This is a genomic window from Streptomyces sp. NPDC059994 (assembly GCF_042737755.1).
Classification (GTDB): domain Bacteria; phylum Actinomycetota; class Actinomycetes; order Streptomycetales; family Streptomycetaceae; genus Streptomyces.
Genome location: NZ_JBHWUR010000014.1, coordinates 1 through 114,098 on the forward strand (window position 1 = coordinate 1; position 114,098 = coordinate 114,098).

Here is a 114,098-nt window from a genome sequence, read left to right on the forward strand (position 1 = left end):
GCCCGGACCGCGGCCGGGCCGTCGGAGCCCCGGCCCGCCCAGCCGCCACCGGCCCCGCCCGAGGCGGCCCCCGAACCGCCGCCGCCCCCCTCACCCCGGCCCCATGTCGGCCATGTGGGGGACCGGCCGCCCACCTACGACGCCGAGCCCACCGCGCTGCCGAACGCACGGCCCGACGGCCTGGCCGAACTCGTCGCGGACACGGTCCTCGACGGCGCCCGGTACGGGGCGTACGTGCTGCGCGCCGCCTCCGTACGCGGCGACTCGGCCCGCTACCGGGGCGAGCCCCGGCGTGACGCCCTGCTCACCGCCCGGTTCGGGCACGGTGAGAACGCGCTGGTCCTGGTGGCCGTCGCCAGCGGTATGCGGGCCTTCGAGGGCGCGCACCTCGCCGCCGCCGACGCCTGCCGATGGATCGGCGGCGCCATCGGGCGCAGCCACGCCCGGCTCGCCGAGGACATCAGGGCCGGGCGCCGGGGCGACCTCAAGTCCGGGCTGCACCGGCTCACCGACCGCAGCTACGGCAGACTGCGCGCCCGCGCCGCCGAGCTGGGCGCGGAGCCCGAGGAGTACACGGCGGGCCTGCGCTGTCTGCTGCTCTCCACCGACCCCGGCTGCCGCACCCGGGTCTTCTTCGGGGTCGGGCCCGGCGGCCTGTTCCGGCTGCGCGCGGGCGTCTGGCAGGACATCGAGCCCGCCCCGCCCGAGCCGGGCGAGGTCAGCGGCGAGCCCGTCGTCGGGTTCGGCTCGCCGCCCTCCGAGACCCCGGAGGGCGACCGGCTCACCATGGACCTGCAGACCGTGGAGCCCGCCCGCCCGTACATCGGCCCGCCGCCCCCGCCCGCCGAACCGTTCCGCTTCCGTGCCTCGGTCGCCCGCCCGGGCGACACCCTGCTGCTGTGCAGCGGCGGGCTCGCCGAGCCGCTGCGGGGCGAGCCCGCGCTGGCGAAGGAGCTGGCCGAGCGGTGGGCCGGGGGTGAGCCGCCCGGGCTCGCCGCGTTCCTCGCGGACGCCCAGCTGAGGGTGAAGGGGTACGCCGACGACCGTACGGCGATCGCCGTCTGGGAGGCGTGAGGCGGCGGCCCGTGGATGAATGGGAGCCATGGCCAAACAGAACGTGGCGGAGCAGTTCGTGGACATCCTCGCCCGCGCCGGGGTGCGGCGGATGTACGGCGTCGTCGGCGACAGCCTCAACCCCGTCGTCGACGCCATCCGGCGCACCTCCGCCATCGACTGGATCCAGGTCCGCCACGAGGAGGTCGCCGCCTTCGCGGCCGGCGCCGAGGCCCAGCTCACCGGCACCCTCGCGGCGTGCGCCGGATCCTGCGGCCCGGGCAACCTCCATCTGATCAACGGCCTCTACGACGCCCACCGCTCGATGGCCCCCGTCCTCGCCCTCGCCTCCCACATCCCCTCGTCGGAGATCGGCCTGGGCTACTTCCAGGAGACCCACCCCGACCAGCTCTTCCGCGAGTGCTCGCACTACTGCGAGCTCATCTCCAGCCCGAAACAGATGCCCCGGCTGCTCCAGACGGCCATCCAGCACGCGATCGGCCGGGGCGGCGTCAGCGTGGTCGCGCTCCCCGGCGACGTGGCCTCCGAGGCCGCCCCGGACAAGGCCGTCGAGCACGCGCTGGTCACCGCGCTGCCGTCGGTGCGCCCGGGCGACGCGGAGATCGAGAAGCTCGCCCGTCTGGTGGACGGGGCCAAACGCGTCACCCTCTTCTGCGGCAGCGGCACCGCGGGCGCCCACGCCGAGGTGATGGAGTTCGCCGAGCGGGTCAAGGCCCCGGTGGGGCACGCGCTGCGCGGCAAGGAGTGGATCCAGTACGACAACCCGTACGACGTCGGCATGAGCGGGCTGCTCGGCTACGGCGCCGCCTACGAGGCCACCCACGAGTGCGATCTGCTGATCCTCATCGGCACCGACTTCCCGTACAACGCCTTCTTGCCCGACGACGTCAAGATCGTGCAGATCGACGTCCGCCCCGAGCACCTCGGGCGGCGCTCCCAGCTCGATCTGGCCGTGTGGGGCGACGCCAAGGAGACGCTGCGCTGTCTGACCCCGCGGGTGAAGGCCAAGACCGACCGCCGCTTCCTCGACAAGATGCTGAAGAAGCACGCCGACGCGCTGGAGGGCGTCGTCAAGGCGTACACCCGCAAGGTCGAGAAGCACGTGCCGATCCACCCCGAGTACGTGGCCTCCGTACTCGACGAACTCGCTGACGACGACGCGGTGTTCACCGTCGACACCGGTATGTGCAACGTCTGGGCCGCCCGGTACATCTCGCCCAACGGCAGACGCCGGATCATCGGCTCGTTCAGCCACGGCTCGATGGCGAACGCCCTTCCGCAGGCGATCGGCGCCCAGTTCACCGACCGGCGCCGCCAGGTGATCTCGATGTCCGGCGACGGCGGGTTCTCCATGCTGATGGGCGACTTCCTGACCCTGGTCCAGTACGACCTGCCGGTGAAGATCGTCCTCTTCAACAACTCCTCGCTCGGCATGGTGGAGCTGGAGATGCTGGTGGCCGGGCTGCCGTCGTACGGGACGAGCAACCTCAACCCCGACTTCGCGGCGATCGCCCGCGCGGCCGGTGCGTACGGTGTGCGCGTCGAGAAGCCCAAGCAGCTCGCGGGCGCCCTCAAGGACGCCTTCAGGCACAAGGGGCCCGCTCTGGTCGACGTGGTCACCGACCCCAACGCGCTCTCCATCCCGCCGAAGATCAGCGCCGACATGGTGACCGGCTTCGCGCTCTCCGCGAGCAAGATCGTGCTGGACGGCGGGGTCGGCCGGATGCTCCAGATGGCCCGTTCCAACCTGCGCAACGTGCCTCGCCCATAAGGCCGTTCAGAGGGCCATAAGGCAGATGTCCACCCGGCCGTCTGGCGATGGGGTGATCCTCCATGGTCAGCGCGTCTCCCGACCCGGTGGCCGGAAGGCGGGCGCGACCGCGGGCGCGTCCGGCTGCGCCCGCGAGAATCCAGGGCCGGTGGCCCGCTCCACCCTGTGACTCACCTGTGGGTAAGGGGCGCTGCCATGGAGTGCCCTCCCCGCCCGCGATCCCCCCGCAGCCGGTCCGCGAGCCGTGGAACCGCTCCCGCCGCGAATTCCGTCGGTCGTTGAGGAATCACCATGCGTGACGGGGAGGCTGTGGGGCATGCATCCCGTGAGGGTGTTCGAGACGGAAAGGGACGTGACGACGTGCGGGTGGGGGCTATGACTGAGCGTCAGGGAGGGGGCGGGCCGGGGGCGACCGGGGCGTTCCGCGGAACGGGAGCGCGTGCGGTGCTCCATGGGCAGCTGCGGCGCAGGGTGGGGCGGTCGGACCTCACGGCGGTGCCGGAAGTGCGGCGCGCGCTGCGGGAGTTGCTGGGGCACTGGAAGCACCGGGGGCCGGCCGACGTGGCCGAGCTGCTCACCTGCGAGCTGGTGACCAACGCGCTCATACACACGGACCAGGGGGCGGTGGTGACGGCCACGCTCGCTCCGGCCGGACTCCGCGTCGAGGTGCACGACTTCACCCCGATGCTGCCCGGACCGTACGTACCGTCCGCCGACGACGGTACGCACGGCCGGGGGCTCCTGCTGGTGCAGGCGCTCGCGGACGCCTGGGGCATGCGCGCGCACGAGGCGGGCAAGGTCGTCTGGTTCGAGCTCGGCAGCGGGACGGCGCAGGGCCTCTGACGCCGTCCGCACTCAGCCGAACTGCTGCTCCAGATCCTTGAGTTTGCGCTCCAGGTGGTCCAGGCGCGGCAGCGTCTGGGTGTCGTCCTCGGCCGTGAGGTCGACGGTCCTGGACGCCCTCAGGGACTCAGCGTCCGTGACGGCCTGAAGTGAGGGCCGATTGCGAAGAGGCGGTGGTCCCGGCTCTGCTATGGCGGGCTCCGCGACAGCCTTCGGCTGCCCGGAGCCCGCACTCGTCGCCATGGACTGGACATCGACCTGGCGGCCGCCGGGCCGCACCCGGCCCAGGTTCCGGCCCTGGCGGCTGAGCGCCTTCAGATGCGCCCGCTCCAGCTTCTCCTGCTCGCGCCGGCGCAGCCGGGTCTGCTCCTTGGCGCGCCGGTCCTCGCGTACCTCCTCGACCGCCTCGTCCAGCGTCCGCACCCCCTCCAGGAGCATCAGCGACCAGGCGGCGAACGTCTCCCGGGGGGCCCGCAGCCACCGTACGATCCGGATCTGCGGCAGCGGACGGGGCACCAGGCCCTGTTCGCGCAGCGCCGCCACGCGGGTCTGCTTCAGCGCGCGGTCGAAGAGCACCGCCGCCGAGAGCGACATCCCGGCGAAGAACTGCGGGGCGCCCGCGTGGGCCATGCCGCGCGGCGCGTGCACCCAGTTGAACCAGGCGGCCGCGCCCGCGAACGTCCACACCAGCAGACGCGAGCCGAGCGCCGCGTCACCGTGGCTGGCCTCGCGCACGGCGAGCACCGAGCAGAACATGGCGGCGCCGTCGAGGCCGAACGGGACGAGGTACTCCCAGCCGTCCGTGAGGCCGAGGTTCTGCCGGCCGAAGCCGACCAGACCGTGGAAGGAGAGCGCGGCGGCGACGGCCGCGCAGCAGAACAGCAGCACATAGGAGGCGGTGCCGTAGACGGCTTCCTTCCGGCGGCGGCGTTCCTCGCTGCGTTCCCAGGTGTCGTCGCCGGAAGCGCTGTCACCGGAGCGCTTGCCGCGCGTGAGGACGACCAACGCCACGACGACCCCCACGATCATCACGCAGCTTGGAAGCAGCCAGTCCAGAGATATGTCGGTCAGTCGCATGCGGTGTCCCTTGAATCACGTAAGGCGTTCCGGGCGCCATAGTGCTCCTGCCGCACGGGGTCGCAGGCGTTTTCGGGGCAAGAGGCCGCCATTGGCGGTCAGTGGCATACGGATAGGTGCGATCTGCTCGAACTGGCGTTGCATTGAACCGAGTTGAGTTCGAATTCGGCTCACCCGGACGAGTGGCGTGGATTCAGGACGCGGCACTCAGCTTGGCCACCCGGTCGGCGTCGCGGGTACGCGGACAGGTGACACAGGTGTCCTCGGGGCGCAGGGTGTAGAAGAGGCAGCAGCTGGCCCGGTCGCGGGTCGGCAGCGGCTCGCCCGCCGGACCGCTCAGCTCACGGAAGCCGGCGGCGCCGACGTACGGCTTGGTCGAGCCCGGCAGCAGCAGCTCCAGCTCGCCCATCGCCCGCCGCTCCTCGCCGAGCAGCGCCGCCACGTACCAGAGCCCCTCGACGACCTCGTCGGTCGCCATGCCCCACAGCGCCCGCCGGCCGCGCCGCATCCGGGGTCCGAAGCCGTCCAGCACCGGGCCCAGGTGCTCGGCGACGGCCGCGCGGACCTCGGCGCGCAGCGCCTCCTCGTCCGGGACGACCCGTGCGCCGGGCAGCGCGGCCGCCGGGTCCCCGGGCAGGCACGCGAACTCCCGCACCCGCACGGTCAGCCGTCCCAGCGTGCGCTGGAAGGACACGTCCTCGACGGGCACGCGCGGCACCCGGCGGTGCAGAAACCACGGCACCGTGATGAGCAGACAGGCGGGCCAGGCGTAGCGGTGGAAGCCGAAGGAGGCGATGACGTCGGGCCGGGCCCGCTGCCCGTAGTCGCGCAGGACCTGCTCGTCGTCCCAGCCGAGGAAGGCGTCCAGGGCGTCCCCGCCGCCGGCGAGCTGGTCCGCGCCGACCCAGCCGGGGGAGCCGGGAGCCTGCTCGCCGTCCGCGAGCTCGTGGACCCTGACGCCGGGGTAGACGCCGGCGAGGCGCGCGTAGGACGCGGCCAGAGGGCTCGGGAGCAGCGTGGACACAGTCATCCAGGGACCACCGAATCACGATCGTTTGCAGGTAAGGCTTACCTTAGCGGATGCGCGCGATGTTTGAACTGTCGCTTTGTCCGCCTATGGTGCTGGGGGAATACCGAGCGGTAGGAGGGTCTGGGGTGGAGCAGGGCAGAGCACGCGAGACGGCGGTGCCGCCGTTCGGGTCTCCCCGTGTGCCCGCACAGGCCCGGGTGGAGGGCGATCCCTTCACGGTCGTACGGGACCCGGCGCCGGAGGCCGTACGGGGTGAGCACACCCACAGTGAGCCGCCCGCGCCCCAGGTCCGGCAGGTCCGCCGGCATTCCGTACGCGGCCAGATCCTGGAGGCGCTGCGGGCCGCGCTGGTCGACGGTGAGCTGGTGCCGGGCGAGGTGTACTCCGCGCCGGTGCTCGGCGAGCGGTTCGGTGTCTCGGCCACCCCGGTGCGCGAGGCGATGCAGCGGCTGGCCTCCGAGGGCGCCGTCGAGGTCGTCCCGAACCGGGGCTTCCGGGTCACCGAGCGCGGTCCGCGCGAGCTGGCCGAGCTGGCCGAGGTGCGCGCCCTGATCGAGGTGCCGGTGATGCTGCGGCTCGCCCGGTCCGTGCCCGCCGCCCGCTGGGCCGAGCTGCGGCCGCTCGCCGAGGCGACCACCCAGGCGGCGGCGGTCGGTGACCGGGCGGGCTACGCCGAGTCGGACCGCGCGTTCCACCGCGCGGTCCTCGCGCTCGCCGGGAACCGGCAGCTGCTCCAGGTGGCCGAGGATCTCCACCGGCGCTCGCAGTGGCCGCTGACGGCTGCGCCGGTCGCCCGTCAGGGCGAGCTGGTCGCGGATGCGGCGGAGCACTTGGCGCTGCTGGACGCGCTGATCGCGCGGGACTTGACGGTGGTTCAGTCCTTGGTGCGGGAGCACTTCACGGGATCTGCGCTTTAGCGCTGCGCGGTGGGTGCGGGTCCGTCGTGGCTGGTCGCGCCCACGCGGCGGAGCCGCACATGTCACAGCCCCGCGCCCCATCCCCTGGGCGCCCCGCAGGGGCGCATTCAGGGGCGCGGGGAACTGCGCGACCAGCCCCCACCGGCCCGCAGACAAAGACGCGCCCAGTCGTCACGTGGCCGCCGGCGTCGGCGTCAGATGGCTCGCCAGCCACGTGGGTACCCCGCCGAGCAGCCGGAAAAGCCGCGCGGCCTCCGTGCGCAGGCGGGCCGCCTCCGGCTCCGGCTCCGCCTCGGCCAGGGCCGCGAGTGCCGGGGCCGTGCCGACCAGGTAGCCCAGCTCCTCGCGGATCCTCAGCGACTCCGCGAAGCCGTGCCGCGCCTCCGCCAACTCCCCGTCGCGCAGGGCGAGTCCGGCCAGATGGCGCCAGGTGAAGGAGAGCAGCAGCGTGTCGCCGTGCGCGGTGGCGCCCGCGTGGGCGCGGCGGTAGGCGGCGCGGGCCGCCTGCGGCGCGTCCGCCACGTTCTCGGCGAGCAGGCCCCGGCGGAAGTCGAGCAGCGCGCGGCTCCGCGCGGCGGGGGCGATCAGCGCGGCCGCCCGGCCCAGCGCCGAACGGGCCTCGTCGGCGCGGTCGCGCACCCCGAGCAGTGTGGACGCGTACGCGAGCTGGCCGCGCTCGCACGCGGCCGCGCCGCGCTCCTCGTCGTCCCCGGCCACCGCCTCGGCGCCGCGCAGCGCCTCCTCGGCCTCGGCCCAGCCGTCCCCGGTGTACAGACAGCGCTCGGTGAGCAGCGCGGCCCGCTGGAGCGCCGCGGCGGGCTCGGCGCCGTGCGGTTCGAGCAGGGCGGCCGCGTCCGTCCAGCATCCGCGTGAGCGCAGCCGCCATACCGCAACCTGGAGCGGATGGAGCGGATCCCCGTTCTCTGCAGTCGTTCCGGAATCAGACATGGCGGAGTACGCCACGTTGCCCTCCCCGAGCGCGCCATTGAGCCGTTGAGTCCGAGCTGTTGAGTCGTGGGCGAATCTCAGCACGGATTGGCACGCCGGGCCAAGGGCCACGCGTGAATTCCTTCACAAACGGCGAATTGCGGCGCGTCCAGGTGGTGTTCCGGCCTGGTCGCGCCGTCCGCGCGCCCCCTCAGCTCATCCGCAGGGCCAGGAAGAAGTCCAGTTTGTCCTCCAGGCGCGAAAGATCACGACCTGTCAGTTGCTCGATCCGGCCGACCCGGTAGCGCAAGGTGTTGACGTGCAGATGCAGTCGCGTGGCGCAGCGGGTCCAGGAGCCGTCGCAGTCGAGGAACGCCTCCAGGGTCGGGATGAGCTCGGCCCGGTGCCGCTGGTCGTAGTCGCGCAGCGGATCGAGCAGCCGGGCCGTGAAGGCGCGGCGCACGTCGTCCGGGACGAACGGCAGCAGCAGGACGTGCGAGGCCAGCTCGTGGTGGCCGGCCGCGCAGACCCGGCCCGGGCGGGCGGCGGCGACCCGGCGGGCGTGCCGGGCCTCCTCCAGGGCGCCGCGCAGCCCCTCCGCCGAGTGCACGGCTGCGCTGACACCGAGTGTCAGGCGCCCGTCGTCGGCGAGGCCCGCCGAGAGCGGCGCCTGGACCGCGGCGAGCAGCGCGTCCGCGTGCAGCCCGGCGTCCGTGTCCTCGCCGACCGAGGGCAGCGGCACCAGCGCGATCGCCTCGTCGCCCGCGTGGGCGACCGCGATCCGGTCCGAGGAGTCGGAGCCCGACACGGCCGGGTCGACCAGTATTTCCTCCAGGAGCGCCTGGGCGACCGGGCCGCCCGCGACCTCCGCGGCGGTGGCCGCCGACTGGCTCCAGTCGACCCGGGCCACGATCACCTGCCAGTGCGGCGCCGAGCCGAGGCCCGGCAGCAGCACGGGGGCGGCGACCCGCAGCCGGGCCGCGATCTCGGCGGGGGCGGCGCCGGTCTGCACCAGCTCCAGGACCTCCTGGGCGAGCCGGCGGCGTACCGTACGGGCCGCGTCGCGGCGGTCGCGCTCCACGGCGATGAGCTGGGTGACGCCCTGGAGCAGATCGAGCCGGGCGGCGGGCCAGTCGCCCGCGTCCGCCTCCACGGCCAGCAGCCAGTCCGACAGGACCGTCTCGCGCACATCGCGGGCGGCCGGGGCGGCCCCGCGCCCGCTGTGGCGGATCGGGAACAGCGAGTACGTGGTGCCGTGGACCACGGCCCGGTGCGGGCCCCGGCGGCCGGTGCGGGTCGCGCCGAGGTGTTCACCCGCCAGAGTGGCGCCGACGGCCGCGGGGAGCGGCTCGCCCGCGCCCGCGATCTGCCGGCCGGTGGGGGAGAGCACCCAGGCCCGCAGGTCCAGGTCGGAGCCGAGCAGGTCCAGGACGACCTCGGGGCCGCCGCCCGCCGGGCCGGAGGTCATCAGGCGCCGGTGCCGGTCGACCACGGCCGCCAGGTCCCCGGCCCGCTCGCCGGAGACCTGGCGCACCACGTGCTCGGTGATGGTGGCGAAGGCTACCGACTCGTTCACCGCGAACAGCGGCAGCCGGTGCTGTGTACACGCACGGATCAGGTCATCCGGGATCGCGCCCAGCTCGGCCTCGCCGGCCGCCAGGCCGACCACCCCGGCTCCGGCCAGGATCCGTACGAATGGCTCGGAATCGTCGGCGTCGCGGCGCCAGGCGAGGCCGGTGAGGACCAGCTCGCCGCCGGAGAGATAGCGGCTCGGATCGCGCAGGTCGGTGGTCATCACACCGCGTACGGCGCGGTCCAGCTCGTCCTCGCCGCCGAGCAGCCGCAGCCCCAGCGCGTCGGTCTCCAGAAGTGCGCGAAGCCGCATCGCGTGTCGCCGCCGATCTGTCTTGTTGTTGCCGGTGGAAAGCGGTGGGGTAACCGAGCACCGCCTTTCATACGAATCTACAAGACGTAGATGGAGACCAGCCAACTCCTTCATGGTTTCGGTGACTGCACCCGGCGGAGTGAGGCTTGTGTACTGGGGCCACACAGCGTCAACAGCACATGAACGACTTCCTAGCCGAGGGCCGGCCGTCTCCGGGACCCGCGCGAACGACCCCGATTGAGAAGAAGAGAGCCACTCATGGACTTCCTTCGCCCCGCCAGCTGGGAGGAGGCGCTCGCCGCCAAGGCCGAGCACCCCACGGCTGTGCCCATTGCGGGTGGCACCGATGTGATGGTCGAGATCAACTTCGACCACCGCCGGCCCGAGTACCTTCTGGACCTGAACCGCATCGAGCTGCTGCGCGCGTGGGAGACCGGCGAGGAGACCGTACGGCTCGGCGCGTCCGTGTCGTACACCGAGATCATGGAGAACCTGCGGGCGGAGCTGCCGGGCCTGGCGCTCGCCTCGCACACCGTCGCCTCCCCGCAGATCCGCAACCGCGGCGGCGTCGGCGGCAACCTCGGCACGGCCTCGCCCGCCGGTGACGCCCACCCGGCGCTGCTCGCCGCGGGCGCCGAGGTCGAGGTGGAGTCGGTGCGCGGGTCCCGGCTCATCCCGATCGACGAGTTCTACACCGGTGTAAAGCGCAACGCGATGGCGCCGGACGAGCTCATCAAGACCGTCCACATCAAGAAGGCGGACGGCCCCCAGCAGTACTCCAAGGTCGGCACCCGCAACGCGATGGTCATCGCGGTCTGCGCCTTCGGCCTGGCGCTGCACCCGGAGACCCGCACGGTCCGCACCGGCATCGGCTCGGCCGCCCCGACCCCGGTGCGCGCCACCGCCGCCGAGGAGTTCCTGAACGCCGCGCTCGACGAGGGCGGCTTCTGGGAGAGCGGCAAGATCATCACCCCTGCGATCGCCAAGCAGTTCGCGGAGCTCGCCTCCGCCTCCTGCAACCCGATCGACGACGTACGAGGCACTGCCAAGTACCGCCGGCACGCCGTGGGCATCATGGCCCGCCGCACGCTCGGCTGGACCTGGGAGCAGTACCGCGGCACCGGCCGCTCGCTTGAAGGAGCTGCATAACCATGCGCGTCAATTTCACGGTCAATGGCCGCAAGCAGGAAGCCGACGACGTCTGGGAGGGCGAGAGCCTTCTCTACGTGCTGCGCGAGCGCATGGGTCTGCCGGGTTCGAAGAACGCCTGTGAGCAGGGCGAGTGCGGCTCCTGCACGGTCCGCCTCGACGGCGTGCCGGTCTGTTCGTGTCTGGTCGCGGCCGGTCAGGTCGAGGGCCGCGAGGTCGTCACCGTCGAGGGCCTGGCCGACTACGCCAGGCATCGGGAAGCCGCCCACCCGGGCGGCTCCTGCGCCGCCGGCTCCTGCGGCACCTCCGTCGACACCGCCCGGCGCCGGCAGGCCAAGCCGCTGGACGGCCAGCCTGGAGAGGCGGGCGCCCTTTCCCCGATCCAGCAGGCGTTCATCGACGCCGGCGCCGTCCAGTGCGGTTTCTGCACCCCGGGCCTGCTCGTCGCCGCCGACGAGCTCCTGGAGCGCAACGCCTCCCCGTCCGACCAGGACATCCGCGAGGCCCTCTCCGGCAACCTCTGCCGCTGCACCGGTTACGAGAAGATCCTCGACGCGGTCCGCCTCGCGGCCGCCCGTCAGGAAGAGGCGGTCTGACGATCATGGCCACCACTGGTACTCCCACCAACATCACCCAGGGTTCCAAGACCAAGGGCGGCATCGGCGAGTCGACGCTGCGCCCGGACGGCACCCTCAAGGTCACCGGTGAGTTCGCGTACTCCTCGGACATGTGGCACGAGGACATGCTCTGGGGCCAGACGCTCCGCTCCACGGTCGCCCACGCCGAGATCAGGTCCATCGACATCTCCGAGGCCGTCGCGATGCCCGGCGTCTACGCCGTGCTGACCTACGACGACCTGCCGGCCGCGATGAAGAACTACGGCCTGGAGATCCAGGACACCCCGGTCCTGGCCCACGGCAAGGTCCGCCACCACGGCGAGCCGGTGGCCCTGGTCGCCGCCGACCACCCGGAGACCGCCCGCCGCGCCGCCGCCAAGATCAAGATCGAGTACGTGGAGCTGCCGGTCATCACGGACGAGGCGTCCGCGACGGCCCCCGACGCGATCCTGGTCCACGAGGGCCGCGACGACCACCACATCGGTCACGTCCCGCACCCCAACATCGTGCACCGCCAGCCGATCGTGCGCGGCGACGCCGACGAGGCCGCCAGGCGCGCCGACGTCATCGTCAGGGGCGAGTACACCTTCGGCATGCAGGACCAGGCCTTCCTCGGCCCGGAGTCCGGCCTCGCCGTGCCGTCCGAGGACGGCGGCGTCGAGCTGTACGTGGCCACCCAGTGGCTGCACTCGGACCTCAAGCAGATCGCCCCGGTCCTCGGCCTGCCCGAGGAGAAGGTCCGTATGACGCTCTCCGGCGTCGGCGGTGCCTTCGGCGGCCGCGAGGACATCTCGATGCAGATCCACGCCTGTCTGCTGGCGCTGCGCACCGGCAAGCCGGTCAAGATCGTCTACAACCGGTTCGAGTCCTTCTTCGGCCACGTCCACCGGCACCCGGCGAAGCTCTACTACGAGCACGGCGCCACCAAGGACGGCAAGCTCACGCACATGAAGTGCAAGATCGTCCTGGACGGCGGCGCCTACGCGTCGGCCTCCCCGGCGGTCGTCGGCAACGCCTCCTCGCTCTCGGTCGGCCCGTATGTCATCGACGACGTCGACATCGAGGCCATCGCGCTCTACACCAACAACCCGCCCTGCGGCGCCATGCGCGGCTTCGGCGCGGTCCAGGCGTGCTTCGCGTACGAGGCGCAGATGGACAAGCTGGCGGCGAAGCTGGGCATCGACCCCGTCGAGTTCCGCCAGCTGAACGCCATGGAGCAGGGCACCCTGCTGCCGACCGGGCAGCCGGTCGACTCCCCGGCCCCGGTGGCCGAGCTCCTGCGCCGCGTCAAGGCCCGTCCGCTGCCGCCCGAGCAGCAGTGGGTGACCGCCGGCGAGCAGGCCGACGTGCGCGCCCTGCCCGGCGGCCTGTCCAACACCACGCACGGCGAAGGTGTCGTACGGGGCGTCGGCTACGCGGTCGGCATAAAGAACGTCGGCTTCTCCGAGGGCTTCGACGACTACTCCACCGCCAAGGTGCGCATGGAGGTCGTGGGCGGCCAGCCGGTCGCGACCGTGCACACCGCGATGGCGGAGGTCGGCCAGGGCGGTGTCACCGTCCACGCGCAGATCGCCCGTACCGAGCTCGGCGTCACGCAGGTGACCATCCACCCGGCCGACACCCAGGTCGGCTCCGCCGGCTCCACGTCGGCCTCGCGCCAGACGTACGTCACCGGCGGCGCGGTCAAGAACACCTGCGAGCACGTCCGTGAGGCCGTCCTGGAGATCGGCCGCCGCAAGTTCGGCTCCTACCACCCGGCCTGGGCCACCGCCGAGCTCCTCCTGGAGGGCGGCAAGGTCGTCACCGACGGCGGCGAGGTCCTCGCGGACCTGGCCGACGTGCTGGAGGACGAGGCGGTGGAGCTGGAGCTGGAGTGGCGCCACCGTCCCACCGAGGCGTTCGACCTGCGCACCGGCCAGGGCAACGGCCACGTCCAGTACTCGTTCGCCGCGCACCGCGCGGTCGTCGAGGTGGACACCGAGCTCGGACTGGTGAAGGTCGTCGAGCTCTCGGTCGCCCAGGACGTCGGCAAGGCGCTCAACCCGCTGTCCGTCGTCGGCCAGATCCAGGGTGGCACCACCCAGGGCCTGGGCGTGGCGGTCATGGAGGAGATCATCGTCGACCCGAAGACCGCGAAGGTGCGCAACCCCTCCTTCACGGACTACCTCATCCCCACCATCCTCGACACGCCGACCATCCCGGTCGACGTGCTCGAACTGGCCGACGAGCACGCCCCGTACGGGCTGCGCGGCATCGGCGAGGCACCGACCCTCTCGTCCACCCCGGCCGTCCTCGCGGCGATCCGGAACGCGACGGGTCTGGAGCTGAACAGGACCCCGGTCCGCCCCGAGCACCTGACGGGCACCGAGTCGTCCTGACCCCCTGAACCCTCCGGGCGGTGCGTGCCTTCCCAGGAACGTCACACTTCCGAACCGCCCGAACCGCCCGAACCGCCCGGAGCACAGAAGTACCGCACCGCTCGCGGTCCTTCACCACCGCACCACCGGCACCACCAGGCAGTACCGAACGAGCAGTACCCGAATGACCAGCACCATCCCGTACCGCGGTACCGGAACCGGTACCCCCGCAGTACGCGGAAACGTTCGTCTCGGGCCGTCCCCCGGGTCGTGCAGCCCACGCACCATCCCAAATCCCGCAGCTTGTCTGACTGAGGTCTCAGGTCTTATGCGGGTGCCCCTGTGAACCTTGGGAGTAGGCACCATGACCCAGCAGTCCGTGGAGCCGAAGACCACCGCCGAGGAGGCGGGCTCCGGCTCGCGCGTCCCCGCCGGCAGGTCTTGGCTCGACCGGTACTTTCATATAACGGACAGAGGATCCACGGTCGCGCAAGAGGTGCGCGGCGGCATCACCACCTTCATGGCGATGTGCTACATCCTCCTGCTCAACCCGCTGATCCTCTCGACGCCCGACGTCGACAAGCACACGCTGGGCCATGCGGGCCTGGTGACGGCCACCGCCCTCGCGGCCGCGGTCAGCACGCTGCTGATGGGCTTCATCGGCAAGGTCCCGCTCGCGCTCGCGGCAGGACTGAACGTTTCCGCGGCCCTGACCACCCAGGTGGTCCCCAACATGACCTGGCCGCAGGCCATGGGCATGTGCGTCATGTACGGCGTGGTCATCATGCTGCTGGTCGTCACCGGCCTCCGTGAGATGATCATGAACGCCATCCCGCTGGCGCTCAAGCACGCGATCACCATGGGCGTCGGCATGTTCGTCGCCCTGCTCGGCCTGGTGAAGGCGGGATTCGTCGGCAAGGGCCAGGGCGGCCCCGTCACCCTCGGCGCCACGGGCGAGCTGGTCGGCTGGCCGGTCCTCTTCTTCGCGGTGACCCTGCTCCTGATCTTCGCCCTCCAGGCGCGCAACGTACCCGGCGCGATCCTGATCGGCATTCTCACCGGCACGGTCCTCTCGCTCGTCGTCACCAAGGTGGGCGGTCTGACCGACAAGGACTGGGGCGGAGCCGCCCCTGGCCTCGACGGCAGCGCGGTCGCCAGTCCCGACTTCGGACTCTTCGGCCACGTCGAGTTCGGCGGCTGGGAGCAGATCGGCGCCATCGGCGTGGGCATGATCGTCTTCACCCTCGTCCTGGCCGGGTTCTTCGACGCGATGGCCACCATCATCGGCGTCGGCCAGGAGGCCGGGCTCGCCGACGACAAGGGCCGGATGCCGGGCCTGTCCAAGGCGCTGTTCATCGACGGCGCGGGCGGCGCGATCGGGGGCGTCTCCGGTGCCTCCGGCCAGACCGTCTTCATCGAGTCCGCGACCGGCGCCGGCGAGGGCGCCCGTACCGGCCTCTCCTCGGTCGTCACCGGTCTCTTCTTCGCGGCCTGCCTGTTCTTCACCCCGCTCACCCAGCTGGTCCCGGCCCAGGTGGCAGCGGCGGCCCTGGTCGTGATCGGCTCGATGATGATGAGCGCGGCGCGGCACGTGGACTGGAACGACCGCTCGGTGTCGATCCCGGTGTTCCTCACCGTGGCCCTGATGCCGTTCACGTACAGCATCACCGCCGGTGTCGGCGCGGGCGTCATCGCCTACACCGTCATCAAGGCGTCGCAGGGCAAGTGGCGGGAGATCGGCGGGTTCATGTGGGCCCTGTCCGGCATCTTCCTCGTCTACTTCGCGCTCAGCCCCATCGAGAGCTGGCTGGGCGTCAAGTAGGCCACGATCAGGGCGTACGACCGACGCCCTCCACCCATCCGTTCCGTAAGGAGACCGAACATGCTGGACATCGCCGAAGAGCTCAACCGGTGGGTCGAGCAGGGCCGTGACTTCGCCGTCGCCACCGTGGTGGCGGTCGGCGGCAGCGCGCCCCGGCAGCCGGGTGCCGCGCTCGCCGTCGACGGCGAGGGCACGGCGATCGGGTCGGTCTCGGGCGGATGCGTGGAGGGCGCGGTCTACGACCTGTGCCAACAGGCGCTGGCGGACGGCGAGCCCGTCCTGGAACGCTTCGGCTACAGCGACGAGGACGCGTTCGCGGTCGGCCTGACGTGCGGCGGCGTCATCGACATCCTGGTGACCCCGGTGCCCCTGGACTCACCCTCCCGGGCGGTGTTCGCCGCGGCACTGGCCACGGCGGCGCGCGGCGAGGCGGCGGCGATCGCCCGGATCACCGAGGGCCCGTCCGACCTGGTGGCCCGCCCGCTCCTCGTCCGTCCCGACGGTACGTACGAGGGCGCCCTCGGCGGCCATCCCGAGCTGGACCGGACGGTGGCGGGCGAGGCACGGGCCATGCTGGACGCGGGCCGTACGGGCACGCTGACACTCGGCGCCGACGGCCGCCTGTGCGGGCAGCCGCTCACGGTCCTGGTCGAGTCGAGCGTCCCGCCGCCGCGGATGATCGTCTTCGGCGCGATCGACTTCGCGTCGGCGCTGGTACGGGTGGGCAAGTTCCTCGGCTACCGCGTCACGGTGTGCGACGCGCGCCCCGTGTTCGCCACGGCGACGCGGTTCCCGGAGGCGGACGAGATCGTGGTGGAGTGGCCGCACCGGTACCTGGAGTCGACGGAGGTGGACGCGCGCACGGTGCTGTGCGTCCTGACGCACGACACCAAGTTCGACGTGCCGCTGCTGGAGCTGGCGCTGCGGCTGCCGGTCTCGTACGTGGGCGCGATGGGTTCGCGCCGCACGCACGAGGACCGCAACGCGCGCCTGCGCGAAGCCGGCGTCACCGACCTCGACCTCGCCCGCCTGCGCTCCCCGATCGGCCTCGACCTGGGCGCGCGCACGCCCGAGGAGACGGCGCTGTCGATCGCGGCGGAGATCGTGGCGAACCGGCGGGGAGGGACGGGTGTGGCGCTCACGGGCGCCCATACCCCGATCCACCATGACGGTCCGGAGGAGCCGCTGGGCCGGATCGGGTCGGTGGCCTGACTTCTCGGGGGCCTCACCCCCCGACCCCGCGTCGCGGCTGCGGCCCGAGGACCGTCTTCGGGGCTTCGCCCCGGCCCCGTCTGTCTGCGGGGGCGGGCTTTGTCCGCGGGTCGGCTGTGGCTGCTCGCGCAGTTTCCCGCGCCCCTGAAGGCAGAACGGGCCCCTGCCGCATTCCAGCCCCTCCGGCGCTTGAGGAGCAGGGCAGGGGCCGCAGGCCCCGCCCTGCTCCTCAGGGGCGCGGGGAACTGCGCGGCCGGCCACAGACGGCCGGCAGCCGAACGAAGTCCGGGGCGGAGCCCCGAAAGCGGGGTGCGGGGGTCGCAGGCCCCGCGACGGGGCCCGGGGGGGGCGGCCCCCGGGAACGAGCCTCCACCCCCACCCGCCCCCGGAGGGTTCAGGGAAGGGGCGGGGAGGGGCTCAACTCCTCCGGGGACGCGAGCGCATCCCCCACCCCCGTCCGGGCATACAGCACCACCCGACCCGCCCGGGCCCGGCTCACCAGCCCCGTCCGATGCAGCACGGACAGGTGATGGGAGACCGCGCTCGGCGTGACGGCCAGCCGGCGGGCCAGTTCCGTCGTCGACGCCGGCCCGTCGAGGCAGAGGAGCAACGTCGCCTTGGGCGCCCCGACCAGCGACGCCAGCGCACCCGGCGGACGCGGCGGACGGGCTTCCCACAGCGTCCCGACCCCCCGCGCCGGATACGCGATGGTGGGCGGCTCCTCAGCCCCCACCGGACTGATCGTGTGCTGCGCGAACAGCGTCGGCACCAGCCAGAACCCCCGCCCGTCCACCGACGCGCCCAACTCCAGGTCCCGGTGGACGAACAGCGTCAGCTCCCCGCCCTGCCACACCGCCGTGGGATCCAGTGACGTGAGCAGCGCCGCCGCGCCGTCGCGGGCGAGCAGCCGCGCCCGCCACACCATGTCCGCCTCCAGGACGGCCCGCATCCGAGACCAGTGCGGCGCTATCGCCAGCTCCCAGTAGGCCTCCAGCGCATCCGCCATCGCATCGCGCAACGCGCGGGGATCCGGGGCCAGTTCGGCCAGGCGCGGCGGCAGTGCGCGCCCCGCGTACGCCGTCCGTACGTCCGCCAGCGCCTTCGACGGCGGCGCCGCCCGCACCCGCCGCAGCTCGTCCCGTACCTCCGGCAGCGGCGAGTCGGGGCGAGGTGTGAGGAAGTCCGGGATCCAGCCGCTGCCGCGCACCGTCAGCTCGACGAGCAACTCCTTGTCCAGCCCGTCGGCAGCCTCCAGCGCCGCCCGCGTCCGCCGCACCCACGGCAGGTGCAGCACGTACTTGTCGGCGCGCCGCAGCGCCCACAGGCTGGTCGCGGTCTCCAGGAGCGGCGAGCAGGCGAAGCGCATGTCGGCGAGGTCGTCGACGCCGAGTCGGTAGCTGAGCATTGAGCCCCAGCCTAAATGTCTGCCGCTGTGCGGCGGAAGGCCGTTGGCTGGGGGCATGTCCTCCGCCTCCTCCGGGGTGGCAGCCGTGCTGCCGCCTCGCGGCCCGCTGCGCGCGTACGCCCTCACCACCCTCGTCGACTGGATCGGCAACGGCCTCTTCCACACCGGCGCCGCCCTCTTCTTCACCCGGGTCGTCGGGCTGGGCGCCACCCAGGTCGGCCTCGGCCTGACGATCGCCGCCCTGCTCGGACCCGCTGTGGCCGTTCCGGCCGGGCGGCTGGGCGACCGGTTCGGCCACCGCCGGGTCTATCTGGCCACCGTGCTCGTACGGGCCGTCGCCTTCGCGGGATATCTGCTCGTCGACGGGTTCGCCGGCTTCCTCGCCGTCGTCTGCGCGATCGCCCTGGCCGAGAGCGCGTCGCGACCGGTCCGCAGCGCCTACCTCGCCCGTATCGCGGACGCCTCGGCGCTGGTCGCGGCCAGCGCGTACACCCGCGTGATGCTCAACATCGGCTTCACGCTGGGCAGTCTGGGCGCGGGCGCCGCCCTGGCCGTCGACTCCCGCAGCGGATACGCGGCCCTCGTCCTGGGCAACTGCGTCTCGTACGCCATCGTCGCCGCCATCGTGACCCGGATGCCGGACGACCGCCCGCAGGCGGTACCGGAGGCCGCCGCGCGGCCCGCGAGCCGTCTCGGCGCCCTGCGCGACCGCCGCTTCCTCGCCCTCGCCGCGCTCTCCGGGCTGCTCTACATCAACGCCGACGTCCTCAACCTCGGCCTCCCGCTGTGGATTTCGGCCCGTACGCAGGCGCCCACCTGGGCGGTCGCGGCGCTGATGCTGCTCAACACCGCGCTGGTGATCCTGCTCCAGGTACGGGCGGCGCGCGGCAGCCACACCGTCGCCGGGGCGGCGGTCGCGGGTCGCCGCGCCGGCTGGGCGCTGCTCGCCGCCTGCGCGGTGACGGCCACGACGGCCGCGCTCCCGCCGGTGGCCGCCGTGCTGGTGCTCGCGGTCGCCGTGGCCCTGCTGACGGCGGGCGAACTGCTCTCCTCGGCGAGCGGCTGGGGCATCTCGTACGGTCTCGCCGAGCCTCCCCCAAGCTCTTTGACGAGCAGGGGGGACCCCCATCGCCTGGGCGAGTTCCTGGGTGCCTGGAGCCTCGGCTCAGACCTGGCGAGGGCGGGCGGCCCGCTCCTGGTCGCGGCCCTGGTCACCCACGGGGGAGCCCCGGGCTGGCTCCTCCTGGGCACCCTGTTCCTGGCGGCGGGGACGGTCACCGTGCCGCTGGCGGCGCGGGCGGAACGCGGGGCGGCCGACCGCAGCCGGGTGACGGCCGGTTCGCCCGGCTGAGCCCCGCGCCCCCGAAATACGGATGACTGTCCGATTCGGCGGGGTTAGTGTCGAAGAATGGATCAGCTGCGCTTCCGCGATGTTCCCGAAGCCCATGTCGACCGCGCCCTCGACCTCGGATACCTCGTCTTCCACGAACGCCCCGAGGACGAGGAGATGCGCAAGTACCACCGCGAGGCACTCCTCGACTGCGACCGCGTGGGCGCCTACGACGGCGACGTCCTCGTCGGTTTCCTCGCCGCCTTCCGGTTCACGGTCTCCGTCCCCGGTGGTGAACTCCCTTGCCCCGGGCTGACGTTCGTCTCCGTGGCCCCCACCCACCGCCGCCGTGGCATCCTCACCGGCATGATGGCCGAGCTCTTCCGCCGCAGCGCCCGCGAGGGGCGGCCGGTCGCCGCGCTCTGGGCCTCCGAGGCCGCCATCTACGGCCGCTTCGGGTTCGGTTCGGCCACCCACGGCGCCAGCGTGGAGATCGACTCCAGCCGTCCGCTCGCCCTGCGCGTCGCCCCCGACGAGCGCCCGCTGCGGCTGGTCGACCCGCTGGACGCCCCCGCGCTCCTCGGGCCGTACTACGACGCCACCCGCGCCCGCAGACCCGGCCGGATCGCCCGCGACGCGGTCCGCTGGCGCAAGGAGTGGCTGGCAGACAAGGACGAGGACGACGACGAGCTGAGCCCGCCGAGGATCGTCGCGCTCGGCGCGCCGGACGAGCCGCTCGTCGGGTACGCGGTGTACCGCACCAAGGGCGGTGACGACGACGCGGGTACGTCCGGTCTGGTCCGCGTCGACGAGCTGGAGGCCGACACCCCGGCCGGCGCGGCCGCGCTCTGGCGGTATCTGGCCGCGATCGACCTGACCGGCCGGGTCCTTCACCGGGGCGGCGCCCCGGACGACCCGCTGCACCACTTCGCGGCCGACCGCGACCAGGTCCGCGTCACGCAGACCTTCCCGGCGCTGTGGCTGCGCCTGCTCGATGTCCGCGCCGCGCTCACCGCGCGCTCCTGGGCGGCCCCGGCGGACCTGGTCGTCGAGGTGCGCGACGAGCGCGTACCGGCCAACGCGGGCCGCTTCCGGCTCACGGTCGCGCCGGGACCGGACGCCGAAACGTACACCGCCTCGTACGAACCGACGGACGCCCGGCCCGACCTGGCCCTGGACGTGCGCGACCTCGGCGCCTGCTACCTCGGCGGCACCGACCCGCGCCACCTCGCGGCGGCGGGGCTGATCACCGAGCACACCCCGGGCGCGGCGGCGGCTCTGGGCGCGGCGCTCCGCACCGGCCGGCTCCCGCACACCGCCGACGAGTTCTGACCTTCCGGATCCCCGCCTAGCCGGACTCGGGCGGGGTGTCGGACGTCGGCGAATACGGCTTGATATCGAGCACCGGTGTGCCGTCGACCAGGTCCACGCCGTCGAAGTGGAGCACGTTGCCCTTCACCTCGCGCACGCGCACCAGGCTCAGGCCGATGCGGTTGTGCCGGTTGGGCGTACGGGTGGCGTAGACGCCGGTCGTGCGCCCGCTCCGCTCCCAGCCGCGCGGCACCACCTGGAGCGGTGCGGTCTCCTCCTCGGTCTGGTCGTGCAGCCAGGTCAGCAGCCATACGTACCAGCCGTCGGAGATGCCGTCGAGGCCCCCCGCGAACGGCTCGAAGACCACGACCTGGCCCTGGTCCCCGTAGGCCAGAGTCGCCTGCGGCGGCGCCTCCCGGGGGCGGGTGTACTCCGTCACGACATAGCCGATCGGCGACAGCGGCACGACCGCGTCGGCGCCGAGAGGGGCGGGCGGATGGGACACCACGTTTCTCCTCACACTGGGGAACCACGTCAACCATGCAGAACGACGGTCCATGCTGAACGACACCCCTCTGCAGCCCTGGCGCGGACCGCCTGAAACACGCCGTATGTGCGCCAAATGAGAGACAGATGCCTGACAATCAATAACACTGACAATATAGTGGGCGGCCGGGAGGCGCGGCCCGAGTCGACGGGCCGGTCCGAGGAGGCAGCCCCGTGAGACTGAGTCCGCCGTTACCCGAACCACCGGGCATAGCCGCCGCCGTGCTCTGGCTCCCGTCCCGCCGCCTGGACACCGCGAGGGCGGTGGCGGCCGGGCGGCTCGACCAGCAGACCGCCGACCGGCTCGGCTACCGCGCGCTGAGCGAGAGCCCCGACCGGGCGGCCCCCGAAATGGCCGTGCTCGCGGCCCAGAAGGCGCTCGCCGACGCGGGCTGGTCCGGCGACGACCTCGGTCTGGTCGTCCACTCCTGGATCTACCACCAGGGCCACGACTTCTGGTCCGCGCCGCACTACGTGGCCCACGGCATCGGCGCCCGCCACGCGACCCCGATCGGGGTGCAGCAGACCTCCAACGGGGGCGTGGCCGCCCTGGAGGTCGCCGCCGCCCGCCTCGCCCTGGACCCCACGGTCAACCGGTGCCTGGTGACCACCGCCGACCGGTTCGTGGGGCCCGGCTTCGACCGCTGGGCCGGCGACATCGACGTGGCGTACGGGGACGCGGCCACCGCGCTGCTCCTCGACCGCGACGCGGGCCCCTACCGGCTGCTCGCCATCGCCTCCGTGAGCGTCCCCGAGTACGAGGTGCTCTACCGGGGTGACGACGCCTTCACCCCGGCGCCGCGCAGCGCGTACGACACGATCAGCGCCCGGCGCACCAAGCTGTCCTTCCGGGCGGGCGGCGGCTGGCCCAAGTTCGTCGCCGTACTGCGCCGGTCCGTGCAGCGCGTGGTGCTCGACGCCATCGCGGACGCCGGGCTCACCCCGGCCGACCCCCGGCTGCGCTACCTCGTCCTGCCGCGCCTCAGCACCGGCGCGCTCAGCCAGTTCTACGGGCCGTCCGTCCACGAACTCGCCCTGCCCCACACCGAGCTGCTCGACCTGGGCGGCGACACCGGACACCTCGGTGCCGGGGACCCCGTGGCCAACCTCGCCACCCTCCAGGCCGACGACCGGCTCGCGCCGGGCGAGGTGGCGCTGTTCCTGAGCGCCGGCAACGGCTTCACCTGGTCCTGCGTCGCGATATCCCACGAGTAGACCGGCGGGTGTCACACCCGGCGGCCGAGGAACGTCTTTCCGGTGCGGCATCCCCGTACGGCTGCCTTGAACATCTTCCACGACATCTTCCCCATGAAGAGGTGCAGTCCCATGACAGAGCGAAACGAGGCCCTGGTCATCGGCGCCGGTGTGGCCGGACTGACCACGGCGGTGTGCCTGGCCGAGCGCGGTTTCACGGTCCGGGTCGTCGCCGAGCGCGGGCCACGGCAGACCACGTCGGCCGTGGCCGGGGCGATCATCGGCGGCCCGGCGATCGCCGACGAGACCGAGGCGGAGGCCAAGTTCGCGCCGACGGCGATCACCCGGCCCTGGCACCAGTCGAGCCTGGCCGAGTTCGCCGCGCTGGCCAAGCAGCCGGACAGCGGCGTCCATCTGACCCGTGGCCGCCTGGTCAACCGGCAGGCCGCCGGCGGCCACGAGTGGGCCGCCCATCTGCCCGGCTACACGCCGTGCGGCGAGGACGAGAGCGGCGGGTTCCCGGTGGCGTTCCGGGTGGACCTGCCGACCGTGGACATGCCCGTGTACCTGGAGTACCTGGCCTCCCGGGTCACCGCCGCCGGGGGCAGCGTCGAGGTGGGCGTGGTGGACTCCCTGGAGGCGGCGGCCGCCGAGGCGCCGCTCGTCGTCAACTGCACGGGCGTGGGGGCGCGCGCCCTGGCCGACGACCCGAAGGTCTTCCCGGTGCGCGGCCAGCACGTGATCGTGGAGAACCCGGGCATCGACGAGTTCTTCTTCGAGCAGAACCCCGGCCCGGTCTCGACGAGCTACTTCCCGCACGGGCGCCGTCTGGTGTGCGGCGGCACCGCCGAGCGCGAGGTGTGGAGCATGGAGCCGGACCCGGCGCAGACCGAGGAGATCCTGGCGCGCTGCATCGCCGTGGAGCCCCGGATCGCCGGGGCCGAGGTCATCGGCGTCGAGATCGGCCTGCGGGCCTCGCGACCGCAGACCCGCCTCGAAGTGGAGCCGCTCGGCTCCGCGCGGGTGATCCACAACTACGGCCACGGCGGCATCGCGGTCGGCCTCTCCTGGGGCTGCGCCCAGGACGTACTGCGGCTGGCGCTCGGCGGCGCCACCGCCGAAGCCGTCTCATGACACCGGCCCCGGTGGACGGCCCGGGTCTGCAGGCTCTCTCGCCGGGCGCGACCGTGCTGCTGAAGCGGCTCGACGCGCTCCTGGAGGGCTGGGGGACCGGCAGCGGCGCGACCCCCATGATCATGCCGCCGCTGCTGCCGGTCGCCGCGCTCTCCCGCCTCGACGTGTACGACAACTTCCCGCACCAGGCGCTCGTGGTGAGCACACTGGACCTGACGCAACATCAAGAAGGCGCGTCGCACGAGAAGTTCGCCCAGAACGCCCTCGAACCCGCGCTCTTCGGGCTGCCCTCGGCCGCGTGCTTCGCCGTCTACCTCCACCACGAGGGCCGTGCCCTTCCCGACGGTACGACGGTGACCGTGCTCGGGCGCTGCTTCCGCCGCGAGGAGCACTACGACGGGCTGCGGCGCCTCCTCGGCTTCCATATGCGCGAGATCGTGGCCCTCGGCTCGCACGACTTCACCCAGGAGCACCTGCGGCGGTTCGAGGAGCGGATCACCGCCCTCGCGGACGCGCTCGGCCTCACCCTGCGCAAGGAGGCAGCGACCGACCCCTTCTACGACCGGGGCGGCCAGCGTGCGCTGCTCCAGCGGCTCTCGCCCGTCAAGCACGAGTTCCTCGTCGACGACCTGGCGATAGCCTCGCTCAACGTCCACCGCAACTTCTTCGGCGAGCGGTGCGGGATCACCCTCGACGCCACCGGCCATGCCGTGCACACCAGTTGTGTGGCCTTCGGCCTGGAGCGCTGGCTGTCGGTGCTGTCCGCCAGGTACGGAAGCTGGGAGGCGGCGACGGAGGCCGTGGAGAAGGCGGCCGTGGCGTTCGGCGGCGTGGCCCCGGCCGACGGGGCCGCGCGGTGAGGGCGGCTGGCGCCGGGCTGGCGGAGGTCGTCACCTGGATCGGCAGGCGCCACCCGGAGGCGGCCGGGATCGGCCCGGACGACGACCTGATCGAGAGCCGGCTCATCGACTCGCTGGGCTTTCTGGAGTTCATCGTGCTGATCGAGCGGCTCAGCGGGCGGCCCGTCGACGTCGAGACCCTCGACCTCGACGACTTCCGCTCGCTGAACCGGATCGAGCGGGCGTTCTTCAGTGGGCCGGACCCTCGGCCGTCGGATCGTAGCTCGGCGGGCTGATCAGCGGATACACCTCGAAGTCCAGGTGCAGTCCGGCGGGGCTGCGGTACAGCAGCTGCATCAGCTGCTCGTGCGACTCGACGTCGTAGATGTTGAGCCCCGCCGAGGCGCCGACCAGGATCCAGCGGTCCCTGATGAGCCCCTTCTCCTCCAGCTCCTGGGTGTACCGGAAGCCCTCGGACAGCTTCTGCTGGAACTCCTCGATGCTGATGCCGACCGGGGCCCGCTTGGCTATCACCGCGAACAGCGCCATGGATGTCTCTCCTTCAGTTGAGTGTGTGGGGGGCTTCCTGGTCCACGGGCGGCCCGGCGGGCATCCGCATGGCACGGTCGGAGCGGGCGAAGCGCGCCCGCGCGAGGGTGCCGACGATCGACACCGGTACGGTCGCGGCGGCCGCGATGCCGAACAGCAGCCCGAAGTCGCCGCGCCCCGCGAGCGGGCCGACGGCGGCCGTGCTGATGGCGGCGCCGGTGAAGACCGAGCAGGCGATGAGCGCGGTGGCGCTGCCGCGCACCTCGGGCGCGGCCGCCTCCAGGATCCACGCCTGGAGCGCGGACTGGCCGACGGCGAGGGCGAGTCCGGCCAGCGCGCTGGCGATCAGGATGCCCGCGACCGACTGGGTGAACGCGGCCGTGAGATAGCCGGTGAAGAGCAGCCCGGTGCCCCAGCCGAACATGCCCGCACCGGTCGCCCGGGCGTCGACGGCCCGGACCACCACACTGCCGCCGATGGCCGCCACGCCGTACGCGCTGGTCACCAGGCCCGACATCAGGACGCTGCTGCCGTGCTTCTGGAGGGCCGCGTTGAAGAAGTTGAACAGGCCCATCATCGCCGCGCCCTCGACGAAGGCGAACGGGATGAAGAACCGGAACCAGCCGTCCCCGAGCACCTGGGCGAACCGCTCCCGTACGCTCGGCCCCTCGACGTCCTCGACCCGGGGCGCCTCCGGCAGCCGGGTGTACACCAGGGCGAGCAGCGGCGCCGCCACGGCCGGGATGAGCAGTGCCGAGCGCCAGTCGAGCAGTTCGGTGAGCGCGCCCGCGACGAGGGTCGCGGTGGCGGCGCCGACCGCGCTGGAGGACATGATGGCCGCCATCGTGCGCTGGCGGCGCTCCATCGGGATGTGGTCGCCCACGTACGCGACGGTCACCGGGATCAGCGCGGCGGCGAAGCCGCCGGCGATCGCGCGGCCCGCGATCAGCAGCGCCGCATTGGGCGCCAGGGCCGCCGCCAGGTCCGCGAGGCCCAGCCCGAGGAGCGCGGTCCGCAGCACCCGCACCCGGCCCACCCGGTCCGAGAGCGCGCCGTGCACCGGCTGCATGATGCCGACCATCGCCAGATAGCCGGTGAGGGCGAGTGTGCTGGTGCCCAGACTGACGTCGAAGTCCTTGGACACGGGGACCAGGATCGGGTTGATGACGACGAGGTCGAAGTCGAGCAGGAAGAACCCGGCGCACAGGACGGCCACGACCGTGCGGTCGGTGAGCTTGCCGCCCACCGGCTGCGACGCTCTCATCGGGTCACCGCCCGGACCGCGACGCAGGACCAGCTGAACCCGCCGCCCAGGCTGAGCAGCAGCGCCACCTCGCCCCCGGCGAGCCGCTTCTCGGTGTGCAGGGTCGCCAGGTTGGCGGCGGAGTCCCCGGCGCCCAAGTGCCCCGTTCCGCCACCCAGGTCGAGGATCTCGGTGTGGCGCAGCCCGAGGCGTTCGACGGCCGGGTGGAAGAACGCCTGAAGCGGTCCGGCGCCGAGCCGGGGGAGCGCCAGGAACCGCACCCGTGGATCGTCGGGGGCGAGCCCCGCCTCGGTGAGGGCGGTGCGCACCACCTCGACCACGGCCTCGACGAGCGCCGCGTCGAACCCGGGCTCGGCCCCGGAGGCGACGAACGCGCGCTTGGTGCGGCGCACGTCGACCTGGGGCAGGGTGCGCGGCATCGAGCTGAACTCGTCGTCGCCGCGGTGCATCGTCTCGTACTCCGAACGGACCACGGTGGACACCGAGAGCAGCTCGTACGGGCCCTGGGTGCGGTCAAGGAGGAGGGCGGTCCCGGCGTCGCCGTAGACGAGTTCGTAGTCGCCGAGCCAGCGGTCGAAGGCGGGCGGCAGGAAGCGGTCGCCGGTGGTGACCGCGGCGCGCGCCACCCCCGGGTCCGCGATCATGCGGGCGGCGGCGGCTTCGAGTGCGGCGGCTCCGCCGTTGCACATCTGCTGGACGCCGACGGCGTTGGCGGTCGAGGCGCCGATCCGGTGGGCGACGTAGTTGGCGGGCGCCCAGAAGTCGTGGCCCTGGTGGTAGGTCCAGGCGTGCGCCACCATGCCCAGGTCCGCCCCGTTCCACCCGGCGGCCGCCAGTGCTTCGGTGGCGGCGAGGACCGCCATCTCCGGCGCCGCGTGGTCGGGGCTGACGGCGACTTCGCGGTAGCCGAGCCGGGTCGCCGTCTCCTCGTCGACCCGGCCGGCCGCCAGCGCTGCCTCGGTGGTCTCGCGCCGGTCCGGGAGCCAGAGCGTCGCGGCCGCGATCCGCAGCGGCGTGGATAAGGGCGGGGACAGACGCACTGGGTCCTCCCGGAAAGGGCCCCGGAGGGCATCGTCAGTGATGCGGATTATCAGCGAGAGTCTTGTCCACCTCGGGATGCCGCGTCAAGGGCCGAAAGGCGCAAGTCGCGCGCCCTCCGGGGCCGTCGAGCACCCCGCCGGAGCCCCGTGGAAACACAGCGTGTGCGCAGGGCGGGCACCCCTCGATTCCGGGTGCCGGCAGCGCACCCCTTTTGGCCGCCTATGCAACCATACGCCCGAAGCCCTCGCGCGCGGCCGATTGTGCGCGGTCCCGGCGGGCCGCGCCGCCCGCCCTGCCGCCCGCCCATGCCTGACCCGTACAACGATCCAATGGCCCCCCCGCCCCGCCACCCGCACGATGTCCACCGCTGTGCGATCGCTGTGCAACTCCGGGGAATAGAAGCGTCCGGAGGAGGCCGTGTGTTAAACAGAGCACAACTCGCCCTCTGCTGGCGCGAGTTGACCGGAACAGCACGCATTTACCCGTCCGCTGTCGCAGCGGAGTGTCGCTTACACAGAGGTGATGCATGGACGACCTGGCCGGCACCACGAGCACCGACTTCTCCCTGAGCGCGCGGGAGATCGAGCAGTTCCACCGGGACGGCTACATCGGTCCGTTCGACATGTACGAACCCGCCGAGATGGAGAAGAACCTCCGCGCCCTGCGCCCCAGGCTCCTCAACACCAAGCGGGCGATCTACGGGCAGGAGAAGGCGGTCTCCGGCGTCACCAACCTCGCCAACTACGACCGCCACCTCGACGTCGACTTCCTCGCCGACCACATCACGCGCCCCGAGATCACCCACCGGGTCGCATCCCTCCTCGGGCCCGATGTGCTCTGCTGGCGCACCGAGTTCTTCCCCAAGTACCCCGGCGACGAGGGCACCGACTGGCACCAGGCCGACAACTTCTCCAACGTGGCCGGTTCCAAGCACCCCCAGATCGTCTGGCCCGAGGACTCCGAGTTCGGCGGCACCATCACCGTCTGGTCGGCGTTCACCGACGCCAGCGTGGAGATGGGCTGCCTCCAGTTCATCCCCGGCTCGCACCGGACCATGAACTACGACGAGTCCAAGGTCATGACGTACGACGCGGACTCCATCGGCAAGGTGGAGAAGGACGGCGTGCGGCGTGGCTTCTTCGGCTACGACTACCGCCAGCTCCAGAAGGACCCGAACTGGAGCCCGGACGAGTCCAAGGCCAAGTCGATGGTGCTCAAGCAGGGCCAGTTCATCGTCTTCTGGTCGACCCTGATGCACGCCTCGCACCCGCACGCGGGCCTCACCGACAACATGCGCCTGGGGTACGCGGCCCGCTATCTGCCGACCCAGGTGCAGGTCTACCCGTTCTCGGACGCCCTCCAGGAGTTCGGCGGCGAGGCCAGCCTCGACAAGTTCGGCTGCGTGCTGGTCTCCGGCGAGGACACCTACAAACACAACCGCTTCGTCGAGCAGACCGTCAACGGCACGCCCTTCCGGACGGCCCGCTGACCCTGCTCCGACGACCACCACTTCGACGTCGCCACATCCCGAGGGGTGTCTGCGCTGGAAAGACTGACGGGGACCAAACTCAGCGGCACCCAGGAGGCGTTCGCCCTCCACCGCCGGATCAACCGGACCGCCGCCGACTATCCGCGGGACAGCTCGGTGCCCGCGCTCTTCGCCGCGAGCGTCGCCCGCCACCCGGGCGCGCCCGCGGTCGTGCAGGGCGGGCGCGCGTACACCTACAGGGAGCTCGACCGGCTCTCCAACGGGCTCGCCCGGCGCCTGCTCGCCGAGGGCTGCCCGCCCGGGTCGACCGTCGGGGTCTGCCTGACGCGCTCGCCCGAGCTGATCGTGGCGCTGCTCGCGATACTGAAATGCGGAGCCGCGTATCTGCCGTTCGACGTGGGCTGGCCCGACGAGCGCGTGCACGGCCTGTTCGCGGACGCCGACTGCCGATGGGTGCTGACCGACCGTCACCAACAGCTCTCCCGACGGCTGTCGAAGTGTCAAGTGCTTTCTGTCGAGGAAGAGTTGGAGGAAGTCGCGGCTGCCCCGGCAGTCGAAATGACCGGCGGCTCCCTCGCGTACATCAACTTCACCTCTGGCTCCACGGGCCGCCCCAAGGGCGTGGCCATCCGTCACCGCAGCATCGCCCGGCTCGTCCTCGGCGCCCGCTTCGCCCGGCTGGACGCGGACAGCCGGCTGCTCCAGCTCGCGCCGGTCACGTTCGACGCCGCGACCTTCGAGATCTGGGGTGCGCTGCTCAACGGCGGAACGTGCGTGCTCTACCCGGACGGCCTGGTGCGGCTCTCGCGGCTCGGGCGGGTCATCGACGAACACCGTGTCACCGTCGTCTTCCTCACCACGGCGCTGTTCAACGCCGTGATCGACGAGGCGCCGGAGGCCATCGAGGGGACCGGGACCGTTCTGATGGGCGGCGAGCTCCACTCGATCCCGCATGTGGCCGCGGCGCTGCGGCGGTACGGGCCGGGCCGTCTGGTCCATGTGTACGGACCCACCGAGGCCACCACCTTCGCCACCTACCATCCAGTCGACCGGCTGCTCCCCGACTCGGGGCTGCTGCCGATCGGGAAACCCATCCAGAACACCCGGCTCTACGTGATCGACGGCGACACCCTGTGCGAGCCGGGCCGGACCGGTGAGATCTGCCTGGCGGGCGACGGGCTCTCGCCCGGCTATGTGGGCATGCCGGGGCTCACCGCGGAGCGCTTCGTCGAGCGGCTGGTCGACGGTGTGACCGAGCGGCTCTACCGGACCGGCGACCGCGGAACCCTGCTCCCCGACGGCTCGCTCGTCTTCCAGGGCCGCGAGGACGACCAGGTCAAGATCAACGGCTTCCGCGTCGAGCTGGGCGAGGTCGCCCACCACCTCGACCACCACCCCGCCGTACGGCGCAGCCATGTGACGGTGAGCACCGTACGCGGCGAACGGGCCCTGGTGGCCTTCGTGGTGACGGACGACCAGTCCGTCACGCCCACCTCCCTGCGCCACCATCTGCGGACCCGGCTCCCCGCGTATCTGGTCCCGGCCCGCATCCATCTGTGCGAGGCGCTGCCGCTGACGGCGACCGGCAAGGTCGACGGCCGCGCGCTGCTCGCCGCGCACGACAGCCACACCCCACCACCCGCCGCCCCGGCCGCACAGCCGGTGGCCTCGCGGGACCGACGGACGGAGGAGAGACCATGACTTCCCAGGACTCGCAGGCGGCGCTCGGCACGCCGCCCATGAACGCTACCGAGGAGGCGATCGCCGAGATCTGGCGCGGTCTGTTCGGGATCACCGAAGTGGCCGTCGGCGACGACTTCTTCGAGCTCGGCGGCAACTCGCTCACCGCCATCAAGTTCCTGTCCCGGGTGGAGGAGCGCTTCGCCGTCGATGTGCTGCTGCCCGAGACGCTCTACGAGGACGCCAGGCTGAGCAGTCTGGCCAAGGCCGTCGACGAGGCGATGGCGTAGGCCCGCCGTGCGCCCCCCACCCCGCGCCGCCGCGCCTGCCGGGACCACCGCGACGGGCGGCCTGTTCGCCCGGTTCTCCGGCGACGCCGCGGTCACCACCCGGCTGTTCTGCTTCCCGTATGCGGGCGGCGGCACCCAGGTCTTCCGCGGCTGGCAGGAGCGGGTGCCGCCGGGCGTCGGGGTGACCGGCATCCGGCTGCCCGGGCGCGAACAGCGCTTCCGCGACCGGCCCTTCGACTCGTGGCCGCAGGCGCTCGGCGCGCTGTCCGAGGCCCTGGCGCCGGAGACCGAGCGCGGACCGTACGCCTTCTTCGGCCACAGCCTGGGCGCCCGGCTCGCGTACGAACTCACCCACCGGCTCACCGCCGACGGCCACCGCCCGCCCGAGCTCCTGGTCGTCTCGGCGTGCCGCGCGCCGGGCGTGGCAGCGCGCACCCCGCCCATGCACACCATGGACGGACCCACGCTGCACCGAAGGCTGCGCGAGATGAACGGCGTCCCGCCCGAAGTCCTGGCCAGCCGCGCCCTGATGACCCTCCTTGAGCCGGTGCTCCGGGCCGATCTGCGGCTCGCCGAGACCTGGGAACCGTCACCCGGGCGGATCGCGGCGCCGCTCCTGGCGCTGTGCGGCGATGACGACGACATCGACCCGTACGCGGACATGCTGGCCTGGAAGCACCACACCACGGCGGAGTTCACGATCCGGGTGTTTCCCGCCGGGCACTTCTTCCTGCGCGACGAGGAGGAGGCCGTGCTCGCGGCGATCCGCGGGCGGCTGGGGACGGGGGGTGCGCGGTGACGGACCCGCTGAGCAGCCACTCGCCCCATTTCACCGCCGAACACGCAGAGTTCCGTAGCTCGGTCCGTACGTTCTTCCGCAAGGAGGTCGTGCCGTACGCGGCGGAGTGGGAGCGGCGGCGCACGATACCCCGCTCGGCGTGGCACGCCTTCGCCGCCGAGGGGCTCCTCGGGCTCAACCACCCCACCTCGGTGGGCGGCGCCGGTCTCGACTTCTTCCACTCGGTGGTCTTGCTGGAGGAGCTGGGCCGGACCGGCTTCGGGGGAGTGCGGTTCGCGGTGGCGCTCCACGCCTATATGGGCACCAGCTACCTCGCCACCAACGGCTCGCCCGAGCTGCAACAGCGCTATCTGCGCCCCGCCGTTGCGGGCGATCTGATCGCCGCCCTCGCGATCACCGAACCGCAGGCGGGCTCGGACCTCGCCCGGCTGGAGGCGACGGCCGTCGAGGACGGCGACCACCTGGTGGTCGACGCCGAGAAGCGCTTCATCGTCAACGGCGGCTTCGCGGACTTCTTCGTGACGGCGGTACGCACGGGGGATCGCGCCAGGGAGCGCCAACCGCGCTCAATTCAGGGCGATTTGTCACTCCTGGTCGTGGACCGCGCCACCGACGGCGTGCACGTACTCCCCAACGACTCGATCGCCTGGCGGGCCTCGGGCATGGCCGACATCACCATGCGCGGGGTGCGGGTGCCCAAGGAGAACGTGATCGGCCGCCGCAGCTCCGGCTTCATGCAGATCATGAAGAACATGCAGCTGGAGCGGCTGGCGGCGGGGATCTCGGCGGTCGGGGACGCGGCCAACTGCCTTGACACCACCTGGAGATACCTGAAGAGGCGCGGCATGTTCGAGTCGACGCTCAGCGCCAAGCAGGCCGTCCGCCACAAGATGGCCGATCTGCTCACCGAGGTCGAGGCGGCCCGGCAGCTCGCCCACCACGCGGCCTGGAGTTATGCCCGCGACCCACTGTCGATCACCGCCTGCTCGATGGCTAAGCTCAAGGCCACCGAAGTGGCCCGGACCGTCGCCGAGGAATGCCGCCATCTGCACGGCTCCGAGGGCTTCCGCGAGGGCGCGCCGATCGTCCAGACCGTGCATGACGCCCAAGCCGCCACCGTCGCCGCCGGAGCGAGCGAGGTCATGCGCGACATCGTCGTACAGAGCGGATACGAGGAGTTGCCTTGACCACGTCCGAGACGGAGGCGGCCGGCGCCGGCGGTCCACCAGGCCCGAAGCCGGATCCCCAGCAGGGCCCGAGCCCGGTGTCCGACCTGGTCAGGGCCGGGACGGTTGGGCTGATCGCCGCGTTCGTCGGGTTCTCCAGCTCGTTCGCGATCGTCCTCGAAGGCCTCACGCGGGTCGGCGCGAGCCGCGCCGAGGCGGCGTCCGGCCTGATGGCCCTCTCGGTCTCGATGGGCGCCTGCGCGATCTTCCTCAGCCTCCGGCTGAGGATGCCGATCAGCGTCGCCTGGTCGACGCCGGGGGCGGCGCTGCTGGCGGGCGCGGCCTCGGTCGACGGCGGATTCGGCGCGGCCGTCGGCGCGTTCCTGGTGACCGCCGCGCTGATCGTGGTCACCGGACTGTGGAAGCCGCTCGGCCGCTGGGTCTCGGCCATCCCGAAACCGCTGGCCAACGCCATGCTCGCGGGAATCCTGCTGCCCCTCTGCCTGGCCCCCGCCAAGGCGGTCCAGGACAAACCGGCGCTGGGCCTGGCGATCGTCGTCGCCTGGGCGGTCGTCGGCACCTTCAAGAAGCTGTACGCGGTACCGGCCGCGGTCGTCGTCGCGGTGGTCCTGATCACCGCGACCACCCACATCTCCGCCGCCGACCTCGGACCGCTGTGGCCCAGGCCGGTCCTGGTCACCCCCGACTTCACGGCGGCGGCCGTGATCGGCATCGCCCTGCCGTTGTACGTGGTGACGATGGCGTCGCAGAACATTCCGGGCATCGCGGTCCTGAACGTCAACGGCTACGAGCCCGAGCCGGGCCCGCTGTTCGGCTGGACCGGCGCGTTCGGCCTGGCCTCGGCGCCCTTCGGCGGCCATGCGGTCAACCTCGCCGCGATCACCGCCGCGCTGTGCGCCGACGAGAGCGCGGGCCCCGACCCGCGCAAGCGCTACCGGGCGGCGGCGATCGGCGGCGGCGCCTACATCCTGCTCGGCCTGGGCGCGGGCGCGGCGGTCGCGTTCGTCGGCGCGGCCCCGCCCACCCTGATCGAGGCGGTGGCGGGCCTGGCGCTGCTGGGCGCGCTGGGCAACTCGCTGGTGGGAGCGGTGACCGACCCGGGCGACCGTGAGGCGGCGGTGGTCACGCTGGTGGTGACGGTGTCGGGGGTGCAGTTCTTCGGGGTCGGCGGCGCGTTCTGGGGGCTGCTGGCCGGGGGCGCGCTGTACGCGGCGAAGCGGCGGCTGCCGGCGAAGTGAGGCGGGGGGTGCGCGGTGACGGTGGAGGTCACTCTTCTCCGGCTTCTCCGCCCTCTCCGGCTTCTCCGCCTTATCCGCCCTCTCCGAAAAGGTGCGCCTCGATGGCCTCGTTGTACTTCTGGAGCGCGAACTCCTGCGTACCAAAGCAGTGTTCGTCGTTGGCCCCGCTCGTCAGACCGATCTGGATCTCACGGTAGATTTCGAGGTCCTCGTACTGCACCTGATAGGTCAGCTGCCGGTTTTCCTCCCACTGCTCGACGCTGCCTTCCCGCACCGATCCCTTGGGCACGATGAGGCGCAGCTTCACGAGCGTACGGGTCGGGCCCAGCGGGTGACTGGTAATCCACAGGAAGTGGTCCGACTGGTGGAGCACCGTCTCGTTGGGAAAGATGGTGTGGATCACGTTCGCGACCGACAGAAGACGCCGTTCGCTGCGCTCGGTCCTGGTGATGAAGTTTATCGATCGCTTCGGCAGGATCGAGCGCAGATGGGGCCCGAACGAGTCGAAGAAGAACGTGCTGTTCTCGAAGAGCGGGTTCGCGCTCTTCGCATGCAGGAACGGGAAGTGGTAACCCTCCAGGGTGCCTTCGACGACCAGCTTCCAATTGATCTCCCACTCCTGGCTCTCGGCGCCGTAGATCTCGTACGAGGAGAGATCGAGATCCGCGATGTCGGGAAGGAAGTCACCCAGGAACGCGTCGAGGCCGGCCCGGCCCGGATTCTCCTCGGGCATCAGCCAGACGAACCCGTACGCCTCCACCGCCGGGAGCGCCACCAGGTTGCGTTTTCCCCGCTCGACGCCGGGGAAGCAGTGCGGGCTCGGGATCGCGGCGAGGGTGCCGTCCAGGTCGTAACGCCAGGCGTGATAACCGCAGGTGAACTGTTTGCGCTCACCGGACGGCTCCTTTTCCAGGCGCGCCCCGCGATGCCGGCAGGCGTTGAGGAAGACATGCGCCGCGCCGTCCTGGTCGCGGCTGACGATCAACGGCCTGCCGAAATGCTCCAGGGTCGCGAAGGTGCCCGGCGACGGAATCTCGGAGCTGTGCACCAGCATCGAGGGCAACTTGGTGAAAATTCGGTCGAGTTCCGCCTGGTACCACTCCGGTGACTGATAGCGGTCGACGCTGACCCGGGTGTCCGAGTCGGTCAGCGGGAGTCGCTTGTCGCGAAGGTGCTCCAGGGCGCGGTCAAGGATCCGGAGTTCCTCATCGCGATCCATCCGCCAACTCCCTCCAAGGCCCGCCGGGCACACGGTGATCAGCGGGTTCAAGGTTCAGGTTTCAGGTTTCGGGGTTCGGGTCCGCCGAAATTCTATAGCGATTCCCTTGGGGTGACGAGACCTGTTCAATGTCAAAAAGAGCGCGGTTGAACGGGGTGTTGAACGGGAGTTGTGCCATTTGGTGAATCACCGGTAGAACAGCGGAACACCCTGCGGCCCGACAGGAGTGAGCCGACGTGCAGACGCATCTCCTACTCGCCGGATCCACCGCGCCCCCCACCGGACGGTTTCTCCTCGCCCTCGCCGTCATCCTCGCGGTGGCCTTCGTACTGGCCCGTCTGGCACAGCGGGTGCGGCAGCCCGCCGTGATGGGCGAGATCATCGGCGGCATCCTGCTGGGCCCGAGCCTCCTCTCCCTCTTCCCGGGTGACCTGGAGACCCGGCTGGTCCCACCGCCGGCACTGCCCTACCTCCAGCTCCTCTCCCAACTGGGCCTGGTGCTCTTCATGTTCGGTGTGGGCTACCAGTTCGACATCGGGCATCTGCGCACGCCCACCGCGAAACGGCAGGTGGCGGCGGTCTCGCTGAGCTCGGTGGCGCTGCCGTTCGCGCTGGGGGCGGGCCTCGCGTACGGGCTCTACCCCTGGCTGAGCAAGTCCGAGCTGAAGACGGACGGGCCACTCGGCCCGGCGCTCTTCCTCGGTGCGGCGATGTCCATCACCGCCTTTCCGGTCCTCGCCCGCATCCTGGCCGAACGCGGCCTTCACAAGGACCCCTTGGGCTCGATCTCGCTCGCCTGCGCGGCCGTCCAGGACTTCCTGGCGTGGTGTGTCCTGGCGGCGGTGGTCGTGGTGGTCCGCGCGAGCGGGCCGTGGCCGCTGGCCCGGATGGCCCTGGAGTCGGCACTGCTGCTCGCCGCGCTCGTCCTGCTCGTACGGCCGGGCCTCGCCTGGCTCCTCGCCCCGGCCAGACCGTGGGCGGGCGGCACCGCGCTCACCCACGCCGTCCTCGTCGTCGGTGTCCTGCTGACCGCGGCGGTCACCGACGAGATCGGCCTGCACGCGGTCTTCGGCGCGTTCGCGTTCGGCGCGGTGGTCCCGCGCGCCCGGATCGACGAGACGGCCCCGCAGGTCCCCGAACGCATCGAACAGACCAGCCTGCTGCTCCTGCCGGTCTTCTTCACCGTCACCGGAATGTCCGTGAACATCTCCGGCCTCGGCGCCCGGGGCCTGGCCATGACGGCGGCGGTCCTGGCGGCGGCCTGCGTCGGCAAGTTCACCGGCGCGTTCGGCGCGGCCCGCCTGACCGGCGCGACCCCGCGCGAGGCGACGGCCCTCGGGGTGCTCCTGAACGCCCGCGGCCTGACCGAACTGGTCATTCTCAACGTGGGCCTGGGCCTGGGCGTCATCGACACGCGTCTGTTCACGGCGATGGTACTGATGGCGGTGGTGACGACACTGATGACGGGGCCGTTGCTGGACCGGGCGCGTCCGGCACGCGCATCGGGGGCCGGCGATGCGGCTGTCGAGCGTCCGGTGCACGGGGCGGCGTGACGCGGCGGTGGCCGGGCTTCGGTCCGTTCGGCGGCCGGGATGCGTCTGCCCGATACCGGGGCGGCAAGGCCGTCAACACTTCGGCGCTTCGGGAGTGGGGCGGCTTCAGGAGGCGCGGTGGGGGCTGCCGTGGACCCGGCCTGCGGCCTCGCTCCCCATGGGGCCGCAGGCCGGGCCGCCTCGACCGAGCCGCTGGGCGCGGGAGGATGGCCCGGCGACGGGAGGCACACGGTCGACCGGGGTCCGGGGTCGCTTGGTGAGCGTAACTGCGCCGGGGGAGCAGGCGCAGATTGGTTTCAGGTCGATCAGGCTGCTGCCTGCGGTGGAAGGAGCACGGGCAGCTGGTCCACGATGTCGAAGTCCAGCTGAAGTGCTGGATGGTTGAGCAAGTGCAGGGTCGCGGGGCGGGTGCAGATCAGGCGCAGGCGTCCGTGTCGGCCGCTGGTCCGGGCTCGGGCGCGGTCGAGGAGCCGTACGCCGGCGACGTCGACGAACTCGACCGGGCGCAGGTCGATCAACAGGTCGACATCACCGGTGTGGGTGAGGACGTCGAGGCGCCAGGTGATGCCCGGGGCGGTGTGGATGTCGATTTCGCCGCACAGGACCACCAGGGTGCAGTCTCCGTGGGAGCGGACTTCTTGGACGCAGACCATTGCAGGGGGCGGGGTCATGGTGACCCTCTTCTCCGGAGGCGGATGTCCATCAGGACCAGTCACCAACGGGATCTGGGTCGGCAACCCAAGGTAGCGGGCTGTGCCCGTCCGCTGACGGGTTGCACCGAAGGGCTGCGGGCGTCAGGGTCTTGCTGCTATGCGGTGAGCCTTGCTGCTGCATGGCGGCAGGACCGGACATCCTGGCGGGCGGGTTTCGCGGGCGGGCATTGCCCTCGGGTACGTCAGGGCGAGCCGTCTCCGTCGGCGCCCAGGCGCAGTTGGCGGGCCAGCACCTCACGGGCGACGTCCAGGAGCGGCCGGTCGTGGCTGAAGGCGTGGCCGCGCAGCCGGATCAGGGGGTGGTCGCGACTGGAGCCCGGTCGGGCCGCGAGCAGGCCGTGGCCTGGTGGACCTCGGCGAAGTGGAGACCGGGATCGTCCAGCAGCGGAATGTCGGGCAGCTCGGCGTGGGCGGCGGTGGCGATGACGATCTGGGCAACGGTGTCGACCAGACGTAAGGCGTCGGTGAGCTGATCAGCGGAGATGGGCCGGGCCGGGCGCGGTGGCCGGTGAGGGCGCCGAGCGCGCTGATCCCGATCCGCAGCGGGAAGGCGAACACCGCGCGTATGTCCAGTGCTTCGACGGCGCCGGGCAGGCCGGCCCACCGGGCGGTGGCGAACGCGTAGGTCCCGCCTTCATGGCCTCCGGCGCGAACCGGGGCCACCGCATCCTGGCTGCTTGTGTCGCCAGCGGTACGTCGGGAACCTGCCTCTTGGTCCGGAAACAGTCCCGGCAGGGCGCCTCGTCCCACTCGGTGCTGGCCAGTTCCAGCCGGCGGGTGCGCTCGTCGGAGGCCGCGGCGTCCACCAACTGGCCGCCAGGAGTGACCGTCAGGACCCCGGCTGCCGCCACATCCAGCAGAGCCACGCAGTGCTCGGCGAGGGTGTGCAGGAACCCGATGACGTCGAAGTCCTGCACCAAGGTGTCGGCGAGGTCGAGAATGCGGCCGCCAACTGCTCCTCACGCGGCAGTTCAGTCATGCCCCACCCACCTCCAGGAGTGATCGGGGGAGGCCTTCAGGAGTGATCGGGGGAGACCTTCGCCCGGGCCGCTGTCTCCTGCTGCCGCCCACTTTCGTCCCGATCGGGCGCCTTTGCCAGGTCCCCTGTGAAGTGCAGCGCCGACGGGGAGGGGGATGCTGGTATGCGTGGTGCCGGATGCGCCGTTGGGGGTCCCGTCGGTTTCCAGGGGGTGGTTCTCTCCACGGCCCACTGGGAGCCGGAACTTGGAGTTGACTCCCCAACGGCTCCGGTTTGACGGCCCGTCGCGCTCGCTTCACAGTCGGCACTCCGACCGCATCAGCGTCCAGCCTGCTTACAGCCAATCCCGCCGCTTGAAGATGAAGTACAGACTCACGCACACCCCCGCCATCAGCAGAATCGCAAACGGATACCCGAACGCCCACCCCAACTCCGGCATCCGCTCGAAGTTCATGCCGTAGATCGTTCCCACCAGCGTCGGCGCAAACAAAATCGCCGCCCAAGACGAGATCTTCTTGAAGACGTCTACCAGGTGGCGCTGACCTGGAGCGATGCGCCATTCACTGTCGCTGACCTGCGGCGATGAGGTTTTCAGCGTCTTTCAGGATCGGGCCGCGATACGCAGTCCATTCTCCCCACGCGCTCCCCAGCGCCGCCCGTACTCCCCAGATTCTCCCCAGGGGGCGGCTCGTTGTTGAGTCAGGGGATGGCACTAAGGCGCCCGTGACGTCGAGAGTCCTGTTCACAGTCTGTTACCGGCCCCGGACCGCCTTGCCGCACGCGGATTGCGTGCATGTTCGGGGGTGCGGAGTCGACAGAGGCCTCCCTATGCGAGTTGCTCCGCTGGTTCGCTGACCTTGGCGCGGCTCCGATTGTCAGTGGTGGCCCATATCATCCGCTCACCCGTACATAGCCGGTTCGGAGCGGAGCGGTACGACATGGCACGACGACGTCCGTGGATCATCGAGGACAGCGCGATCGACTCACCGGATCAAGATCGTTTTGATCACCGGTCAGTGAGTCGTGAACTTCTCGATATCGTTCGCGGCTCCACTCAGCCGCTCGCTGTCGGACTGCTCGGGCCGTTCGGCAGTGGCAAGTCCTCCGTCGTGCGTCTCCTTGCAGATGAGCTGAGAGGGGACAAGGAGTGGGCGATCCTGCACTTGAGCGCCGAGCGGCACAGTGGCTCAGCCCGAGCAAGGGGATTGCTGTACGGGCTGCTTGACGAAGCTCAACGGCAGAGCCTTATCACTGTCGGGAAATGGGAATCCGAACGGGCTTGTCTGGACGGCGGGCGGCAGCGCACTGCGTCGCGTCCCACTGCTAATGCCACCAAGCCAGGGGGCGCGCGGTGGTTCACCTACCCGGCAGCCGCTGGTGTGGCGCTGGCGTGGCTTCTCGCCTCCCTGGTCACGATCTGGCTGCTCGGCACTCTTGTGGTGGCGGTCGGCCACTTGAGCGGTCTCGGAGCCGGTGTTTCGGCCTGGACCTGGTTTGCAGCTCAGGGGGCTGGACCGCTCACAACTGCCTTGTCGGGCGCTGCCGTCGTAGCCTGCGTTCTGGGGACTGCCAAGGACGGCGCACTGTCCATGTTGAAAAGGCACGAGATCACCCTCACCACACCGCGCCCGGAATCCACAGACGACCTGGAGCAGGTGTTCTCCGGGCTGATCGAAGCCATCGATCGCCGACTGGTCATCGCAATCGATGACATTGACCGCCTGGCGGCAAGCGAAGTACTCGAAGCCATCACCACCGTACGCAGCCTGCTGCTCACCGGTACCTACCACAAGCATCCGCCCGTGTTCCTGCTCTCCTGCGACGAGGACATTGTCCGAGAGGCGATTGTCGGCGTGCGTCCGGGACTGGCCCATCGGCCTGTCCAGCGGGACCGCCGTAGTGGACAGCATGTTCCAGCTTGGGATGCCGAACGCAAGGCGACGGAAGAGGCCGCGCAGGAGTACTTGAACAAGCTGTTCACCGTTCGGCTCGTGCTTCCTGCCCACCATGACGCAGATCTACGGCAGTACCTTGAGCACCTCCTCACCCAGCCTGAACCACACCAACTGGTGGCCCGGCTTGGCGGCATCTCGGCTTTGCGTGACGTACTCGAAACGTTGATCCATCCGGATGTCCGTGATCCCCGGCATGCCATCCGCCTGCTTAATGCCTTCTTGGCCGACTACGGCCTCGCGATCCGACGTGAGCAGGACAACGGTGCGTCCGCCTGGATCGCCCGCGGCGAAGTCACCGGCCACCCCATCACCCTGGCCCGGCTGACTGTGCTGCGCCACGATTACCGAGCCCTGTACGACGCCATCCGCGCCGAGCACGACCTCCTCGCCCTCCTGGACGACGCCTTGCTCAATGCGCACAGCGCGCTCCGTGATCCGCTGCTTGAGGACTACACCATCAAGGCTGAGCAGGATGACTCGGCGGACGGATCAGGCGACGACGTCGATACCTTGCCCCGTCTCGATACCGAGGCGCACCCCGGATTGAGCTATCTGCGGGCCACGGCCTTCAGAGCGCGGATGGGACGCCCGGCGCACCTGATGCCGCTCCTCACTTTGGGCTCCACTCCGGCCAGTCGTGAGCTGGGCAGTGACCAAGCTGCAGCCGTCCAACGTGAACTGCTTCAGCGTGATGCCGATGCCTTCCGCGACCGCCTCACAGCTATCGACGTGCGCGCACGTGTGCTACCTGCCGCGACTCATGCCCTGGGGGCAGCGCGCACCGGCCAGGACCTCGACAACACGATGGCAGCCATCGTGCAGGCTCTGGCATCCACGCCCGGCCTCGTAGACCACCTCGACTCCAGCGGCGACCCCGTCGGACGCGCTCTGCTCAACCTGACCGACCGCATCGCCAGCCGACGCACACAGACCCGAGAGGCGGTTGCGGCCCACCACCTCATCGGGATCCTCCATCTCATGCCCCCGGCTCACCTACCTTTCCTCTACACCAGTCTCAGCGTTCCTCCCGCACCGGTCCCCGAAGTCACCGCCGAGACGGATCAGCCAGCTTTCGCTTGGGCCAGGGCGCTGATCCTCCTCCCTGCCAACGAGCACGCCCAGCAGCTGCGACCCGCCGTGGAAAAGTACTTCCGTAGCCTCGCCCACACCGGTGGGCCCGAGCACCTGAAGGCGTGGCTCGTAGAACATGCCGAAGCGCCCGCAGTGCAGCGCGCCCTGTGGCCACCAGACGCGTACCAAGCGCTCCTCATGATGGCCGGGCGTGTGGCGGACGGCACCACCACAACCGAGGTTCGCCGTGCCATTGACGAGGCAGCCGACTACCACCATTGGCAGCCGGCAATCATGCGCGGCGTCCTGGAATGGCTGTGCGCAGACTCTGACGCACTGCGCAGGCACGCGGTGGACCTTCTGCGTCAGCGCACGGTCCCCAAAGACGGATGGGGCCGAGTCACCGCCTCTGAAGCGGCAACCGATGCCACGCTCGCCACAGAACTCCTTGGGCACGCGGCCACCTTCCTCATCGATGACGACGATCCCGCGAGCTCTGTGAGGACCTTGGAACTTCTCCACCGCTGGCTACGGATCCTCGGTGACCGCACCGCCCCCGACGGACGCCGGGTCAGCACCGTCGTTGCCGAGGCACTCGGCCAAACCGCGCACACCTGCCTAGAGCTCGCCTCGGCAGCAGCTGGCATTCTGGCCGACCTACAACAACAGGACGCGGCAACCTGCGCCGTGGCCATCGCAAGCCATCTTGCAGGGACGGCATCCAGCGACGTGCCCATTGCCGACGCCCTCGCGGAAGCCGTGCTGACGTTCATGCGGGTCAGGACCGACGACCCCACAGCTCAGGATGCCGCTCGCGTATGCCGTGCGGCCCTGACAGCTGGCTTCACCGGCGATGACGCCCAGAGCGCTTTCGCACGTCGGCACCTTGCTGCGGTCATGACTACTGACGCGGGCCGCGAAGCGGGCGAAGCACTCGTCGACGAATTCACGCCCCGCCTCGCACAGCAGCACGTGCCCCTCAGCGCAGACCACTTCTCCAGCCTCCGGGTTCTGCTTGGCGACGCGCCTACGAGAGCCGCCCGCCTGGGGCAGGTACTACAACACCTGCACCATCGGATGGGCACGCAGCCAGCTGAGAATGCAGGTTTTGCGGCCCACTACGTGGCGGACCAGTCCGTCGGCGCGCAGTGGCTCACATGGATCACCCAGCACTGGACAGCCATTCCTGACCATGAGCGCTCACTCGCCGTGGCCGCGGCTCACCGTCCAGATCTGGCCCAGAGCAACGGACTTCCCGACCTGCTCGCCCAACACCTCCTGGATAAGGGCGAGGCAGGGTCGTGGCAGTATGCCGCAGCCCTCTGGAGCGCAGTCGCCTCGGAACGCCAAGTGGCCTTGCTCGTGGCCGCGAACGGCCGCTGCCCTGCCCTCGCCGATCGAGCGGCTCAGGCATCGACAGACATCCTCATCACAGCACTGAACACAGCGACAACCCACGAACTACCTGCTCTTCTCACCCTCATCTCGACGAGTTCGCAGGCTTCTCAAGCGATCTCCGACTACCTCGACGACGCCATTGCGGCTCGCGAATGGAACGAAGCAGACGCTGTACGCATCGCTGCCGCTTGCTCTGACCCCGCGCCCCTGTGGAAGGTCCTCCTGGCGGCCCTTCTAAGGGGCCAAGGCGCGATCGAGCGTGTTGGCCCGCTCATCGCCGTGCTACTTACGCACGCCTCCGACGACCCTCCCAGCACCCTCGTGGACGAGATTACTCCTGTGCTCCGCGACGCGACGGCCACCAGTGCCGCAGCACTCGGCTACGCCGTTAGGCCCGCACCTCGCATTGCCACGGCTCTGCGCCGCAGCCTGCACGGACACAGCAAGACTGCCCCGGAGAAGGAACGGACAACTGCCTTTAAGCAGGCGGCAGGACTTCGATGATGGTCGAGACGACCCCAGCGCAGGCTTTGCCGGGCAACCGCCCCGGGCTCAGACTTGCCTGACGAACTGGACGCGGGCGTAGTTGGTTCACATTGTTCAGGTTGCCTTGGGCTGTGAGTCGGCGAGGTCGTTGAGGACTGCGTTGACCACAGGCCAACACATGTTCAGTGTGTCGCGGTCCGGGGCATGAGCCTCGCGAATCTCGGCGCGTGGGTGGACGAAGTTGCGGTACCTGCGCAGTTCGTGGCAGAAGCGCTCGACGTCGGAGCCGATCCATCCGGCCTCGTGGCAGGTCTTGATCAGGGCGTCCAGGCTGACGTTGTCCGGCGACTTGTTGCCGAGCAGGGATGCGTCGCGTGCCTGCACAACGTGGACCAGGACGCCTTCGAGGAGGCTGCCGAGCATGATGATCGAGGCTACGTGGGCGCCGTTGGCGTAGCAGGTGCGTGCCTCGTCCAAGCGGTGTTGGAGGAGCCCAGCCATCTTCTCGTCGTTGATGAGGTCTGACATCGCTGCCCTGAGCTCGACGGGGCCCTGGTTTCCTGGGTGGGCGAGTGAGGGGTCGCAGGCGATGAGGCGGGGACGGCCGCCGGGGTTCTCCAGGCGTACGCCCTCATGGATGAGGAACGCGTTGATGGCGGAGACGACGGCTGGGAGCTGCTCGGGTTCGTTGAGGTACTCGCGTGGGTCGGCGAGCCGGAGCAAGACCTTCCCCAACTCGGTGGGGTCTTCGCGGCGTTCAGCCAGACGGGCCAGGGTCCAGTCCATGCGGTAACCGTCGCACTCCGGAACCTGCTGCCAGCCGGCACGTTCCAGGAACTGCGCTATTTCATAGCCCTTGCGGTAGTAGAGATGGTCGTCGCCGCAGATGACGCGGGCCAGCTCCTGCAGCGTGTTGACGTCCAAGACGCCGAGTGGGGACTGCGTGGTCATGCCGACCCTTCCGTACCGGGGATTTCGGTTTCGTCGTCTTCTGTCATGCCGAGGGCAGCAACCGGGTCGGCCGCGTCCGGGCCATCGGAGGATTCCGGCACGTCCTCGGTCAGTTCCTCGTCGGTGGAGAGGTCGAGGGGGGTCCACTTCACTCCGGCGGACGAGGAGGTTGGCGTGGCATGAGACCAGTCGTCGGCGTCACGGGATGTGGCCGGACGGATGCCCAGCCGGTTCAGTTCCTCCCACAGTCCAGTCAGGGCTTCCTCGGGGTCGAACCGGAACTCGCTTTCGGGGATGCGCCAGAACGTCCAGCCGACTCTCTGGAGTTCGCGATCACGCTGTTGGTCGTACCGGATTTGATCGGGCGCCGAGTGGTACAGCTCGCCGTCACACTCCACAGCAAGGCGCCCCCGCGCCCCCACGACGACGAGGTCGATGCGCTTGCTTCCTGCTGGGTACTGCGGGATGACGTGATACCCGCGAGCTTTCAGACGCAGGTAGACGTGCTGCTCGAAGAGCGATTCGAACGGCTTCTGCGGGACCTCGCTGGACACCTCCCCGAGGTCGTGGGAGTTGGCCAGCGCTGCGGGTGGGTTCTCCATGTAGGCCAGGAGGTTGAGGCGGAGGTCTCCGGACTTCAGGCGGTCCGGCGGAACAGAGTAGAAGAGCCGCATCTGGTCCTGGGCGCGGGACGCGGCGACGTTGTACGCCTGGCGTTCGTTGCGTTGGCCGCCCGCGATGCGTGGCGGGTCGGTCACGACCATCGACAGCAGGATGACGTGGCGTTCGTCTCCCTGGAACGATGCGGGGTTGCCCACTCGTATCTGGTGTCGTTCACGCACAGGCGCCGGAATGCGCTCGTTGATCAGCTGTTCCAGGAGCTTGACTTGGCCCACCGGACCTTGAAGGGTGATGACGCCCATGGTCTTGTCCCGGTAGGCGGGATCCTCCACCAGCTGGGCCAGGCAGTCGACGATGGTTTCGGCTTCCTTTGGGTTACGGAGTCGGCTGTCGCGTCCCTGGGTGATGGCTCCGTCGACGAAGTGCGTCACGAGCGGATCGAGGCGGTCACCGCCGTACTGGCGCAGTGGCTGGAGTTTGTTGTTGTAGAAGGTCTGGGAGGACCAGCCGATGATCTCTGGCATGCACCGGAAGTGCTCCTCCAGTCGGATCACCTTCGGGAAGAACGTGGACAGCAGCTGATAGAGGTTGGTGGCGGGGCCGTAGAGAGTGCGCAGGCCCGGAGGCATGTCAGGCAGATGGGAGATGAGCCGGTCTTGGATCGCCTGGTGACGGCCCATGCCGCTGAGCGAGGGCGCGCACTGCTTGTCGTCCCCCACGACGATCACGCGAGGAGCGAGCCACATCAGGAACAGCGCGTCCATGCCGGCCTGGCTCGCTTCGTCGACGATGACCACGTCGAACGCATCCCGCTTGGGCGCCACCATCTCGGCAACCTGCGAGATGGGCATGACCCACGCCGGGACCGCTCCCTGTGCCGTCCGCATGGCGTCGTGTGCTGCGGCGCGGTACCGGCCCGCGCTTCGGCCCTTGCCCTTGCCATACGAGGCCATATGGGTGCGATACGCCTGCAGCGCGGACCGTTGCTCCTGCGTCATGCGCTCCAGGCAATGCAGCCGACCCCAGATGGCAGCGAGTTCACCCGTCAGGTCCTCCAGGTTTCTTTCGTACTGGGCCAGTTCACCTTCGAGCTGACGCTCGCGGCCGGGGGCGCGCTGGCGGCGTACGAAGGCGGAAGCCACAGCCCAGGCCCACGCTTCGGCCAGTGAATCCAGCCGTGCCTCCCAAGCCGGATCGCCGGGTTCCCGCGTCAACCGGTCGGCGAGCAAGGGGTGTGCCCTGCGAACGCTGTCCAGGAGCACGGCGCACCGGCGTCGACGATGCTCACGCCTGTGGGCGTCCCGCAGTGCTCCGATCTCCTTGGTGTAGCGGTCGACGTCCTGCTCTCGGACAGCGTGGGCGGCGGCTAGAGCTTCGGAGGCGGGGTGAGAACCCTCCACTGGCGTACGTAGCTGTTCCTCCCACGCGCCGAGCCGGGCCCTGGCCTCATCGGCTGTCTGCCGACCGGAGAGGGCGGCCAGCGCGGTGGTGAAGTCCTGCCAGGCAACGCGGGAGGTGAGCGCGATATGCAGGCCGTGACGTACGAGCAGTTCGTCGATGCGTTCTCGGGCGGCGCCGAACGCATCGACGTGCTTCAGACGTGCGTATGCCTCGGCCAGCGAGGCCAGGCGGAGTGCCAGCGGCCCATCAGAAATGGGAACACCTACCTGTGCCCACCGTTCCGAGAGCGTGGCAACAACCGAGTGTGCGCGCAGGTGAGTGAGGACGGAGTCGAGATCTTCAAGGGTTCCGGGCGGGTGACCGTCCACGGTGCATGTGTCTAGGAGTTCCTGAGCGGCCTTCTGCGGCTTCGCGGCGCGGAAGCTTCCGCGAGGGCGCAGCTTGCCACCCGAGGCGAGATGGTCGCGCAGTGCCGAGCCCGTCGAGACCATCGCGTCGGCGTGATGCGCGGCAAGTTGCTCGGGCACGATGATGCGCTGCATGCCTCGCTCCTCCAACTGCTCGGAGACAGCGGTGAGGTGATCGGCCAACCCCGAGACCCGACGCCACAGGAAGAGGTTCTCGCGAGAGAGCCTGTCTGTAAGGGCCTTAGTGGTCCACTTGCCGGTGTCCCATTGCCGGGCCGATGGCGGAAGGCCGAGGTGATGCAGGGCCGAATGGCAGTCGCCTGCGAGTGAGGTCAGCTCATCCGCGACTGGAGCGTGGAGCTGGGCGAGTCGATCGCGAATGTCAGCCGCTTCGGGCGAAAGGCCGTCATTCGTGACACGGCTGGCTGTGATTGTCTGGGCCAGGTCCTCGGAGGAAGGGAGAGTGCCCGGATCGGGCAAGGTGCCGCCCGCGCGTGGCTCCGCCGCACCGTCGCGTAGCAAGGTGAGCAGTTCTGCGGCCTGCGCGGGGGAGAGCGGAGGGATGGAGAGGGCCGGACCTTGGTCCGGAACGAGGCCGATCCAGGCGTGATGTTCAGCGTTGTCGCATACGCGCTGCACTACGGATGCCAGGGTGCCGGCGTAGCCGGGCGCGACCTCTGGGTGCCGGTAGACCTCCGCCTCTCGTAGGGCGATCACCTGCTCGTTGAGCGAGCCGATCCGCCCCCGCACCTCCTCACGGCGTGCTGAGAGGCGACGGATCTCGTCCCGAAGCTGATCGGGGTCACTGGCGGCGACCTGGTCCGTCAGGGCGTTGATCGTGCGTTCCAGTTCGTCTGCCCCGTCCTGCCGTGCGGAGCTGAGAAGGAGAACGCACAAATCTCTTACAGCGGGGGGCAGTTTGTCTCGCAGGACCGTCAGGGCCTGATCGCGGGCACTCGTCACCAGTACCCTCTGGCCCTGTGCGAGCAGTGCCGAGACCAAGTTGGCGATCGTATGTGTCTTGCCGGTCCCCGGCGGCCCCTGCACCACCACGCCTGTGTCGTGCTCCAGTCGTCGCAGCACGCTACGTTGCCGTTCGTTGGTCTTACCCGGGAAGAGAGGGTCGTCCCCGAAGAGGGGCGGGATCTCGCGGCCGCCCCAGTTGGCGCGCTGCTCGGAGTTCAGGGGCAGTACGAGCTGGGCGAATCCCAGGGGCGCGTGTGCCTCAGAGGCGACGCTGTCCGCGATTCGGTCGTAGAAGCTCAGCAGCGCGTTACGGTCCCGCGGCCGCAGCACCAGCGCGGGCGCGTAGGTGAGGCGGGCGCCTGTCTCAGGTTCGCGCGGAGGCTGCCACTCGGCACTGAAGGCGACAGGACGCTGCAGCACCCGTTCCTGCCACTGGGCCAGCTGGTCCAGGGCCTCCGATCCCAGCAAGTGCATCGACTGGGCGGCTATCTCCTCCGCGAGCGCGGCCGAGCGCTCCGGAGCCCAGCCGTCGTCGGTGTCGAGAAACGCCTGATCTTCAAGCCGCACCGCGCCCTCGGACATGAGACGGACCGTGAGCCGGGCGGTCTTGCGGTCCACCGAGGTTTCCACTCGGTGTGTGAGCAGATGGCGGTGGATGGTGTCCCCGCGCGGATCGCTCCAGGTCAACAGGCCGGTGGCCAGCACGAGTTCGAGCTGGTCGTCTTGCTGGGTGAGCTTCTGGTGCCATTGATAGACCTGCTCGTACAGCTCCCGCAGGGATCGCTCCGTACGCTCTCGCTCCGCCCATCGGCGCCAGCGGTCGAGCCACGGACCGTAGGCCCGCAGCACTTCGGCCGCATCCTCGCGGCGGACGGTGTGATCCTCTGCTTCCTCCCACCACTGACGGCCGTCAGCGGCGCGCACCAGTTCCCGCCCCGGCCCCTCTAGGGCGAGTGGAGGATCACCGCCATCCGCATCCTGACACCGCTCTGCGGATATCCACCCCTCCAGCACCTCCGGCAGGGAGGGCGGTGCCGTTTGCGCCACGTGGTCGAGTGAGAGTAATAATCCGTCGACTCGGTCCGACGGTCGGCGTACGGAGGCGGGCAGGTTGGCCAGCCAGATGCGCTCCCGTGGGCGGCGGTCATCGCGGAGACGGTTGTGGCTGCTCTGGACGACTTCTTTGAGGAAACCGATCAAGCCGGTGGTCTGTCCGATGACGTCAGGGTCGTTCGCGGCAGGTCGTGGCACGTTCACCTTGCTCCCCTCGGCTGGTGGCGAACTTTTCAGGATGGGGATGCCGGACAGGCTGGACAACGTGCTTCATAAGAATGGCGCGATATGCGGGGTGCATAGGCCGATTCGACATGCTGGGTGCGGTTGTGGCGGTATGGGCTGACAGCTGAGGGGGACACCAGTCGCCCGTGGTGAGCCCGCCGTGCGGGACTGCGTCGTGGGCGTGGAGCAGCTCAAGCGGCACCGCTGACCTCACGGGACGGAACTCAGCCTCGGGCCAATCCGTCAGGCCGGCGGCGAGAGAGGGCGCGTTCCGCGGTCCAGTCCCAGTCCGCAGCCCTGGGACTGGACCGGCCAGTCAGTCCGCTCGGCCCGTCTGCGCTCCTCGGTCGATCCGCGCGGACCGAACGGCAGGCAGGCTGTCGGTGACGACGCGCGCGTAGTTGGCGAGGAGTGGCGTCACCTCGTCATGCAGGGCGGAGAGTTGGTCGTACTCGTCGATCTGCGTCTGTGTCCAGGGCGCGTCGATATCTTCCAGCTCCGACAGGCGCGAGGTGGCCATAACGGCGCGGACGACGGCCCGAGAAGCGCTCAGAAGGCGCTCGCCGGTCTCGCTGGGGGCGTGGGCGAGGAGCACATCGAGGTCATCGGGGCCGGGCAGCACCGGAATGGCCAGCTGGAGCCAGCACTCTCCCCAGAGGCGGCGGCGCCGCGCTTCGGGATCGATGTTCTCCATCACCTCGACGTCCCCATGTGCGTTCCGCCGCAGCGACAGACCTGAACGGGCCGCCAGGTCCGCGACTGCGGACGCGGTGTCGCCGTCATCGCTGCCAGGAGCCATCTGGGGGTCGCCCAGAAACGCTCCCAACTCCACGAGCTTCCAGGTTTTTTCGTCCACGGCGGGCAGTACTGCCAGATCATCGTCGGCCAACACGGTGTCCGGTGCGGCTGCACCCAAGCGTGCCCGGGTGACCGGAAGTTCGTGGACCGCTGCCGTCCACGCCGTGACAGCTGCGTCCACCCACCAGCAGACGAACTCCCGTGCGGCGTCGCGACTGTCCTTCGCACACCTGCCGACCAGCCTCAGGCGGACCGAGAGTGCCACGGACTCAGGGCTGTAAGGCGGTTCTTGCCCTTCGATGCGCCGCTGGATTCCGCTCTCGCTGTGTGCGTTCAGCTCTTCCGCACGTTGCTCTATGGCCTGCCACTCCTGGATAAGGGCGGTCGAGCAACGGGCAAGCCCGGCGAGGATCTCATCCACCTCCTGAGCGGTAAGGGGTTCGGCTGCCGGAGCCAGGGCCGGCCTGGAGCCGGGAGACGAGGGATCACCACGCATGTCGGACTCCTGCACGACGGGAGAGACGGCCGGGAGGGGCTTGTGGAAGCCCTCTCGGCCACGGACAACAGGCGACCGTAGTCCTCGTAGTGATGGGTCGCACAGGAAACGGCGCAATTCGATATGCGAATGGTGTCGGGGTGGTAAGCCGGGCTACCGCAGGCGGTCAGGGCCGGAGGTGTATCGGTGTCTGAGCGGCGTCCTGCGCCGCGTGCGGTGTCAGCGTCGGTGTCTACAGATGAGAGAACCCTGGGATCTTCTCCCAAGCGATCACCTGAGATGCAGGAAGGGTCCGCACCACAATTGAGGTCAAGGGTGGTCTCCTTGGGGTTTACTCGTTATCGCCTGAGATGGCGATGGCCAAGCGCCACATCCGGGTTGACGGATTTGTCCTGTGTTCGTTTCCCTTGAGTGAGGGTGCGTGCACGCTCGACTGCCTCGCCCCAGTGGTCGCTGTAGTCGCGATCGAATGCGACGCCCTTGTCGGAGGGCACTTCGACGAATCGCTGCAGCAATTGCCTCACGCCGCGGTAGTCGCGAGTCCAGCTGCGATGATCGGTGTGGTGTAGCAGGAGCCAGACCTGGGGGACCTCCTCCGCGGGGAGGGTGGTGAGGTCGATGTCCGGCAGGCGGTACACCATGCGGCTGAGGCGGTCGCGCTCTCCTGCCGACAGCCCGATGAAGAAGATGAAGAAGTCGAGGCACAGCGGGGCGGCGACCTCGTCGGCGAAGAAGCGACCCGGTGTGCGGCCGGACACGCGACGGATCACTTCACCGACCAGCCAGCCCCAGGTCCGGCCATGGTATCCGTGTGCGGCGCCCGGAGTCCGCACGGGACACTGCTCGGCGAGTGCTGCCGCCATGGGGTGCCAGGACAGTGCCTCGGCCAGTGGAACCGGCCGGTCAAGGGTGACCAAGCCGGCCTGAGGCGACAACAGCCAGCGCACGGGGACCTTTGCCTTGCCGTTCGCCGCGAACTCCGGCCAGTACTTGGCCACCGGGGCGTCGAGGTCCAGCAGGCCCCGCTGGACCAGCAGGTGCGCGGCTGTCGCGGTGGCTCCCTTCGTCGCCGAGTAGACGAGTTGCAGCGTGCCCCGCTTCCACGGGCGTCCGGTAGTGGGGTCGGCGACTCCGCCCCAAAGATCGACCACTGGTCGGCCGTTCCTGTACACGCACACCGCCGCGCCGATGTCCTCGTGCCGGACGAAGTTCTTCGCGAACGCCTCGCGTACCGGCTCGAACCCTGCCGCGACCTCGCCGCCGATCAACGTTATGCCGCCCATCCTGGCACCCTTGCCCTCTGCTTCCTGGCGCGGGCTGGTGGCACAGAAGACCTACGGTTCAAGCTGAGCCGGACAGCGCGTGAATGCGTTCGCGGAACTCGCGGAACTCGCGGACGACCGATGGCCCTGAAAAGGGGCAGTACGAGGTTGGAGGGCCCATGAGAGCACCAGGGCCGCCCGCTCTTGTCCCTGTGGGCGGCCGCAGCCGTATCCTCGCTGCGTGATGACGGTCGAGGGTGCGTACGAATCGGCTCAGGACCTGCTGGGTGAGAGCCTGCCGCGGCGGTGGTCACACACGCAGGGCGTGGCCGCCCGCGCCCGGCGGCTCGCTCCTGTCCTGGGCGACAGAGCTGATGTGCTGGAGGCGGCGGCTGTGCTGCACGACATTGGGTACGCTCCGCCGCTGGCCGTTACCGGCTTCCACCCGCTCGACGGTGCACGTCATCTGCGGACGCTCGACGCGGTTGACGAGCGAGTCGTGCGATTGGTGGCGAACCACTCCTTCGCCCTCCTGGAGGCCGAGGAGCGAGGGCTGCGGGCGGAGCTGGCCGAAGAGTTCCCGCTGCTCGATGACCCTTTGCTGGTGGACGCGCTGGTGTACTGCGACATGACTACGACGCCGGATGGCGGGCGTACGACGTCGGAGGAGCGGGTTGCCGAGATCCTCGGCCGCTACGGCGCAGACAGTGTTGTCGGGCGGTTCATTCGCCGGGCCGCACCGGAGATCCACGTGAGCGTGGGCCGGGTGCGGGCAGCGGCGAACGAACTGGGTGTGGTGCTGTGAGCGCTTATCCCAGGTAGGGGTAGGTGCCGGCGAGGAAGTCACCGATCTGCTGGCGCATGCTCGGGTGGATGTCGTAGTCGTCCAGGTCGGCGGGCCGGACGAAGCGGACGCCGTCGGCTTCGTCGTTGATGGTGGGCTCACCGCCGATGGGGCGGCCGATGTAGGCGTTCTCGTACTGCTGGCGGATCTCGCCGTCGGTGTAGGCGACGATGTGCCGCGGGTTCGTGTAGACGCCAAGGAATCCGGTGATCTCGGCGACGATGCCGGTCTCTTCGAGGCATTCACGGACGGCGCACTGGGCCGCGGTCTCCCCGATGTCCTGGGCACCCCCGGGCAGGGCCCATTGGCCGGTGTCACGGCGTCGTTGCAGGAGGATCTCGCCCTCCTCATTCACGACGAGCAGGTTGCTGGCGGGGATCAGGGTGTTGGCCTTGGGGGCCTTGGGGTCGTTGTAGTACTCAGTCCTGCCCACTGCGGTGGTGCTCCTTGCTGTCGGCGTTGTCGGGCGCCCAGGGGCGCGCTGTCTTCCATACGCCTTCGAAGCTCTCGTCGTACCGGTCGAACCATTCTGCGTTGGCGGTGCGGCGGAGCTGGAAGAGCGGGTTCGCACTGGCGGGCTGGCCCCAGATGTGGGGGTTGACCAGCAGGTGGTCGTCGTAGCGGAAGATCGAGTTGTACAGCGTGGTGTCGTGCAGGCGCACCTCGCAGCCCGGGTGGCCCAGAAGCGGGCGGTAGTAGGTGAGCGACGCCCTGATCTTGGCGGCCAAGGTGTCGCCGATGCCCTCCTCGTGACCGCGGATGCGTACGGCTTCTCCCGCCGGATCGCCGAAGCACAGCCGTACTCGTACACCGGCTTGCGCGCGTTCTTGGAGCATGCGCGCGATATGAGGGTTGGTCTGTGCGAAGAAAGTGCCGGAGAAGACCAGGACGTCTACCTGCTTCATCGCCGCCAGCAGCAGGGAGATCCAGACGTCGCGGGGGACGCTCGCACGGTTCGGATACGTGTCAGCGATCTCGGACTGCGCGGCGCCGAAGTGTGACGTCTTCTGGCTGGTCTCTGGCCACAGGTAAGTCTCGTCCACCCGCAGTAAGTTGGCGACGGTCCAGCGATGTCGACGGTGGGGGACTCGGCCGCTGAGCCAGCGGCTGGCGGTCTTGGGGTCGACGGCGCAGGCTTCGGCAACCTCATCCACGGTCAGGCCGCGTTGCACGAGTGCGGAACGAAGTCGCTCATTCACTCAGCTAAGCCAACCGGACCGTCCTCCCTGCCGCAAGGGCAGCTTCCGGCATCGCGCTGAAGTGGTGAGACCTGCGGGTCTGCCTACGCTGGTGCTGTGCCACTCATCGTGCTCTGGGATATCGACCACACGCTCATCGAGAACTCCGGTGTCAGCAAGGAAATTTATGCGGCGGCCTTCGCGGCGGTCGCCGACCATGTGCCTCGCCATCCGGCCCGTACGGAAGGCCGGACCGACCGCTTGATCCTGGCCGAGATGTTCCGGGACCACGGGATGGACCCACCGGCTTGGGAGCGCGCCGTGCTCGCCTTGGAGGCCGCCGGCGCTGGTCGGGAAGCGGACCTCGCGGTGCGTGGCCGTGCTCTGCCTGGTGTGCGGGAAGCACTCGTCGCGGTGGCTGCGGAGCCGGGCATGGTCTCCTCGGTGCTGACCGGGAACATCGCGGCCAACGCCCGCGTGAAGCTGCGAGCCTTCGGGCTCGACGTGCTGCTGGATATGGACTGCGGAGCGTATGGCGAGCGCTCGGAGGACCGCGCGGCCCTCGTGAAGGTGGCCCGGGAGCAGATCCAGCAGGTCCATGGTCTTCCGCACGAGACTCCCGTCGTGCTCATCGGGGACACCCCCCGCGACGTTCAGGCGGCCCTCGACTCCGATGCCCATGTCGTCGCGGTGGCGTCCGGCATTCACAGCGTCGACGAGCTGCGGGAGGCTGGGGCATCCATGGTGCTTCCTGACCTGCGAGGCACTGCCGCTCTGATGCGGCATCTGCGTTCGCTGGCCGACCCTGTCGACTGAAATCGTCCCAGGACGTCCTGAAGAGGTCCCAGGACGACGTTCGGCGTCCTCGTGTTCCGCGACAGTCTCTGCGTGTCGTCGGCGGCTGCTCCTCCAAGGGCCGCCGGCGCACCATCCCCTCCGGCTGACTGGACGGAGCACGCGCATGACGGCATTACTCACTGGGCGCCCAAGCACGACCACTCCCCTCGGGGAGGTGGAGCGGCTCGCGGCCAAGTACCGCGTACCGGTCGAGGACGCCCTGCTCATCGCGGTCAACCTGCACGGCATCGACTCCGATCTGCCGCGCCACCGGGCGCGCGTTCAGGTCCGCTTGGCGAGCGCCCCATCTATGCCCTGGAAGCTCATAGTCCCGTTGAACGTCATGGACTCTCCGTTCCAGCTCCGGGACGAGCAGCTGACGCTGGGCGGTGCCCAGATCGGAACCGTCGAACGCATCGATGCGGACGAGGCGGTCGGGGGGTACTTCCGCAACGGCGGCGCGGCACTCACGCTCAATCCGAACGCCCGCAGCCGTTGCGTGGGCTGTGCGTTCTGTCCCAACACCCTTGAAGCTGCTGCCGATCCGCGTCTTTCCGAAGAGCGCGATCTGCGAGAGCTCTTCTCGGCGCTGCGGGAGCAGCACCCGCGCCGCGACCTGATGGAACTGCGTGAGGTGACCGTCTCGACCGGCTGCTTCGAGCGCGAGTCGGCTGCGGTGCATCACCTGCGCACTCTGCGGACGGTGCTCGGCGAACATGGCGTCAAAGCGCGCATCGGCTTCCTGACCTCGGTGCTGGCATCCAAAGAGGGGTTCGATCAGCTGGCTGCCGGCGCGGCGCCCTTCCTCCTCCGGCTGACCGCGGAGTGCTTCACTCGCAGAGACCTGTTGCTGAAGGCCAGCAAGGCCGCCCTCGTCACGTCGGAGATGCCCGGACTGCTCCGCCGCGCGCTGGCAGCCGGTCACGGCACCTCGTTCACCTACATCGTCGGGTTGGACGGACTCGAAGAACTGTGCAAGGGCGTCGGTGCGCTGGCCCCGTACGTCACCGAGTTCCCCAACTTCCAGGTCTACCAGGCCCACAACTCCGTCATGGCGGGCCTGCGGGCCCCTGGAGCCCAGGACCTGGAGCACTACTTGCAGGCACGCGTGGTGATCGAGGACCTCATGGGCCCTACGGGCCTGCGGCCCGCCGCATGGGAGTGCTACCGGCCCCTGTGGTACTTCAGCTTCGCCAGCGAGCCCTTGGGCGGTGCGCGGTGACCGAGACCGCCGTCCTCGCCGATGCCCTGTGGCGGGCGACTGTCTACGCCTCTGTCTGCCAGCTGCACCTCCAGGGCAACGTCCTGCTCACCGAACCGTTGGCCGCCGAGCATGTGAAGGAGCGACCGTCCGGGCACTGGGGCACCGTGCCGGGCACGGCCTGGGCGTTGTCCCACGTCGTGCTCGCCGCCGGACAACTCGACCGGAGAGTGGACCTAGTGCCGCTCCTAGGCGCGGGGCACGCTGGCGTCGTCCAGCTTGCCGCAGCTTGGGTGACGGGGGAGCTGGGGAAGTTACGGTCGTCTTTCCGTCCGGACGGGGAAGGGCTGCGTCGGCTGGCCCAGGCGTTCCCGGACGTGGATGGACTCGGATCCGAGGTCTCTCCCGCTTTACCTGCTGGTGCCTTCCTCGGCGGACGGCTCGGCGGGTGTCTCCCGTTCGCCCAAGGTGCTGCCCTCCACGCGCCGAACAGGGTCGTTGTGCCCATCATCGGGGATGGGGAGTGCGAGACCCCCACGACCGCCGCCAGCTGGCTGGCGCAGAGAAGCCTCCCGGATTCCTTTGTCGTCCCCATCGTGCACGTCAACGGGTTCCGCATGGGGCACCAGTCGCTGCTCGGTGCGATGAACGACAACGAGCTCCGCGCGTACTTCGGTGGCCTGGGCTGGGCGGTGCGGATCGTCCGCGTCGTGGAGGGATCCGCAACGGAGCACAGCGCCTTCCAGACGGCGTTGTGGACGGCGCTGGAAGCGACGCTCTCGGGTCGGCCTTCCGTGCTGATCCTTCGCTGCGTAAAGGGATGGAGTGGCCCTGCGGTACTCGGAGACCGTGCCCTCCTGGGCACGCCGGACATGCACAAGACCCCACTGATCAGCCCGCGTACCGACCCGGAACAGCTCAGGAGACTCGCGCACTGGCTTTCCTCCTATCGGCCCGAAGGACTCTTCGACTCGGAGGGGCGTCCCCAGGCTGAACTCGCCGAAGCGGTGGCCAAGGCCCGCTGGTGCTCCTTCGCCCGCGCCGAGCGCCCTGGTCCGGAGGAGCGAGCCTCTGCGTACCAGCAGGCAAGCACCTTCGGCGAGGCGGTCACCAGTGTCATCAAGAGGCACGCCACGCGTGGAGACTTTCGGGTGTTCAGCCCGGATGAACTCTCCTCCAACCGGCTTGCGGATCTTGTGGGCGAACGCTGGGCGCATGAACTTCTCGCGGAGGAGGTGCTGCTGGAGTGGCTCGCCGGGTGGACCGCCAGCGGGCGCCGTGGAGTGGTGGTCTCGTACGAAGCGTTCGCCCCGCTGTTCACCAGTGGCCTGGTGAGCCACATCAAGCAGCGCCGTCTAGCCGGTGTGAGGGGCCTGCCGAGCCTTAATCTCCTGCTCACGTCGTACGGCTGGCACAACGTCCACAGTCATGGTGACCCGTCTCTTGCCACCACGCTCCTGGGCCTGCGTGTGCCCTCGGTTCGCGTGCTGACGCCAGCTGATCCGGCACGGACGGCCACCGCCCTGGAGGAGGCGTTCGACTCGACGGACAGGATCAACCTCGTCGTTGCGGGAAAGCACGCCCACAACGCTCATCCAGCGGGCACGATCGAGGAGGAGTACGAGCGTGGCCTCGCCATCTGGCCGCACCTAAGTGACGACGGGGAGCCGGAGCTCACGATCGTCACCGCAGGCGATATCCCGGCTGCCGTCGCCACTGACGCGGTGGACCACGTCCGTGAACGGCACGGCTGCCGTATCCGCGTGGTGAACGTGCACGACCTGACCGCCCTTGGCGCCGCCCAGTGGTGCCCACGTGGACTGAGCGACCGAGAGATCGACCATTACCTCGGCATGCACGCCGCCGTCCTCGTTCTCACCCTCGGCCATCCGGCCGCTGTCTGGAGCCTGCTGGCCGGACGGCTCTGCCGACCCGTCGACGTCATCGGTTGGCAGGAGCCGCCCGGTCCCATGCCCCAACAGCTGCTGGCTCAAGCCCTCGGCATGGACCGGGTGGGGGTGGAGCGAGCCGCCGGGCTGCTGCTCGGAGCCCGCGAGGTGGTCCGATGAGCCACTACGCCATCGAACGGCTGGAGATCACCCAGGTACGTGAGGGTGTGATCGCGGGAGATGACGCACTCTTCGTCAGCGTTCACGGGGCGGGAGAGGTCGGCTGCTACGGCCCGATCAGTGCACGAATCGGCGCCTACGCAAGGCACACCCTGGCATCCGTGGTGCAGGGCGCCGATGCCGCCGACCACCCCGGCCTGTTGGCCCGGCTGCGGGTGGCTGCCCGTACTGTGCCCTCCGATATCGCTTCGTGGGCGGTCGGTGCGGTGGACTGCGCGGCCTGGGATCTTCACGGCCGGCTCGCCTCGTGCCCTGTCGCCGATCTTCTGGGAACCGGGACCCCTCAGCGATCTGTGGCGGCCTATGCCTCGTGGCTCTCCCAGGACCTCACCAGCTGCGACGACCTGGACGTGCTGTGCGGGGTCGCGGCGGGAGGCTGGCGCTTCACAAAGTGGGGGCTTCGCCGAGCGCCGGGAGATTCCGCCGACGTGGCCGGTGCACGCATGGCGCAGGCAGTGGCGCGCGGCTTCGAGGCCGTCGGCGCCGCGGTCGCCGTCGACGCGGTAGGCACTTGGACCCCTGCCCTGGCCGTGGCCTTCGCACGAAGCGTCGACGCCAACGGACTGCGCTGGCTGGAGGACCCGCTTCCGCACCACGACCTGGACATCTACGGACTCATCAGCTCTACGGGGCTTCCCCTGGCTATCGGAGAACGCGTCCACTGTGACGAGGACCCCGGCGGCCTCATCCAGTACATACGGCCGAGCGCTCTCACCCTCGACGTCGTCGGCTGCGGCGGACTGACCCGAGCAGTGCAGGTGCTGGACCTAACCCAGTCCCACGCAGTCCCCATCTACCCGCACGGCCGCTCGATCGTTCCCGGCCTCCACCTCGCGGCGGCCTTCCCCGAGGCGGTACCGGCCGTCGAGTACCGGCTTCAGTGGGAGCCGCGCCGACAGCGCCTGTACGACGTTCCGCTCCTGCCCGAGCACGGCCGTATCAACCTGTCCGCCACGCCTGGTCTCGGCACGACTCCGAGGAGCACGACATGCCCAGCGCATCCCTGAACCTCCCCGTCACCGGCACGGTCAGCCGCGGCGCAGACGGACCGTTGCTGGTGCTCTCCCAGCGGCTCGACGGACACGACACCTTCCTCAAGGGAAGCCTCGACGTTGGAGGTACGTCGGTCGACGTCCGCATACTGACCCTTGACGACGTCACTGTGCTGCGTCCGGCGGACCACTCCGCCATTCCCGGTCCGGACACGAGGTGGCAGGGGACGCTCCATCTGCCGCACGGCCTGCGTCCGCGAACCATTCCGTCGGACCTGCTGGAGACGACCGAGTGTGAGGAGCGGACCCTGGAGCCACTGGACGAGGCGGAACTGCGCTACGTCCTGACCTTCCTGTCCGAGTCCGCGACCGCCGCCATCCGGCAGGCACGGGTCGAAGCCATCGTGTCCGCCCTGCCGGCGACCACGAGCAGTGCCACGGAACCCCCGCTCCTGGTCACGGTCGACGTCGGTGGAACCCTCGGTAGCGCTGACGGCCCCGGCTTGTCGATGCGGCTGGCGGAGGCTTCCCCTCTGCCAGCAGCACGGGCTCGGGCGATCATGCGGGCCAGCCTCCACACGCAACCGTCCCTCACCGAAGCCGTGGTGGCCGAGGTCTGCGAGGCGTTGGAGATGCCGCCGGAAGCCTTTCCCCGTGATATCGCCCCAGCCCCCTTCCGTCTCTTCCCCGGCGCCACGGAGGCCCTGCGACGGATCAGCGCCGTGGCGAGGGTGGTCACGTTGTCCAACGTCACGTGCGTCGACGCCGACACCGAGGGGCTACGCGGTCTGCTGTCCCCTTGGGTGAGCGACTACTTCCCCTCCTGCCGCATCGGCCACACCAAGCCGGACCCGCGTGCCTTCCACGCTGTTCTCGACCATCTCGGCGCCGCTCGCAACCGGGTCATCCACGTCGGCGACGACTGGGCCTGCGACATCGTGGGGGCCGTCGAATCGGGCATCAGGGCCATCTGGATATCCCGTGGACGCCAAGTCCCCGACGCCGCAATGGTCGTTGACCACGGTGTACTCGTCGCCACCGACCTGGCGGCAGCCGCCACGCACATCGAACATCTAGCAGCAGGGAGCGTCGCATGAGCCTCTTCGCCGGAACCACCACGTACTACCGTCAGTTCCGCCCCGGCATTCCCCACGACGTGGCAGCAGTACTCGACCAAGCCGCCCCAGCACGCCCGGATGGCCGACGCCGACTCCTGGACATCGGCACCGGGACCGGGCTGGTGGCCGAGGCGCTGCTCAGCCGCTTCGACGACATCATCGCCGTCGACAACGACGCGGACATGCTCACCGCCGCCGACTCGGCGCTGCGCCCCAAGCTCCCCCAGGGCTCTAGTCTCTCCCTGGTGCAGAGCACGGCCGAGGATTTCACCCCACCCGTCGGCTGGCAGGCCGAACTCGTCACCATCTGCCGGGCGTTCCACTGGCTCGACCAAGCCGCAGTCCTGACCCTGCTGGACGAGCAGGTCGCTCCGGACGGCGTGGTGGCGATCTTCGGGGACAACAGCTTCTGGGCTGCCGGTAGCCCATGGAAGGAAGCCGTCCGGGACGTCGTGAAGACTTTCCTCGGCGAAGAGCGGCGCGCGGGATCCGGGACCTTCCAGCACCACAACCGCCCCTACAGCGAGATCATGGAGGAATCCCCCTTCAACGAAGTGGCGGAACTCCGCGTCCCCGTCCAGCGCACCTGGACCGCCGAGAGCATCCTCGGCTACCTCTACTCCACGTCCTTCGCCGCTCCCCACCTCTTCGGCGACCGCCTCAAGGAGTTCGAGGCGGCGGTGAAGCACCGACTGACCGCATTCAGCGACAACGACACCTTCCCCGAGGAGAACGAGTTCCTCATCCGTCTCGGCCGGCGGGGCAGGAAATGACGGCTGCCGGCGAAGAGCGGTCGTACGGAAGGCTGACGGCACCGCGGGTCACGGCAGAGCTGAGTGAGCATTCGATCCTTTGCCTGCCGCTCGGGTCCCTGGAGCAGCACGGCCCGCATCTGCCGCTCAACACCGATGTGGTCATCGCCGAGCGCTTTGCCGCCCACCTGGCCGCACATGTCGTGAACCGGCACGATCTATGGGTCGCGCCGCCCATTCCCTACGGGCTCTCCCCGGAGCACGCGTGGGCGCCAGGCACCATCACCTTGAACATCTCGCTCTACGCCACGCTGATCGAAACGCTGGTGGGGGAGTACGTCCGCTCCACGCCGGTACGGGCAGTCCTGCTGGTCAACGGGCATGGAGGCAACAAGGGCATCCTTGACTCCCTCGTGCACCAGTTCCAGCGCACTCACGACGTGGCCACGTGCGTGATCAACCCCGGCTCCCTCGCTGCCGGTCAGCTTCAGATCGAGGGTGAGATCCCCAGTATCCCCGAGGTCCACGCCGGCGTGCGCGAGACCTCCCTCATGCTCGCCCTCGCCCCCGAAGACGTACGACTGGATCTCCTTCCTCGCGGGCCTGTCCATGCCCAGGGCCAGCGGGACGAGATCCAGCGCCTCGTCTTCGGCCGAGGCGCCACCTGGCCCTGGTCGTCGGACAACCCCGTGATCGCCACACACGGAGTTATCGGCGGTGACCCGCGCCAAGCCACTGCGGAGCACGGCCAGGCACTCATCACGGCTGCCCTGCACGCGTGCACGGACATCCTCGACCGCCTTGTCCCACCCACATCACGCCAACCGACCGACGTACGGAGGGCCCGTGAGTCTCACAGCTGAGGAGAGGGCGACTTTCAAACGTGACGGCGTCCTCATACGACGAGGACTGGTCGCTGCCGACCAGGTCAGGCACGCCGTCGACCTGATCGACGAGTCGTACCGCAAGCCCATGAATCCCGGCGACATAGCCGTGTACTCCCAGCGCACTTTCGCACCGGAGTTGGGGGACAGGGCGGAGTTGCTCGCCTTGTACACGGATACCGGCGCGGCCGAGCTTGCTGCCGACCTGCTCGGCGATGCCGATCCGGTCACCACCGCCCAGATCCAGATCCGTGTGCCCGAAGGAGAGTTCCCCGGCGTACAGCCGGAGAAGGCCATGCATGTTGACGGGGTCTCCTGTCCCCACCTGGATGGGCGCGAACTGCGGACGTTCTCCCTGATCGTCGGGGTCGTCCTGTCCGACATCAACGATCCGACGTGCGGCGCGCTGCACTACGTCCCCGGCGGCCACGTGGCCATGGCCCGCTGGTTCGCCGGGGAGTGGTCACTCGGAATGACAGAGCAGGTTCCGCCAGAGATCGACCGTGAGCAGGGGGTCCCGTTCCTCGGCTTGCCCGGCGACGTCCTGCTCATGCACCACCTGGTTCCCCACGCGGTGGCCCAGAACCTCATGCCCTTCCCTCGGGTCATGGCGTACTTCCGCGTCTCCCACCCGGACCACGCCAACCGCCGCCTCGCAGCCCTCCGCGACCCCTGGCTCGACTACCCACCGCTCGCGGATACCTCCGCGCCTACCTTCCGGGAGTAGCACCATGCGCATCGTCCGCCCCGGCGAAATCGGCATCGCGGCCCGCGCCATCGAGGCCGGAGAACTGGTCATCGTCCCCACCAGCCGCTGGTACATGATCTGCGCGGACGCGAGCAACGTGGACGCCTCCGGCAGCATCTTCACGGGCAAGCGGCGACCCAGCGGCAAGTCCCTCGCCTACGTCGCTCCCTCGCTCGCCGCCTGCGAGCAGCGCTTCCACCTCAGCGCCGACGCAAGGAAACTAGCCCAGCAGTTCTGGCCCGGCGACCTTGCGCTCCTCCTGCCCTGGCGGGACCCCGACGACGCCGCACGTCATGCCGCAATCGGCTCGCCCGCGCTCACCACGATCGCTCCCGGAGTCCTCGGCGAACTGGCAGCACAGGCCAGGGTTCCCGTCGCCGCGACGACGGCCAACATCTCCGGTGACGCAGGACCGGACGACCGCGGCCCCGCCGTGACCCTCGACGAGGTCCACGCCTTTCTCGCGGACTCCGGCCTCGCGGTGTCCGTCATCGTCGACGGAGGGGTATGCCCCGCGGCCAACCACATGACGATCGTGGACTGCTTCACCCCGGAAGCGAAGCTCGTACGCACCGGCCTCGTCCACCAGCGAGCCGTCACCGCGGCTCTCGGACGGGAAGTGCGGCCCTCCTGATGGAGTTACCGAGCCGGGCTGCGCGCAGACGCGCAGCGGAAGCTGAGAACAGACGGGGGCGCGAAGGGCCGCGAGCGACAGAACTCCTGGACACACACCCGGCGCGCGACGACGAGGCGTTGCGACGAGTCCTCGAAGACGCCTCCATGGGCCGTTGGGAAGGCCCACGAGACCTGCTGACTTCAACTGGGTCGGACTGGGACCGCCGTATCTTCCGCCTTCAGGTCCTCGCCGAAGCGGGAGCCCGGCTCAGGTTCGCCGATACCTGGGCCAAGGCCGAGCCGCGATCACCGCACGCCCTTGCGCTCCTCGCGAACGTCCAGGCCCTGCGGGCGATGATCGCTGGCCCCGAGGGCGGTCGAGCCCTGATGGAGGAGGCGTGGGTTACCTGCCGCACCGCGCTGGATGCGTGGCCGCAGGACGTTGCACCACTGGTGGTCATGCTCGCGCTGCTACGGACGCATGCCCCGAGCCGTAAGGCGCTCGACCGGGTGTGGAAGGAGGTCAAGCAGCGCGACCCGTGGAACCGCGAGGCCCACCACGAGGTCGTCACCTTCCTGTTCTCCCGCCATCACGGCAGGCCGGGCGAGGCGGCGTGGTGGGCCGACGAGCAGGCATCCACTGCGCCCCAAGGGCTGCCGATCGCCGTCCTGCCCTTGGTCGTCCTGGCGGAGGCGCACCGGTCCCGCCAGGAGCTGGACCAGCGGACGTACGGCCTGACGATCCACCCCTGGGTCGAGTGCCCGCAGATCGATCCGGTGCTGGAGCGCTGGTGGCGCTACCGCTCCCCGCGCCCGCACGCCTGCTTCGCCGATGACGCCAACTACCTTGCCCACGCCCTGTCGTTCGCCGGCCGTCACAGCGAGGCGTTGGAGGTCTTCGACGCGATCGGCCCGTACGCCACCCAGGCCCCGTGGACCTACTGCGGCCAGGCAGGCGATCTGTTCCTGCGACACCGCGCCTGGGCCTACAGCCCGCCCCGGCGCCGGCACCCCTGAACCCTCGGCCCACCCCTCTCCCGTACGAAGGACGGAACCCCTGTGCCCCTCGACCTCTCCCGCGTCTCCGACGAGGAACGCCTCAAGCAGCTCGGCTACCAGCAGACCCTGTCGCGTTCGATGTCCGGACGGGCGAACTTCGGCGTCAGCTTCACGATCATCTCCATCCTGTCCGGCTGCATGACGCTGTACGGCTACGGCATGAACACCGGCGGCCCTGTGGTGATCATGTGGGGCTGGCTGCTCGTCGGCCTCATGACGCTCTTCGTCGGGTTGTCCATGGCCGAGGTCTGCTCCGCTTACCCGACCAGCGCGGGCCTGTACTTCTGGGCGCATCGCATGGCCCCGAAGCGCTCGGCGGCGGCGTGGGCGTGGTTCACCGGCTGGTTCAACACCCTCGGCCAGATCGCGGTGACCGCGGGCATCGACTTCGGCGCCGCGACCTTCCTCAACGCCTTACTGGACCTCCAGTTCGACTACGCCGCCACCCCGGGCCACACCATCATCCTGTTCGGGATCATCCTGGTCCTGCACGGCCTGCTGAACACCTTCGGTGTGCGCGTCGTCGCCCTACTCAATGAGGTCTCCATCTGGTGGCACATCCTTGGCGTTCTCGTCATCTGCGGCGCCCTGGTCCTGATCCCCGACCACCACCAGTCGACCCACTTCATGTTCGGCGAGTTCGTCAACAACACCGGCTTCTCCTCCAGCACTTATGTGGTGCTGCTCGGGCTGCTGATGGCGCAGTACACCTTCACCGGCTACGACGCCTCGGCCCACATGACCGAGGAGACCATCGATGCCGCCACCGCCGGCCCCAAGGGAATCGTCCGCTCGATCCTCGTCTCTCTCGCCGCCGGGTTCGTCCTCCTCTTCGGCTTCACCTACGCCATCCAGTCGTACGGCGGCGCCCTCGGCTCCACCACGGGAGTACCTCCGGCGCAGATCCTCATGGACGCGCTCGGCACGGCGGCCGGCAAGTGGCTGCTGCTCGTGATCATCACGGCCCAGCTGTTCTGCGGGATGGCCTCGGTGACCGCTAACTCCCGCATGATCTACGCCTTCTCCCGCGACGGCGCCCTGCCGTTCTCCCGGACATGGCACAAGCTCAGCCCCGCGACCCGCACGCCCACCAACGCTGTCTGGCTGGCCGCTGGAGGCGCCTTCGTCCTGGGCCTGCCCTACCTGTGGAACAGCACCGCCTACGCGGCCGTCACCTCGATCGCGACCATCGGCCTCTACATTGCCTACGTCATCCCCACCTTCCTGCGGCTGCGGCAGGGCGATCGCTTCGAGCGCGGCCCGTGGCATCTGGGCTCCTGGTCCACTCTCGTCGGCACGATCGCCGTCGTCTGGGTGCTGGCGATCACGGTGCTGTTCATGCTGCCGCAGAGCTCGCCGATCACCACGAAGACGTTCAACTATGCGCCGATTGCCGTGGGTGTCGTCGTCGCCTTCTGCGGTACCTGGTGGCTCGCTTCGGCCCGCAAGTGGTTCCTCGACCCTGCCCACCCGCGTAACGCCAGCTCGGATGCCGGACGTGCCCGAGGGCAGAGGGAGACCACGCGCCCGTAGGCGCCGGCGAAACGGCTGAAGCTGTTCGGCCGTGCCGCGAAGAGCGCACGTCGCTGACCCGGCGTGGTGTTGAGGACTGGGTTGCAGTGACCGAAAGTGCATCGCTGTCAGTGATCGACTTCTCACTTGCTGTCAGTGGCGCGTGCTGTCATACGACCTGCGCGGGGATACGCCGACAACGTTGCAAAGAGGGGGAATTCCTTCATGGCGGTACAGGTGAAGGCGCACGTGCGGGGCGGCGCTCCGGTACGGGCACACACGCGCTCCTACCCCGGATCAGGGCGGCAGCTCACGATCGCGGGCATCGTCGTACTCCTGCTCTGGGGTGCCTCGGAGGGCGGCATCAAGTTCGAGGGCGAGGTCAAGACGCCCCCGCCGTACCGCCCTACTTCCGCCGCTCCCGTCCAGCCGGGCGGGGCCCGGTGAGCCGCCGTCCGGCGCGGGGCAGCTACCGGCGCCGCCCACCCCGCCGCCGTTCCAGGAAGCAGGACGAGCGCGCAGCGCTGGTGGTGGCCCTGGTCGTCGCGGCCGGTTTGGCCGTCGCCGTCGTGCAGTGGCTGTTTGCGCACTGGTGGGTCCTCGTCATCGCCGTCGTGCTCGCCGCCGGCATCGGGGGCCTGTGGTTCCAGCAGGTGGCCCAGCGGGCCGAGTGGGCACGCGTGCGCGCCCAGGCCCTGCGGCTGCGCATTGCCGAGATCGACGCCCTGGACCATCGCGCGTTCGAGTTCGCCATACGGGACCTGATGCGCCGGGACGGCTGCAAGGCCGAGCGGCTCGGCGGTGCCGGCGACAACGCCTGCGACGTACGCGCCGTCGATCCCATGGGGCGCGTCTGGGCCATCCAGTGCAAGCACCGCCGCGACGGGGACCGCGGCTCCGCTGTAGGGGTGGGCGTGCTGCAACAGGTCAACGGCACTGCCCGGCAGATCCACGGGGCGGACATCGCTGTCGTCCTCACCAACGGCCGCTTCTCCTCGAAGGCCGTCCCCTGGGGCAAGGAACACCGCATCCATCTGGTCGATCGCCGAGTGCTCGGCGAATGGGCGGCAGGATCGCGCCCTCTGTGGGATCTGCTGGATCGCATCCCGCCCCCACGCCGTACCAGCGCGCTGTCCTGAGCCGCGAGAGGGCGGAACAGGCAAGTCGAAACGGTGGTTGGCACCGCGCACGTTGCGGGGCCAAACAGGTCGCACCTCCGCTTGCTGCTGGCTCGCGGGAACTCCCGGGGAAACGATGGCGGGGGCAGTGGCGTTAGAGATCAAGGACTCATGAGCGGCAAGCGAGGGGCTTGGACACCATGACAGAGAAGACTTCCCGCACCCCGGGCGACGGCGTGGCCAGCCGTTCCGGCCCGGCCGCCGAACGCGATGCCCCGGTCATCTTGAGCAACCAGCCCGGCTCGTTCGCCTGGGGTGTTCTGGCCAAGCGGCATCCAGCCCTGATTCAGCAGGTGGGGGATGCCTTCCCGTACGGCCGCCGACAGCAGGAGGCCCTCGACGCCCTGCTGGATGAGGTCATCCAAGGTGTCGTCGAACCGCTCGCTCCTGCGGAGCACGATCACGCGCTTTGGGCGGACTGGGGGCGGGATTACTTCGGGCGACCGTGGTTCGACGCCCCTTTCCTGTGGGCGGAGAGCTACTTCTACCGCAGGCTCCTCGGCGCGATCGGGTACTTCGGTACGGGTCCGTGGCAGGGAGTCGATCCCTTCGCTCCGTTCAAGCGGGCCGAGTTGGGTGGCGCGGCGGTGGACGAGGAACTGCGGGCCTTGGACGCGCTCGCCGATGTGCCGCAGGCCGAGCGGGCCACCGCCCTGCTTCGCGCCTCGCTTTGGGGTAATCGCGCGGACCTCGGCTTCCGTGTCACGGAGGGAGAGCCGGTGTCCGGCGACGCTGCCGGTGGCCTGGTGGCCGACGACAGCGCCGTGCTGTGGCAGCTGCTGCCCGCCGGAGTCGACACGACGGTCGCTGTGGTGGCGGACAACGCGGGGCGCGAGCTGATCCCGGACCTGATCCTCATCGACCACCTCCTCCTGCACCGGCACGCCGAGCGGATCGTGCTTTACGTCAAGCCGCACCCGTACTTCGTCTCCGACGCGATGACGGCGGATGTCGTCGACTGCCTGCGCCGCTTGGTGGAGGCGTCCGGTGAGGCCGGCAGGATCGGTGGGCGCCTGTGGAACGCCATGGCGACCGGGCAACTGGAGGTGCGCACCCATCCGTTCTTCTGCGCCCCGCTGCCGTATGCGGAGATGCCGCAGGACCTGCGCGAGGAGTTCGCGGCTGTTTCGCTGACCATTCTGAAAGGCGACCTCAACTACCGTCGCCTGGTGGGCGACCGGATGTGGGACCCGACGACGCCGTTCGCCGACCTCACGGCTTACTTCCCCGGGGCTGTCGCGGCGCTGCGCACACTGAAGTGCGACGTCATCGTCGGGCTGGAGCAGACGATGCTGGATGCTCTGGAACATGGCGGCGGGGCTTGGCATACGAGCGGTACTCACTCTGTGGTCCAGGTCGGCGGTAGACCTGGCCGCCCCCGCGATTCCTCGCGCATCGCCGATTCGTGCCACGAGCGGCCGGGCTACTGTCTGCCCGGCCGCTCGGTGTTTCATCGGCTGGCCGCTCCAGCGGGTCCGGGGCCTACCTGCCGCGTTGTGAGACCGTGGCGTTGGCGGACGGTGTGCCCATGACTGGACGGGCCTGCCGGGTGGGCGCGGTCGAGTCCTGGGGGCGCCGACCCGACGTGGCGTCGGCGGGTAGGTCGGCGAGGTGGTGCAGGCGCCAGACGAGGACCTCGCTGACTGATCCGGCGGTGTCCAGTTCCCGTTGGGTGATGGCTTCGGCGAGCAGAGCCTGTGGGTTGTGTCCGGCCTGGTAGGCGTGGGTGAGGGTCGCGGCGAGCGGGGGCCAGCCCGGTTCCCCGATTACCTGCTGGGCGATGTCGGGTGCGGTGGCGCGAAGGAGGGCGGCGGACCAGTCGCGTACGGGCTGGGCCAGGCGATGGCCCTGCTCCCGCAGCCGGGCCATCGGCTCCTTGGCCGCGATGGTGTAGGCGGCGCGCAGGTGGGCGGCGGCCTGGCGGGCGGCCTCGGCCTGTTGGGCGTGGCGGCGTTGGGCGTGCCAGTGGGCGGCGGCGGTGGCGAGGTAGAACAGGACGTCGATCAGCATCGCTGTGGTCGCGCCGTCCTCGCTACGGCCCAGGGCGGGGCCGCTGTAGCGCAGGTCGCGGGCGGCGCGGCGCAGGGCCTGGGCGTGCCGGTATTCCTCCCGGGTGTGGGAGCGGCTGGCCCGCTCGAATGCCCAGGCTGCCTCGCGCAGTTGCTGGCGGGTGGGGTCGGGGCTGGTCTGGGCGAGGCTGTCGAGGATTTCGCTGGTGGCCGCGATCCGGGCAGCCGCCGCGCCGTCGCCGTCCTGGTCGACGGTTTGCAGGGCGATCCAGGCGGTGTGGGTGGCCGAGCGCCGGGCGGCGGCTGGAGCCGATACCGGCCTCGCCGACCGGGCGCTGCCCCGGGATGCGGGCTGTTCGCGCTCTGCGTCGGGGTCCGTGGTGAATCGTTTGCGCACGCGGGGCAGGGACAGGTCGGGGGAGAGCTTGGAGCCTGAATAGAAGACAGGGGCGCCGGTCTCGTTGTGGTCGCCGGGCAGGGCGACGCTGTATCCGAGCAGGTCGCCGGAGGGCGCGATGCGCTGCTGGACCAGGAGACCTGCGGCCTGGAGCCTGCCGAAGAACTCCGTCTCACTGGCGGCGCCGGCTACGGCCTGGCGGACGGTCTCGCGCAGTTCCTCTCGCGCGGTACGGTCCCGGCCCTGGCGTTCGGCCTTGTGCCGCTCGGCGCTGGTGGGGCGCTGGGCGGCGGTGCCGTCACCCGGGGCGACGCGTCGCAGGTTGTAGTCGATTTCGATGCGGCGGGCCTCGGTCTGGGCGCGGCGGGCTTCGTTGTGCCGGCGGGGGCGGCGGCCGTCGTCGCGGATGAGGGTGGCGATGATGTGGATGTGGTCGTCGGCGTGGCGGATTGCCGCCCACCGGCAGGCAGCGTTGTCGCCGTCGGGGGCGATGCCGGTGGCGGCGACCATGCGGCGGACGATGGCGGCCCAGTCCTCATCGGACAGGATGGGGTCTTCGGGTGCTGCGCGTACGGACAGGTGCCACACGTGCTCGTCGGGGCGCCGGTCCTTGGGCAGGGCGTTGACGGGCTGGTCGAGCAGGCGCTGCAACTGCTCGTAGGTGGCGCCGGGGACGCGGCCGGGGTCGGGGGTGAGCGGGTCGAAGGCGGCGACCAGGTGCGGGTCGGTGTGCTCCTCGTGGGTGCCGGGACTGTAGAGGTAGCGGATCAGACCGATCGTCTCGCTGCCGTGCCTGTGGATGCTGGGGATCACGCCGGTACACCGCCCTCCGCGGTGCCGTCGCGGTGGGCGAGCAGGGCGTCGGCGGCATCCTCCATGCGGCGGGCCGCGTCGTGGACCGCCTGGACCGTGGCGTCGAGGTGGGGTGCGTCGGCGCCGGAGTTGAGGGCCTTGGCGACCTGGTTGAACAGACCGTGGATACGGCCCAGGTGTCGGCGGGCGGCGAAGATCTCGTCGATGACCTCGCGTTCGGTGGCGATCTCGGCGGCGGTGCGGGTCAGGTCGCGGGCGGCCTTGTCGACGGCGTAGGCGAGGAAGGCGGCGTTGCTCATCTTGCAGTGCGAGGCAGTTGTGGTGAGGCGTGTGAACTCGGTGTCGTTCATACGGCAGCTGGGCTGGTGCAGACGCTTGCGGTGCGCTGGCTGACGGGGACGCTGACGCTTGCGTGCAGGCTTTTCGGCGGGCCGGTTCCCTCCCTGCTGCGGTTCGCCCCCGGCCGCCGCCTGCCGACCCGGTGCCCCCTGGCGCCGGGCCGCTCCCGCCACCCCCGGGGCGGGGACTCCGGGAGCATTGCTCCCGGTACAACTTGCTCCGCCTGGTGCTGAGGTGGTGGGCGACTGCTGCTGGGACGCGGCGGGTTCGTGGTGCGGTTCGTGCACGGGTCTCCCTGTCGGGTTGGAGTGAGTGGCTGGGCTGGGTTGCGGTCAGCTATGGCGGGAGGCGTTCAGTTCGGCCTTGATCGCGCGGACGATGGCGCCGGCGTCGTCGCTGGAGACGGTGTAGCCGTCGGCGCGCACGGCCTCTTCCAGGAGGTCGCGGGACAGGCTGTCGCGCTCGTCAAGGAGCCGGTGGGCGTAGTCGCGAAGGATGTCGTCGGTGGCCCGCGGTTTGCCGCCGGCCTGCTTCGACTTCGGCGCAAGGCGCTTGGCTGGTGGGGTGTTCGAGCCGCTGCCCGTGGGCGGCGGAGTCGCCTCTTGCCGCCGGGCCGCCTCATTCGGGCGGGCTGTTGCTTCCGGGCCGGGGCGGGCAGCGGGATTCGGGCGGGCCGATCCCGGGCGGGCGCCCGGGTGGGGTTCCTCGTCGCCCGGCTCCGTTGGGTGCGGGCGGGCGAGATCTTCTGCCCGCCCGTCGGCGGCTGCCCGCTCCTCGGCGTCTGCCCGGGAGCGGTCGGGCTGTGCTGCGGGCGGGCAGACGGGCTGCCCGGTGGGCGGGGCCCAGCGCTTGGGCAGGTCGATGGTGGCCAGGGCTGCGGCCTGGCGGCGGGTGGCGAGCTGGCGTAGCAGGTGTTCGTCCAGGTGTGGGTTAGTGTCGATGCCGGAGCGGGCGAGGGACTTGGACAGGCGGCGCACGGTGCGTCGGCCCGCCCGCCCGGTGCGCTGCTCGGGTGTCATCTCCGCGAGGCGGGCGGCGAGGGTGACGGCCCGGCGCATGGCCCGTTCGCGGATGATCTGGGCGGCGCCCTGGTCCTGCTCGACGATGCCGAGCCGAGCGAGCAGACGTTCGCGGGCCTGGCGGGCGAGGACGGCGGCGAACCCTCGGGAGGTTGCGCCGGGTGTGTGCTGGCGCAGTTCGATGCCCATGGCCAGGTGCCACAGCACGGCGGCCATGACCGGGCCGGTGAAGGCGCGCATGGTGCCGCCGACGGCGCCGGACTCGGCGTAGGCGGGGATCGCCTGCATGGTGGTGATCACCCACACCAGGACGCCCGGCAGGCCGGCGGCCCGCCGTGGCCCGTGAAAGTTCTGACGGGCCATCAGGGCCATGGCGAACAGAGCGAGTTCGGCGGCGGCGAACATCGTGGCGCGTTCGGTGGTGTTGCGCATGCCGAGGTAGTGGGCGGCGAACCGCCAGCTGGTGTCCGCGCTGTAGGCGGTGCACATCAGCGCCGCCACCGCTGCGGTGATGACGGCGGCTGACCGGCGCCGCTGGGGATTACGGGTTTGGCGCTGGCCCCTTGCACGCAGGCTCACCAGCAGGGCGAAGGCCGCGCAGGCCAGGGCGGCGACAGCCAGGGAGGCGTTGCGCCCGAACGGGAGGGAGGGCAGGGCGAGCAGGTGGGTGGCGGACAGGGCGGGTGGGGTCATGCAGAGGTCTCCGGCAGGTCCGGCACGCCCGTCGCGGGCAGGGGAGGGCGCGGGCGGACGGTGAAGGTGAGTGGGGTGTGCGGTGGCGCGAGGGCCTGCTAACAGGCGGCGGGGCGGCGTCGGCGGTCGGGGCCTCCCAGGATGACGCGGTGGGTCATCTCGGCGAGGCGGGAGGCGACGCGGTCGCCGACGGCGGTGCGCAGGTCCGCGATGGGGACGTTGGTGGTGATGAGGGTGGGAAGCTCGTGGACGTACCGGTGGTCGATGAGCCGGTAGGCCAGCTCCTCGGTCCACTCCGATGCCTTGGCGGCGCCAAGGTCGTCGAGGAGCAGCAGGGGGCTGCGGGCCAGTTCCTGGAAGCGGCGTTCGCCGTCGTGGCCCTGGCGGGGGCGCAGGGTGGCGTGTAGTTCGGCGGTGGTGATGGCCTCCCAGCGCAGCCGGACCCCAGCTCCCAGCAGCGAGCGTATGGCGCCGTACGCCTGGTAGGTCTTGCCGGTGCCGGTCGGGCCCGCGATCAGCAGCGACGGGCCGTGCGCGATGCCGGGTGCCCCGCCCGGCCCCGGCCGCCCGGCAGCCGCGATCTCCTCGACCCAGGAGGCGACTTGGGCGTGGTCGGCCAGGGCGTCGCGGTAGCGGCGCGGGATGCGGGCAGCAGCCAGCTCCAGCGCGGTCACCGGTTCAGGCGACGGCTCGACGTCGGCCACGGTGGCGGGGCCGATGCCGCGGGCGGCCACGATCTCCCCCATCTTGGCCATGGCGCCGGCGCCCAGTTGGCGGGGCTCGCCAGCGAGGGTCTGTGTGGTCACAGCTCACCCCCGTACGCGGCCTGCGCGTCGACCGGGTTGGTCCACGGCCGGTGCCCGGATGTGCCGCTTGGCGTGGGCGGGTTCATGACCTCGTTGACCAGGCTCGACAGCACGCTGGGATGCAGGCCCTTGGCGCGCAGCCGCTTCAGACCGGCGCGCACGTACGCCGCGTCGATGCCCTCGGCCAGCAGCTGGGCAGTCTCCTTGCCGAGATGCCCCAGGAAACTGCTCGGCGGCCGGTGGGGGCATCCGGCGACGTACTCGGCCATGAGCGTCTTGGCTGAGACGGACTCGGGGGCGGGGGCGCTCGCGCCCCCCACCGGAGGTGATCCTAGATCCAGGATCCTAGGTCCTAGATCCGGACCAGGAGGGCTCACCGAGTCCTCCGTGAGCCCTCCCGGAATCCTTCGTGACACCTCACTGAAAACCTCCTGACCTGCGGATTCACCATTCCTCGCGGAAGACTCCCGCGGGGTGCGCGAGTCCTCGGTGATGACTCCCGGAGGGCTCACTGAAGCCTCCGTGAGCCCTGCGTGACGGCTCCCGGCAAGCTGCGCGGGACGTCCGCCCTCGTGGTGGGGGCAGGCCGGGCAGCGGCTTCCGCTGGGCCGGTTGATCTTCTGGTGCCTGGCCCAAGTGACCAGGTGCAGGTACCGCTTGCCGTCCTCGCCCTCGTAACGGCAGATCAGACCGGCCGTGTGGAGCTGGTTGAGGTCGTCTTCCACCTCCAGCGGGCCGTGTTCGGGGCGCAGGGACCACAGGGCACCGGCGATGACAGCGGCCTGGTCGCGGAAGCGGCCCTGGTCGTCGGCCTGGGTGAGCAGCCCGAAGAAGGTCCGCTCGGCGGTCACGCTGACCGCGGCCAGCGACTCGGATATGAAGGCTTCGGGCTTGATGGTGCGGATACGGGCGATGTCGATCGGCCGCCTTTCGAAATCGGTGACAGGAAAACCGGCGGGGCCGGGGTGCGTGGACAACACAGCCACACCTAGGGCGCGAAAGTCCAGAGTTTGCTCAACAACTCAGTACAACTTTTGGACGGCCCGCTAAACCGTAAACCCAGATCCCCGGTCACCGAAATCGCCGTCGCACGGCACATCGCTCACAGCAGACGAAAAACCCTTCCCTGGAGCGGGGCGCGGAAGCTACAACACCACTATGCCCCCACGTCCTATCGAAATCGGGCCCGCCGGACAGGCCGTCGCCCGCGCCATCGAGTCCACTCGCGCCGCCCGCGGCTATTCCCAGCGGCAGCTCGCCAGCCGCGTCACCGCGCTCGGGCGCCCCATGACCTTCTCTGCCGTCTCCCGCATCGAACGCAGGGTCCGACGCTGCGACATCGACGATCTCGTCGCCATCGCCGCTGCCCTCGATGTGGCACCGAACGTGCTGTTCAGAGGGGGTGTCCAGCCGTCGGGCCCGGTCGGCGGGGCGCAATATAGCCGACGATCCCCGGTTAGCGAAACCGGGGATTCCGTAGACCATTGAGGCACTCGGCGCGGCCCCGTCCGCATGCGTCCGTGAGCCCTTGCGTGGCAGGGCTCCGGCCAGTGGAGCGGGATCTCGCCGAGGAGTTACCGCCACGGCATGAAGTCCATCGCCGCGGTGGTCCGCTCGCAATCCATTTCCAGCCGAAGGACCCCTTCTTGTCTGAAGTCGCCCAGATTTCCCCGCATCGTTCCGTCGCGCTTGTGAATACCTCCGCCGTGGACCGGGCATTTCTCCGCGTACCGGAGGCAGCCGCTTACCTCGGTATTTCACCGCGCACGCTTTACGTCTGGCGGCACCGTCGGCAGGGCCCGCCGAGCTTTCGGATGGGAGCCCGTGGGCGAGTGACGTATCGGCTCGACGCGCTCGACGCCTGGATACGCGAGCAGGAGCTGGCCGACTCCCGATCCAACCCGGCCCTGGACCCCGTGAGCGCTGCCCCGCAGCGCCGCATCGACTCCTCGGCCATCGCCTGACGCCCCAGCGGCAGTAGCAGCGGCACCCCCATCTCCGACACTGAAGGAAGTACTTGGCCGGCTACATCGAAGACCGCTGGATCAACAAGAAGAAGGACCCCGCCACCGGCAAACGGGAGCGCACCGCTCGCTACGGAAAGGGGGCGCGGTACCGCGTCGCCGGGATACCGGGCGTACGGAACATGTCCTTCGACACCCTGGAGGACGCCAAGGCGTGGCTGCGCAGGGCCGGGACCGACAGTGAACGCGGCGAGTTCGTCGACCCGCGTGACGGCTCCATCACGCTGGCCGACTACGTCACCCGCTTCTGGAAGGAGGGCGTACGGGGAGCCCCGGGAACGATCAAGCGCGTCGACGAGCGCGTACGCCTCCACATCCTCCCGCACCTCGGCACGGTGGGTCTGAGAGACGTTTCGGCGACCGTCCTGCGCGGCTACGTCGCCACGCTCGAAGGCGAGTGCGCGCCCCGCTACGCCCGGCAGATCCTGACCACCCTCTCGAACATCTTCGAGACGGCCATCGACGACAAGCGCCTCGTACGCAACCCGATGCGTGCCAAGTCGGTGCGCTGGCCCAAGGTGCCGGAGGATCAGCGCGAGGCGTGGCCGCTGGAGACCGCGCAGCGCATGCGGGACGCGATCAAGGCGCGCTATCGCATCGCGGTCGTGGTCGCGCTCGGCTGCGGGCTGCGGCAGGGAGAGGTCTTCGGCCTCTCACCGGACGATGTCGACTACGAGCGCGGGGTCATCCGCGTACGCCGACAGGTCCAACTGCTCAACGGGCGCTTGTACTTCACCCTTCCCAAGGGCGGCAAGACGCGCATCGTCGACATGCCCGGCTCGGTCGCCACCGAGCTGGCCGCGTACTTCCTGCAGTACCCGGCCGTCGAGGTCGAGTTGCCGTGGGGCGGGCCGGAGCCGGATCGGGAGAAGCGGACGTTCCCGCTCGTCCTGACGACGACGTACGGGAACGCGCTGCGGGCAAACATCTTCAACGACGAGGTCTGGAAGCCGGCCCTCGCCGCAGCCGGGGTCATCCCCATGCGGGAGACGGGCAAGCGCTGGAAGGCGTCCCGTAAGGATGGATTCCACGTACTCCGGCACACCTTCGCCTCCGTCATCCTCGAAGCGGGCGAGTCCGTCGTCACCCTGGCCCGCTGGCTCGGCCACTCCAGCCCGACGATCACGCTCGACCACTACGCGCACTTCATGCCGGAGGCGGGTGGCAAGGGGCGCGCGGCGGTCGATGCACTGCTTGGCTCAATCCCTGATTACGTTCCTGATGGCGTCGTCGTGGCGTGACCAACGGGTGGCGCAGTACCCGTCGTTCCACCCCCTATTGTGCTCGCTTGGTGACGCTCCCTGCCTTAAAGATCGTCTTGCTCCTCCTTCCAGGGCTGTCCGGCACGGAGTACCAGTGAGGTGCCGCCCGGCGATGCCGAGACAAGCCGCACGTCCCCCGACGCTCTTGGCTGGGAGGCGCTGGGCGTCGAGCACTCGGCCTGGCTGTCCTGGATTCTCTCCGGGAGGCTCCAAGGTTTCTACGGGCTTGCGATGGGACGGCTGGCGCGCCACGGTGTCTGGGTTGAATGGTCGGCAGGGATTGTCGCTCTCCCCCCCAGGTTGCGGTCGGCCGAAGTCCGCCTGGACCTGCCGGCAACCAGTCGCCGTGAGGCGCCTGGCGGAACTCCTGGGGCTGAGTCGCGATTCGTGCCGCGGCGAGGTCGGCTCAGACGGGCCGAAATCTGAAGGCAGTTGCCGCCAGGAACAGCCGGTCGTGGTCACAGACAGAATCGCAGCCAGCACTTCGCGACTACGTAGCGGCGTCGGCCGCTGCCCTGCGGACGGTACCGGAAAGCCGGCACCACCCACTTGAACAACTCCCAGAACCCGTCTGGCACCAGATGGCCCACCGTCGCCATCATGATCGCCAGCCTATAGATCAAGCCAGTTGAGACGATCCCTCAACGGATTACTGGTGGCCGCTGGCATCACCGTCAAGAAGCCTACGCACGCTGTGTCTGGGATCCGCGGCTAGCAACGTTGCCACGGTGCTGTCGCGCAGATCAGTCCGCCTAGCCACTTCGGTGGCCAGAGTGCGCCGAACTCGCGCGTCTGGGTCACGAGCCAGCAACGACCCGAGTTGGACGGGTGCCTCCGCCTGCCCTGCCCACAAGATGGCGCTGAGTGATCGCACCGCCCAATGCGGGTGCGCGGCAAGCAGCAGAGCGTGGGGGGCGACAACCTCCCGCGGCAGGAGCTGGAGGGCCTGTGCCAGTCGATAGCTTCCATCGTCGGCGGGCGCCGGCAGGGCAAGGAGGATTCGCTCACGGACCTGTTCGGCACGCTCCGTGGAGTGGGCGACGGCTGCCGCCAGCAGGAGCCAGTGCGCCCTGATGTCAGTTGATGCCAGGTTGAGACGGAACGCGCTGAGCTGGTGGTTCATCCCTCCCATCGCCAGATCGGCAGCGTTGGGGCCACTGTCGTGGTCGGCGGCCTCCAGGGCGGTCTGGCAGAGGTCATCGGATGCAGCGCCTTGTGTGAGGGTGGTCGCAATCGAGGCGGCTGCATCGATGCAGTCCGCACGGTCGAATGCGACTTCATGGCCTCTGCCTCGGTCGGTCAGGGCGCGGATCGCCTTAATGCGATCGGGCTCGGGCAGCACGAGGATCTGTGCGGCGTCCCGGCCGACTGCCTCTCCGATGCCGAAGCCGATCTGGCCGGGAGTGTGGGCCCGCGGGGCTGTGAGACGAGCCAGCGCCTGCCTGGCCTGTCCGATTCTTTCGTCGCTTGGAGGACGGCCTTCCGATGTGGCGTCGGCCAGGTATGCGAGGGCCTCAGCTGCAGCCCAAGACCCGTCAGCGGCCAGCGAGGACAGCTCCTCGATACGTCTCTGACCGTATCGGTGCAACAGTTCGCTGGCACAGCGCAGCGCCTTCGTGTCGCCGAGATTTCCGGCGAGCATCGCCAGGATCTGGTCCAGAGCCTTGTCGCGAAGATCCGGATGGGTGGTCGCGACCTCGGCAAGGAAAGTGGCCTGCGCGTAATCCGTTAGGTGGTAGGTGCCCTTCGGGCGGGGTGCCAGGGGTTCCATTGCGTTGAGGAGTTGTGCGGCGCGAGGCAGATTGAGGCGTCCCGCCAGGGCGGCGAGCAGATCGTGCGCTGCGAGGTAGGGAGAGGGATTGCCCGCCGGGAATCGAGTCTCGCTCACGTCCTCGGCGGTAGCGATGGCCAGAGCCGCGTCCGCGACCTCGTCGACGAGTGCATCGGGAAGCAGGTCAGCCTGTTCACCCAGGAGTCGGAATACCACTGCTTTCTCCCAGTACGGCCCAGAACCGAGCCGATGGGTGACACCCACGAAATGCTCTGCGGCAACTTTGGCAACGTTCTTGGCGATCTTGGTCTCGCCGACCGTAACGACGTGGCTGGCTGCCCGGTCGAACTCCCCGACCTCGAGAAGCACTTCGGCCAGTCTGCGACGCGCGATGTGCTCGTCGAACCAGCGTCCTGAAGCAGCGCTGAGACGGACCTGCTGACGCAAGGCCAGGGCAGCGGTCCGCAAATTTTTATCGTGCAGTGCCCCGATGCCTTTAGTAAGTAGATCCCCGGCACCCAACAGCGTGGATCGACCCGGTCGCGCCAGCAGTGCTTTGGCTAGGTCGAGATCGTCGATCGCGGGCAGGGCCACGGCGACGGTCCGCTGGTGCAGAAGTCGCTGGGCATGGACCCACTCACCCGCGTCGGCGTTGTGGCCGTCCAGGCAGGCTAGCTCCACCGCCTCCTTCCAAAACTCGGCGGCTCCCGGCAATCCTTCGCTGATGGCCAAATGGCGTGCGTGCCGGGCGAGGATGAGTGCACACAGGATCCGCCGATGCCGCCGTCGGTACGCGGCGTCGACAAGGTCGGTCCACTGGCCGGTCGCGTCAGCCACGGTGAGGCGCAGCCGCACGGCGAGCAGATCGTCGGCGCCCGTCACCGCGTCGGCGAGCTGCATCAAGCGCTCGGCGTGTTCGTTGATCCAGACCATCTCCCTGTCAACCAAGGCGAAGGTTTCACCGGCCAGCACCGCGAGACGGGCCAGCGAGATCTCAAGCCCGTCCGGGTCCTGCTGAAGGGGAGTGGGAAGCTGCGGCTCAGGGAATGGATGCGCCAGCAAGTTCTGGGCGCAGTCCATGATGGTGAAGAGCCGCAAAGCGATGCCGTGACTCGCCGTGTCCACACCTGGGCGCTCTGCGGTTGCAGAACGCAGGGCCTCGCCCAGCCGGTGGCTGATGCTGCCGACCCCGTCAGTATCGCCTGCGTCGACGCGCTGCCAGAAGGCGTGACTTAGCAAGGCGGCGGCTGCGTCCAGATCCCCTGCGTTGATCAGTGCGTCCGCTCGACGGCGGGCTACAGACGCGGCATGACCGTCGAACCCGGACCGGACGAGCAGGTCCTCCGCCTCTGCAAGCTTGCCGACTGCGGCACGGTGGTCGTTGTCCTGGGCGAACCGTGTGGCCTCCGCCAGCAGTTCGTCCACGCCAAGAGCCTCGGCTGGCGAACGGCGGGCCGCATCGGCAAGATCAGCCCTGTCCAGCCCGGGTGCTGCGATGACCGGCGGGGCGGGCACAGGCAGGCAGAAACGCTCAGCCGTCTGCTGGCCGAAGAACTGAGTGACGATGTCGAGGCGGTTGCGAAGCTTGTCGCCCAAGTCGTCCGGCCCCAGCAGGACGATATTCAGGTTGGGATACGCCCCATTCAGATTGCGTAGTTTGACAGTGACTTGGCGTGTAATGTCGCACGGCACGCACACCACGAGTTCTTCGACAGGAAACTCACCGCTCCCGCGCACCGTATGGTCTTCTACCGCAGCCTGTAGATCGGCAGGGCCATAAGCCTTGTAACGCTTGCCCTGCCAGCCATGCCAGGTTCCATCCGCGGCACGACCCACAACGTCCAGACCGTCGTCCTTCTGCCCGTGGGTGCCGAACAGACGGACGTCTCGCAAGCCCTCAACTTCCACGAGGATCCGCGCCAAAAGTCGCTCAAAATCCGCAGGAAGCATCTTGAGGAACGGCAGACGTCCCAGCTTCGGATCGAATAGCGCCGATGTCACCTGAGCCGGTGCCGCATACAAAGGATCGTCGAGCGGAATGACCCTCAAGCCCCCGCCCTGCCCGGCCGACCCCAGGCCCCCGCTGCCTTCACTCATGGGCGAAGCCTACGCATAACCACCGACACCAGCCGGGCAGCTACGTAGCCGCACTGCCGAAGACTGCGCGAACTGGCACGCGTCGCGCCTGGTCCGGGCGAGGAGGAGCTCGGGGTGCCGGCGTACTCACCCATGTGCAGAGCTGCGTACGGATGAACATTCAGAGCAAGGAGACCTGTAAAGGGCGAGCATCGTTGTTCGAGATGGTGGGGCGGTGTCGACCGCCACGCTGCGGAGGCACCAGCGCGGCCGGGTCCTCATGCTGAACGTCTCGCACAGCCCGTCCGGCGCCAGACGCCCCACCATTGGGCTAGTGATCAAGCCAATTGAGAAGATCCCTTAGCCGGTGAGGCTCTCGCGCGGACGCGCAGCGCGCATGTCGCTCCCTTGGGCCCGCTAATGCTGCCCCAGCCGACGTTCGTGATCACGAAGCACCCCCTGCTGGTCTCTCCTCTGAGCTGTGAAGTCACATTGACATCAAGTGGAGGGTCCGGGGGAATCGCTCCCAAACGGACATCTCGTCGTGCTTGAATCCGTGCTGCCACGGCACGGACCGGATTCAATGGTGCACTGCCGAGGTCAGCTTTGCTTGCCGTATGAGAGCTTGAAGCCCGACTGCAGTTCACCGGCTTCCTTTAGAACTGGATCTCTGTCGCCCACCAAGATTTGGTACTGAGCGGCCCCGCCGGGTACGCCCGTGATGGATACGGACCACGAACAGCTGTCCCCCGCCACCTCGCCCGGCCTGCCCTTGGTGAGCGAGCCCAGCGCTAGCTTGTGGCCGCTGGGGGCGACGATCTGGACGGGTGTCCCGCCCCGTAGGTCGGCGAAGTCGCCAGTCCCCACGCATCCCTCCCCGGCCTGCCCATGCACCCACGAACCGAAGACCGTCACCGTGCCAGATGCCTCGAACGGCGGCCCCGATGGCCCCTCGGCAGTGTTCATGGTGGTCGCCCACCACGCCGTGCCAGTGATCAAAGCGCCGCCCATGGCGCCCAGAACGGCGCTGAGCACCAAAGGGCTGCGGCGGGTCGCGGCAACTCGCTCAGCTGCTGGGGGAATCGTCTCTGACATACAAGGGATGATGACAGGCAATTCATCACCGCGTTCAGGTCATGCCAGGAAGGCTCAACTGCAGTTCACAAAGGCATACTTCGCTGTATGAGATGCATCATGACGCAGCTGGGCCGCGAACCGCCGGTCCGTCGAATTTCGATTGAGGGTGGCACTGCCAACGAAGGCCACGGAACCCCGAGCGGCCGCGGTGGCGTGGCTCCAACGATGCGGGCAAGCCGGCCGGCAGCTGCTCCTGCGGGGCGAGGAGAGGCGAGTCCACATACATAGGGCCCTCCCCGTCTGCGTGTGATGGTCCGCAGGGTCGCGGTCAGCACCATCAGTGACGATGAGCGGCTGGAGAGTTGGACTGGGCAAGCCGCGCGGGTGATGTCGAGCGCTGGACGGCCAGCCATGTCCTGCTCCCCGGTGCCGCCGTTCTCCCCAGATTCTCCCCAAGGGGCCAAAGCAGCCCCGCCTATCTGTTCGCGTCAGCGAAGTTGATTTATGGATTCGCGCGTCGGGCTACAGCCAGTCCCGCCGCTTGAAGATGAAGTACAGACTCACGCACACCCCCGCCATCAGCAGAATCGCGAACGGATACCCGAACCTCCACCCCAGCTCGGGCATGTTCTCGAAGTTCATGCCGTAAATAGTTCCCACCAACGTGGGAGCAAACAAAATGGCCGCCCACGACGAGATCTTCTTGATCTCCTCGTTCTGTTCGAAGCCCGCCTCCGCCAACGCACGCATTTCCGCGTTCTGTTGTTGGGTCACCAGGGTCGCGTTGACCGTGAGGATCTCCGTGAGGGCCTGGCGGAAGCCGTCTACGCGTTCGCTGGTGTGGGTGACGTGGTCGGCGACGTCGCGGAGGTAGCGCTGGAGTTCCTCGTCCGTGCCGTACTTGGCGAATCCGGCCATCAGGCCGTGCAGCATGCCGACGAGTGGGCGGGTGGCGCGCTGGAACTCGACGATTTCGCGGGAGAGTTCGTAGATGCGGCGGGACACCTCGGGGTCGCCGCGGAAGACTTCCGTCTCGATCTCGTCGATGTCGTTCTGGACGCCGGAGACCACGGGGACGTAGCCGTCCACCACCGCGTCCAGGATCGCGTACAGCACCGCCTCCGGGCCCAGGGCCATCAGCTCGGGCGTCGCCTCCATGCGGCGGCGCACTGCCGACAGGTCGGGGGCGGCGCCGTGGCGGACGGTGATGAGGAAGTCGCGGCCGATGAAGACGTGCAGCTCGCCGAAGTCGACCTCCTCCGGGGCGTCCAGATAGCGGGCCGCGCGCAGGACGACGAAGAGGGTCTCGCCGTACCGTTCGAGCTTCGGGCGCTGGTGGGCCTCCAGGGCGTCCTCCACCGCGAGCGGGTGGAGGTCGAACTCCTCGGCCAGCGAAAGCAGTTCGGTCTCGGACGGGCGGTGCAGGCCGATCCACGCCATGCCGTCGGGGGTCTCGCGCAGCCTGCGGAAGGTCTCGGCGAGGGTGTCGGGGGACGAGACGCGGCGGCCGTCCCGGTACAGCGCGGACTCCACGACGCTGCGGTGGTCGTGCCGTACAGGCCCGGGGGAGGCCGGTGCGGCGGACGCCGGGGGCGTGGACGCGGGCGGGTTCGGCGGCGGGGCGATCTGGCGCCGCCAGGAGTGTTTCCTCGATGGCGGCGGAGACTGGTCTGGACGCGCTCCCCGCTCGCTCATGGCGTCACCAGGCCCGGGCCGGCTCCTCGCTCGGTCATGGCTTCACCTCCCGCGCGCGACCGCTTCCGGCGGTGTTCCGCAGCGGGCCGGGGTGCGCCCGCCTGGTCTCGGTGCAGGATATACGGCTCAAATGTCACAGGCTCGGCGTCGTTCCGGACGCCATCCAGGTCTTTGGCGTACGCCGGATGCGCCGGACGTGCGGGATGCGCCGGATACGCCGGATGCGCCGGACTCGCCGGACGCGCCGGACACCACTGGGGTATCCCGTCGTGTCCCGTTGCCCCGTTGCGGACGCCGCCCACCCCGGCGGCGCCCCGGCTCCCGCGCGTATCCCCCGCGTCTCCTCATCGCGGCCAGAACCTGTCCTAAATCCGCACTACCGTGCCCCCATGGCCCCGCAGAGAACGCGCTCCTCACGCCCCGCTTCCGCCCACTCCGCCCCCCTCCTCACCCCCCGCGCCCTCAACCGCGCCACCCTCGACCGTCAGCACCTGCTTCGCCGGACCTCCGCGCTCGGGCCGAAGGACGCGGTCGCGCACCTCGTCGGGCTACAGGCGCAGAACGTGAAGCCGCCGTACTTCGCGCTGTGGTCCCGGCTCACCGGCTTCCGGCCCGAGCAGCTCTCCGCGCTGATCGAGGCGCGCGAGCTCGTACGGATCGTGACCATGCGCTCCACCATCCACCTCCACACGGCCGACGACGTCCTCACCCTGCGCCCGCTCGTCCAGGCGGCCCGGGACCGCGAGCTCAAGCAGTTCCGGGGGCAGCTGGAGGGCGTGGACCTGGAGCGGCTCGCCGCGACCGTGCGTGGGCTGGTGGAGGAGCGGCCGTACACCATGAAGGAGATCCGGGACGTGCTGAGCGAGCAGTGGCCCGACGCCACGCCCTTCGCGCTGTCCCTCGCCGCGCGCTGCGCGCTGCCGCTCGTGCAGGTCACGCCGCGCGGGCTGTGGGGGCGCAGCGGGCGGGTGGCGCTGACCACCGCCGAGAATTGGCTGGGGCGGGCGCCGGGGCGGGTCCCGGCGCCCGACGACACCGTGCTGCGTTACCTCGCCGCGTTCGGGCCCGCCTCCGTCAAGGACATGCAGACCTGGGCGGGACTGACCCGGCTGGGTGAGGTCTTCGAGCGGCTGCGGCCCGGACTCGTCACCTTCCGGGACGAGAACGGGGTCGAGCTCTTCGACCTGCCGGACGCGCCCCGTCCCGACGAGGACACCCCGGCGCCGCCCCGCTTCCTGCCCGAGTTCGACAACCTGCTGCTGTCGCACGCCGACCGCACCCGGGTGATCCCGGCCGAGCACTGGGGCCGCACCTGGAAGGGCAGCCAGGCCTTCTGCACCCTCCTCGTGGACGGCTTCCTCGCCGGGGTGTGGCGCCTGGAGGAGGGGAAGGGGGCGGGGGAGGGGCGCGCTGTCCTCACCGTTCAGCCGTTCGGGGACCTCGGCCGGGCCCGGCGCGAGGAGGTGGCCGCCGAGGGCGAGCGGCTGCTCGCCGAGATGACCTCGGCCACCTCGTACGACGTCCGGTTCGGGGACGTCTTGGGATGAGCCCCCCGGATCCCCGGAAGGGGCCGTGCCGGAAGGGGCCGTCGCACCCCCGCTGCCCGGAGGCCGTCACACCCCCACATCCCGCGCCCGCTGGTCCTCGAACGTCTCCCGTCGCAGCAGCAGTCGCGACCGTCCCCCTGCGACCGCCACCACGGGCGGGCGGCCGGTCATGTTGTAGCCGGACGCCATCGAGACCTGGTACGCCCCGGACGCCGGTACGGCCAGGACGTCCCCGGGGCGTACGTCGTCCGGCAGTTCGACGTCCTCCGCCAGGATGTCGCCCGCCTCGCAGTGGCGCCCGACCACCGTCGTGGCGCGCATAGGCGCCGACGTCGTACGGCCGACCACGCGGACCGTGTACCGGGCCCCGTACAGCGCCGGACGCGGGTTGTCGCTCATCCCGCCGTCGACCGCGACGAACACCTGCGCGCCGGTGCGCTTCACCGAAAGCACGCGGTACAGCGCGACCCCGGCCGGAGCCATGATCGAGCGGCCCGGCTCCACCGTGAGCCGGGGCAGTGGAAGATTGAACTCGGCGCAGGCGCGTGCCAGTTCCTCGGTGATCCGGCGTCCGTACGCGGCCGGGGACGGTGCCGGGTCGCCCGGCAGGTACGCCGCCGCGAAGCCGCCGCCGAGGTCCAGCTCGGGGAGGGTGACGCCGTGCCGGTCGCGGATGCGGGCCAGGAACGCGACCACCCTGCGCACCGCCTCCCCGTACGGCTCGGTCGACGTGATCTGGGAGCCCAGATGGCAGTGCAGACCGACGAGTTCGAGCCCGGGCTGGCCGAGGACGCGTACGACGGCGTCCTCCGCGTCGCCGCCCGCGATCGACAGGCCGAACTTCTGGCCCTCCGCACCCGTCCGGACCTTCCGGTGCGCGCCCGCCTCGATGCCCGGCAGCACCCGGACCAGGACCTTCTGGGCCGTGCCCTTGGGGACTTGGGCCGCGATCCGGGCTATCTCGGAGTCCGAGTCCATGACGATCCGGCCCACGCCGAGGCGCAGGGCCGTACGCAGGTCCTGTGGGGACTTGGCGTTGCCGTGCAGTACGACGCGCTCGGGCGGGAAGCCGCGGGTCGCCGCCAGCTCCAGCTCGCCCGCCGAGCAGACGTCGAGCCCGAGGCCCTCCTCGGCCATCCAGTCGACCACGGCCCGGGAGACGAAGGCCTTCGCCGCGTAGACGATCTCGGCGTCCGGGAGCGCCCGACGCCAGGCCCGTGCCCGGGACCGCACCTCCGTCTCGTCGAGTACGTACACCGGCGTCCCGTGCCGTTCGGCCAGCTCGGCCAGGGACACCCCGGCGAGCGACACATCGCCGCCGGGCGCGCTCACGGCGGAGTCCGGCCACACCGAGGGTGAGCTCAACTCCCGTACAAGGGAGCCGGGTTCGGTTGTCATCAGGTAATTCCTCCGTCAGTCCACGAACGCGTGGATCGCGGTGACGGCGGTCCGGACGGCCGCGGCCGCGCCCGTCACGCGCAGCACGCCGGCCATGTCCGGGTCCCGGCCGGCCCGGCGCGCGCACGGCTGCCCGACGGGCTCGGCGCGTACGGCGGCCGGGGCCGAGAGCTGCGGGTCGACCGTCACGGTGGTCACGCCGAGCGGCGCCGCCAGCGACCGCAGCGCGGGCTCGGCGAGCCGGATCCAGCTCTGGTCGGGCCCGAGCACCGCGCACAGCCGCTCGGGGCTGGTGAAGCCGACGGCGGTCCGTACGCCGAGCGGGGTGCGCGAGAAGCGCAACTGCTGTCCTCCGGCGGAGCCGAGCCGAACCGGCACGTAAAGGGCTGCTGCCGGGCGGCGTTCGTCGGGGTCCGCGTCGTCGATGGTGAGGCTTTCCATGGTGGTGCCCTCCGGTGGGAGTACGAGGCCGATTGGTCGCCGGCACGAGGCCGGTCGGTGCGGCGCCGCTGTGTGCGACGCTTCGACGTTATGCCCGCTCCCCGCGCCGGGAGCCGTCTCCTGACGCCGTGTTGATCCCATTCCGCCCGACTTTGACGGTCCCCTGGCGCGGCCCCCAGCACCGGCCGCGCCGCATCCACCCTGGCTAGAGTCGCCGCATGGAACTTCGGCAGCTCAGCTACTTCGTCACCGTCGCCGAGGAACTGCACTTCGGGCGGGCCGCCGAGAAGCTGCACATCGTCCAGTCGGCCGTCAGCCAGCAGGTGCGCCGCCTTGAGCGGGAGCTGGGCGCCGAGCTCTTCGACCGCTCGCCCCGGCACGTCCGCCTCACCGGCGCCGGGGAGCGGCTGCTGCCCGAGGCGCGCACGGTGCTCGCGGCGGCGGAACGGGCCCGGGCCGCCGTACGCGGCCGCACCGGACTGCGTCTGGGCACCAGCACGGGCCTAGGGGCCCACCTCGACCGGGTGCTCGACCGGTTCGCGGCCCTCGCTCCCGGCACACCGGTCGAGCTGGTGTCGGCGGCGACCCGGGACCGCCTGGAGCAGGTCGCGGACGGCCGCCTGGACGCGGCGTTCGTACGGTCCACCGCGCCCGAGGCGGGCCTGCGGATCCTGCCGCTGTGGGAGGACCCGCTGGTCGCGGCGGTCCCGGCGGCGCATCCGCTGGCCCGGGCGGCGGACGTCGCGGTCGGTGAGCTCGCCGGGCTCGGCCTGTGCATCACGGCCCGCCGCAACAATCCGGCGCTCGTCGACCTGGTGGCCGGCGCCTGCCACGCTGCCGGGTTCGAGCCGCTGCCGGGCCCGGTGAGCGGCTCGCTCCAGGACACGCTCGCCACGATCGGCGCGGGCGCCCGGCCGCTGTGGACGGTGGTGTACGCCTCCCACGCGCGCGTGCTGCACAGTCCCCGCGTCGCCTTCCTGCCGTTCCGCGCCCCGGGTCTGGCCCTGCCGACCGGCCTTGCCGTGCACGCGCGCACACCACCGGCGGAGCTGGACCTGCTCCTGAAGGCGTGCGAGACCCCCACTGCCGCAACTACCGCTTTGACCAGCGACGATCACGAAAACTGATCGCTGTCGTCGTGGTCTGCTTCTTGGTCGGCGTACTTCGATGGGATGGACTGAGGTCACGCCGGTGAGCGGCCCGGGAGAACCGGGAAGCCGCCGCTGACAAGGGAGTTGACCGTCATGCCGATCGTCACCATTCAGCAGGGCCCGCGCGACATCGAGCTCAAGCGGGAGCTCGTGAAGAGGGTCACGGACGCGTTCGTCGACGCGTACCGGATCCCGGCGGAGACCGTACAGGTCTGGATCCACGAGACCCCCGCCGACAGCTGGGGCGCCGCGGGGAAGCTCACCGCCGACAAGTAGGGGGTGCCTCTCCTCCTGGACGCCTCCCCCCGGGGGGCGGGGGAATCCGCCGCACGGACTTCCCCCGCACCCCCCTGCGGGGGTAAAGAGGCCTGGTCACGCACCGCAGGGTGGTAGAGAGTGGCCAGGCAACGAGGAGGGCACATGGACGCACGTGACGCCACACAGGAGTTCCGGGCCGGACGGGACTTCCTGCTGGAGCACCGCGAGGACTACGCGACGGCCTGCCAGGGGTTCACCTGGCCCCGCCCCGAGCGGTTCAACTGGGCGCTCGACTGGTTCGACGTCATCGCCGAGGGCAACAACGCCACCGCGCTGCACATCGTCGAGGAGGACGGCCGCGAGATCACCCTCTCGTACGCCGAGATGTCCCTGCGCTCGGACCAGGTCGCCAACTGGCTGCGCGCCCAAGGGGTACGGGCCGGGGATCGCGTCCTCGTGATGCTCGGCAACCAGCGGGAACTGTGGATGACCGCGCTGGCAGCGATGAAGCTGCGGGCGGTCGTCATCCCCGCGACCCCGCTGCTCGGCCCGGCCGACCTGCGGGACCGGATCGAGCGCGGGCGCGCCCGGCACGTGATCGTGCGGGCCGAGGACGCGGCCAAGTTCGCGGACGTGCCGGGGGAGTACACCCGGATCGCCGTCAATCCGCAGGGCGCCGAACCCGTCCCCGGGTGGCTGGACTTCGACGGGGCGTTCGGGGCGGACGCGCGGTTCGAGCCGGACGGTGTCACCCGGGCCGACGACCCGCTGATGCTCTACTTCACCTCCGGCACCACGGCCCGCCCCAAGCTCGTCGAGCACACCCATGTGTCGTATCCCGTGGGGCACTTGGCGACGATGTACTGGATCGGGCTCAGGCCCGGCGACGTGCATCTGAACATCTCCTCGCCCGGCTGGGCCAAGCACGCCTGGTCGAACCTCTTCGCCCCGTGGAACGCCGAGGCCACCGTCTTCATCTACAACTACACACGCTTCGACGCCGCCCGGCTCATGTCCGCGATGGACGCGGCGGGCGTCACCAGCTTCTGCGCGCCGCCCACGGTGTGGCGGATGCTGATCCAGGCGGACCTGAGCGCGCTGCGGAACCCGCCCCGCGAGGTCGTCGCGGCCGGCGAGCCGCTCAACCCCGAGGTCATCGAGACGGTACGGCGGGAGTGGGGCCGGGTCATCCGGGACGGCTTCGGGCAGACCGAGACCGCCGTCCAAGTAGCCAACACCCCCGGCCAGTTGCTCAAGACGGGATCGATGGGACGGCCGAGCCCCGGCTACAAGGTGGAGCTCCTGGACCCGGTGACGGGCGAGCCGGGCGCGGCGGAGGGCGAGATCGCCCTCGACCTCTCGGCCCGGCCGGTCGGCCTGATGACCGGCTACCACGGCGACCCGGAGCGTACGGCCGAGTCGATGGCGGGCGGCTACTACCGCACCGGCGACATCGGGTCCCGCGACGAGGACGGCTACATCACCTATGTGGGCCGGGCCGACGACGTCTTCAAGGCCTCCGACTACAAGATCTCGCCGTTCGAGCTGGAGAGCGCGCTCCTGGAGCACGAGGCGGTGGCCGAGGCGGCCGTCGTTCCCGCGCCCGACCCGCTGCGGCTCGCCGTGCCCAAGGCGTACATCGTGCTCGCGGCGGGCTGGGAGCCCGGCCCGGACACCGCGAAGGTGCTGTTCGAGCACTCGCGCGCGGTCCTCGCCCCGTACAAGCGCATCCGCCGGATCGAGTTCGGCGAACTGCCCAAGACGGTCTCCGGGAAGATCCGCCGCATCGAGCTGCGCGAGGCGACGGCGGCGGGTTCGAAGGCCGAGTACGACGAGGGGGACCTGCGGTGACGGACCTGTCGTACGCCCATGGCACCGGCGGCACGCCGCTGCTCGGCGACACCATCGGGGCCAACCTGGACCGGGCGGTCGCCGCCTGGCCGGACCGCGAGGCGCTGGTGGACGTGGAGTCCGGGCGGCGCTGGACGTACACGCGGTTCGCTGCGGACGTCGACGACCTGGCCCGCGCGCTGCTCGGCAGCGGGGTCCGCAAGGGCGACCGGGTCGGCATCTGGGCGGTGAACTGCCCGGAGTGGGTGCTCGTGCAGTACGCCACGGCCCGGATCGGCGCGGTCATGGTGAACATCAACCCGGCGTACCGGGCGCACGAGCTCGCGTACGTACTGAAGCAGGCCGGGATCTCGCTGCTGGTCGCCTCGCGGACGCACCGGGCGAGCGACTACCGGGCGCTGGTGGAGCAGGCGCGTCCGCAGTGCCCGGAGCTGCGGGCGGTGCACTACATCGGGGACGCGTCCTGGGAGGCGCTCCTGGCAGCGGGCACTTCTGTGACATCCGATCAACTGGCTTTGGCGAAGGCCGAGTTGTCGTGCGACGACCCGATCAACATCCAGTACACCTCGGGGACCACCGGCTTCCCCAAGGGGGCGACGCTCTCCCACCACAACGTCCTCAACAACGGCTATTTCGTGGGGGAGTCGATCTCCTACACCGAGCGGGACCGGATCTGTGTGCCGGTGCCGTTCTACCACTGCTTCGGCATGGTCATGGGCAACCTCGCGGCCACCTCGCACGGGGCCTGCGTGGTGATCCCGGCGCCGTCCTTCGACGCGGCGGCGACCCTGCGGGCGGTGGAGCGGGAGCGGTGCACCTCGCTGTACGGGGTGCCCACGATGTTCATCGCCGAGCTGAACCTGCCGGACTTCGGCTCGTACGACCTGTCCTCGCTGCGTACCGGGATCATGGCGGGATCGCCGTGTCCGGTCGAGGTGATGAAGCGGGTCGTCGCCGAGATGAACATGGCCGAGGTGTCCATCTGCTATGGCATGACGGAGACGTCCCCGGTCTCCACGCAGACGCGCGTCGAGGACGGCCTGGAGCGCAGGACCGGCACGGTGGGGCGGGTGCTGCCGCACATCGAGGTGAAGGTGGTGGACCCGGCCACGGGCGTCACGCTGCCGCGCGGCGAGGCGGGCGAGCTGTGCACCCGCGGCTACAGCGTGATGCTCGGCTACTGGGACGAGCCGGAGCGGACCGCCGAGGTGATCGACGCGGGGCGCTGGATGCACACGGGCGATCTGGCCGTGCTGCGCGAGGACGGTTACGTCCAGATCGTCGGCCGGATCAAGGACATGATCATCCGGGGTGGCGAGAACGTCTATCCGCGCGAGATCGAGGAGTTCCTCTACGCCCACCCGAAGATCGCGGACGTCCAGGTGGTGGGCGTCCCCGACGAGAAGTACGGCGAGGAGATCCTGGCCTGCGTGATCCCGCGCGACCCCGAGGACCCGCCCACGCCGGAGGACATCGCCGCGTTCTGCCGCGACCGCCTGGCGCACTACAAGGTGCCGCGACGGCTGCGGATCCTGACGGAGTTCCCGATGACGGTGAGTGGGAAGGTGCGGAAGGTGGAGCTGAGGGAGGGGTACGGGGAGTAGGGGGCGGGGCCTGGGCGCGGGGGGCGCGGTGAGCCCCCCGCTCAGGGGCCCCGGCTCAGGGGCCCGGCTTATGGCCTGTGGCTCACGGGCCCGTCGCGACCAGCTCGTCCGCCGCGTCGTTGACCGGCTGGGGCGCCCCCGTCAGGTCCATCACGAACAGCGGGATGGACAGTTCGTCGGCGCGGGCCCGGGCGTCCTTGGTGTACCCGGCGAGTGAGAAGTAGACGCCGGCGGCCGAGCTGCTGAGCGCGTTCAGCCACAGGCACTCCACCGCGCGCAGCGACGCCGGGCGCGTCGTCGGGTCGACCTGGGCGACCAGGCCGGGGCCGCGCAGATCGATCCCGGGGGCGGGGCGCGCCTCGGACTGCAGGACCTCGCGGAAGCCGAGCCACTTCAGATAGAGCGCCGCGGCGGTCACCGCGTCCCGGGCGGTACGGATCGTCACCGGCCGGAACGCCGGGCGCGGGGGCGCGGCGGTCGGCGGAACCGGGATGTGGACCGGCGGCCGGGCGGGCGGCGCCGGGACCGGCCGGACCGGAATCCGCAGCACCGTGCCGCACGAGCACCCCAGCTCCGGCTGCGGCCACTGGTCCTGCCGCCCGCACGCGTCGCAGCGCACGACGACCCAGTCCTCGGTCCAGGTGCGATGGGTGATCGGCTCGGGCGCGCCCCCGCGCTGAAGCGGCGGCGCGAGCGGGGCGCCGCAGGGGCAGGGGTAGGTGGTCGCGGCGTACCGGTGCTCACGCCGGCACATCGGGCACCGCACGACGAGAGTCTCTCGCCCGAGCCCGGACATGGGGTAAGCGGCTCCGCTGTGGTGCCCGGGGCCGCCCGGGTATCCGGCCCCGCCTGAGCGTCGAGGGTTGTCGGCGTCACTGTGGTGCCCGGCTCCGCTGTGGTGCCCGGGGCCGCCCGGGTATCCGGCCCCGCCGGGACTGTCGGCCCCGCCCGGGTGCCAGGCCCCGCCGAGCCCGCCACCGGGCACCCCGCCGCGCCACTCCGGCCCGCCGGGTCCCTGCGTTCCGCCATTGCCGCCGGCTCCGCCGGTCCCGTCGATGCCCATGTCGTCCACCCCGTGCTCGCCGCCCGTGCGGTCCATCGTCCCCCACCCGCGCTCGCCCGGGAGGCGTCTTCGGGGATCCCTTGACGCGCCTGCGTACGCCCCCCTAAGTTTCTTCCATATAGCAGAACTAAACTTCCGCATTACGGAATCACGGCTCTCAGGTGGCGCGACAGAGCCCAATCCGCCAGGCCGAAGCAGGAGCACTCCATGCCTCGTATGACCGCTGCCCGAGCGGCAGTTGAGATCCTCAAGCGCGAAGGCGTCACCAACGCGTTCGGCGTGCCGGGCGCGGCGATCAACCCCTTCTACGCGGCCCTCAAGGCCGGTGGCGGCGTCAAGCACACGCTGGCCCGCCACGTCGAGGGCGCGTCCCACATGGCCGAGGGGTACACCCGGGCCAACGCGGGGAACATCGGCGTCTGCATCGGTACGTCCGGCCCCGCCGGCACCGACATGATCACCGGCCTGTACTCCGCCATCGCCGACTCGATCCCGATCCTCTGCATCACGGGCCAGGCGCCGGTCGCCAAGCTCCACAAGGAGGACTTCCAGGCGGTCGACATCGCCTCGATCGCCAAGCCGGTGACGAAGGCGGCGACCACGGTCCTGGAGGCCGCGCAGGTCCCGGGCGTCTTCCAGCAGGCGTTCCACCTGATGCGCTCCGGCCGCCCCGGCCCCGTCCTCATCGACCTGCCGATCGACGTCCAGCTCGCCGAGATCGACTTCGACCCGGACACGTACGAGCCGCTGCCGGTCTACAAGCCGTCCGCGACCCGCGCCCAGGTCGAGAAGGCGCTCGGCTTCCTCCTGGAGTCCGAACGCCCGCTGATCGTCGCGGGCGGCGGCATCATCAACGCCGACGCGTCCGAACTGCTCGTGGAATTCGCCGAGTTGACGGGTGTTCCGGTCATCCCGACCCTGATGGGCTGGGGCATCCTCGCCGACGACCACGAGCTGAACGCCGGAATGGTCGGCCTGCAGACCTCGCACCGCTACGGCAACGCGAACTTCCTGGAGTCGGACTTCGTCCTCGGCATCGGCAACCGCTGGGCCAACCGCCACACCGGCGAACTGGACGTCTACACGAAGGGCCGCACGTTCGTCCACGTCGACATCGAGCCGACCCAGATCGGCAGGATCTTCGCGCCGGACTACGGCATCGCCTCCGACGCCAAGGCCGCGCTCACGCTCTTCGTCGAGGTGGCGAAGGAGCTGAAGGCCGCGGGCAAGCTGCCCGACCGCAGCGCATGGGCGGCCTCGACCCAGGAGCGCAAGGCACAGCTCCAGCGGCGTACGCACTTCGACAACGTCCCGCTGAAACCGCAGCGCGTCTACCAGGAGATGAACCGCGCCTTCGGCCCGGAGACGCGGTACGTCACCACCATCGGCCTCTCCCAGATCGCGGGCGCGCAGATGCTGCACGTCTACAAGCCGCGCCACTGGATCAACTGCGGCCAGGCGGGCCCGCTCGGCTGGACCATCCCGGCCGCGCTCGGCGCCGCCACGGCGGACCCGCAGACCCCGGTCGTCGCGCTCTCCGGCGACTACGACTTCCAGTTCATGCTGGAGGAGCTGGCCGTCGGCGCGCAGCACAACATCCCGTATGTCCACGTCCTCGTGAACAACTCCTACCTGGGCCTGATCCGCCAGGCCCAGCGCGGCCTGGACATCAACTTCCAGGTCAACCTGGAGTTCGAGAACATCAACTCCCCTGAGCTGGGCGTCTACGGCGTCGACCACGTCAAGGTCGTCGAGGGCCTCGGCTGCAGGGCGATCCGCGTGACCGAGCCGGACCAGCTGCTGCCGGCCTTCGAGGAGGCCAAGAAGCTGGCCGCCGAGTACCGCGTCCCGGTCGTCGTCGAGGCGATCCTGGAGCGGATCACCAACATCTCGATGGGCGTCAAGATCGACGCGATCAACGAGTTCGAGGAGCTGGCGACGGAGCCGGGGCACGCGCCGACGGCGATCCGCCCGCTGCAGACGTCGTAGGAACCTGTCGTAGGCCCCGTCGTAGGTGATACCCGTACGACTCGCCCCTGGACTCGCCCCAGGGCCGTACGACGCCGCTGAGCGAGCCCGCTGGACCGACGGCTCCGGTGCTTCCCGTGGGGGTGGCGCCGGAGCCGTTGCCGTTCACTCGTTCGAGTCACTCGTTCGAGTCACTCGTACGAGTTCATCCGAGGGCGTTTCTGACGGCCTTCGGAGGGCGTTCCGGCAGCGTTCCGACGGGCTCCCCGGGCAATCGTGTCGAATCCGAGACGAGGAGAGGCGGTGCAATGGGCGAGGACGGCGCATACTGGAAAGACCATGACGCAGCCGTCCGCGCCGAGGCGCCACCTGCCCACCAGTCCCTTCAAAGCTCCGGTCGACCCGCAGGCCAAGACCTTCGCCTTGGGCGACCGGGTCTCCCACGACCAGTTCGGCCTGGGCAGGATCGTCGGCGTGGAGGACGGAGTCGCGATGCTCGTCGACTTCGGATCCCGCCGCGCCCGCATCCTGAGCCCCTACACCCGCATGCACCGCCTCTGACCCAGAGCCGCACGTCCCCACCAAGGCCCTGTTCCGTGTTGAGCGGACGGGGCCTTGATCATGCCTGGCGTGGCGGGACGGAAATGGTCGACTACTGCAAGGAGTCGGCTGCACCCCGGGACGCCGACTCCTGGTACAACTTGTACAAGGGGTTGCCCGGGGCCGGGGTGACCCGGGCGAACGAGGTCACCAGGGCCCGGAAGCCGCCGTGGTCGTGATACCGGGCGGTGTGCTTGATCGCCCAGTCCTCCGGCCCGTCGCTGGTGTCGGCGGGCGGGGAGGCGTCGAGGCACGTCGTGCACTCCATCAGGTAGACCGGGCCGGACGCGCCCGGAGTCGTGTCCCTGCCGAGCACCCATTCGGCGTAACGGATCACCGAGCGGGGGCTCACGGCGTCCGCTCCGCCGGTGGCGTCTGGCGAAGCCTGGCCTGCCCGAGCGCCGCCAGGTCGGCGACGCCCCGCGCAGAGCACACGCTGCCCACGGTGCTCGGCGGCAGTGCCCAGTACGGGCCGGGCCGGGCGGTCAGGTCGACGCGCGGCACCCCCAGCCACGTCCCCGGCTCCAGACACTCGACGCCGGGCACCAGCCAGGCGGCGTGCGTGCCCAGCGGAACCAGTGCGTAGTACCAGACGCCGACCCCGTACGCGTCGTGGATGACCGCCCCGTCCTCCAGGACCTCGGCGAGGAACACGGCGACGGCGTCCGGATCCTTGCTGCCGGCTGCGGCGTGGACGAGGTCGGCGGGCAGGCGAATCGCGTCGAACTTGGTGCCGGTCGGCACGAGCGCGATACCCACATCGAACTCCCGCCGGGCCTGAGCCGGCACGCCGTGCGCGGAGGCGAGCCAGTCCGTGATGGCACTTCCTGCCCGGTCGATCACGGCGAGATCACCCCGGCCCCGGCCGCCTCGGCGCAGTCGGCGTGCGCGTAGTCGGTGTGGTCGCCGCCGTAGTCGGCGACGAACATGCGGGTGGCGATGTCGGCGCCTGACTCGTGGCAGACCTCGCAGGTCCGGTACTGGGCCGGGTCGTTGTCCGGCTGTTGCTGTTGCTGATGGTGTGCGTGTGGGGCCATGGCCAGGAAGTTAGGCGTGCCGGCCGCGCTTCTGAGGGCTGATTGCGCGTGATTGCGTCTGCTGGTCAAGGGGTTGCGACCGGTTGCTACGAAAGCTCCATCGACGCCTTCGCGCGGCCGATGAGGCGGCGTGCCCGCGGACCGTAGACCGCCGCTTCCGATACCCAGTCCCATGCCCGCGCGTACAGGGCGATGCTGCCCTGATCGTCGAGCCACATCTCCGTGTTGATCGTCTCGACGATGACCAGCCTCTGATCATAGATCCAGAAGCCGTGTGAGGGGGAGCGGCGCAACCGTGCTCCGAACGGGATGATGCCGAGCTCGATCGTGTCGAGGCCGATCAGCCCGGCCAGCCGGTCGAGTTGCGCGGCCATCACCGCGTGAGGGCACGTGACGATGTACAGAGCCCCCTCCCAGACCAGGAAGCGGAACCTGCGGCCGGGTTCGTAGAGGACGTCCTGGCGGCGGATCCGGGCACGGACCGCGTCCTCGACGTCCCGCGGGGTCTGCCGGAACTCGGCGTTCGCCTGGAAGGTGTGGCGGGCGTACTCGGCTGTCTGGAAAAGGCCGGGAATCCGCGTGACCTCAAGGCCACGGATTGTCCGCGTCGCGGCGCTCTCGGCGATCCCGAGCTCCTGGCGGGCCCGGTGTCCACCGATGAGCTGGCGGCGCCAAGAGCGGTATTGCGTCTCCAACCCGGCGAGGCGCCCCGTCAGCTCGCCGGACACGTCCGGTCGGCCGACCGCCTGCGCCCACTCCTTGAGATCATTCCTCGACGGGGTCTGCTTCCCGTTCTCCAGCCGTGACACCTTCGAGCGCTGCCACCCGAGCGCCGCGGCGATGCCCTTGCCGTCGAACCCGGCCTCGGTGCGCAACTCACGCAGCCGCGCACCGAGGCCTACTCGTGCGGATTGGAAATCGGTGCTCACACAGGGGAACGTACCGTCGTGGCGAAGTCCGCGGTGCGGACTGCGTAATGCCAGGCGGCGTCACGAGCCTGGCAGGCTGCGACGACGTCGGCGGGATCCTCACTGAGGACGACCCCAAGCGTGGTGTCGGACTCGTCGAACACGAACCGCATGACGAGGCGGCTGTCGAACAACCAGAAGTCGAAGGCGGGCAGGCCGAGGCGGTCGGCGTCCGTCCGGTAGAGGTTGCGGATGTCCTCTCCGGCCGAGGTGTTGCCCGGTGCCCTGGCAAGAAGGAACCGCTGCCCTTCGGTGGGCGGGTCGTCGACGACCCGGACGCGCTCGAACCTCTTCCCGGCTGCCGTCTGCGCCGCGATGTTCCGCCGCCACCCGTCCGGCGGGTCGTGGCTGACATCCTCTCCGCGCAGCCAGCGTGGCCAGTTGGGCCCGTTGCGGTCGGAGGCATAGCCGCGGCGGGTCTCCAGGCGCCACGCCGTGTGCTCGAAGTCGGTGAAGAGGTGAGCCGCTGTGGTGAAGGGGATCAGGTCCGGCATGTCACTCCCTCGGGGCGAAGCGGGTCAGGAGCGCGCGCGGGATGACGACGAAGGTTTCCGAGCGCTTCACATCCCGCAGCTGGCGAAGGTGGTCTGGGTCGGTGAGGCGGTCGCCCTGGACCACGATGTCGCCTGTCTCGACGACTTCGTACAGGGTGGGACAGTCGCCATCGTCACTGGTCGTGCCGAGGAACTTGAGCGTCATGCCGGCCTCCGTCTGCGCTGGTCGGGCAACCAGGATGCGTCGGATGGCCGGGAACCGTGCGGCGATTGCCGCAGATTGCGAATCCGGTGCGGAGGTGGATCGTTGCGCGCAACCGGGGGTGGGCAGGGCCGTTGCGCTTGCCCCGGCTCCCAGGGTGTTCCCACGTCTCCGACAAAGATCAAGGCCCACCTGAAAGCACAGGCAGGGCCTTGATCATCGAGCGCTCGATTCGGGACCGTAAACCGAACCCGGCGCCCGGCTCTGAAGTGGTGACCGCCCGACGGAACGAGGCCGGCGCGACAGGGCGTTCGCACCGCCGGGCGGGGCTTGGTGGGGGAGGGGGCCGGCGGACGGAGCCGGCGCGGCCGGGCGAAGCCTGTGGAGCAGTGCGAGCGCGGCCGGGAGAAGTGGTCGTTCGCACCGCCGGGCGGGGCCGAGTGGGGGAGGGGGCGCGGGCTCTCCACAGCCCGTGCCGGGATGGTTACGGGCCCCCGAGCCCGTGGTGCGGGATCGCGGCGGCGGGGCGATCGGTGTGGCCCGGCGTGCCTTCTTTCAGGTCAAGAAGGGGCCGGGGCAGACCTTGACCACCGCACTGGCATCGTCTCGCCGCCGCGATCACCGAGTCGTCCGAAGCCACCGGCCACCCCTCATCCGGGTCGGCGGTTCGGACAGCGTACGAGAGCTGACCTCCCGTCAAATCCCGTACGCGGTCTGGGAGGAGGAGGCCCTCAGTCCTCGCGCAGGGCGCGGACCGATTCCTCCACGCGCTTGCCGTACTCGGCGTCCGCCGCGTGGAAGTGGGCGAGGTTCTTCTCGATCACGTCGTCGCGGGAGACCTGGGAGAGGCCGCCGGCGATGTTGGCGATCAGACGGGACTTCTCGTCGTCCGACATCAGGCGGTACAGCTCGCCCGCCTGGAAGAAGTCGTCGTCCTTGACGTGGGACGCGGCCGCGTGGGTGCCGGTCCAGCCCGCGATCGCCAGCGGGGCGGAGAGCGCCGCGTCCGTCTGGGACGGGCCCGCGTAGGAGTTGGGCTCGTAGTTCTTGTCCGAGCGGCGGCCGTTGCGGGTCGCCATCAGGCCGTCGCGGCCGTAGTTGTCGGCCTCCGTCGCCTTGGGGGCGTTCACGGCGAGCTGGGTGTGGTTGACGCCCAGGCGGTAGCGGTGCGCGTCCGCGTACGCGAAGAGGCGGCCCTGGAGCATCTTGTCGGGGGAGGGGCCGATGCCGGGAACGAAGTTGTTCGGGGAGAAGGCCGCCTGCTCGACCTCGGCGAACACGTTGTCCGGGTTGCGGTCCAGAACCAGGCGGCCCACCCGCTGCAGCGGGTAGTCGCTGTGCGGCCACACCTTCGTCAGGTCGAAGGGGTTGAAGCGGTAGTCGGCGGCCTCGGCGGCCGGCATGACCTGGACGTACAGGGTCCAGGACGGGTTCACGCCCCGCTCGATCGCCTGGAGGAGGTCGGTCTGGTGGCTGTTCGCGTCCTTGCCGACCAGCTCGGCGGCCTGCTCCGACGACAGGGAGCGGACGCCCTGGTTCGTCTTGAAGTGGTACTTCACGAAGAAGGCCTCGCCCGCCCCGTTCGTCCACTGGTAGGTGTGCGAGCCGTAGCCGTTCATGTGGCGGTACGACGCGGGGATGCCGCGGTCGCCCATCAGCCAGGTGATCTGGTGCGTCGCCTCGGGGGCGTGCGCCCAGAAGTCCCAGACGTTGTCCGGCTCCTGCCTGCCCGTGAACGGGTCGCGCTTCTGGGAGTGGATGAAGTCGGGGAACTTGATGGGGTCCTTGATGAAGAAGACGGGCGTGTTGTTGCCTACGAGGTCGTAGTTGCCCTCCTCCGTGTAGAACTTCAGCGCGAACCCCCGCGGGTCGCGGACCGCGTCCGCGCCGCCGAGCGAGTCCGCCACGGTGGAGAAGCGGATGAACGTCTCGGTGCGCTTGCCGACCTGCGAGAGGAAGTCGGCCCTGGTGAAGCCGGTGACGTCGTCGGTCACCTCGAAGTAGCCGTACGCGCCGGAGCCGCGGGCGTGGACCACGCGCTCCGGGATCCGCTCACGGTTGAAGCGCGCGAGCTTCTCCAGCAGGTGCTGGTCCTGGAGGAGGATGGGGCCACCGACGCCGGCGGTGGCGGAGTTCTGGTTGTCGGCGACGGGGGCGCCGGACTCGGTCCTAAGCACGCGCTTCGACATCGTGACCTTCCGTACGGAGCTGCACTGCTGAGCGGTCTGCGGTGTCTGGAGCGTAAGTACGCCCCGAAGCGAACGTCAACAGTTTGTTGAAATTGGGGTGTGGGTGTTCCGGGCGGCGGTGACGCCTGGGCGCGACAGGACAGGTGTCGGCGCCACCGCCGCCCGGAAGTCGAGAGGGGCCCGAAGGCTCAGGCCTGGGCGCTCAGACCTGGGACGCTCAGACCTGGGCGCCCGAGAGGCGCTCGACCGCGCGCAGCAGCGCCGAGTGGTCGAGACCGCCGTCACCCTGGGCGCGCAGCGAGGCCACCAGCTGGGCGACGACCGCGCCGACCGGGAGCGCCGCACCGACGTTGCGGGCGGCGTCGGTGACGATGCCCATGTCCTTGTGGTGCAGGTCGATGCGGAAGCCCGGCGCGAAGTTCCGGTTGAGGAAGTTGTCCTTCTTGCGGGTCAGTACGGTCGAGCCGGCCAGACCGCCGTTGAGGACGTCGAGCGCCGCGGCGAGGTCCACCCCGGACTTCTCCAGGAAGACCACGGCCTCGGCGCACGCCTGGATGTTGACCGCCACGATCAGCTGGTTGGCGGCCTTCACCGTCTGGCCGGAGCCGTGCGGGCCGCAGAGCACGATGGTCTTGCCCAGCGCGTCGAAGATGCCCTTGGCCTCGTCGAAGTCGGCCTTCTCGCCGCCGACCATGATGGAGAGCACGGCCTCGATGGCGCCTGCCTCGCCGCCGGAGACCGGGGCGTCCAGGACGCGGATGCCCTTCTCCTTGGCGTTCTTGGCCAGGTCGACCGAGGTCTGCGGGGTGATCGAGGACATGTCGATCAGGAGGGCGCCCTGCCTGGCGTTGGCCAGGATGCCGGCCTCACCGTAGGCGATCGCCTCGACCTGCGGGGACGCCGGGACCATGGTGATGATCACGTCCGCGTCCTTGACCGCGTCGGCGATCGAGGCGGCCGCGGTGCCACCGGCGGCGGCCAGGCGGTCCAGCTTGTCCTGCTCCAGCGTGAAGCCGGTGACGGAGTAACCCGCCTTGATCAGGTTCTCGGCCATGGGGGAGCCCATGATGCCGAGGCCGATCCATGCGATCGCCGGGCGGGCGGGCTGGGAAGAACCAGCAGGGTTGCTCATGGGGGTGCCTCTCTGACTGCTGTGGTACGTCAAGAAGTTCAGGGGGCCGCCGGAAACCGGGAGCCCACGGCCTCAGCGGGCCGCGCGGGCCTCGGCCGGGAGCCACTCGAAGGAGGCCGCGGCGTCGGCGGCCTTGTACTCCAGGCCCACCCAGCCGTCGTAACCGGCCTTCGCGAGCTGGTCGAGGAGCGCCTCAAGGGGCAGCGAGCCGGTGCCCGGCGCGCCGCGGCCCGGGTTGTCGGCGATCTGCACATGGCCGGTCTTGTCCGCGTAGGCCTCGATGACCTGGGAGACGTCCTCGCCGTTCATCGACAGGTGGTAGATGTCGAGGAGGAACTTGGCGTTGCCGAGTCCGGTCGCCGCGTTGACCTTGTCGACGACCTCGATCGCGGAAGGGGCGCTCACCAGCGGGTAGAGCGGCGACTCCGGCTTGTTGAGGGCCTCGATCAGGAGGATCGCACCGATGCGGTCGGCGGCGCGGGCGGCCCGCACCAGGTTCTCCAGCGCGAGCGCGTCCTGCACCTGCGGGTCGGCCCCCTCCACCCGGTTGCCGTACAGCGCGTTGAGCGCCTCGCAGCCCACCGAGGCGGCGAAGTCCGCCGCGACCTCGATGTTGGCGCGGAAGCGGTCCGACTCCTCGCCGGGTACGGAGAGGGCTCCGCGGTCGGGGCCCGGCAGGGCGCCCGCGTAGAAGTTCAGGCCCACCAGCTGGGTTCCGGCCTCGTCGAGCGCCTTCTTCAGGGCGTCGAGCTCGGCCTGCGCCGGGGTGGGGGTCTCGATCCAGGGCCACCACAGCTCGACCGCCGTGAAGCCCGCCGCGGCGGCCGCCGCAGGGCGCTCCAGGAGCGGGAGTTCGGTGAAGAGGATCGAGAGGTTCACATCGAAGCGCTGGTCCGAGCCGCGTCCATGCTCAAGAAAAGGGGCCATGAGGGTCGGCGCTCCTTCCGTATTGCGGAAGTTAGTTTCTGCTTGATGGAAGGTTGCAGGGCGGGCGGCGGGCTTGTCAAGGGGCCCCCTCCGATTGGCCTGCCAGGATTTCCGAATCCGCGCAGTAGGTTGTGCGCGTGCGATTGAGAGTGGAGTTCACGACCGAGCCCTTCGACCTGGACGAGGCGCCCCCGCATGCCGTGGCCGCCCGCGAGGTCCTGCAGACGGCGGCGCTCGACGCCGTGGACGTGGGCCCCTTCGGCAACACCGCCGAGGGCGGCGCCGACCAGGTGCTCACCGCCGTCGACGCGCTGCTGCGCAAGTCCCTGGCGGCCGGTGCCACCCGGGTGTCGCTCCAGGTCAACGTGGTGGGGGAGGGCGAGAAGTGACCGAGCCTGCCGACCACCCGCTGGTCACGGCGGTCAAGCCGCTGGTGGACGCCATGGGGGCGGAGATACTCGGGCCCGAGCAGGCCCAGCCCGACGACGTGGTGCTCAGCTGGGAGGGCGAGGACGTCATCGCCGTCCGGCTGCCGCAGCTGTCGGACTCCCTCGACCACATCCTGGCCGCCATGGAGCGCCGCCACGGCAGGCCGCTGGCCGAGCTCGACCGCAAGGCCAAGCAGTCGGTCGTACGGACCCTGGAGGCGCGCGGAGCCTTCTCCGTACGCCATGGGGTGGAGACCGTCGCGTCCGCCCTCGGGGTGAGCCGGTTCACCGTGTACAACTACCTGAACAGGGAAAACGCCGCGAAAGGCGAGTGAGAACGCCCGCCCGCGAGCCGTGCTCGCGCAGCCGCCGTCCGGATTCCCGGGCGGCGGCTTTTTGTTGCTCCAAGTTTTCAACAAAGTGTTGACGGGATGTTTCCGAGGGCGTTAGCTGTCCGCAGCCCGTACAGCACCAAGGCCACGGAGGCCGTTCGTGACTTCGACCTCGACGCCGGGCCTCGCCCGGTTCAACACCTCCGACGACACCACGGCGCTCGCCGCGCTCCACGAGGTGTGCGCCAGCTCGGTATGGGGGAGCAAGCTGCTCGCCCGGCGCCCGTACGCCACCGCCGACGAGCTCTTCACCGCAGGCGACGCCGCCATGGCCGAGCTGACCGCGGCGGACCTCGAAGAGGCGATGGCCGGGCACGCGCCGATCGGGCGGCCGAAGCCGGGCGATCCGGCCTCCGCCCGCGAGCAGCGGGGGATGGCCGGCGCCACGGAGGAGCTCAAGGCCGAGATGCTCGAACTCAACCTGGCCTACCAGGACAGGTTCGGCCATGTCTTCCTGATCTGCGCCACCGGGGCCACCGGTGAGCAGATGCGCGACGCGATGAAGGCCAGGATCGGCAACACCGCCGAGGCGGAGCGCGAGATCGTGCGCGCCGAACTCGGGAAGATCAACCGAATCCGGCTGACCCGTCTCGTGGAAACAGCGGAAGAAGAGGACAGGGACTGATGAGCGCTGTGAGTTCTGCGAACTCCGCTTCGGTGTCCACGCACATCCTGGACACCAGCATCGGGCGCCCCGCCGGGGGCGTCGCCATCTCGCTCGCCGCCCGCTCGGGCCGCGACGCCGGGTGGGTGGCGCTCGGCGGCTCCGCGACCGACGCGGACGGGCGCTGCAAGGACCTGCCGGCGCTGCCGGAGGGCACGACCCACGTACGGCTCGACTTCGAGGTCGGGCAGTACTTCGACAAGGACGACAAGAAGCAAGCCGAGGCGCAGCAGGACGCCCCCCGCGTAAGGGACAGCGGTGCGTTCTTCCCGGAGGTGGCGATCACGTTCGCCGTCGTACCGGGCGAGCACTTCCACGTACCGCTGCTGCTCAACCCGTTCGGCTACTCCGTTTACCGAGGGAGCTAGCAGACATGCCCACGATTCTCGGCCAGAACCAGTACGGCAAAGCAGAGAACCGCGTCGTCAAGATCACGCGGGACGGCGACACCCACCACATCAAGGACCTGAACGTCTCGGTCGCCCTCTCCGGCGACATGGACGACGTCCACTACTCCGGCTCGAACGCGAACGTCCTGCCGACGGACACCACCAAGAACACGGTGTTCGCCTTCGCCAAGGAGCACGGCATCGAGTCCGCCGAGCAGTTCGGCATCCACCTCGCCCGTCACTTCGTGACGTCGCAGGAGCCGATCCACCGGGCGCGCATCCGTATCGAGGAGTACGCCTGGGAGCGGATCGCCACCTCCGACGCCAACTCCAAGTTCATCGGCTCGGACGAGGTACGCCACTCCTTCGCCCGCAAGGGCCAGGAGCTGCGCACCACCCAGATCACCTTCGACGGTGAGAGCTGGGAGGTCGTCTCCGGCCTCAAGGACCTCACGGTCATGAACTCCACCCACTCGGAGTTCTGGGGCTACGTCAAGGACAGGTACACGACGCTGAAGGAGGCGTACGACCGCATCCTGTGCACCGACGTCTCCGCCGCCTGGCGTTACCACTGGACCAGCGACGAGGACCGGATGCCCAACTGGGAGAAGTCGTACGAGCAGGCCAAGAAGCACATCCTGCAGGCCTTCGCCGAGACGTACTCCCTCTCGCTCCAGCAGACCCTGTACCAGATGGGTTCGCGGGTGATCAACAGCCGCAGCGAGATCGACGAGATCCGCTTCTCGCTGCCGAACAACCACCACTTCCTGGTCGACCTCGAACCGTTCGGGCTCAAGAACGACAACGAGGTCTACTTCGCGGCCGACCGGCCCTACGGTCTGATCGAGGCCACCGTCCTGCGGGACGGCGTCGAGCCGCGGATCCCGGTCGACATGACCAACCTCTGACGCGGAGCGCCCCCGGACCCCGCCGCCCGGGGCGCCTTCCCTCTCTCGGCACCCGTGGGGCGCCCGGCCCACGGCACTCAAATCCTCCAGGGTCCTGCCGTGCCCACTCGTTTTTTCAGTGAAAGAAGAGGAAGCACGATGGCACCATCGGCAGCCCAGCGCATCGTCATCGAGAACTGCGCGATCGCGACCGTAGACGCCGACGACACCGAGTACGCCTCGGGCTACCTCGTCGTCGCCGGCAACACGATCGAGTCGATCGGCGCGGGCAGGGCCCCGGAGGGCCTTACGAGCGTGGTCCGCCGTATCGACGGCACCGGCCACCTGGTGACCCCCGGTCTGGTCAACACGCACCACCACTTCTACCAGTGGATCACGCGCGGCCTGGCCACCGACCACAACCTCTTCAACTGGCTCGTGGCGCTCTACCCCACCTGGGCACGCATCGACGAGCAGATGGGCCGTGTCGCCGCGCAGGGCTCGCTCGCCATGATGGCCCGCGGCGGTGTCACCACCGCGATGGACCACCATTACGTCTACCCGCGGAACGCGGGCGACCTGTCCGGCGCGATCATCGGCGCCGCCTCCGAGATGGGCGTCCGCTTCACGCTGGCCCGCGGCTCCATGGACCGCAGCAAGAAGGACGGCGGTCTGCCGCCGGACTTCGCCGTCGAGACCCTGGAGGGCGCGCTCGCCGGGACCGAGGAGACCGTCGACCGGTTCCACGACGCCTCGTTCGGCGCGATGACCCAGGTCGCCGTCGCCCCCTGCTCGCCGTTCTCGGTCTCCACCGAACTCATGAAGCAGGGCGCGGAGCTGGCCCGCCGCAAGGGCGTACGGCTGCACACCCACGGCTCGGAGACCGTGGAGGAGGAGCAGTTCTGCAAGGAGCTGTTCGGTATGGGCCCCACCGACTACTTCGAGTCCACCGGCTGGCTCGGCCAGGACGTGTGGATGGCGCACTGCGTCCACATGAACGACTCGGACATCGCCGCGTTCGCCCGCACCGGCACCGGCGTGGCGCACTGCCCGTCCTCCAACGCGCGCCTCGCGGCGGGCATCGCCCGCGTCCCCGACATGCTGAAGGCGGGTGTCCCGGTCGGTCTCGGTGTCGACGGCACCGCCTCCAACGAGTCCGGCGAGCTCCACACCGAACTGCGCAACGCGCTCCTGATCAACCGCCTCGGCGCGCACCGCGAGGCCGCCCTCAACGCCCGCCAGGCGCTGCGGCTCGGTACGTACGGCGGCGCCCAGGTGCTCGGCCGCGCGGCCGAGATCGGCTCCCTCGAAGCGGGCAAGCTCGCCGACTTCGTGCTCTGGAAGCTCGACACCCTGGCCCACGCCTCCATCGCCGACCCGGTGACCGCCCTGGTCTTCGGCGCCGCCGCCCCGGTGACGGCGTCGTTCGTCAACGGCAGGCAGATCGTCGAGGACAACCGCCTCCTCAACGTCGACGAGGACGCCATCGCCCGCGCCACGCGGGACGAGGCGCAGCGCCTCGCGCGGATCGCCGCGCAGGACTGATCCCGGCCCGGGATTCCCGCCCAGGAGTCCGGCCGAGGGGGACGGCCCTCGGCCGGTAGCCGTGGACCCGAGCGGGGTCCGCGGCAGCCGCGCCCGGGGGGTGCGCACCACATGGACGTGCGCACTCTCCGGGACGGTGACCCGTGCCCATCCCCGCACGGGGCACCGCCGTTCCGCCGCACCCGTATCCCGTACGAGACCCTGCCGTACGGGATACGTAACACCGCCGCATCACGCACGCGTCACACTGCACCACCTCCCTGACACCCGCGTCACCGCCGACGCGTCACCGACCGGAGGAACCGCCCGTGGCTCCGCAGCCCAGGTTTCGCAACGATGCAGTCACCCCCGACCCCGCCAGTCAGAAGCACCCGGTCGACGAGACCCTGCCCCCACTGAGGATGTTCACCAGCGGCCTCCAGCACGTGGCCGCGATGTACGCGGGCGTGGTGGCCCCGCCCATGGTCGTCGGGCCCGCCGTAGGGCTCCCCCCCCAGGAGACCGCGTTCCTGATCGGCGCGAGCCTCTTCACCGCCGGGCTCGCCACCCTGCTCCAGACCCTCGGGTTCTGGAAGGTCGGCGCCCGCCTCCCGTTCGTCAACGGCGTCTCGTTCGCCGGTGTCACCCCGATGATCGCCATCGGCAAGGACCGCGGCCACGAGGGCATGGCGGTCATCTTCGGGGCGGTGATCGTCGCCAGTGTGCTCGGCTTCGTGCTCGCCCCGTACTTCAGCAGGCTGCTCCGCTTCTTCCCGCCCGTGGTCACCGGCACCGTGATCACGCTGATAGGCGTCTCGCTGCTGCCGGTCGCCTTCCGCTGGGCGCAGGGCGGCAACTCGGCCGCCCACGACTACGGTTCGATGAAGAACATCGGCATGGCCGCGCTCACCCTGGTGATCGTGCTCGCGCTGCGCAGGCTGCTCCGCGGGTTCCTCCAGCAGATCGCCATCCTGCTCGGCCTGGTCGTCGGCACCCTGGTCGCCGTGCCGTTCGGCATGACCGGTCTGGACGCGATCCGCGGCGCGGACGCGGTCGGCTTCCCGACGCCGTTCCACTTCGGCGCCCCGCACTTCGAGGCCGCCGCCATCGTCTCGATGTGCATCGTGATGCTGGTCTGCATGACCGAGTCGACCGCCGACATGCTGGCGCTCGGCAAGATCGTCGGGCGGCCGGCCGACAAGCGGACCATCGAGGGCGGGCTGCGGGCCGACACCCTCGGCAGCGCGCTCAGCCCGCTCTTCAACGGCTTCATGGCCAGTGCCTTCGCGCAGAACATCGGCCTGGTCGCGATGACCAAGGTGCGCAGCCGCTTCGTGGTCGCCACCGGCGGCGGCATCCTCATCCTGCTGGGCCTGTGCCCGGTGGCCGCCTCCGTGATCGCGCTGGTGCCGCTGCCGGTGCTCGGCGGCGCGGGCATCGTGCTCTTCGGCTCGGTCGCGGCGAGCGGCATCCAGACGCTGGCCACGGCGGCCCTGGAGCAGGGCGAGAACGCCCTGATCGTCGCGGCCGCCCTCGGTATCGGGCTGATCCCGATCGCCGCGCCCACCTTCTACCACGCCTTCCCGGAGAACGTCCGGGTGGTGCTCGACTCCGGCATATCCACCGGCTGTGTGGTCGCGATCGTGCTCAACCTGGCCTTCAACCACCTTGGCAGGAAGGCGAGTTCGCACTCCGCGGTGCTTCCGGAACCCGTGGTGGCCGCGCACTGAGCCCACCGGACAGGCCCTGGCCCGCGCGTGAGCGGCGCGTACGACACCTACCCGTGCCGTACGCGCCGCTCTGGCGTCCGGCCGGATCAGCCGATGTGGTACGGGTCGCCGTAGACCTTCCAGTCAAGCGGCGTGTTCAGGTTGAGGTTGCCCTTCTTCAGGAACACCCGCTGCTCGGTGTCGACGCGGCTGGTGTCGCTGTGCGCCTCCTCCTGCTTCATCGCCCAGACGCGGGCGTCGAGGAAGGCGCCCAGGTACTTCGTCTCGTCGCCGCCCTGGGACGGCGGCTTCGCCTTGGCGAGTGCCTTCTTGCGGATGCTGCTGAAGCTGGTGGGGTCGGTGCCGTCGCCGTGCATGACGATGGCGTCGTAGTACATGAACTGCCCGAGCGTGCCCACTCCGTCGGCCTTGCCCTGCTTGACGGCGGGGTTGAAGTAGACCCGGTCCCGCTCGTCGTTCTGGGCGTTCTTGAAGGCGGTCTCCGAGGAGGCCGTCTTCCAGTCCTTGGTGAAGTTGGGGTCGAGCCCGGCGTGCGAGTCGCTCCCGTTCACCTTGCGCAGCGCGGGCAGGTACTTCTGGAGCACGTTCCCGGGCTCGCGGGCGGAGTAGAGCTCGACGAGGTCGAGCATGTCGCCGGTGCCGGAACAGAATCCGATGATGCCGGCGGTGTAGCCCCGGCCGTCGTCGATGTCCTCGATGTACTTGTACTGGGCCTTCCAGTTCAGTGAGGAGTTCTCCGCGCTGGAGACGAGCTCCATCGCTATTTCCTTCTTGGCCGGGTCGTCGAGCCCGGTCGCCGCTGCTGCCATGGGGGCATTGTGGCTGGTCGCGGCGGTGGCCGTGGCCGCGGGTACGGCGATCACGGCGGCTCCGAGCACGGCGGACGCGGTGATCCTGAGACGACGTGCGAGGGCGCTGTGGTGGGGGGTGAGCACCAGACCTCCTGGGGGAGTTCGTCGTTCACTGTTTTGTTAGGAAACTTTCCTACCACTAGCCGGGCGGAGGCGTACAGCCTTGTGTCACAAGGAAGTTGAAGAATCCGGCCGCGTCGGGTTCAGTTCACCCGGTGAATGAATCGAGCCGGGTCGAGGCGTTCAGCGACGGCGTTTTCGCCATCGCGATCACCCTCCTGATCCTGGAAATCAAGGTGCCCCCGCACGCGGGCGACCACCTCTGGAGCGATCTGGGCCACCAGTGGCCCTCGTACGCCGCCTATGTGGTGAGCTTCCTGGTCATCGGCATCATGTGGGTCAACCACCACACGCTCTTCAGCTACGTGGTGCGGGTCGACCGCACACTGATGTTCCTCAATCTGCTGCTGCTCATGACCGTCGCGGCGATCCCCTGGCCGGCAGGGCTGATGGCCGAATACCTCAGGGAGGACAACGCGTCACACGTGGCCGCCGCCGTCTACAGCGGGCTCATGGTCGTCATGGCCCTCAACTTCCAGGCGCTGTGGTGGCATGTGACCCGGACGGGCCATCTCTTCGACGACCGCGTCGACTCCGCGGCCGCCCGGGCCACCCGCGCCCGCTTCGCGCTCGGCTCGCTCGCCTATCCGGCGACCGTCCTGCTCGCCTTCGTCTCGGCGCCGCTGACGCTCGCCGCGCACGGGGTGCTCGCGGTGTACTACGGCTTCAACCAGCTCAAGATCCCTACGAAGGAGGCGCAGGAGGCCGGTTGAGGTGTCCCGGCCGCGAGGCCGCGGGCACGAGCGGGCCCGCGGCCTTCACCGTGCGCAGCACCGGGGCGCTCTCCAGCGTGCGGATCGCCTCGAACGCGCCGAGCCGGTGGGTGAGGTAGTGGTGCAGCGCCGCCGGGTCGGGGCAGAGGGCCTGGGCGACCAGGCTGCTCGGCCCGGTGGTCGCGGCGACGAAGGCGAGCTCGTCGTGGCGGGCGAGCTCCCGGGCCACCTCGTCGAGGTGCGCCGGGGTCACCGACATCCACAGCAGCGCCTGTGTGGTGGCGCCGAACAGCGTGCCGTCGATCTCCACGTCGAAGAACAGGGCCCGGCCCGCCCGGAGTTCGGCCAGCCGCCGTGCCACGGTCGCGGGCACCCGCCTCGTGCCCCGGTACGGGCCGCGACTGATGTACGCGGGGCTCGCCACCCTCCTCGCGGGCGTCCTGGCCGCGACGGCGGTGTACGCGGCGAGCGACCCCACCGCGTACCCGTTGCCGCTCCCCGCCGCGCTCGCGGTGTGCGGCGCGGGCGTCGGGCTGTTCACCGTGCCGTTCTTCACGGCCGCCCTGCACCGCGTCGGGCCCGCCGGGACCGGCTCGGCCGCCGGGCTGCTCAACGCGGTGCAGCAGCTCGGCGGGACGCTGGGCACGGCCCTGCTGGGCAGCGTCTTCCTGGACGCGGCGGACCCGGCCGACGGTGCCCAACGGGCGTTCTGGGCAGCCGGGTTGCTGCTCCTCGCGACGGCTGCGGCCGTGGCCGCCGGGCTCAGGCGGCCCAGCCCGGATCCCGCCCGCTGAGCCCGACCACCCGGTCGAGCAGCGGGGCCTCCTCCGGCACCTCGACGACCGGCCCGAACGCGGGGGCGCGCAGCGTGTCGTCCCGGCTCGCCTCGAAGAAGCCCTGGGTCACCTCCAGGCTCGCGGCGCCCGGGTCGTACGCCTGGCCGGTGGCCCGGGCCAGGTCCCAGCCGTGGACGACGAGTTCGTTGAGCGCGACGACGCCCGCGATCGCGGCGGGGAAGGTGATGCCGCCCGCCTGGGTGTCCCCGTCCCAGGCGTCCGGCGCGCGCCACGCCTCGGCCAGCGCCGCCAGCCGCCCGGGCAGCCCGGTGCGCCAGTCATCGGGCAGCACGGGCGTGACGGACCCGGGGTCGGTGGCGGTCGACGGCCCGAACTCCTTGCGGGCGGCCGAGTCGAAGGCGGCGGTGAGCCCGGCGATGTGGCCGAGGAGCTCGCGTACGGAGTACTTCGGGCAGGGCGTCGGCGCCCCGAGCTGCTCGTCCCGTACGCCGTCGAGCAGGCCGGCCACGGCGCGGGCGGCGGGGCCGAGGTCGGGCCGGGGGGTCTGTGTCTGGGTATCCATGACAGTGCAGACCGGCCCGGCCGCCGGAACTCATCGCATCCGGCGCGACTTCCTCCACGGGACGGCGCGACCGGAGTCGTCCACCCTCTTGCCGAGCGCCGCCACCTGTGCGATATAGGTCTGGACCATCTCGTACGGAGGGAGGGCCCGGCTGTGCGACGCCCCAGCGGATACGCCGTGTTCGTCTGCGCCGCCCTCTTCCTCGCCGCCTGCTCGGCCACCGCCGACGAGCGGGACGGGCGGGCGCCGACGGTGCCGGGCGGAGTGACCGCGCAGGCGAGCAGTGCCGCCTCCGTGCACGTCATGTGGGAGGCGTCGGCCGACGACAAGGGTGTCACCGGGTACGAGGTCCTCCTGCGGGGCACCCGGGTCAAGGCGGTGCCGGGCGAGAAGCGCATGATCGACGTCGACGGGCTCACCCCGGCCACCGCCTACAGCTTCACCGTGCGCGCCCGCGACGCCGCCGGGAACCTCTCCGCCCCCAGCGCCCCCGTGGCCGTCACCACGCCCGCGCCCGGTCCCGCCGACCACGGGCCGCCCACCGCGCCGGGCGGGCTGCGGGGCCGGGCCGACGGGAGCCGCGCGGCGACGCTGAGCTGGCGGCGGGCCACCGACGACGTCGGCGTCACCTCGTACGACATCTACCAGGAGGACGTGCGGATCCACAGCGTCTCCGGCCGCGCGGCCGGCGCCCGGGTCACCGGACTGCGGCCCGGGACCGTCTACACCTTCACCGTGCGGGCGCGCGACGCCGCCGACAACTCGTCGCCGGACAGCGTCGCCGTGGACCTCACCACGGCTTCGGCGCCGGGCGCGCCCGCCGGCACGGCGCCCACCGGGCTGGGTGCGCGCTACGGGAAGGTGGCGGGGGTGCCGACCGTCGAGCTGTCCTGGCGCCCGCCGGACACGGGCGGCCCGGTCACCTCGTACCAGCTCTTCCTCGGCGGACGCCTCACCACCACGATCGTGTTCGGCGTGGCGCCGCCCCCGGGCCGGGCGTCGTACAGCCTCACCGTCTCGGCCGAGAAGCCGGGCACCCGCTACAGCGTCAAACTCCGCGCCCAGCTGCCCGACGGGAAGTGGGGCGACTTCTCGGCTCAGCGCACGGTCGTCATCGGCGGCCCAGCGCCTATGAGTTGAGCCGGCGCCCGCCGAACGCGCCCGAGCCGTCGGCCTGTTGCCACCACTTCTCCAGACCGCTCTGGTCCATCGCGCTCCAGTCCGGCGTCCGCTCCACGAGGCCGAGGCCGAGCTGTCGGCCCAGCTCGACCATGGACCGGCCGGTCGCGGCCCGGCCCGTGCCGTACGCGCTCAGCGCCGCCCGCCAGTCCGGTGCGGTGGTGAGGCACGCCTCCAGGGCCGTGGCGTCCTGGAGCGCCTTGACCGCGCCGCCGCCGGTGTGCGGGCGGGCCACCGTCGCCGCGTCGCCCGCGAGGACCAGCCGGCCGCTGGCGTAGTGCGGCGCGGTGAAGTCGTACATCGGCTGGACGAAGAGCTCCTCGGCGGTGGTCGTGCGCACCAACCGGCCCCAGTAGGGCGCGAGGTGGGTGTCCGCGATGTGGGCGAGCCGGGTGTGCAGGGTCGCGGCGAGGGTGCCGGGCGGCAGGCTGGTCGGATTGTCGAAGCGCAGACCGAGATCCGGCGGAGGGGCGGTGTACAGCACCCAGTTGACCCGCAGCCCGCCCCGCCCGTCGGGGATGCGGTAGATGATGACGTGGCCGCCGGGGAACACGGCGTACACGCAGTCCTCGTCGGGCCACAGCTCCGGGGCCGGCAGCCGCTCGGCCGCGAAGGCGCCCCGCCAGGCCAGATAGCCCGCGTACTTCGGGCGCACCTCGGGGCACGCGGCCGTGCGCACCGCCGAGCGGTAGCCGTCGGCGCCGACCACCACGTCGAACCGCTCGCTGCCGCCGCCGGACCCGGTCGCCAGTTCCACACCGTCCGGGGTGACTTCCACCGCGGTGACGGCCGTCCCGGACCGGAAGTCGGCCGACTCGGGCACCCGGTCGCGCAGTTCGTGCCACAGCGGGCCCCAGTTGTACGTACGGAACGGGAACGGCAGCACCCCGATCCGCCGGCCCAGCGGCGCCGAGCCGTCCTTCACGTACCAGCACCGCCGGCTCAGCTGGAGCCACGGCATCGCGGCTTCCATGTATCCGGCCGCCTCCAGCTCCGCGTACCGGTCGTTGTGCATGGCGAGTCCCACGCCCCGGTCCGCGAGACGGCCCGAGGCCCGTTCGAACACGGTGACTTCCGCCGCGCCGCCCCGGTGTGCGGCCAGCGCCGCGGCACACCCGGCGATACTGCCGCCGACTACGGCGACCCTGCCTCCACGTAACATCCGCTCATTCTGGCAGGGCCGACCCGGCGCGGGGCCGGAGGCGAGGGATTCGCCCCGGCCCCGCGTGGAGTGACGTCGGGTCAGCCGACCAGCTGCTCGTAGGCGGGCAGCGTCAGGAAGTCCGCGTAGTCCGCGTCGAGGGAGACCTTCAGGAGCAGGTCGTGGGCCTGCTGCCAGCGGCCGGCCGCGAAGGCCTCCTCGCCGATCTCGGCGCGGATGGCGGCCAGTTCCTCGGCCGCGACCTCGCGGGCGAGGTCGGCGGTGGCGAGCTCGCCGTTCTCGAACACCACACCCGCGTTGATCCACTGCCAGATCTGCGAGCGGGAGATCTCGGCGGTGGCCGCGTCCTCCATGAGGTTGAAGATGGCGACGGCGCCGAGGCCGCGCAGCCACGCCTCGATGTAGCGGGTGCCGACCTGGACGGCGTTGCGCAGACCGTCGTAGGTGGGCTTGGCGTCGAGCGAGTCGATGGCGATCAGGTCGCCGGGCGCGACGGACACGTCCTCGCGCAGGCGGTCCTTCTGGTTCGGCTTGTCGCCGAGGACCGCGTCGAAGGAGGCCATGGCGATCGGGACCAGATCCGGGTGGGCGACCCAGGAGCCGTCGAAGCCGTCGCCCGCCTCACGGTCCTTGTCGGCCTTGACCTTCTCGAACGCGACCTTGTTGACCTCGGCGTCCTTACGGGAGGGGATGAAGGCCGCCATGCCGCCGATGGCGTGCGCGCCGCGCTTGTGGCACGTACGGACGAGCAGTTCGGTGTACGCGCGCATGAACGGGGCCGTCATGGTCACCGCGTTGCGGTCCGGCAGGACGAACTTGGCGCCGCCGTCACGGAAGTTCTTGACGATGGAGAAGAGGTAGTCCCAGCGGCCCGCGTTGAGCCCGGCGGCGTGGTCGCGGAGCTCGTAGAGGATCTCCTCCATCTCGTACGCGGCCGTGATCGTCTCGATCAGGACGGTCGCGCGGACCGTGCCCTGCGGGATGCCGACGTAGTCCTGGGCGAAGACGAAGACGTCGTTCCAGAGGCGGGCCTCCAGGTACGACTCGGTCTTGGGGAGGTAGAAGTACGGGCCCTTGCCGAGCTCGATGAGGCGCTTGGCGTTGTGGAAGAAGTAGAGGCCGAAGTCGACCAGGGCGCCGGGCACCGGGCGGCCGTCGAAGCGCAGGTGGCGCTCCTCCAGATGCCAGCCGCGCGGGCGCATCACGACGGTGGCGAGCTGGTCGGCTTCCTTCAGCGCGTACGACTTGCCGGACTTGGGGTCGGTGAAGTCGATCCTGCGCTCATACGCGTCGATCAGGTTGAGCTGGCCA

General features: G+C 70.2%; 102 protein-coding genes and 3 pseudogenes (1 of these 105 running past the window's edge). 60 read left to right on the top strand and 45 right to left on the bottom strand.

The annotated features are described in order from the left end of the window. From ACFWA7_RS10365 to ACFWA7_RS10375, 3 genes are all read left to right on the top strand, one after another. Positions 1-1,074 (top strand): protein phosphatase 2C domain-containing protein (locus ACFWA7_RS10365; RefSeq protein ID WP_385822215.1); only part of this gene is annotated, 1,074 nt, incomplete at its 5' end. A 28-nt stretch (positions 1,075-1,102) separates the two neighbouring features. Further along, positions 1,103-2,845 (top strand): pyruvate dehydrogenase, encoded by a 1,743-nt coding sequence (locus ACFWA7_RS10370; RefSeq protein WP_385822217.1) that lies wholly within the window; start codon positions 1,103-1,105, stop codon positions 2,843-2,845. A gap of 375 nt (positions 2,846-3,220) precedes the next feature. Then, positions 3,221-3,688 (top strand): ATP-binding protein, encoded by a 468-nt coding sequence (locus ACFWA7_RS10375; protein WP_385822219.1) that lies wholly within the window; start codon positions 3,221-3,223, stop codon positions 3,686-3,688. Positions 3,689-3,700: 12 nt separating this feature from the next. Here the strand turns inward: ACFWA7_RS10375 and ACFWA7_RS10380 are convergent, their stop codons facing one another. Beyond that, on the bottom strand, positions 3,701-4,765 hold the full coding sequence (locus ACFWA7_RS10380) for a DUF2637 domain-containing protein (protein WP_385822221.1): 1,065 nt from the start codon (positions 4,763-4,765) through the stop codon (positions 3,701-3,703). Positions 4,766-4,958: 193 nt separating this feature from the next. Beyond that, on the bottom strand, positions 4,959-5,795 hold the full coding sequence (locus ACFWA7_RS10385; protein WP_385822224.1) for a (2Fe-2S)-binding protein: 837 nt from the start codon (positions 5,793-5,795) through the stop codon (positions 4,959-4,961). 125 nt (positions 5,796-5,920) lie between these two features. Here ACFWA7_RS10385 and ACFWA7_RS10390 point away from each other — a divergent pair, with 125 nt between their 5' ends. Next, positions 5,921-6,712: a GntR family transcriptional regulator gene (locus ACFWA7_RS10390; protein ID WP_385539433.1), complete on the top strand. Its 792-nt coding sequence runs from the start codon at positions 5,921-5,923 to the stop codon at positions 6,710-6,712. 171 nt (positions 6,713-6,883) lie between these two features. On the opposite strand, the gene ACFWA7_RS10395 is transcribed toward ACFWA7_RS10390, so the two are convergent. Next, entirely contained in the window at positions 6,884-7,660 is a 777-nt protein-coding gene (locus tag ACFWA7_RS10395) for a hypothetical protein (protein WP_385539431.1), read from the bottom strand. A 190-nt stretch (positions 7,661-7,850) separates the two neighbouring features. Further along, the gene (locus ACFWA7_RS10400) at positions 7,851-9,524 is read right to left on the bottom strand and encodes a PucR family transcriptional regulator (RefSeq protein WP_385539430.1); all 1,674 of its coding nucleotides are present in this window, start codon (positions 9,522-9,524) and stop codon (positions 7,851-7,853) included. 258 nt (positions 9,525-9,782) lie between these two features. On the opposite strand from ACFWA7_RS10400, the gene ACFWA7_RS10405 reads away from it, so the two are divergent. From ACFWA7_RS10405 to ACFWA7_RS10425, 5 genes are all read left to right on the top strand, one after another. Then, positions 9,783-10,673 carry an FAD binding domain-containing protein gene (locus ACFWA7_RS10405; protein ID WP_385822227.1) on the top strand — a complete coding sequence of 297 codons (891 nt, stop codon included), beginning with the start codon at positions 9,783-9,785 and terminating at the stop codon, positions 10,671-10,673. 2 nt (positions 10,674-10,675) lie between these two features. Next, positions 10,676-11,269 (top strand): (2Fe-2S)-binding protein, encoded by a 594-nt coding sequence (locus tag ACFWA7_RS10410; RefSeq protein ID WP_385539426.1) that lies wholly within the window; start codon positions 10,676-10,678, stop codon positions 11,267-11,269. A gap of 5 nt (positions 11,270-11,274) precedes the next feature. Beyond that, positions 11,275-13,668, top strand: coding sequence for a xanthine dehydrogenase family protein molybdopterin-binding subunit (locus ACFWA7_RS10415; RefSeq protein ID WP_385539424.1), 2,394 nt, complete (start codon positions 11,275-11,277; stop codon positions 13,666-13,668). 343 nt (positions 13,669-14,011) lie between these two features. Beyond that, positions 14,012-15,469, top strand: coding sequence for an NCS2 family permease (locus tag ACFWA7_RS10420; protein WP_385822229.1), 1,458 nt, complete (start codon positions 14,012-14,014; stop codon positions 15,467-15,469). A gap of 60 nt (positions 15,470-15,529) precedes the next feature. After that, positions 15,530-16,681 carry an XdhC family protein gene (locus ACFWA7_RS10425; protein WP_385822231.1) on the top strand — a complete coding sequence of 384 codons (1,152 nt, stop codon included), beginning with the start codon at positions 15,530-15,532 and terminating at the stop codon, positions 16,679-16,681. 394 nt (positions 16,682-17,075) lie between these two features. Here ACFWA7_RS10425 and ACFWA7_RS10430 read toward each other — a convergent pair whose 3' ends face one another. Continuing rightward, positions 17,076-18,086, bottom strand: coding sequence for a DUF5937 family protein (locus ACFWA7_RS10430; protein WP_385822233.1), 1,011 nt, complete (start codon positions 18,084-18,086; stop codon positions 17,076-17,078). 55 nt (positions 18,087-18,141) lie between these two features. Between ACFWA7_RS10430 and ACFWA7_RS10435 the strand changes: the two genes are divergently transcribed. Continuing rightward, complete coding sequence (locus tag ACFWA7_RS10435) at positions 18,142-19,437, top strand: MFS transporter (RefSeq protein WP_385539416.1); 1,296 nt, start codon at positions 18,142-18,144, stop codon at positions 19,435-19,437. Between the two features lie 57 nt (positions 19,438-19,494). Continuing rightward, complete coding sequence (locus ACFWA7_RS10440) at positions 19,495-20,748, top strand: GNAT family N-acetyltransferase (RefSeq protein ID WP_385539414.1); 1,254 nt, start codon at positions 19,495-19,497, stop codon at positions 20,746-20,748. A 16-nt stretch (positions 20,749-20,764) separates the two neighbouring features. Here the strand turns inward: ACFWA7_RS10440 and tsaA are convergent, their stop codons facing one another. Then, positions 20,765-21,232 carry a tRNA (N6-threonylcarbamoyladenosine(37)-N6)-methyltransferase TrmO gene (gene tsaA / locus ACFWA7_RS10445; protein ID WP_385822235.1) on the bottom strand — a complete coding sequence of 156 codons (468 nt, stop codon included), beginning with the start codon at positions 21,230-21,232 and terminating at the stop codon, positions 20,765-20,767. Positions 21,233-21,447: 215 nt separating this feature from the next. Here tsaA and ACFWA7_RS10450 point away from each other — a divergent pair, with 215 nt between their 5' ends. The 4 genes from ACFWA7_RS10450 to ACFWA7_RS10465 all read left to right on the top strand — a co-directional run bounded on the left by ACFWA7_RS10450 (position 21,448) and on the right by ACFWA7_RS10465 (position 24,736). Continuing rightward, positions 21,448-22,488 carry a ketoacyl-ACP synthase III family protein gene (locus ACFWA7_RS10450; protein ID WP_385539410.1) on the top strand — a complete coding sequence of 347 codons (1,041 nt, stop codon included), beginning with the start codon at positions 21,448-21,450 and terminating at the stop codon, positions 22,486-22,488. Positions 22,489-22,599: 111 nt separating this feature from the next. After that, positions 22,600-23,601, top strand: coding sequence for an FAD-dependent oxidoreductase (locus ACFWA7_RS10455; RefSeq protein WP_385539408.1), 1,002 nt, complete (start codon positions 22,600-22,602; stop codon positions 23,599-23,601). Continuing rightward, positions 23,598-24,461, top strand: coding sequence for a hypothetical protein (locus tag ACFWA7_RS10460; protein ID WP_385822238.1), 864 nt, complete (start codon positions 23,598-23,600; stop codon positions 24,459-24,461). The genes ACFWA7_RS10455 and ACFWA7_RS10460 overlap by 4 nt, the downstream gene beginning before the upstream one ends. Further along, a complete protein-coding gene (locus ACFWA7_RS10465; protein WP_385539404.1) occupies positions 24,458-24,736 on the top strand; it encodes an acyl carrier protein in 279 nt (92 codons plus the stop codon). Before ACFWA7_RS10460 ends, ACFWA7_RS10465 begins: the two co-directional genes overlap by 4 nt. Here the strand turns inward: ACFWA7_RS10465 and ACFWA7_RS10470 are convergent. From ACFWA7_RS10470 to ACFWA7_RS10480, 3 genes are read right to left on the bottom strand one after another with little or no spacing between them, the layout of a single operon-like run. Then, positions 24,690-24,989: a muconolactone Delta-isomerase family protein gene (locus ACFWA7_RS10470; RefSeq protein ID WP_385539402.1), complete on the bottom strand. Its 300-nt coding sequence runs from the start codon at positions 24,987-24,989 to the stop codon at positions 24,690-24,692. The two genes, ACFWA7_RS10465 and ACFWA7_RS10470, sit on opposite strands and share 47 nt — an antisense overlap. 13 nt (positions 24,990-25,002) lie before the next feature. Continuing rightward, the gene (locus tag ACFWA7_RS10475) at positions 25,003-26,253 is read right to left on the bottom strand and encodes an MFS transporter (protein ID WP_385539400.1); all 1,251 of its coding nucleotides are present in this window, start codon (positions 26,251-26,253) and stop codon (positions 25,003-25,005) included. Then, positions 26,250-27,293: a 3-oxoacyl-[acyl-carrier-protein] synthase III C-terminal domain-containing protein gene (locus tag ACFWA7_RS10480; RefSeq protein WP_385539398.1), complete on the bottom strand. Its 1,044-nt coding sequence runs from the start codon at positions 27,291-27,293 to the stop codon at positions 26,250-26,252. The genes ACFWA7_RS10475 and ACFWA7_RS10480 overlap by 4 nt, the downstream gene beginning before the upstream one ends. Positions 27,294-27,820: 527 nt before the next feature. Between ACFWA7_RS10480 and ACFWA7_RS10485 the strand changes: the two genes are divergently transcribed. The 6 genes from ACFWA7_RS10485 to ACFWA7_RS10510 are packed head-to-tail and all read left to right on the top strand — an operon-like array spanning position 27,821 to position 33,977. Then, complete coding sequence (locus tag ACFWA7_RS10485; protein ID WP_385822240.1) at positions 27,821-28,783, top strand: chlorinating enzyme; 963 nt, start codon at positions 27,821-27,823, stop codon at positions 28,781-28,783. 45 nt (positions 28,784-28,828) lie between these two features. Next, positions 28,829-30,484: an amino acid adenylation domain-containing protein gene (locus ACFWA7_RS10490; protein WP_385822242.1), complete on the top strand. Its 1,656-nt coding sequence runs from the start codon at positions 28,829-28,831 to the stop codon at positions 30,482-30,484. Further along, entirely contained in the window at positions 30,481-30,753 is a 273-nt protein-coding gene (locus tag ACFWA7_RS10495; RefSeq protein WP_385539392.1) for a phosphopantetheine-binding protein, read from the top strand. Before ACFWA7_RS10490 ends, ACFWA7_RS10495 begins: the two co-directional genes overlap by 4 nt. 7 nt (positions 30,754-30,760) lie before the next feature. Beyond that, on the top strand, positions 30,761-31,552 hold the full coding sequence (locus tag ACFWA7_RS10500; protein ID WP_385539390.1) for a thioesterase II family protein: 792 nt from the start codon (positions 30,761-30,763) through the stop codon (positions 31,550-31,552). Next, complete coding sequence (locus tag ACFWA7_RS10505; protein WP_385822245.1) at positions 31,549-32,739, top strand: acyl-CoA dehydrogenase family protein; 1,191 nt, start codon at positions 31,549-31,551, stop codon at positions 32,737-32,739. The genes ACFWA7_RS10500 and ACFWA7_RS10505 overlap by 4 nt, the downstream gene beginning before the upstream one ends. Then, positions 32,736-33,977 (top strand): benzoate/H(+) symporter BenE family transporter, encoded by a 1,242-nt coding sequence (locus ACFWA7_RS10510; RefSeq protein WP_385822247.1) that lies wholly within the window; start codon positions 32,736-32,738, stop codon positions 33,975-33,977. The genes ACFWA7_RS10505 and ACFWA7_RS10510 overlap by 4 nt, the downstream gene beginning before the upstream one ends. A gap of 70 nt (positions 33,978-34,047) precedes the next feature. Here the strand turns inward: ACFWA7_RS10510 and ACFWA7_RS10515 are convergent, their stop codons facing one another. Further along, the gene (locus ACFWA7_RS10515; protein WP_385822249.1) at positions 34,048-35,247 is read right to left on the bottom strand and encodes an aromatic ring-hydroxylating dioxygenase subunit alpha; all 1,200 of its coding nucleotides are present in this window, start codon (positions 35,245-35,247) and stop codon (positions 34,048-34,050) included. Positions 35,248-35,432: 185 nt separating this feature from the next. On the opposite strand from ACFWA7_RS10515, the gene ACFWA7_RS10520 reads away from it, so the two are divergent. Continuing rightward, positions 35,433-36,749: a cation:proton antiporter gene (locus ACFWA7_RS10520; protein ID WP_385539382.1), complete on the top strand. Its 1,317-nt coding sequence runs from the start codon at positions 35,433-35,435 to the stop codon at positions 36,747-36,749. A 305-nt stretch (positions 36,750-37,054) separates the two neighbouring features. Here ACFWA7_RS10520 and ACFWA7_RS10525 read toward each other — a convergent pair whose 3' ends face one another. Beyond that, positions 37,055-37,420 (bottom strand): STAS domain-containing protein, encoded by a 366-nt coding sequence (locus ACFWA7_RS10525; RefSeq protein WP_385822252.1) that lies wholly within the window; start codon positions 37,418-37,420, stop codon positions 37,055-37,057. A 161-nt stretch (positions 37,421-37,581) separates the two neighbouring features. Here ACFWA7_RS10525 and ACFWA7_RS10530 point away from each other — a divergent pair, with 161 nt between their 5' ends. Next, entirely contained in the window at positions 37,582-37,935 is a 354-nt protein-coding gene (locus tag ACFWA7_RS10530) for a hypothetical protein (RefSeq protein ID WP_385822254.1), read from the top strand. Here ACFWA7_RS10530 and ACFWA7_RS10535 read toward each other — a convergent pair whose 3' ends face one another. Both ACFWA7_RS10535 and ACFWA7_RS10540 read right to left on the bottom strand, forming a co-directional pair. Beyond that, a complete protein-coding gene (locus ACFWA7_RS10535; RefSeq protein ID WP_385822256.1) occupies positions 37,936-38,382 on the bottom strand; it encodes a hypothetical protein in 447 nt (148 codons plus the stop codon). It abuts the gene before it with no gap. A 393-nt stretch (positions 38,383-38,775) separates the two neighbouring features. After that, positions 38,776-38,958 (bottom strand): annotated as a pseudogene (locus ACFWA7_RS10540) (CorA family divalent cation transporter); the annotation flags it as partial. A 421-nt stretch (positions 38,959-39,379) separates the two neighbouring features. Between ACFWA7_RS10540 and ACFWA7_RS10545 the strand changes: the two are divergent. Next, positions 39,380-43,369, top strand: coding sequence for a P-loop NTPase fold protein (locus ACFWA7_RS10545; protein ID WP_385822258.1), 3,990 nt, complete (start codon positions 39,380-39,382; stop codon positions 43,367-43,369). A 96-nt stretch (positions 43,370-43,465) separates the two neighbouring features. On the opposite strand, the gene ACFWA7_RS10550 is transcribed toward ACFWA7_RS10545, so the two are convergent. From ACFWA7_RS10550 to ACFWA7_RS10565, 4 genes and pseudogenes are all read right to left on the bottom strand, one after another. Next, positions 43,466-44,302, bottom strand: a complete 837-nt coding sequence (locus ACFWA7_RS10550; RefSeq protein WP_385822260.1) for a hypothetical protein — start codon at positions 44,300-44,302, stop codon at positions 43,466-43,468. Then, entirely contained in the window at positions 44,299-49,014 is a 4,716-nt protein-coding gene (locus ACFWA7_RS10555; protein ID WP_385822262.1) for an AAA domain-containing protein, read from the bottom strand. Before ACFWA7_RS10555 ends, ACFWA7_RS10550 begins: the two co-directional genes overlap by 4 nt. Positions 49,015-49,291: 277 nt before the next feature. Then, on the bottom strand, positions 49,292-50,194 hold the full coding sequence (locus ACFWA7_RS10560; RefSeq protein ID WP_385822264.1) for a hypothetical protein: 903 nt from the start codon (positions 50,192-50,194) through the stop codon (positions 49,292-49,294). 656 nt (positions 50,195-50,850) lie between these two features. Next, positions 50,851-51,552: pseudogene (locus tag ACFWA7_RS10565) on the bottom strand (serine hydrolase domain-containing protein); the annotation flags it as partial. Between the two features lie 223 nt (positions 51,553-51,775). On the opposite strand from ACFWA7_RS10565, the gene ACFWA7_RS10570 reads away from it, so the two are divergent. After that, complete coding sequence (locus ACFWA7_RS10570) at positions 51,776-52,336, top strand: HD domain-containing protein (RefSeq protein WP_385822370.1); 561 nt, start codon at positions 51,776-51,778, stop codon at positions 52,334-52,336. 4 nt (positions 52,337-52,340) lie between these two features. Here the strand turns inward: ACFWA7_RS10570 and ACFWA7_RS10575 are convergent, their stop codons facing one another. Then, positions 52,341-52,808 carry an NUDIX hydrolase gene (locus ACFWA7_RS10575; RefSeq protein WP_385822266.1) on the bottom strand — a complete coding sequence of 156 codons (468 nt, stop codon included), beginning with the start codon at positions 52,806-52,808 and terminating at the stop codon, positions 52,341-52,343. Next, positions 52,795-53,574 (bottom strand): XRE family transcriptional regulator, encoded by a 780-nt coding sequence (locus ACFWA7_RS10580; protein WP_385822268.1) that lies wholly within the window; start codon positions 53,572-53,574, stop codon positions 52,795-52,797. The genes ACFWA7_RS10575 and ACFWA7_RS10580 overlap by 14 nt, the downstream gene beginning before the upstream one ends. 96 nt (positions 53,575-53,670) lie before the next feature. Here ACFWA7_RS10580 and ACFWA7_RS10585 point away from each other — a divergent pair, with 96 nt between their 5' ends. From ACFWA7_RS10585 to ACFWA7_RS10650, 14 genes are all read left to right on the top strand, one after another. Further along, positions 53,671-54,369: a haloacid dehalogenase-like hydrolase gene (locus ACFWA7_RS10585; protein ID WP_385822270.1), complete on the top strand. Its 699-nt coding sequence runs from the start codon at positions 53,671-53,673 to the stop codon at positions 54,367-54,369. Between the two features lie 196 nt (positions 54,370-54,565). Beyond that, positions 54,566-55,612, top strand: coding sequence for a hypothetical protein (locus tag ACFWA7_RS10590; protein WP_385822273.1), 1,047 nt, complete (start codon positions 54,566-54,568; stop codon positions 55,610-55,612). Then, positions 55,609-57,660: a hypothetical protein gene (locus ACFWA7_RS10595; RefSeq protein WP_385822275.1), complete on the top strand. Its 2,052-nt coding sequence runs from the start codon at positions 55,609-55,611 to the stop codon at positions 57,658-57,660. The genes ACFWA7_RS10590 and ACFWA7_RS10595 overlap by 4 nt, the downstream gene beginning before the upstream one ends. Next, positions 57,657-58,727, top strand: a complete 1,071-nt coding sequence (locus ACFWA7_RS10600; protein ID WP_385822277.1) for an enolase C-terminal domain-like protein — start codon at positions 57,657-57,659, stop codon at positions 58,725-58,727. Before ACFWA7_RS10595 ends, ACFWA7_RS10600 begins: the two co-directional genes overlap by 4 nt. After that, positions 58,709-59,809, top strand: coding sequence for an HAD family hydrolase (locus ACFWA7_RS10605; RefSeq protein ID WP_385822279.1), 1,101 nt, complete (start codon positions 58,709-58,711; stop codon positions 59,807-59,809). Before ACFWA7_RS10600 ends, ACFWA7_RS10605 begins: the two co-directional genes overlap by 19 nt. Then, entirely contained in the window at positions 59,806-60,603 is a 798-nt protein-coding gene (locus ACFWA7_RS10610) for a class I SAM-dependent methyltransferase (RefSeq protein WP_385822281.1), read from the top strand. Before ACFWA7_RS10605 ends, ACFWA7_RS10610 begins: the two co-directional genes overlap by 4 nt. Then, complete coding sequence (locus ACFWA7_RS10615) at positions 60,600-61,445, top strand: creatininase family protein (RefSeq protein ID WP_385822283.1); 846 nt, start codon at positions 60,600-60,602, stop codon at positions 61,443-61,445. Before ACFWA7_RS10610 ends, ACFWA7_RS10615 begins: the two co-directional genes overlap by 4 nt. Continuing rightward, on the top strand, positions 61,429-62,193 hold the full coding sequence (locus tag ACFWA7_RS10620) for a phytanoyl-CoA dioxygenase family protein (RefSeq protein ID WP_385822285.1): 765 nt from the start codon (positions 61,429-61,431) through the stop codon (positions 62,191-62,193). Before ACFWA7_RS10615 ends, ACFWA7_RS10620 begins: the two co-directional genes overlap by 17 nt. Before the next feature lie 4 nt (positions 62,194-62,197). Next, positions 62,198-62,848 (top strand): L-threonylcarbamoyladenylate synthase, encoded by a 651-nt coding sequence (locus tag ACFWA7_RS10625; RefSeq protein WP_385822287.1) that lies wholly within the window; start codon positions 62,198-62,200, stop codon positions 62,846-62,848. 146 nt (positions 62,849-62,994) lie between these two features. Continuing rightward, the gene (locus ACFWA7_RS10630) at positions 62,995-63,846 is read left to right on the top strand and encodes a hypothetical protein (protein WP_385822289.1); all 852 of its coding nucleotides are present in this window, start codon (positions 62,995-62,997) and stop codon (positions 63,844-63,846) included. A gap of 42 nt (positions 63,847-63,888) precedes the next feature. Then, positions 63,889-65,421: an amino acid permease gene (locus ACFWA7_RS10635; RefSeq protein ID WP_385822291.1), complete on the top strand. Its 1,533-nt coding sequence runs from the start codon at positions 63,889-63,891 to the stop codon at positions 65,419-65,421. A 204-nt stretch (positions 65,422-65,625) separates the two neighbouring features. Next, positions 65,626-65,847 (top strand): hypothetical protein, encoded by a 222-nt coding sequence (locus tag ACFWA7_RS10640; RefSeq protein ID WP_385822293.1) that lies wholly within the window; start codon positions 65,626-65,628, stop codon positions 65,845-65,847. Next, entirely contained in the window at positions 65,844-66,539 is a 696-nt protein-coding gene (locus tag ACFWA7_RS10645) for a restriction endonuclease (protein ID WP_385822295.1), read from the top strand. Before ACFWA7_RS10640 ends, ACFWA7_RS10645 begins: the two co-directional genes overlap by 4 nt. Before the next feature lie 179 nt (positions 66,540-66,718). Then, positions 66,719-68,110 (top strand): damage-control phosphatase ARMT1 family protein, encoded by a 1,392-nt coding sequence (locus tag ACFWA7_RS10650; protein WP_385822297.1) that lies wholly within the window; start codon positions 66,719-66,721, stop codon positions 68,108-68,110. Here ACFWA7_RS10650 and ACFWA7_RS10655 read toward each other — a convergent pair. The 5 genes from ACFWA7_RS10655 to ACFWA7_RS10675 form a co-directional block, all read right to left on the bottom strand. Then, the gene (locus ACFWA7_RS10655) at positions 68,061-69,797 is read right to left on the bottom strand and encodes a relaxase/mobilization nuclease domain-containing protein (RefSeq protein WP_385822299.1); all 1,737 of its coding nucleotides are present in this window, start codon (positions 69,795-69,797) and stop codon (positions 68,061-68,063) included. The genes ACFWA7_RS10650 and ACFWA7_RS10655 overlap by 50 nt on opposite strands. After that, a complete protein-coding gene (locus tag ACFWA7_RS10660) occupies positions 69,794-70,147 on the bottom strand; it encodes a plasmid mobilization relaxosome protein MobC (RefSeq protein WP_385822301.1) in 354 nt (117 codons plus the stop codon). The genes ACFWA7_RS10655 and ACFWA7_RS10660 overlap by 4 nt, the downstream gene beginning before the upstream one ends. Positions 70,148-70,468: 321 nt before the next feature. Next, on the bottom strand, positions 70,469-71,848 hold the full coding sequence (locus ACFWA7_RS10665; protein WP_385822303.1) for a hypothetical protein: 1,380 nt from the start codon (positions 71,846-71,848) through the stop codon (positions 70,469-70,471). A 98-nt stretch (positions 71,849-71,946) separates the two neighbouring features. Beyond that, positions 71,947-72,594 (bottom strand): ATP-binding protein, encoded by a 648-nt coding sequence (locus ACFWA7_RS10670; protein WP_385822372.1) that lies wholly within the window; start codon positions 72,592-72,594, stop codon positions 71,947-71,949. A 56-nt stretch (positions 72,595-72,650) separates the two neighbouring features. Further along, the gene (locus ACFWA7_RS10675) at positions 72,651-73,568 is read right to left on the bottom strand and encodes a hypothetical protein (RefSeq protein ID WP_385822374.1); all 918 of its coding nucleotides are present in this window, start codon (positions 73,566-73,568) and stop codon (positions 72,651-72,653) included. A gap of 244 nt (positions 73,569-73,812) precedes the next feature. Here ACFWA7_RS10675 and ACFWA7_RS10680 point away from each other — a divergent pair, with 244 nt between their 5' ends. The 4 genes from ACFWA7_RS10680 to ACFWA7_RS10695 all read left to right on the top strand — a co-directional run bounded on the left by ACFWA7_RS10680 (position 73,813) and on the right by ACFWA7_RS10695 (position 76,366). Next, positions 73,813-74,142 (top strand): helix-turn-helix domain-containing protein, encoded by a 330-nt coding sequence (locus tag ACFWA7_RS10680; RefSeq protein ID WP_385822305.1) that lies wholly within the window; start codon positions 73,813-73,815, stop codon positions 74,140-74,142. A gap of 218 nt (positions 74,143-74,360) precedes the next feature. Next, positions 74,361-74,618, top strand: coding sequence for a helix-turn-helix transcriptional regulator (locus tag ACFWA7_RS10685; RefSeq protein ID WP_385822376.1), 258 nt, complete (start codon positions 74,361-74,363; stop codon positions 74,616-74,618). Positions 74,619-74,671: 53 nt separating this feature from the next. Further along, positions 74,672-75,919: a tyrosine-type recombinase/integrase gene (locus tag ACFWA7_RS10690; protein WP_385822307.1), complete on the top strand. Its 1,248-nt coding sequence runs from the start codon at positions 74,672-74,674 to the stop codon at positions 75,917-75,919. Positions 75,920-76,039: 120 nt separating this feature from the next. Further along, positions 76,040-76,366, top strand: a complete 327-nt coding sequence (locus tag ACFWA7_RS10695; RefSeq protein WP_385822309.1) for a DUF2625 family protein — start codon at positions 76,040-76,042, stop codon at positions 76,364-76,366. A gap of 30 nt (positions 76,367-76,396) precedes the next feature. Here ACFWA7_RS10695 and ACFWA7_RS10700 read toward each other — a convergent pair. The 4 genes and pseudogenes from ACFWA7_RS10700 to ACFWA7_RS10715 all read right to left on the bottom strand — a co-directional run. Further along, positions 76,397-76,489, bottom strand: a pseudogene (locus ACFWA7_RS10700) (hypothetical protein); the annotation flags it as partial. 100 nt (positions 76,490-76,589) lie between these two features. Then, positions 76,590-79,808: a hypothetical protein gene (locus ACFWA7_RS10705; RefSeq protein WP_385822311.1), complete on the bottom strand. Its 3,219-nt coding sequence runs from the start codon at positions 79,806-79,808 to the stop codon at positions 76,590-76,592. Between the two features lie 579 nt (positions 79,809-80,387). Continuing rightward, positions 80,388-80,882 (bottom strand): hypothetical protein, encoded by a 495-nt coding sequence (locus tag ACFWA7_RS10710; protein WP_385822313.1) that lies wholly within the window; start codon positions 80,880-80,882, stop codon positions 80,388-80,390. A gap of 504 nt (positions 80,883-81,386) precedes the next feature. Continuing rightward, positions 81,387-82,559 carry a magnesium and cobalt transport protein CorA gene (locus tag ACFWA7_RS10715; protein ID WP_385822315.1) on the bottom strand — a complete coding sequence of 391 codons (1,173 nt, stop codon included), beginning with the start codon at positions 82,557-82,559 and terminating at the stop codon, positions 81,387-81,389. Positions 82,560-82,948: 389 nt separating this feature from the next. On the opposite strand from ACFWA7_RS10715, the gene ACFWA7_RS10720 reads away from it, so the two are divergent. Continuing rightward, positions 82,949-84,106 (top strand): winged helix DNA-binding domain-containing protein, encoded by a 1,158-nt coding sequence (locus ACFWA7_RS10720; RefSeq protein WP_385822317.1) that lies wholly within the window; start codon positions 82,949-82,951, stop codon positions 84,104-84,106. 66 nt (positions 84,107-84,172) lie between these two features. On the opposite strand, the gene lysA is transcribed toward ACFWA7_RS10720, so the two are convergent. Continuing rightward, positions 84,173-85,504 carry a diaminopimelate decarboxylase gene (gene lysA, locus ACFWA7_RS10725; protein ID WP_385540984.1) on the bottom strand — a complete coding sequence of 444 codons (1,332 nt, stop codon included), beginning with the start codon at positions 85,502-85,504 and terminating at the stop codon, positions 84,173-84,175. A 15-nt stretch (positions 85,505-85,519) separates the two neighbouring features. Next, positions 85,520-85,945 carry an SAV_915 family protein gene (locus tag ACFWA7_RS10730; RefSeq protein ID WP_385822319.1) on the bottom strand — a complete coding sequence of 142 codons (426 nt, stop codon included), beginning with the start codon at positions 85,943-85,945 and terminating at the stop codon, positions 85,520-85,522. Between the two features lie 218 nt (positions 85,946-86,163). Here ACFWA7_RS10730 and ACFWA7_RS10735 point away from each other — a divergent pair, with 218 nt between their 5' ends. The 4 genes from ACFWA7_RS10735 to ACFWA7_RS10750 all read left to right on the top strand — a co-directional run bounded on the left by ACFWA7_RS10735 (position 86,164) and on the right by ACFWA7_RS10750 (position 90,809). After that, positions 86,164-87,072 carry a LysR family transcriptional regulator gene (locus tag ACFWA7_RS10735; protein ID WP_385540980.1) on the top strand — a complete coding sequence of 303 codons (909 nt, stop codon included), beginning with the start codon at positions 86,164-86,166 and terminating at the stop codon, positions 87,070-87,072. A 117-nt stretch (positions 87,073-87,189) separates the two neighbouring features. After that, entirely contained in the window at positions 87,190-87,372 is a 183-nt protein-coding gene (dmpI, locus tag ACFWA7_RS10740) for a 4-oxalocrotonate tautomerase DmpI (protein ID WP_067166020.1), read from the top strand. A gap of 144 nt (positions 87,373-87,516) precedes the next feature. Further along, the gene (locus ACFWA7_RS10745; RefSeq protein WP_385540978.1) at positions 87,517-89,205 is read left to right on the top strand and encodes an AMP-binding protein; all 1,689 of its coding nucleotides are present in this window, start codon (positions 87,517-87,519) and stop codon (positions 89,203-89,205) included. Continuing rightward, the gene (locus ACFWA7_RS10750) at positions 89,202-90,809 is read left to right on the top strand and encodes an AMP-binding protein (RefSeq protein ID WP_385822321.1); all 1,608 of its coding nucleotides are present in this window, start codon (positions 89,202-89,204) and stop codon (positions 90,807-90,809) included. The genes ACFWA7_RS10745 and ACFWA7_RS10750 overlap by 4 nt, the downstream gene beginning before the upstream one ends. 82 nt (positions 90,810-90,891) lie before the next feature. Here the strand turns inward: ACFWA7_RS10750 and ACFWA7_RS10755 are convergent, their stop codons facing one another. Next, entirely contained in the window at positions 90,892-91,605 is a 714-nt protein-coding gene (locus tag ACFWA7_RS10755; protein WP_385822378.1) for a hypothetical protein, read from the bottom strand. Positions 91,606-92,079: 474 nt separating this feature from the next. On the opposite strand from ACFWA7_RS10755, the gene gcl reads away from it, so the two are divergent. Next, positions 92,080-93,861 (top strand): glyoxylate carboligase, encoded by a 1,782-nt coding sequence (gene gcl / locus ACFWA7_RS10760; RefSeq protein WP_385822323.1) that lies wholly within the window; start codon positions 92,080-92,082, stop codon positions 93,859-93,861. 318 nt (positions 93,862-94,179) lie between these two features. Further along, positions 94,180-94,401 (top strand): hypothetical protein, encoded by a 222-nt coding sequence (locus tag ACFWA7_RS10765; protein WP_361380240.1) that lies wholly within the window; start codon positions 94,180-94,182, stop codon positions 94,399-94,401. Positions 94,402-94,492: 91 nt separating this feature from the next. Here ACFWA7_RS10765 and ACFWA7_RS10770 read toward each other — a convergent pair whose 3' ends face one another. The 9 genes from ACFWA7_RS10770 to ACFWA7_RS10810 form a co-directional block, all read right to left on the bottom strand. Continuing rightward, on the bottom strand, positions 94,493-94,792 hold the full coding sequence (locus ACFWA7_RS10770) for a hypothetical protein (RefSeq protein ID WP_385822327.1): 300 nt from the start codon (positions 94,790-94,792) through the stop codon (positions 94,493-94,495). Further along, the gene (locus ACFWA7_RS10775; RefSeq protein WP_385822329.1) at positions 94,789-95,283 is read right to left on the bottom strand and encodes a hypothetical protein; all 495 of its coding nucleotides are present in this window, start codon (positions 95,281-95,283) and stop codon (positions 94,789-94,791) included. The genes ACFWA7_RS10770 and ACFWA7_RS10775 overlap by 4 nt, the downstream gene beginning before the upstream one ends. Further along, positions 95,280-95,477 (bottom strand): hypothetical protein, encoded by a 198-nt coding sequence (locus ACFWA7_RS10780; RefSeq protein ID WP_385822331.1) that lies wholly within the window; start codon positions 95,475-95,477, stop codon positions 95,280-95,282. Before ACFWA7_RS10780 ends, ACFWA7_RS10775 begins: the two co-directional genes overlap by 4 nt. Before the next feature lie 86 nt (positions 95,478-95,563). Next, a complete protein-coding gene (locus ACFWA7_RS10785) occupies positions 95,564-96,406 on the bottom strand; it encodes a helix-turn-helix domain-containing protein (protein WP_385822333.1) in 843 nt (280 codons plus the stop codon). After that, positions 96,403-96,939, bottom strand: a complete 537-nt coding sequence (locus ACFWA7_RS10790; protein WP_385822335.1) for a DUF6879 family protein — start codon at positions 96,937-96,939, stop codon at positions 96,403-96,405. Before ACFWA7_RS10790 ends, ACFWA7_RS10785 begins: the two co-directional genes overlap by 4 nt. 1 nt (position 96,940) lies before the next feature. Continuing rightward, positions 96,941-97,144, bottom strand: a complete 204-nt coding sequence (locus ACFWA7_RS10795) for a hypothetical protein (RefSeq protein WP_385822337.1) — start codon at positions 97,142-97,144, stop codon at positions 96,941-96,943. Positions 97,145-97,872: 728 nt separating this feature from the next. Then, on the bottom strand, positions 97,873-99,330 hold the full coding sequence (locus tag ACFWA7_RS10800) for a catalase (RefSeq protein ID WP_385822339.1): 1,458 nt from the start codon (positions 99,328-99,330) through the stop codon (positions 97,873-97,875). Positions 99,331-99,547: 217 nt separating this feature from the next. After that, positions 99,548-100,462, bottom strand: a complete 915-nt coding sequence (locus ACFWA7_RS10805; protein ID WP_385822341.1) for a 2-hydroxy-3-oxopropionate reductase — start codon at positions 100,460-100,462, stop codon at positions 99,548-99,550. 72 nt (positions 100,463-100,534) lie between these two features. After that, the gene (locus ACFWA7_RS10810) at positions 100,535-101,389 is read right to left on the bottom strand and encodes a TIM barrel protein (protein ID WP_385540959.1); all 855 of its coding nucleotides are present in this window, start codon (positions 101,387-101,389) and stop codon (positions 100,535-100,537) included. Positions 101,390-101,526: 137 nt separating this feature from the next. Between ACFWA7_RS10810 and ACFWA7_RS10815 the strand changes: the two genes are divergently transcribed. From ACFWA7_RS10815 to ACFWA7_RS10845, 7 genes are all read left to right on the top strand, one after another. Then, on the top strand, positions 101,527-101,778 hold the full coding sequence (locus tag ACFWA7_RS10815; RefSeq protein ID WP_101392679.1) for a hypothetical protein: 252 nt from the start codon (positions 101,527-101,529) through the stop codon (positions 101,776-101,778). After that, a complete protein-coding gene (locus ACFWA7_RS10820) occupies positions 101,775-102,152 on the top strand; it encodes a helix-turn-helix domain-containing protein (RefSeq protein ID WP_385822344.1) in 378 nt (125 codons plus the stop codon). The genes ACFWA7_RS10815 and ACFWA7_RS10820 overlap by 4 nt, the downstream gene beginning before the upstream one ends. A gap of 157 nt (positions 102,153-102,309) precedes the next feature. Further along, complete coding sequence (uraD, locus tag ACFWA7_RS10825; RefSeq protein WP_385540955.1) at positions 102,310-102,834, top strand: 2-oxo-4-hydroxy-4-carboxy-5-ureidoimidazoline decarboxylase; 525 nt, start codon at positions 102,310-102,312, stop codon at positions 102,832-102,834. Next, positions 102,834-103,241, top strand: a complete 408-nt coding sequence (uraH, locus tag ACFWA7_RS10830) for a hydroxyisourate hydrolase (RefSeq protein ID WP_385822347.1) — start codon at positions 102,834-102,836, stop codon at positions 103,239-103,241. The genes uraD and uraH overlap by 1 nt, the downstream gene beginning before the upstream one ends. A 5-nt stretch (positions 103,242-103,246) precedes the next feature. Further along, positions 103,247-104,170: a factor-independent urate hydroxylase gene (gene pucL, locus ACFWA7_RS10835; protein ID WP_385822349.1), complete on the top strand. Its 924-nt coding sequence runs from the start codon at positions 103,247-103,249 to the stop codon at positions 104,168-104,170. Positions 104,171-104,308: 138 nt separating this feature from the next. Then, complete coding sequence (locus ACFWA7_RS10840) at positions 104,309-105,694, top strand: 8-oxoguanine deaminase (protein ID WP_385822351.1); 1,386 nt, start codon at positions 104,309-104,311, stop codon at positions 105,692-105,694. A 308-nt stretch (positions 105,695-106,002) separates the two neighbouring features. Further along, positions 106,003-107,403 (top strand): nucleobase:cation symporter-2 family protein, encoded by a 1,401-nt coding sequence (locus tag ACFWA7_RS10845; RefSeq protein WP_385822354.1) that lies wholly within the window; start codon positions 106,003-106,005, stop codon positions 107,401-107,403. Positions 107,404-107,489: 86 nt separating this feature from the next. Here the strand turns inward: ACFWA7_RS10845 and ACFWA7_RS10850 are convergent, their stop codons facing one another. Next, positions 107,490-108,338 carry a chitosanase gene (locus ACFWA7_RS10850; RefSeq protein WP_385540945.1) on the bottom strand — a complete coding sequence of 283 codons (849 nt, stop codon included), beginning with the start codon at positions 108,336-108,338 and terminating at the stop codon, positions 107,490-107,492. 131 nt (positions 108,339-108,469) lie between these two features. Between ACFWA7_RS10850 and ACFWA7_RS10855 the strand changes: the two genes are divergently transcribed. After that, complete coding sequence (locus ACFWA7_RS10855) at positions 108,470-109,087, top strand: TMEM175 family protein (protein ID WP_385540943.1); 618 nt, start codon at positions 108,470-108,472, stop codon at positions 109,085-109,087. Here the strand turns inward: ACFWA7_RS10855 and ACFWA7_RS10860 are convergent. Beyond that, positions 109,059-109,448, bottom strand: a complete 390-nt coding sequence (locus ACFWA7_RS10860) for an Lrp/AsnC family transcriptional regulator (RefSeq protein ID WP_385540941.1) — start codon at positions 109,446-109,448, stop codon at positions 109,059-109,061. The two genes, ACFWA7_RS10855 and ACFWA7_RS10860, sit on opposite strands and share 29 nt — an antisense overlap. 19 nt (positions 109,449-109,467) lie before the next feature. Between ACFWA7_RS10860 and ACFWA7_RS10865 the strand changes: the two genes are divergently transcribed. Further along, on the top strand, positions 109,468-109,881 hold the full coding sequence (locus ACFWA7_RS10865) for a hypothetical protein (RefSeq protein ID WP_385822356.1): 414 nt from the start codon (positions 109,468-109,470) through the stop codon (positions 109,879-109,881). On the opposite strand, the gene ACFWA7_RS10870 is transcribed toward ACFWA7_RS10865, so the two are convergent. Further along, positions 109,850-110,446, bottom strand: a complete 597-nt coding sequence (locus ACFWA7_RS10870; protein WP_385822358.1) for a TIGR03086 family metal-binding protein — start codon at positions 110,444-110,446, stop codon at positions 109,850-109,852. The genes ACFWA7_RS10865 and ACFWA7_RS10870 overlap by 32 nt on opposite strands. Positions 110,447-110,599: 153 nt before the next feature. Between ACFWA7_RS10870 and ACFWA7_RS10875 the strand changes: the two genes are divergently transcribed. Then, the gene (locus tag ACFWA7_RS10875; protein ID WP_385822361.1) at positions 110,600-111,586 is read left to right on the top strand and encodes a fibronectin type III domain-containing protein; all 987 of its coding nucleotides are present in this window, start codon (positions 110,600-110,602) and stop codon (positions 111,584-111,586) included. Here the strand turns inward: ACFWA7_RS10875 and ACFWA7_RS10880 are convergent. Both ACFWA7_RS10880 and aceB read right to left on the bottom strand, forming a co-directional pair. Continuing rightward, positions 111,576-112,787 carry an FAD-dependent monooxygenase gene (locus tag ACFWA7_RS10880; protein ID WP_385822363.1) on the bottom strand — a complete coding sequence of 404 codons (1,212 nt, stop codon included), beginning with the start codon at positions 112,785-112,787 and terminating at the stop codon, positions 111,576-111,578. The two genes, ACFWA7_RS10875 and ACFWA7_RS10880, sit on opposite strands and share 11 nt — an antisense overlap. An 80-nt stretch (positions 112,788-112,867) precedes the next feature. Beyond that, positions 112,868-114,098, bottom strand: the 3' portion of a protein-coding gene (aceB, locus tag ACFWA7_RS10885; RefSeq protein ID WP_385822365.1) for a malate synthase A. 389 nt of this gene lie beyond the right edge of the window; the window shows 1,231 of its 1,620 coding nt (coding positions 390-1,620); the start codon falls outside the window, past its right edge; it ends in the stop codon at positions 112,868-112,870.

What these genes read in the sequence shown, in the direction of transcription:
- ACFWA7_RS10370 (WP_385822217.1), top strand. Translation starts at nt 1,103, where the DNA reads ATGGCCAAACAGAACGTGGCGGAGCAGTTCGTGGACATCCTCGCCCGC.
- ACFWA7_RS10375 (WP_385822219.1), top strand. Translation starts at nt 3,221, where the DNA reads ATGACTGAGCGTCAGGGAGGGGGCGGGCCGGGGGCGACCGGGGCGTTC.
- ACFWA7_RS10380 (WP_385822221.1), bottom strand. Translation starts at nt 4,765, where the DNA reads ATGCGACTGACCGACATATCTCTGGACTGGCTGCTTCCAAGCTGCGTG.
- ACFWA7_RS10385 (WP_385822224.1), bottom strand. Translation starts at nt 5,795, where the DNA reads ATGACTGTGTCCACGCTGCTCCCGAGCCCTCTGGCCGCGTCCTACGCG.
- ACFWA7_RS10395 (WP_385539431.1), bottom strand. Translation starts at nt 7,660, where the DNA reads ATGTCTGATTCCGGAACGACTGCAGAGAACGGGGATCCGCTCCATCCG.
- ACFWA7_RS10400 (WP_385539430.1), bottom strand. Translation starts at nt 9,524, where the DNA reads ATGCGGCTTCGCGCACTTCTGGAGACCGACGCGCTGGGGCTGCGGCTG.
- ACFWA7_RS10405 (WP_385822227.1), top strand. Translation starts at nt 9,783, where the DNA reads ATGGACTTCCTTCGCCCCGCCAGCTGGGAGGAGGCGCTCGCCGCCAAG.
- ACFWA7_RS10410 (WP_385539426.1), top strand. Translation starts at nt 10,676, where the DNA reads ATGCGCGTCAATTTCACGGTCAATGGCCGCAAGCAGGAAGCCGACGAC.
- ACFWA7_RS10415 (WP_385539424.1), top strand. Translation starts at nt 11,275, where the DNA reads ATGGCCACCACTGGTACTCCCACCAACATCACCCAGGGTTCCAAGACC.
- ACFWA7_RS10420 (WP_385822229.1), top strand. Translation starts at nt 14,012, where the DNA reads ATGACCCAGCAGTCCGTGGAGCCGAAGACCACCGCCGAGGAGGCGGGC.
- ACFWA7_RS10425 (WP_385822231.1), top strand. Translation starts at nt 15,530, where the DNA reads ATGCTGGACATCGCCGAAGAGCTCAACCGGTGGGTCGAGCAGGGCCGT.
- ACFWA7_RS10430 (WP_385822233.1), bottom strand. Translation starts at nt 18,086, where the DNA reads ATGCTCAGCTACCGACTCGGCGTCGACGACCTCGCCGACATGCGCTTC.
- ACFWA7_RS10435 (WP_385539416.1), top strand. Translation starts at nt 18,142, where the DNA reads ATGTCCTCCGCCTCCTCCGGGGTGGCAGCCGTGCTGCCGCCTCGCGGC.
- ACFWA7_RS10440 (WP_385539414.1), top strand. Translation starts at nt 19,495, where the DNA reads ATGGATCAGCTGCGCTTCCGCGATGTTCCCGAAGCCCATGTCGACCGC.
- ACFWA7_RS10455 (WP_385539408.1), top strand. Translation starts at nt 22,600, where the DNA reads ATGACAGAGCGAAACGAGGCCCTGGTCATCGGCGCCGGTGTGGCCGGA.
- ACFWA7_RS10460 (WP_385822238.1), top strand. Translation starts at nt 23,598, where the DNA reads ATGACACCGGCCCCGGTGGACGGCCCGGGTCTGCAGGCTCTCTCGCCG.
- ACFWA7_RS10470 (WP_385539402.1), bottom strand. Translation starts at nt 24,989, where the DNA reads ATGGCGCTGTTCGCGGTGATAGCCAAGCGGGCCCCGGTCGGCATCAGC.
- ACFWA7_RS10475 (WP_385539400.1), bottom strand. Translation starts at nt 26,253, where the DNA reads ATGAGAGCGTCGCAGCCGGTGGGCGGCAAGCTCACCGACCGCACGGTC.
- ACFWA7_RS10485 (WP_385822240.1), top strand. Translation starts at nt 27,821, where the DNA reads ATGGACGACCTGGCCGGCACCACGAGCACCGACTTCTCCCTGAGCGCG.
- ACFWA7_RS10495 (WP_385539392.1), top strand. Translation starts at nt 30,481, where the DNA reads ATGACTTCCCAGGACTCGCAGGCGGCGCTCGGCACGCCGCCCATGAAC.
- ACFWA7_RS10525 (WP_385822252.1), bottom strand. Translation starts at nt 37,420, where the DNA reads ATGACCCCGCCCCCTGCAATGGTCTGCGTCCAAGAAGTCCGCTCCCAC.
- ACFWA7_RS10530 (WP_385822254.1), top strand. Translation starts at nt 37,582, where the DNA reads ATGGCGGCAGGACCGGACATCCTGGCGGGCGGGTTTCGCGGGCGGGCA.
- ACFWA7_RS10545 (WP_385822258.1), top strand. Translation starts at nt 39,380, where the DNA reads ATGGCACGACGACGTCCGTGGATCATCGAGGACAGCGCGATCGACTCA.
- ACFWA7_RS10550 (WP_385822260.1), bottom strand. Translation starts at nt 44,302, where the DNA reads ATGACCACGCAGTCCCCACTCGGCGTCTTGGACGTCAACACGCTGCAG.
- ACFWA7_RS10570 (WP_385822370.1), top strand. Translation starts at nt 51,776, where the DNA reads ATGACGGTCGAGGGTGCGTACGAATCGGCTCAGGACCTGCTGGGTGAG.
- ACFWA7_RS10600 (WP_385822277.1), top strand. Translation starts at nt 57,657, where the DNA reads ATGAGCCACTACGCCATCGAACGGCTGGAGATCACCCAGGTACGTGAG.
- ACFWA7_RS10605 (WP_385822279.1), top strand. Translation starts at nt 58,709, where the DNA reads ATGCCCAGCGCATCCCTGAACCTCCCCGTCACCGGCACGGTCAGCCGC.
- ACFWA7_RS10610 (WP_385822281.1), top strand. Translation starts at nt 59,806, where the DNA reads ATGAGCCTCTTCGCCGGAACCACCACGTACTACCGTCAGTTCCGCCCC.
- ACFWA7_RS10615 (WP_385822283.1), top strand. Translation starts at nt 60,600, where the DNA reads ATGACGGCTGCCGGCGAAGAGCGGTCGTACGGAAGGCTGACGGCACCG.
- ACFWA7_RS10625 (WP_385822287.1), top strand. Translation starts at nt 62,198, where the DNA reads ATGCGCATCGTCCGCCCCGGCGAAATCGGCATCGCGGCCCGCGCCATC.
- ACFWA7_RS10630 (WP_385822289.1), top strand. Translation starts at nt 62,995, where the DNA reads ATGGGCCGTTGGGAAGGCCCACGAGACCTGCTGACTTCAACTGGGTCG.
- ACFWA7_RS10640 (WP_385822293.1), top strand. Translation starts at nt 65,626, where the DNA reads ATGGCGGTACAGGTGAAGGCGCACGTGCGGGGCGGCGCTCCGGTACGG.
- ACFWA7_RS10650 (WP_385822297.1), top strand. Translation starts at nt 66,719, where the DNA reads ATGACAGAGAAGACTTCCCGCACCCCGGGCGACGGCGTGGCCAGCCGT.
- ACFWA7_RS10660 (WP_385822301.1), bottom strand. Translation starts at nt 70,147, where the DNA reads ATGAACGACACCGAGTTCACACGCCTCACCACAACTGCCTCGCACTGC.
- ACFWA7_RS10665 (WP_385822303.1), bottom strand. Translation starts at nt 71,848, where the DNA reads ATGACCCCACCCGCCCTGTCCGCCACCCACCTGCTCGCCCTGCCCTCC.
- ACFWA7_RS10670 (WP_385822372.1), bottom strand. Translation starts at nt 72,594, where the DNA reads ATGGGGGAGATCGTGGCCGCCCGCGGCATCGGCCCCGCCACCGTGGCC.
- ACFWA7_RS10680 (WP_385822305.1), top strand. Translation starts at nt 73,813, where the DNA reads ATGCCCCCACGTCCTATCGAAATCGGGCCCGCCGGACAGGCCGTCGCC.
- ACFWA7_RS10705 (WP_385822311.1), bottom strand. Translation starts at nt 79,808, where the DNA reads ATGAGTGAAGGCAGCGGGGGCCTGGGGTCGGCCGGGCAGGGCGGGGGC.
- ACFWA7_RS10710 (WP_385822313.1), bottom strand. Translation starts at nt 80,882, where the DNA reads ATGTCAGAGACGATTCCCCCAGCAGCTGAGCGAGTTGCCGCGACCCGC.
- ACFWA7_RS10715 (WP_385822315.1), bottom strand. Translation starts at nt 82,559, where the DNA reads ATGAGCGAGCGGGGAGCGCGTCCAGACCAGTCTCCGCCGCCATCGAGG.
- ACFWA7_RS10720 (WP_385822317.1), top strand. Translation starts at nt 82,949, where the DNA reads ATGGCCCCGCAGAGAACGCGCTCCTCACGCCCCGCTTCCGCCCACTCC.
- lysA (WP_385540984.1), bottom strand. Translation starts at nt 85,504, where the DNA reads ATGACAACCGAACCCGGCTCCCTTGTACGGGAGTTGAGCTCACCCTCG.
- ACFWA7_RS10730 (WP_385822319.1), bottom strand. Translation starts at nt 85,945, where the DNA reads ATGGAAAGCCTCACCATCGACGACGCGGACCCCGACGAACGCCGCCCG.
- ACFWA7_RS10735 (WP_385540980.1), top strand. Translation starts at nt 86,164, where the DNA reads ATGGAACTTCGGCAGCTCAGCTACTTCGTCACCGTCGCCGAGGAACTG.
- dmpI (WP_067166020.1), top strand. Translation starts at nt 87,190, where the DNA reads ATGCCGATCGTCACCATTCAGCAGGGCCCGCGCGACATCGAGCTCAAG.
- ACFWA7_RS10745 (WP_385540978.1), top strand. Translation starts at nt 87,517, where the DNA reads ATGGACGCACGTGACGCCACACAGGAGTTCCGGGCCGGACGGGACTTC.
- ACFWA7_RS10755 (WP_385822378.1), bottom strand. Translation starts at nt 91,605, where the DNA reads ATGTCCGGGCTCGGGCGAGAGACTCTCGTCGTGCGGTGCCCGATGTGC.
- gcl (WP_385822323.1), top strand. Translation starts at nt 92,080, where the DNA reads ATGCCTCGTATGACCGCTGCCCGAGCGGCAGTTGAGATCCTCAAGCGC.
- ACFWA7_RS10765 (WP_361380240.1), top strand. Translation starts at nt 94,180, where the DNA reads ATGACGCAGCCGTCCGCGCCGAGGCGCCACCTGCCCACCAGTCCCTTC.
- ACFWA7_RS10780 (WP_385822331.1), bottom strand. Translation starts at nt 95,477, where the DNA reads ATGGCCCCACACGCACACCATCAGCAACAGCAACAGCCGGACAACGAC.
- ACFWA7_RS10790 (WP_385822335.1), bottom strand. Translation starts at nt 96,939, where the DNA reads ATGCCGGACCTGATCCCCTTCACCACAGCGGCTCACCTCTTCACCGAC.
- ACFWA7_RS10795 (WP_385822337.1), bottom strand. Translation starts at nt 97,144, where the DNA reads ATGACGCTCAAGTTCCTCGGCACGACCAGTGACGATGGCGACTGTCCC.
- ACFWA7_RS10800 (WP_385822339.1), bottom strand. Translation starts at nt 99,330, where the DNA reads ATGTCGAAGCGCGTGCTTAGGACCGAGTCCGGCGCCCCCGTCGCCGAC.
- ACFWA7_RS10805 (WP_385822341.1), bottom strand. Translation starts at nt 100,462, where the DNA reads ATGAGCAACCCTGCTGGTTCTTCCCAGCCCGCCCGCCCGGCGATCGCA.
- ACFWA7_RS10810 (WP_385540959.1), bottom strand. Translation starts at nt 101,389, where the DNA reads ATGGCCCCTTTTCTTGAGCATGGACGCGGCTCGGACCAGCGCTTCGAT.
- uraH (WP_385822347.1), top strand. Translation starts at nt 102,834, where the DNA reads ATGAGCGCTGTGAGTTCTGCGAACTCCGCTTCGGTGTCCACGCACATC.
- pucL (WP_385822349.1), top strand. Translation starts at nt 103,247, where the DNA reads ATGCCCACGATTCTCGGCCAGAACCAGTACGGCAAAGCAGAGAACCGC.
- ACFWA7_RS10840 (WP_385822351.1), top strand. Translation starts at nt 104,309, where the DNA reads ATGGCACCATCGGCAGCCCAGCGCATCGTCATCGAGAACTGCGCGATC.
- ACFWA7_RS10870 (WP_385822358.1), bottom strand. Translation starts at nt 110,446, where the DNA reads ATGGATACCCAGACACAGACCCCCCGGCCCGACCTCGGCCCCGCCGCC.
- ACFWA7_RS10880 (WP_385822363.1), bottom strand. Translation starts at nt 112,787, where the DNA reads ATGTTACGTGGAGGCAGGGTCGCCGTAGTCGGCGGCAGTATCGCCGGG.